This is a genomic window from Streptomyces sp. NPDC005648 (genome assembly GCF_040605395.1).
Classification (GTDB): domain Bacteria; phylum Actinomycetota; class Actinomycetes; order Streptomycetales; family Streptomycetaceae; genus Streptomyces.
Genome location: NZ_JBEXCS010000036.1, coordinates 1 through 87,210, shown reverse-complemented (window position 1 = coordinate 87,210; position 87,210 = coordinate 1). Strand labels below are relative to the sequence as shown.

70 protein-coding genes and 4 pseudogenes are annotated in these 87,210 nt (G+C 70.0%); 25 read left to right on the top strand and 49 right to left on the bottom strand.

Going from position 1 to position 87,210, the window contains the following annotated elements:
- Positions 1 to 1,678, bottom strand: a 1,678-nt coding sequence (locus ABZT17_RS21785; protein WP_356351118.1) for an MMPL family transporter, incomplete at its 3' end; no start/stop codon positions are given.
- A gap of 290 nt (positions 1,679 to 1,968) precedes the next feature.
- Here ABZT17_RS21785 and ABZT17_RS21780 point away from each other — a divergent pair.
- From ABZT17_RS21780 to ABZT17_RS21765, 4 genes are all read left to right on the top strand, one after another.
- Positions 1,969 to 2,517, top strand: coding sequence for a DUF1697 domain-containing protein (locus tag ABZT17_RS21780; RefSeq protein ID WP_356351117.1), 549 nt, complete (start codon positions 1,969 to 1,971; stop codon positions 2,515 to 2,517).
- A 98-nt stretch (positions 2,518 to 2,615) separates the two neighbouring features.
- Positions 2,616 to 3,650 carry a 2-dehydropantoate 2-reductase N-terminal domain-containing protein gene (locus ABZT17_RS21775; RefSeq protein ID WP_356351116.1) on the top strand — a complete coding sequence of 345 codons (1,035 nt, stop codon included), beginning with the start codon at positions 2,616 to 2,618 and terminating at the stop codon, positions 3,648 to 3,650.
- An 87-nt stretch (positions 3,651 to 3,737) separates the two neighbouring features.
- Positions 3,738 to 4,355: a DsbA family protein gene (locus ABZT17_RS21770; RefSeq protein ID WP_356351115.1), complete on the top strand. Its 618-nt coding sequence runs from the start codon at positions 3,738 to 3,740 to the stop codon at positions 4,353 to 4,355.
- 124 nt (positions 4,356 to 4,479) lie between these two features.
- Positions 4,480 to 7,086, top strand: a complete 2,607-nt coding sequence (locus tag ABZT17_RS21765; protein WP_356351113.1) for a fibronectin type III domain-containing protein — start codon at positions 4,480 to 4,482, stop codon at positions 7,084 to 7,086.
- Between the two features lie 647 nt (positions 7,087 to 7,733).
- Here the strand turns inward: ABZT17_RS21765 and ABZT17_RS21760 are convergent.
- The 20 genes and pseudogenes from ABZT17_RS21760 to ABZT17_RS21665 all read right to left on the bottom strand — a co-directional run bounded on the left by ABZT17_RS21760 (position 7,734) and on the right by ABZT17_RS21665 (position 31,830).
- A complete protein-coding gene (locus tag ABZT17_RS21760; protein ID WP_356351111.1) occupies positions 7,734 to 8,474 on the bottom strand; it encodes a sirohydrochlorin chelatase in 741 nt (246 codons plus the stop codon).
- A 6-nt stretch (positions 8,475 to 8,480) separates the two neighbouring features.
- Positions 8,481 to 9,359: an ABC transporter permease gene (locus ABZT17_RS21755; protein ID WP_356351110.1), complete on the bottom strand. Its 879-nt coding sequence runs from the start codon at positions 9,357 to 9,359 to the stop codon at positions 8,481 to 8,483.
- A complete protein-coding gene (locus ABZT17_RS21750) occupies positions 9,346 to 10,131 on the bottom strand; it encodes an ABC transporter ATP-binding protein (protein ID WP_356351108.1) in 786 nt (261 codons plus the stop codon). The genes ABZT17_RS21755 and ABZT17_RS21750 overlap by 14 nt, the downstream gene beginning before the upstream one ends.
- A 35-nt stretch (positions 10,132 to 10,166) precedes the next feature.
- Positions 10,167 to 11,291, bottom strand: coding sequence for an ABC transporter substrate-binding protein (locus tag ABZT17_RS21745; protein WP_356351106.1), 1,125 nt, complete (start codon positions 11,289 to 11,291; stop codon positions 10,167 to 10,169).
- Positions 11,292 to 11,522: 231 nt separating this feature from the next.
- Positions 11,523 to 12,857 (bottom strand): GTP-binding protein, encoded by a 1,335-nt coding sequence (locus ABZT17_RS21740; protein WP_356351105.1) that lies wholly within the window; start codon positions 12,855 to 12,857, stop codon positions 11,523 to 11,525.
- Between the two features lie 2 nt (positions 12,858 to 12,859).
- Complete coding sequence (gene cysD / locus ABZT17_RS21735; RefSeq protein WP_356351104.1) at positions 12,860 to 13,798, bottom strand: sulfate adenylyltransferase subunit CysD; 939 nt, start codon at positions 13,796 to 13,798, stop codon at positions 12,860 to 12,862.
- A complete protein-coding gene (gene cysC, locus ABZT17_RS21730) occupies positions 13,795 to 14,355 on the bottom strand; it encodes an adenylyl-sulfate kinase (protein ID WP_356351125.1) in 561 nt (186 codons plus the stop codon). The genes cysD and cysC overlap by 4 nt, the downstream gene beginning before the upstream one ends.
- Before the next feature lie 11 nt (positions 14,356 to 14,366).
- A complete protein-coding gene (locus ABZT17_RS21725) occupies positions 14,367 to 15,080 on the bottom strand; it encodes a phosphoadenylyl-sulfate reductase (RefSeq protein ID WP_356351123.1) in 714 nt (237 codons plus the stop codon).
- Positions 15,081 to 15,253: 173 nt separating this feature from the next.
- Complete coding sequence (locus ABZT17_RS21720; protein ID WP_356351102.1) at positions 15,254 to 16,951, bottom strand: nitrite/sulfite reductase; 1,698 nt, start codon at positions 16,949 to 16,951, stop codon at positions 15,254 to 15,256.
- Between the two features lie 151 nt (positions 16,952 to 17,102).
- Positions 17,103 to 17,186 carry a putative leader peptide gene (locus ABZT17_RS21715; protein WP_356351121.1) on the bottom strand — a complete coding sequence of 28 codons (84 nt, stop codon included), beginning with the start codon at positions 17,184 to 17,186 and terminating at the stop codon, positions 17,103 to 17,105.
- A gap of 127 nt (positions 17,187 to 17,313) precedes the next feature.
- Positions 17,314 to 17,886: a GNAT family N-acetyltransferase gene (locus ABZT17_RS21710; RefSeq protein WP_356351101.1), complete on the bottom strand. Its 573-nt coding sequence runs from the start codon at positions 17,884 to 17,886 to the stop codon at positions 17,314 to 17,316.
- 72 nt (positions 17,887 to 17,958) lie between these two features.
- Entirely contained in the window at positions 17,959 to 19,236 is a 1,278-nt protein-coding gene (locus ABZT17_RS21705; RefSeq protein WP_356351099.1) for a hypothetical protein, read from the bottom strand.
- Between the two features lie 243 nt (positions 19,237 to 19,479).
- On the bottom strand, positions 19,480 to 20,781 hold the full coding sequence (locus ABZT17_RS21700; protein ID WP_356351098.1) for a GAF domain-containing protein: 1,302 nt from the start codon (positions 20,779 to 20,781) through the stop codon (positions 19,480 to 19,482).
- 381 nt (positions 20,782 to 21,162) lie between these two features.
- A complete protein-coding gene (locus tag ABZT17_RS21695; protein WP_356351096.1) occupies positions 21,163 to 22,803 on the bottom strand; it encodes an acyl-CoA dehydrogenase family protein in 1,641 nt (546 codons plus the stop codon).
- A gap of 98 nt (positions 22,804 to 22,901) precedes the next feature.
- Positions 22,902 to 23,879: a 2,3-diaminopropionate biosynthesis protein SbnA gene (gene sbnA, locus ABZT17_RS21690; RefSeq protein ID WP_356351095.1), complete on the bottom strand. Its 978-nt coding sequence runs from the start codon at positions 23,877 to 23,879 to the stop codon at positions 22,902 to 22,904.
- Positions 23,880 to 23,916: 37 nt separating this feature from the next.
- The gene (sbnB, locus tag ABZT17_RS21685; protein ID WP_356351093.1) at positions 23,917 to 24,948 is read right to left on the bottom strand and encodes a 2,3-diaminopropionate biosynthesis protein SbnB; all 1,032 of its coding nucleotides are present in this window, start codon (positions 24,946 to 24,948) and stop codon (positions 23,917 to 23,919) included.
- The gene (locus ABZT17_RS21680; protein ID WP_356351091.1) at positions 24,945 to 25,949 is read right to left on the bottom strand and encodes a TauD/TfdA family dioxygenase; all 1,005 of its coding nucleotides are present in this window, start codon (positions 25,947 to 25,949) and stop codon (positions 24,945 to 24,947) included. The genes sbnB and ABZT17_RS21680 overlap by 4 nt, the downstream gene beginning before the upstream one ends.
- Positions 25,946 to 28,051: a non-ribosomal peptide synthetase gene (locus ABZT17_RS21675; RefSeq protein WP_356351090.1), complete on the bottom strand. Its 2,106-nt coding sequence runs from the start codon at positions 28,049 to 28,051 to the stop codon at positions 25,946 to 25,948. The genes ABZT17_RS21680 and ABZT17_RS21675 overlap by 4 nt, the downstream gene beginning before the upstream one ends.
- Before the next feature lie 37 nt (positions 28,052 to 28,088).
- A pseudogene (locus ABZT17_RS21670) lies at positions 28,089 to 30,519 on the bottom strand (Pls/PosA family non-ribosomal peptide synthetase).
- A 30-nt stretch (positions 30,520 to 30,549) separates the two neighbouring features.
- Positions 30,550 to 31,830 (bottom strand): heparan-alpha-glucosaminide N-acetyltransferase domain-containing protein, encoded by a 1,281-nt coding sequence (locus ABZT17_RS21665; protein ID WP_356351088.1) that lies wholly within the window; start codon positions 31,828 to 31,830, stop codon positions 30,550 to 30,552.
- 400 nt (positions 31,831 to 32,230) lie between these two features.
- On the opposite strand from ABZT17_RS21665, the gene ABZT17_RS21660 reads away from it, so the two are divergent.
- Entirely contained in the window at positions 32,231 to 33,373 is a 1,143-nt protein-coding gene (locus tag ABZT17_RS21660) for a YihY/virulence factor BrkB family protein (RefSeq protein WP_356351087.1), read from the top strand.
- Positions 33,374 to 33,614: 241 nt separating this feature from the next.
- Entirely contained in the window at positions 33,615 to 34,298 is a 684-nt protein-coding gene (locus tag ABZT17_RS21655; RefSeq protein WP_356351120.1) for a helix-turn-helix transcriptional regulator, read from the top strand.
- On the opposite strand, the gene ABZT17_RS21650 is transcribed toward ABZT17_RS21655, so the two are convergent.
- Together ABZT17_RS21650 and ABZT17_RS21645 are read right to left on the bottom strand one after the other, a co-directional pair.
- A complete protein-coding gene (locus ABZT17_RS21650) occupies positions 34,284 to 34,682 on the bottom strand; it encodes a VOC family protein (protein ID WP_356351085.1) in 399 nt (132 codons plus the stop codon). The genes ABZT17_RS21655 and ABZT17_RS21650 overlap by 15 nt on opposite strands.
- A gap of 118 nt (positions 34,683 to 34,800) precedes the next feature.
- Positions 34,801 to 35,433, bottom strand: coding sequence for a VOC family protein (locus tag ABZT17_RS21645; RefSeq protein WP_356351084.1), 633 nt, complete (start codon positions 35,431 to 35,433; stop codon positions 34,801 to 34,803).
- A 439-nt stretch (positions 35,434 to 35,872) separates the two neighbouring features.
- Here ABZT17_RS21645 and ABZT17_RS21640 point away from each other — a divergent pair, with 439 nt between their 5' ends.
- Positions 35,873 to 36,184, top strand: coding sequence for a hypothetical protein (locus ABZT17_RS21640; protein ID WP_356351082.1), 312 nt, complete (start codon positions 35,873 to 35,875; stop codon positions 36,182 to 36,184).
- 3 nt (positions 36,185 to 36,187) lie between these two features.
- On the opposite strand, the gene ABZT17_RS21635 is transcribed toward ABZT17_RS21640, so the two are convergent.
- Positions 36,188 to 37,210, bottom strand: coding sequence for a DUF5954 family protein (locus ABZT17_RS21635; protein ID WP_356351081.1), 1,023 nt, complete (start codon positions 37,208 to 37,210; stop codon positions 36,188 to 36,190).
- 74 nt (positions 37,211 to 37,284) lie between these two features.
- Positions 37,285 to 37,665, bottom strand: a complete 381-nt coding sequence (locus tag ABZT17_RS21630; RefSeq protein ID WP_356351079.1) for a hypothetical protein — start codon at positions 37,663 to 37,665, stop codon at positions 37,285 to 37,287.
- A 118-nt stretch (positions 37,666 to 37,783) separates the two neighbouring features.
- Between ABZT17_RS21630 and ABZT17_RS21625 the strand changes: the two are divergent.
- Positions 37,784 to 38,017 (top strand): annotated as a pseudogene (locus ABZT17_RS21625) (ThuA domain-containing protein); the annotation flags it as partial.
- Positions 38,018 to 38,020: 3 nt separating this feature from the next.
- Here the strand turns inward: ABZT17_RS21625 and ABZT17_RS21620 are convergent.
- On the bottom strand, positions 38,021 to 39,064 hold the full coding sequence (locus tag ABZT17_RS21620; protein WP_356351078.1) for a LacI family DNA-binding transcriptional regulator: 1,044 nt from the start codon (positions 39,062 to 39,064) through the stop codon (positions 38,021 to 38,023).
- Between the two features lie 175 nt (positions 39,065 to 39,239).
- Here ABZT17_RS21620 and ABZT17_RS21615 point away from each other — a divergent pair, with 175 nt between their 5' ends.
- Both ABZT17_RS21615 and ABZT17_RS21610 read left to right on the top strand, forming a co-directional pair.
- On the top strand, positions 39,240 to 39,401 hold the full coding sequence (locus ABZT17_RS21615; protein WP_356351077.1) for a hypothetical protein: 162 nt from the start codon (positions 39,240 to 39,242) through the stop codon (positions 39,399 to 39,401).
- A gap of 49 nt (positions 39,402 to 39,450) precedes the next feature.
- Positions 39,451 to 41,034, top strand: a complete 1,584-nt coding sequence (locus ABZT17_RS21610; RefSeq protein ID WP_356351076.1) for a carboxylesterase family protein — start codon at positions 39,451 to 39,453, stop codon at positions 41,032 to 41,034.
- Between the two features lie 45 nt (positions 41,035 to 41,079).
- Here the strand turns inward: ABZT17_RS21610 and ABZT17_RS21605 are convergent.
- Positions 41,080 to 41,322, bottom strand: a pseudogene (locus ABZT17_RS21605) (substrate-binding domain-containing protein); the annotation flags it as partial.
- A gap of 124 nt (positions 41,323 to 41,446) precedes the next feature.
- Positions 41,447 to 42,379, bottom strand: a complete 933-nt coding sequence (gene mmuM / locus ABZT17_RS21600; protein WP_356351075.1) for a homocysteine S-methyltransferase — start codon at positions 42,377 to 42,379, stop codon at positions 41,447 to 41,449.
- A gap of 256 nt (positions 42,380 to 42,635) precedes the next feature.
- Here mmuM and ABZT17_RS21595 point away from each other — a divergent pair, with 256 nt between their 5' ends.
- Positions 42,636 to 43,742 (top strand): aminoglycoside phosphotransferase, encoded by a 1,107-nt coding sequence (locus tag ABZT17_RS21595; RefSeq protein WP_356351074.1) that lies wholly within the window; start codon positions 42,636 to 42,638, stop codon positions 43,740 to 43,742.
- A 216-nt stretch (positions 43,743 to 43,958) separates the two neighbouring features.
- Here the strand turns inward: ABZT17_RS21595 and ABZT17_RS21590 are convergent, their stop codons facing one another.
- Positions 43,959 to 46,046 carry an autotransporter gene (locus ABZT17_RS21590; RefSeq protein ID WP_356351073.1) on the bottom strand — a complete coding sequence of 696 codons (2,088 nt, stop codon included), beginning with the start codon at positions 46,044 to 46,046 and terminating at the stop codon, positions 43,959 to 43,961.
- A gap of 191 nt (positions 46,047 to 46,237) precedes the next feature.
- Between ABZT17_RS21590 and ABZT17_RS21585 the strand changes: the two genes are divergently transcribed.
- Together ABZT17_RS21585 and ABZT17_RS21580 are read left to right on the top strand one after the other, a co-directional pair.
- Positions 46,238 to 47,317 carry a glycoside hydrolase family 43 protein gene (locus ABZT17_RS21585; RefSeq protein WP_356351072.1) on the top strand — a complete coding sequence of 360 codons (1,080 nt, stop codon included), beginning with the start codon at positions 46,238 to 46,240 and terminating at the stop codon, positions 47,315 to 47,317.
- A 1-nt stretch (position 47,318) separates the two neighbouring features.
- Positions 47,319 to 48,728 carry an RICIN domain-containing protein gene (locus tag ABZT17_RS21580; RefSeq protein WP_356351071.1) on the top strand — a complete coding sequence of 470 codons (1,410 nt, stop codon included), beginning with the start codon at positions 47,319 to 47,321 and terminating at the stop codon, positions 48,726 to 48,728.
- Between the two features lie 18 nt (positions 48,729 to 48,746).
- Here ABZT17_RS21580 and ABZT17_RS21575 read toward each other — a convergent pair whose 3' ends face one another.
- Positions 48,747 to 50,426: a rhamnogalacturonan lyase B N-terminal domain-containing protein gene (locus ABZT17_RS21575; RefSeq protein WP_356351070.1), complete on the bottom strand. Its 1,680-nt coding sequence runs from the start codon at positions 50,424 to 50,426 to the stop codon at positions 48,747 to 48,749.
- Positions 50,427 to 50,626: 200 nt separating this feature from the next.
- Here ABZT17_RS21575 and ABZT17_RS21570 point away from each other — a divergent pair, with 200 nt between their 5' ends.
- Entirely contained in the window at positions 50,627 to 51,670 is a 1,044-nt protein-coding gene (locus ABZT17_RS21570; RefSeq protein WP_356351069.1) for a rhamnogalacturonan acetylesterase, read from the top strand.
- Between the two features lie 107 nt (positions 51,671 to 51,777).
- Positions 51,778 to 53,481, top strand: coding sequence for a DUF2264 domain-containing protein (locus ABZT17_RS21565; RefSeq protein WP_356351068.1), 1,704 nt, complete (start codon positions 51,778 to 51,780; stop codon positions 53,479 to 53,481).
- Between the two features lie 86 nt (positions 53,482 to 53,567).
- Here ABZT17_RS21565 and ABZT17_RS21560 read toward each other — a convergent pair whose 3' ends face one another.
- On the bottom strand, positions 53,568 to 54,956 hold the full coding sequence (locus ABZT17_RS21560) for a hypothetical protein (RefSeq protein WP_356351066.1): 1,389 nt from the start codon (positions 54,954 to 54,956) through the stop codon (positions 53,568 to 53,570).
- Positions 54,957 to 55,022: 66 nt separating this feature from the next.
- On the opposite strand from ABZT17_RS21560, the gene ABZT17_RS21555 reads away from it, so the two are divergent.
- The 3 genes from ABZT17_RS21555 (at position 55,023) to ABZT17_RS21545 (ending at position 56,655) form a co-directional block, all read left to right on the top strand.
- A complete protein-coding gene (locus ABZT17_RS21555) occupies positions 55,023 to 55,391 on the top strand; it encodes a VOC family protein (RefSeq protein ID WP_356351065.1) in 369 nt (122 codons plus the stop codon).
- A gap of 230 nt (positions 55,392 to 55,621) precedes the next feature.
- Positions 55,622 to 55,891 (top strand): hypothetical protein, encoded by a 270-nt coding sequence (locus ABZT17_RS21550; RefSeq protein ID WP_356351063.1) that lies wholly within the window; start codon positions 55,622 to 55,624, stop codon positions 55,889 to 55,891.
- Positions 55,888 to 56,655, top strand: a complete 768-nt coding sequence (locus tag ABZT17_RS21545; protein WP_356351061.1) for an isocitrate lyase/phosphoenolpyruvate mutase family protein — start codon at positions 55,888 to 55,890, stop codon at positions 56,653 to 56,655. Before ABZT17_RS21550 ends, ABZT17_RS21545 begins: the two co-directional genes overlap by 4 nt.
- Positions 56,656 to 56,666: 11 nt before the next feature.
- Here ABZT17_RS21545 and ABZT17_RS21540 read toward each other — a convergent pair whose 3' ends face one another.
- From ABZT17_RS21540 to ABZT17_RS21525, 4 genes are all read right to left on the bottom strand, one after another.
- Positions 56,667 to 57,485 carry an alpha/beta fold hydrolase gene (locus tag ABZT17_RS21540; RefSeq protein ID WP_356351060.1) on the bottom strand — a complete coding sequence of 273 codons (819 nt, stop codon included), beginning with the start codon at positions 57,483 to 57,485 and terminating at the stop codon, positions 56,667 to 56,669.
- Complete coding sequence (locus ABZT17_RS21535; RefSeq protein WP_356351059.1) at positions 57,478 to 58,065, bottom strand: WHG domain-containing protein; 588 nt, start codon at positions 58,063 to 58,065, stop codon at positions 57,478 to 57,480. The genes ABZT17_RS21540 and ABZT17_RS21535 overlap by 8 nt, the downstream gene beginning before the upstream one ends.
- Positions 58,066 to 58,184: 119 nt before the next feature.
- On the bottom strand, positions 58,185 to 58,721 hold the full coding sequence (locus ABZT17_RS21530; protein ID WP_356351057.1) for a hypothetical protein: 537 nt from the start codon (positions 58,719 to 58,721) through the stop codon (positions 58,185 to 58,187).
- 93 nt (positions 58,722 to 58,814) lie between these two features.
- Positions 58,815 to 60,266, bottom strand: coding sequence for an NAD(P)/FAD-dependent oxidoreductase (locus tag ABZT17_RS21525; protein WP_356351056.1), 1,452 nt, complete (start codon positions 60,264 to 60,266; stop codon positions 58,815 to 58,817).
- A 302-nt stretch (positions 60,267 to 60,568) separates the two neighbouring features.
- Between ABZT17_RS21525 and ABZT17_RS21520 the strand changes: the two genes are divergently transcribed.
- Positions 60,569 to 62,554, top strand: coding sequence for a calcium-binding protein (locus ABZT17_RS21520; RefSeq protein WP_356351055.1), 1,986 nt, complete (start codon positions 60,569 to 60,571; stop codon positions 62,552 to 62,554).
- A 66-nt stretch (positions 62,555 to 62,620) separates the two neighbouring features.
- Here the strand turns inward: ABZT17_RS21520 and ABZT17_RS21515 are convergent, their stop codons facing one another.
- From ABZT17_RS21515 to ABZT17_RS21465, 11 genes are all read right to left on the bottom strand, one after another.
- On the bottom strand, positions 62,621 to 63,421 hold the full coding sequence (locus ABZT17_RS21515) for an ABC-2 family transporter protein (RefSeq protein ID WP_356351053.1): 801 nt from the start codon (positions 63,419 to 63,421) through the stop codon (positions 62,621 to 62,623).
- Between the two features lie 5 nt (positions 63,422 to 63,426).
- Positions 63,427 to 64,230, bottom strand: a complete 804-nt coding sequence (locus ABZT17_RS21510; RefSeq protein WP_356351052.1) for an ABC-2 family transporter protein — start codon at positions 64,228 to 64,230, stop codon at positions 63,427 to 63,429.
- Between the two features lies 1 nt (position 64,231).
- Positions 64,232 to 65,239, bottom strand: coding sequence for an ATP-binding cassette domain-containing protein (locus ABZT17_RS21505; RefSeq protein ID WP_356351051.1), 1,008 nt, complete (start codon positions 65,237 to 65,239; stop codon positions 64,232 to 64,234).
- The gene (locus ABZT17_RS21500; protein WP_356351050.1) at positions 65,236 to 66,411 is read right to left on the bottom strand and encodes an MFS transporter; all 1,176 of its coding nucleotides are present in this window, start codon (positions 66,409 to 66,411) and stop codon (positions 65,236 to 65,238) included. Before ABZT17_RS21500 ends, ABZT17_RS21505 begins: the two co-directional genes overlap by 4 nt.
- Positions 66,408 to 69,272: a glycoside hydrolase family 2 TIM barrel-domain containing protein gene (locus ABZT17_RS21495; RefSeq protein ID WP_356351048.1), complete on the bottom strand. Its 2,865-nt coding sequence runs from the start codon at positions 69,270 to 69,272 to the stop codon at positions 66,408 to 66,410. Before ABZT17_RS21495 ends, ABZT17_RS21500 begins: the two co-directional genes overlap by 4 nt.
- Positions 69,273 to 69,300: 28 nt before the next feature.
- A complete protein-coding gene (locus ABZT17_RS21490) occupies positions 69,301 to 70,170 on the bottom strand; it encodes a carbohydrate ABC transporter permease (protein ID WP_356351047.1) in 870 nt (289 codons plus the stop codon).
- Complete coding sequence (locus ABZT17_RS21485) at positions 70,167 to 71,135, bottom strand: sugar ABC transporter permease (protein WP_356351046.1); 969 nt, start codon at positions 71,133 to 71,135, stop codon at positions 70,167 to 70,169. Before ABZT17_RS21485 ends, ABZT17_RS21490 begins: the two co-directional genes overlap by 4 nt.
- A 20-nt stretch (positions 71,136 to 71,155) precedes the next feature.
- Positions 71,156 to 72,424 carry a sugar ABC transporter substrate-binding protein gene (locus ABZT17_RS21480; RefSeq protein ID WP_356351044.1) on the bottom strand — a complete coding sequence of 423 codons (1,269 nt, stop codon included), beginning with the start codon at positions 72,422 to 72,424 and terminating at the stop codon, positions 71,156 to 71,158.
- Positions 72,425 to 72,716: 292 nt separating this feature from the next.
- Positions 72,717 to 74,561, bottom strand: a complete 1,845-nt coding sequence (locus tag ABZT17_RS21475) for a glycoside hydrolase (RefSeq protein ID WP_356351119.1) — start codon at positions 74,559 to 74,561, stop codon at positions 72,717 to 72,719.
- Between the two features lie 11 nt (positions 74,562 to 74,572).
- Entirely contained in the window at positions 74,573 to 75,823 is a 1,251-nt protein-coding gene (locus tag ABZT17_RS21470) for an ROK family protein (protein ID WP_356351042.1), read from the bottom strand.
- A gap of 215 nt (positions 75,824 to 76,038) precedes the next feature.
- The gene (locus tag ABZT17_RS21465; protein WP_356351041.1) at positions 76,039 to 77,283 is read right to left on the bottom strand and encodes a D-arabinono-1,4-lactone oxidase; all 1,245 of its coding nucleotides are present in this window, start codon (positions 77,281 to 77,283) and stop codon (positions 76,039 to 76,041) included.
- 137 nt (positions 77,284 to 77,420) lie between these two features.
- Here ABZT17_RS21465 and ABZT17_RS21460 point away from each other — a divergent pair, with 137 nt between their 5' ends.
- The 4 genes from ABZT17_RS21460 to ABZT17_RS21445 all read left to right on the top strand — a co-directional run bounded on the left by ABZT17_RS21460 (position 77,421) and on the right by ABZT17_RS21445 (position 82,284).
- Positions 77,421 to 78,428 carry a hydroxyacid dehydrogenase gene (locus ABZT17_RS21460; protein ID WP_356351039.1) on the top strand — a complete coding sequence of 336 codons (1,008 nt, stop codon included), beginning with the start codon at positions 77,421 to 77,423 and terminating at the stop codon, positions 78,426 to 78,428.
- A 103-nt stretch (positions 78,429 to 78,531) separates the two neighbouring features.
- Positions 78,532 to 79,194, top strand: a complete 663-nt coding sequence (locus ABZT17_RS21455; RefSeq protein WP_356351037.1) for a pyridoxamine 5'-phosphate oxidase family protein — start codon at positions 78,532 to 78,534, stop codon at positions 79,192 to 79,194.
- 58 nt (positions 79,195 to 79,252) lie between these two features.
- On the top strand, positions 79,253 to 80,593 hold the full coding sequence (locus ABZT17_RS21450; RefSeq protein WP_356351036.1) for a radical SAM protein: 1,341 nt from the start codon (positions 79,253 to 79,255) through the stop codon (positions 80,591 to 80,593).
- A 215-nt stretch (positions 80,594 to 80,808) separates the two neighbouring features.
- On the top strand, positions 80,809 to 82,284 hold the full coding sequence (locus ABZT17_RS21445) for a cellulose-binding domain-containing protein (protein WP_356351035.1): 1,476 nt from the start codon (positions 80,809 to 80,811) through the stop codon (positions 82,282 to 82,284).
- A 269-nt stretch (positions 82,285 to 82,553) separates the two neighbouring features.
- Here ABZT17_RS21445 and ABZT17_RS21440 read toward each other — a convergent pair whose 3' ends face one another.
- The 3 genes from ABZT17_RS21440 to ABZT17_RS21430 are packed head-to-tail and all read right to left on the bottom strand — an operon-like array spanning position 82,554 to position 85,432.
- Positions 82,554 to 83,549, bottom strand: coding sequence for an ABC transporter substrate-binding protein (locus ABZT17_RS21440; RefSeq protein ID WP_356351034.1), 996 nt, complete (start codon positions 83,547 to 83,549; stop codon positions 82,554 to 82,556).
- Positions 83,550 to 83,564: 15 nt separating this feature from the next.
- Positions 83,565 to 84,629, bottom strand: coding sequence for an ABC transporter permease (locus ABZT17_RS21435; RefSeq protein WP_356351032.1), 1,065 nt, complete (start codon positions 84,627 to 84,629; stop codon positions 83,565 to 83,567).
- A complete protein-coding gene (locus ABZT17_RS21430) occupies positions 84,626 to 85,432 on the bottom strand; it encodes an ATP-binding cassette domain-containing protein (RefSeq protein ID WP_356351031.1) in 807 nt (268 codons plus the stop codon). Before ABZT17_RS21430 ends, ABZT17_RS21435 begins: the two co-directional genes overlap by 4 nt.
- A gap of 144 nt (positions 85,433 to 85,576) precedes the next feature.
- On the opposite strand from ABZT17_RS21430, the gene ABZT17_RS21425 reads away from it, so the two are divergent.
- Positions 85,577 to 86,593, top strand: a complete 1,017-nt coding sequence (locus tag ABZT17_RS21425; RefSeq protein WP_356351030.1) for a LacI family DNA-binding transcriptional regulator — start codon at positions 85,577 to 85,579, stop codon at positions 86,591 to 86,593.
- Positions 86,594 to 86,935: 342 nt separating this feature from the next.
- A pseudogene (locus tag ABZT17_RS21420) lies at positions 86,936 to 87,210 on the top strand (hypothetical protein); the annotation flags it as partial.

Below are 87,210 nucleotides of genomic sequence, written 5' to 3'. Positions count from 1 at the left end.
GGTCCCGTCGCCGGTGCGCGCCCCGCCGCCCAGGCCTCGACCGCTGTCCGTACGGCCGCACTGGCCACCGCCGCGACGAACCGCAGCTCACTGACCGCCTACGATCACTGACCCCTTGGAATCGATCATCTAGGGTGGCGGGCCGCACCTCGTCGCGCAGCTTCTCCAGACTGGCGCCCGCCTTGTCCAGGTCGGAGCCGCCGACCAGCGGGACATAGACGTAGGCGATGTTCTGCGCGTTGTGCAGCGTGATCTGGACCGGGCCGCGCGAGGCACCCGAACTGATCGCCCGTGCCTTGAAGTCAGCGAGCGCGGACTTCACCTCCGGGGCGTTGATGTCCTTCGCCTTGACGACGACCTCGGCAGGCTCGGAGCCGCCCGGGAAGGCGTCGTTGACCCGGTTGTACGTCTGCACGATCGGCAGCGAGTCGCCGAACTCCTGGTCCAGCGTGAGGTTCTGGGTCTTCATGCCGACCGCGGGAGCGGCGACGGCGAGCAGCGCGCCGGCCGCCACCACCACCGACACCAGGGGCCTGGCGAGCACCCCGCGCAGGACGGCCGTCCAGAAGCGGCTCTCCCCGCCCGTGCGGGCGGCACGGCGCTCCATGGCCTTCGCCAGGAAGGGGACCCGGCCCTTCTCGACGCGCTCGCCGAGCAGCGAGAGCAGCGCCGGCAGGACGGTCACCGAGCCGACCATGGCGACGGCGACGACCATCAGCGAGGCCAGGCCCATGCCCTCGAACGTGGCGAGCCCGGTGAAGAGCATCCCCGCCATCGCCACGCACACCGTGATGCCCGAGACGATGATCGCGCGGCCACTGGTGGCGGCGGCGATCCGCAGCGCCGTCTGTCCGTCGCGTCCCGCGGCCCGCTCCTCGCGCTCGCGGCGCAGATAGAACAGGCAGTAGTCGACACCGACGGCGAGACCGACCAGCAGCATCACGGAGTTGGCGGTGTCGGTCATCGGCTGGACATGGCTGACGATGCCGATCAGACCCATCGTCGCCATGATCGCCGTGATCGCCAGCGCGACCGGCAGCAGCGCGGCCACCAGTGCGCCGAAGGCGATGAGCAGAATGCCGAGGGCCACCGGCACCGCGGAGTACTCGGCCTTCTGGAAGTCGTCCCCGAACGCGTCGTCGAAGGTCTTCCGCATGCTCGCGCCGCCGATCTCCTCGATCCGCAGCGTCTCGTGGTCCTTCTGCACCCCGGCGACGGCCTTCAGCACGGGCGCCACGCGGTCGCCCGCGGTCTCGGCGTCGCCGCGCATGTCGAACTGCACCAGCGCGCTGCGCCCGTCCTTGGAGATCGTGTCCGAGGTGTACGGCGACTTCACGTCCGTGACCCTGCCGGTCCCCTCGACCGCCTCGACGACGGACGCGACGGCCGCCTTGAACTCCGCGTCGCCGGCCTTGAGCCCGCCGTTCTTCGCCTGGACCAGGACCGTCTCGCTCGCCGGCTCCTTGATCCCCGCGTCATCGATGATCTGGGCGGCGGTGTGCGTCTCGCCCTTCAGCTGGTCACTGTCCTTCAGGTCGACCCGGCCCGCTGCGGAACCGATCCCCATCGCCAGGACGACGAACAGCACCCAGATACCGACGGCGGCCCATCGGTGGCGGGCGCTCCAGCCGCCGGCCCGGGCGGCTATGCCCCGCACCCGCGTTTCTCCGTTCCCCATGACGGGCCTGCCCCCTCATATGCGGTGACAGCCCCCTGCCGTCACCTTCCGCTTCGAAGGTATGGGCGCGATAAGGCCGTCTCGTCGTGCTCCCCGGTGAAGTGGCAGGGCCCGGACTCATCCCCACGGACCCGGGCGTCTCACCGCTGGGGAGGACCGAGGCCCCTTACATCTATCCGGGCCGCTCGGGGGTGACGATCGGGGTGAGCCTCTCGCGCGGCCCGCGCCACGCGGGCCCGGCGGTCGTGCCCACCCCCGAGGGACACGGCGGCCGCTCTAGGGTGTGCGCCATGACGACGACGTATGCGGCGCTGCTGCGCGGGATCAACGTGGGCGGCAAGAAGAAGGTCCCGATGGCCGAGCTGAGACAGCTGATGGAGGGCCTCGGCCACGACACCGTGCGCACCCATCTCCAGAGCGGTCAGGCCGTGTTCGCGTCCGGCCACGGCGACGAGGAGTCGCTCGCGGACGAGCTCACGCAGGCGATCGAGAAGCGCTTCGGTTTCCCGGTGGACGTGATCGTGCGGGACCACGCCTATCTGCGGGCGATCGTCGAGGACTGCCCGTTCCCGGCCGCCGATCTGCAGCCCAAGCAGCTCCACGTCACCTACTTCTCCGGCCCCGTCGACGCGGACAGGTTCCGGGAGATCGACCAGCAGGCCTGTCTGCCCGAGGAGTTCAGGCTCGGAGACCGCGCCCTCTACCTCTACGCCCCGGACGGGCTCGGCCGCTCCAAGCTCGCCGAACAACTCGCCAGGCCCCGCGTCAACAAAGGGCTGATCGCGACGACCCGGAACTGGAACACGGTGACGAAACTGGTGGACCTCACGGCGCCGTGACCGCGGGAGGCGCAGCGGCGCGAGCCTGCGGATCGGGCGTCCGCAGCGTCCACCCCGTGTTTCATGCTCTGTACACACGCCTGTGCGAGGCTCGTCCCATGCGCTACATCATCATCGGAGCGGGAGCTGTCGGCGGTGCGATCGGCGGGCGTCTCGCGGGAGCCGGGCACGAGGTCGTTCTGGTCGCGCGCGGCGCGCACCACGAGGCGCTGCGGGACGGCGGGCTGCGGCTGCGGGTGCCGGACGGCTCGTACACGTACCGCGTCCCCGCCGTCGACGGACCGGCCGGCCTCGGTGAACTGCGGCCCGACGACGTGCTCGTCCTCGCCGTCAAGACACAGGACACGGAGGCCGCCCTGCGGACCTGGGGCCCTGCGCCCGTCACGGGAGGCGGCACGGCGGCCGAGCGGCTGCCCCTGTTCTGCGCGCAGAACGGGGTGGAGGGCCAGCGCCTCGCCCTCCGCGTCTTCCAGCATGTCTACGGCGTCTGCGTCTGGCTGCCGGCGACCCATCTCCGGCCCGGTGAGGTCTCCGCCGAAGGCGCTCCGCTCACCGGCATCCTGCATCTGGGCCGATACCCCCACGGCACCGACGAGACCGCCCGAGTGGTCGCCGCCGGCCTGGAGAAGACACGGTTCTTGGAGGCACCGGTCGTCGCGGACGTCAGCCGCTGGCAGTACGCCAAACTGCTGACCAACCTCAACAACACCGTCATGGCGCTGAGTGGGCCGGACGACGGCACCGAGGCCGCCGCCGAGCTGCGACGGAGGGTGCGCGCCGAGGGCGAGGCGGTGCTGGACGCCGCCGGGATCGCGTACGTGGGCGTCGAGGAGCAGCAGGCGGTTCGCGGCCACAAGGTCGACCTCGTCCCGCTCGACGGCGCCCCGCGCGGCGGCGGCTCCACCTGGCAGTCCCTCGCACGCGCCACGGGCAGCGTCGAGGCCGACCACCTCAACGGCGAGATCGCCCTGCTGGGCCGTCTGCACGGAGTGCCGACGCCGTTCAACACCCTGCTCCAGACCCTCGCCAACACCTTCGCGCGCGAGCACCGCGAGGCGGGCTCGATGCCGGTCGCGGAGCTCGCGCGCCTCGCCGGCGAGGCTGTGGCGTCGGCGTCCGTCCAAGAGCCCTGAGCATGCTCTTCCTGGCAGAATTGGGCCAATGAAACACCGCTCAATTAGGCCGAGACCTTGTACCACCTCCCGACTACCGTCGACGGCATGACGAACACCTCACCCACCCGCGTCGACTTCTGGTTCGACCCCGCCTGCCCCTTCGCCTGGATCACCTCCCGCTGGCTGCTGGAGGTCGAGCGCCGACGTCCGCTCGACCTCCGGTTCCACGTCATGAGCCTGCACCTCCACAACATCGGCAACGAACTCCCCGACTGGTACCGGGACCTGGTGGACCGGTCGATCGGCCCCGTCCGGGTCGCCGTCGCGGCGGCGGAGCGGCACGGGGAGAAGGTGCTGCGCGACCTGTACACGGCCTTCGGCACCCGCATCCACGAGCGGAAGGCGGAGGACTTCGACACCGTGATCACCGAGTCCCTCGCCGAACTCGGCCTGCCCGCCGACCTCGCCACCGCCGCGCACGACCCGTCGTACGACGACGCGGTCCGCCGCAGCCACGAGGCCGGGGTGGAGCCCGACTCGGGCGGCTATGTCGGTACGCCCACCCTCCATGTGGAGGGCACGGTGTGGTTCGGGCCCGTACTGCGGGCGATTCCCCGGGGCACGCGCGCGGCCGAACTCTTCGACAGCTTCCGGGTATTGGCCGCCGACCCGGACCTCTTCGAGCTGAAGCGCACCCGCACGGGAAACCTCCGCTTCGACTGATCCGATGAATCGCCATGAGCGGGCAGCCGGTTACGTCGATTTCCGTCCCGTTCATTGACTGGGGCACCCAAATGCTCCTACCTTTCCCGGCGTTGGGTACAGGCTGATCCCACGGGAGGGGTACATGCCCACGCACCGAAGAGCCGCCCTCGTCACCCTTGTCACCGCCGTACTCGCCCTCGGCGTCCCGGGCCTCGCGGCCCCGGCCCGAGCCGCGACCTCCGACCTCTATGTCTCACCCGCCGGCGACGACCACGCCGACGGCAGCGCAGGACATCCCGTCCGCACCCTGCAACACGCCCGCGACCTGGTCCGCGCCCGGGCCGCCGGCCTGAAGTCCGACCTCACGGTCCACCTCGCCTCCGGCACCTACCGCCAGTCGGGCCCCCTCGTCCTCGACGCCCGCGACTCCGGCACCGGCGGCCACCAGGTGATCTGGCAGGGCACCGGCGCCACCGTCGTCAGCGGCGGCCGGCAGGTCGTCGGCTGGCACCAGGTCCCGGGCCGCAAGGGACTGTGGTCCGCGCCCGCGCCCCAAGGACTCACCGACACACGGCAGTTGTACGTCGACGGAGTGCGCGCCCAGCGGGCCCGCGGGGCCGTGCCGGTCACCCTCACCCAGACCGCCACCGGCTACACCGCCTCCTCGGACACCATCGCCCACTGGAAGCACCCCGCCGACGCCGAGTTCGTCTACACCAGCGGCGAGGCCCTCTGGAACATCGAGCGCAACGGACTCGGCCAGTGGACCGAGCCGCGCTGCCGCGTCGCCTCCGCCGAGGGCACCACCATCACCATGGTCCAGCCCTGCTGGGACAACTCCAACAAACGGGTCGAGTTCCCGGACATCCCCGGCCGCACGGTCGGCATGGTCGGCCCGGGACATCTCACCAACGGCGGGAAGGCGTCGTACGTCGAGAACGCCTACGAACTCCTCGACCAGCCCGGTGAGTGGTATCTCGACAACAGCGCGCGAACCGTCTACTACCTGCCCCGCACGGGCGAGGACCTCGCCCGCGCCGACGTCGAGGCCGCGGCGGCCGAGAAACTGGTCGACGGACGGGGCACGGCGGACGCGCCCGTGCACGACGTCGCCTTCCGCGGCATCCAGTTCAGCTACGCGACCTGGCTGACGCCCTCGCGGCCCGAGGGCTTCTCCGAGATCCAGGCCGGCTACACCGTCACCGGGGCGACGGGCTGGGCCACACAGGGCCTGTGCCAGTACGTCGAGGGCGGGACCTGTCCGTTCGCGTCCTGGACGAAGATGCCCGGCAACGTCTCCTTCGCGTACGGGCAGCGCATCCGCTTCGCCGACGACGTCTTCGCCCACCTCGGCGCGTCCGGCCTCGACCTGGGGGCGGGGAGCGAGGACTCGTCCGTGAGCGGAAGCGTCTTCACCGACATCTCCGGCAACGGGCTGGAGATCGGGGGAGTGGACGGCCGGAAGGCCGCCTCCGGGGTGCAGGTGACGGACAATCACCTCTACGCTCTGCCCCGCGAATACCATGGCGGTGTCGCCATCCTCAACGGCTACACCCAGAACGACACCATCGCCCACAACCAGATCGACCACGTCGCCTACTCCGGGATCTCGATGGGCTGGGGCGGCTGGCCCGACAAGATCGGCGACCCGGCCACCCCGAACCCGAGCCATGACAACACCGTCCGCGACAACCTGATCTTCGATTACATGCAGGGACTCGACGACGGCGGCGGCATCTACACCCAGGGGCTGACCGGCACCTCCATGGCCGACGGCGAGAAAGTCACCGGAAACGTCGTCCACGACCAGTGGGGGCTCGGCAAGAGCGTCTACACCGACAACGGCTGCACCTACGAGACCGTGCAGGGAAACGTCCTCTACAACGCTTCCTACGCCAATGTCGCCTCCCGGCACACGGACTACCGTGACGGCCTCGGCAACAACGACCCGACCCTCGTCAAGGACAACTGGTGGCAGGAGGGCACGGCCGACGGGAACGACAAGGGGCTGGTGACCACCGGGAACCGGATCATGACCGCCCTGTCCGACGTGCCGGCGGACGTGCTGGCCGGCGCCGGACTCGAACCCGCCCACCGCGGCCTGCTCGACCGCCGGATCGGCGCCCTGTCGGTCCCCGAGGCACCGTCCCGTGTCGGCACCGGCACGGCGGGCGCGGACGCGTTGTACGTCACCTTCAACCCGACCTTCGCGGACGGCGGTTCACCGGTGACGTCGTACACCGCACGGGCCTACGACACGGCCGGCGAGCCGGTCGGCCAACAGAGCGTGTCGGCCGCCGAGTTCAAGCGCACGGCCCTGGTCCGGATCGGCGGACTGCCCTCGTCCGGGGGGCCGTTCACCGTGACGGTCACCGCGAGCAACGCGCACGGCGGCAGCGCCCCGTCCCTCGCCTCGCCGCCCCTGACCCCCACGGCGGCCACCACCCTGCCCGCCGCACCCACCGCCCCCAAGCTGCGCACGGCGTCCACGGCGGCCACCCTCGCCTGGACCCCGCCCACCGCGACCGGGGACGCGAAGATCGTCGGCTACCGGGTGACCGTCTCCGACGGCCGCGCCCCGATCGACGTCACCGGCCGGGACGTCCTGGTCACCCAGCCCTCGGCGAAGGGCATGTTCCGGGTGATCGGCGGACTGAAGCCCGGCACCTCGTACACGATCACCGTCGCGGCCGTGACGGCAGCGGGCACCGGCCCGACCGCCACGGTGACGGCAACGACGAAATCCTGAGAGCCGACGTGACGAGCCCCACCGCGGGACCACGTCCACGGCTCGGCTGGGCCGGTTGAGAGGGGCGCGGGACCACGGTGGGTGGTGTGCGGGGCGCCCCCTAAGCCCCGCAAGACCGACTCGCCCCGCAAGCTCTGTCGGGCTTGCGGGGCTTGCGGGGCTTGCCGGGCCGACCGGGCTTGCGGGCCCTTGCCGGGCTTGCGGGCCGACCGGGCTTGCGGGCGCTCGCCGGGCTTGCGGGCCCTTGCCGGGCTTGCGGGATCTGTCGGCCATGGCGTCAGGCGGGGTTCGCCGGGCCTCACCCGGGTTGGTGGGGCTTTGCTGGATCGGCCGGGCCGGCGGACCCTGCTGCGCTGCGGTCCCTGCTGAGCCGTGGTCCCTGCCGGGCTTGCGGGGCCCCTGTCGGTCCCTGCCGGCCCCGGCCTGCCCATCGGGATTTCGCGAGCCCCTCGGGCCTCCGCTGTCTCCGCAGTCACCGCAGGGCCGAGCGGGTCGGGTCCCCGAGAACCCCGCACGACCCGGGCTCTGGCGGCGGGCCGTCGAGGTGATCCGGCGCGCCCCCGCCCCTGCCGACCGCTCTGTTTCCCGCACCGTGACTTCCACCCGGGAAACGCGCGCGGCGCATCCAGCCCACCACGGATCGGGCCCTACGCGCCGACGGCGGCCCGCATCGGCGTCCGTGCGGCGTCGTAGCGCCGAAGCAGCAGCCGTGCCACCTCCGGTGCCGGACCCAGCACCTTGGCGAGCACATCCGCCTCGGCCGCGCCCCGCGCGATGCGGTCGGGGAGGAAACCCGGGGCCAGGACGTACGGGGCGACGGCGACACGCTCGCAGCCCCGTTCCCGCAACTCCCTCACCGCGTCCTCGGTGCGCGGCAGGGACGCGGAGGCGAACGCGGGGCGCACGGCGCACCAACCGGTGTGCCGCCACTCACGCGCGACATCCGCGATCACCGCGATCGCCTCCGGGTCGGTGGACCCCGCCGAGGCCAGCACGACCCCGGTCGAGGACTTGTCGGCGGGCGTCAACCCGGCCTCGTACAAACGCCGTTCGAGGGCCTGGAGCAGCAAGGGGGAGGGGCCCAGTACCTCCGCCTGCCTGATCCGCAGCCGCGGTGACGCGTCCCGCAGGACCGCGGGGATGTCCGCCTTCGCGTGGAACGCACGCGTCAACAGCAGCGGGAGGGCGACGACGTCACGGACGCCCTCCGCGGCCAGGGCCTCCAACACCCCGTGCACGGACGGGATGTTGAAGTCCAGGAAGCCCGTCTCCACACGCAGTCCCGGCCGCAGCGACCGGACGCGACGCACCAGGGCGTGCACGGTCGCGGCATGCCGCGGGTCGCGGCTGCCGTGAGCGATCACGAGGAGAACGGGCTTGCTGTGCACGTGGGTTCAGCTCTTCACCAGCAGGCCGCGACTGCGCAGCACCCACCGCTCCAGCGGGCTGAAGATCAGCAGGTCGATCGCTATGCCGACGAACAGGATGAGCAGGATCGCCTCGAACACCATCGCCATGTCGCTGTTGGTGCGCGCGTTCTCCAGCAACTGGCCCAGACCCACGCCGAGATCGGGGAAGGAGGCGATGATCTCCGCCGCCATCAGCGAGCGCCACGAGAACGCCCAGCCCTGCTTCAGGCCCGCCACATAACCGGGCAGCGCCGCCGGCAGGGTGACGTGCCAGATGCCCTTGACGCCCGTCGCCCCCAGCGTGCGGCCCGCGCGCAGGAACAGCGGCGGCACCTGATCGACGCCCGACACCAGGCCGTTGGCGATCGAGGGCACCGCACCGAGCAGGATCACGGCGTACATCATCGAGTTGTTCAGGCCCAGCCAGATCACGGCCGGCGGCACCCACGCCACCGACGGCAGGGACTGCAGACCGGACAGGATCGGGCCGATCGCCGCGCGCACGAACCTCACCCGCGCCACCAGCAGCCCCAGCGGCGTGCCGATGACCAGCGCGAAGAGGAAGCCCAGCAGACCGCGCGAGACGCTGGTCCAGATGTAGCCGAGCAGATCGCCCTTGAGCCAGGCGTCCTTGAACTCGCTGCCCACGGCGCCCGGCGAGGGCAGCTTGGACGGGTTGTCGACGATCGGGTAGAGGACGTACCAGGCGACCATGACCACGGCGATCGCGGTGACCGGCGGCAGGATCTTGGTGACGAGGGTCTGCCGGAACCCGGGACGGCTCGTCGCCGTGGTCTCCAGCGCGTCCAGGCCCGCCTCGACGCTCCCGGCGTCCTGGACCGGTGTCGTGTCAGTGCTGGCCATGACGGCGGATCTCCCCACGCAGTACATCGGTGATCTCAAGGGACAGTTCGGCCACGGGAGCGTCCTCGATACGGCGCGGCTGCGGGATGTCCACCGCCCACTCCCGGGCCACCCGGCCCGGACGCGACGACAGCAGGATCACCCGCTGCGCCAGCCGCACCGCCTCGCGCACGTTGTGCGTGACGAACAGGACGGACACCCCGGTCTCCGCCCAGATCCGGGTCAGCTCGTCGTGCAGCACGTCCCGGGTGATGGCGTCGAGCGCGGAGAACGGCTCGTCCATCAGCAGCAGGTTGCTCTCCTGCGCGAGCGCCCGGGCCAGCGCCGCGCGCTGGCGCATACCGCCGGACAGCTCGTGGACACGCTTGCCGTGCGCGCCCTTGAGCCGCACCAGTTCGAGCAGCTCCTCGGCCCTGGCGCGCCGATCCTGCTTCGCAACGCCCCTGAGCTTCAGGGCGAGTTCGATGTTCTTGCCCGCGGTCAGCCACGGGAACAGGGCGTGCTCCTGGAACATCAGGGCCGGCCGCCCGTCCGTGGTGATGGAGCCGGCGGTGGGCTTGTCCAGCCCCGCCACCAGATTCAGCAGCGTGGACTTGCCGCAGCCCGAGGCCCCCAGGAGGGTGACGAACTCGCCCGGCGCGACATCGATGCTGATGTCGTCCAGGACGAGCAGCTGCCCGCCCGGTCCCGCGAAGGACTTCGAGACGTGCTCAAGGCGTGCCGCGTATTCGACCGACTCGTCGGCCTTGGCAAGCGTCGTGGTCGTGGCCATGGTCGTCACCTCCTGGGATCTCGTCGGGACCTGCGTCAGCTGGTGCCGAGACCGGCGGCGCTGACCGTGCTCTCACCCTCGGCCTTGAGGACCTGGTTGAGGATCGTGAGGTCGTAGATCCCGTTCAGGTTCGGCTTCTTCAGCAGACCGGCCTTGACCGCGTGCGCCGCCTCGGTGTTGAGGGTGGAGGCCAGCGGGTCGTTGGTGAACTGGATCGACGACCACGCCGGGTCGAGGACGTTCGGCTTCAGCGCCTTGCCGGAGTCGGCCTCCAGCTGCTTGTTCGCCGCGGCCTTGGCCTCGGCCGGGTTGGCGTTGATCCACTTGTTCGCCTCGACGGACGCCTTCAGCACGGCCTCGACGGCCTTCGGGTGCTCCTTGAGGAACGCCTGCCGCACGATGATGTTCGTGATCACGAACTTCTTGTCCGGCCACAGCGTCGACTCGTCGAGCAGCACCTTCGCACCCTCGGCGACCAGCTTGGACGCGGTCGGCTCCGGCACCCAGGCACCGTCGATGGAACCGGCCTTGTAGGCGTCCGGGGTGATCTTGTTGTCCGTACGGACGACCGTCACATCGCCCTTGCCGCTCTCGGCGTCGACCTTCCAGCCCTGGTCCGCGACCCAGTTGAGGAACGCCACGTCCTGGGTGTTGCCCAGCTGCGGGGTGGCGATCTTCTTGCCCTTGACGTCCTTCAGGGACTTGATCTTCTTCGGGTTGACGACCAGCTTCACGCCGCCGGACGCCGAACCGCCGATGATTTTCAGGTTGGTGCCGTTCGACTTGGTGTAACCGTTGATCGCCGGGGAGGGGCCGATCCAACCGATGTCGATGGAGCCCGAGTTGATGGCCTCGATCTCGGACGGGCCCGCGTTGAAGGTGGCGTAGTCCGCCTTGGTGGCGCCGAGCTCCTTCTGGAACAGACCCTGCTCACGGCCGACCAGAGCGGTCGCGTGGGTCAGGTTGCCGAAGTAGCCGATCTTGACGGAGTCGAGCCCGTCGATCTTCTTGGATCCGGCGGCGACCTTCTGCTTCGGGGAGTCGCTCTTGGCGGAGTCCGACCCGTAGCCGCAAGCGGCGAGCGTGAGCAGGGGAAGGGCGGCGACCACGGCGATGCCGCGGCGAAGGAAACCACTACGGGCTGAGCGGTTGACAGGCACGGGAGGCTTTCCTCTCGTTGGCCCGGCGGTCACGGTCTTTCAGGTCGTGGCCGGGAGATCGGCAGGTCTTCGTCGTTTCCGGGACGTCGGGTGGGGGGACGGGGCGCGCAAGCAGTGCGCGTACGTCAACGCACACATCGCGCCACTCCGCCCTGCCCGCTGCCGAGGGCGCCGCTGCCGACACGGCCGCCCTCCTTCGCGAACGTGGAGAAGTAGTCGGTGGGATTCATGTCAGAAGTCCCACCCGTCGTCCTCGGCCTCGTCCTTGACGGGCTCGGGGGACGCGAACGACTCGCCGACCATGCCCGCGGTGAGCGTGGTCCCGTCGCTGGGGTCGATCAGGATGAACGAGCCCGTGCGCCGCGAGTCGGCGTAGGAATCAACGGGAAGCGGTTCCGCGGTGCGGATCTTCACACGGCCGATGTCATTGGCGACGAGCTGCCCCGGATGCGGGTGCAGGGACAGGTCGTCGAGCGTGAGACGGGACGGGATGTCCTTGACGATCGCCTTGACCGTGCGGGTGCCGTGCTTGAGCAGGACCCGGTGACCGACGGTCAGCGGGGCATCGGCCACATGGCAGACGGTCGCCTCGATGTCCTGCGTGGTCGCCGGGGCGTCCTTGCTCGGCACGATCAGGTCGCCGCGCGAGATGTCGATGTCGTCCTCCAGCAGGACGGTCACCGACTGCGTGGTCCACGCCACGTCGACCGGCTCACCGAGCAGGTCGATGCCGGAGATCCTCGACGCGCGACCGGACGGCAGCACGGTCACCGCCTCACCGACGCGGAACGAACCGGCGGCGATCTGGCCCGCGTAACCCCGGTAGTCCGGGTGCTCGGCGGTCTGCGGCCGGATCACGTACTGCACGGGCAGACGCGCATGGCAGTGGCTCAGATCATGGCTGGTGGGAACGGTTTCCAGGTGTTCCAGGAACGTCGGCCCGCCGTACCAGTTCATGTTCGCGGACGGCTCCACCACGTTGTCGCCGGCCAGCGCCGAGATCGGGATCGCGGTGATCTCCGGGACGCCCAGCTCCAGCGCGTACGCGGTGAACTCCTCGGCGATCGCCGCGAAGACGCTTTCCCGGTACTCGACCAGGTCCATCTTGTTGACCGCGAGCACCACGTGCGGCACACGCAGCAGCGCGGCGATCGCGGCGTGCCGGCGCGTCTGCTCGACGACACCGTTGCGGGCGTCCACCAGGATCACCGTCAGCTCGGCCGTGGAGGCACCCGTCACCATGTTGCGGGTGTACTGCACATGGCCGGGCGTGTCGGCGAGGATGAACCGCCGCCTTGGCGTGGCGAAGTAGCGGTACGCCACATCGATCGTGATGCCCTGCTCGCGCTCGGCGCGCAGACCGTCCGTCAGCAGCGCGAGGTCCGGCGCCTCCTGGCCGCGGCTGCGCGAGGCGTGCTCGACGGCCTCCAACTGGTCGGTGAGGACCGACTTGGAGTCGTGCAGCAACCGCCCCACCAGGGTGGACTTGCCGTCGTCGACGGAGCCGGCGGTGGCGAACCGCAGGAGAGTCGTGTCCGAGAGGGCCTCGGTGGTGGTCGTGCTCATGCTTAGAAGTACCCCTCGCGCTTACGGTCTTCCATCGCGGCCTCGGACATCTTGTCGTCGGCGCGGGTCGCACCGCGCTCGGTCAGCCGGGAGGCGGCGATCTCGGCGATGACCTGCTCCAGCGTCACCGCGTCCGAGTCCACGGCGCCCGTGCAGGACATGTCGCCGACGGTCCGGTACCGCACCAGCCGCTTCTCGACGGTCTCCGTCTCCTTCGGCCCGCCCCACTCGCCGGCCGTCAGCCACATGCCGTTGCGGGCGAACACCTCACGCTCGTGCGCGAAGTAGATCTCCGGCAGCTCGATCCCCTCACGGGCGATGTACTGCCAGACGTCCAGCTCGGTCCAGTTGCTGAGCGGAAACACCCGCACATGCTCACCGGGAGCGTGCCGCCCGTTGTAGAGGTTCCACAGCTCAGGGCGCTGCCTGCGCGGATCCCACTGCGAGAACTCGTCCCGCAGGCTGAACACCCGCTCCTTGGCCCGCGCCTTCTCCTCGTCCCGGCGCCCGCCGCCGAACACCGCGTCGAACCGCTCCGCCTGGATCCTCTCCGTCAGCGGCAGCGTCTGCAGCGGGTTACGGGTGCCGTCCGGGCGCTCCTTGAGCACCCCCCGGTCGATGTAGTCCTGCACGGAGGCGACATGCAGCCGCAGACCGTGCCGGGCCACCGCGCGGTCCCGGTACTCCAGCACCTCGGGGAAGTTGTGCCCGGTGTCCACGTGCAGCAGCGAGAACGGAACGGCCGCCGGCGCGAACGCCTTCAGCGCCAGATGCAGCATGACGATGGAGTCCTTGCCGCCGGAGAAGAGAATCACCGGCCGCTCGAACTCGCCCGCCACCTCACGGAAGATGTGCACCGCCTCGGACTCGAGGGCGTCCAGGTGCGAGAGGGCGTACGGAGCGTCCGTGCCCTCGGCCGCGTGTGCGACGGTCGTCGTCATGCCAGGCCCCTCTCGGTGAGCAACGCGTGGACCGCGGCCGCGGACTCCTGGACCGTCTGGTGCTGCGACTCGATACGCAGATCGGGCGACTCGGGCGCCTCGTACGGGTCGTCGACGCCCGTCAGCCCGGACAGCTCACCTGCGGCCTGCTTCGCGTAGAGACCCTTCACATCGCGGACGGAGCACACCTCGACCGGGGTCGCCACATGCACCTCGAGGTACGCCGCCCCGCCCTCCTGGTGACGCTTGCGCACCGCCTCACGGCTGTCCGCGTACGGCGCGATGACCGGGACCAGGGCCTTGACGCCGTTACGGGCCAGCAGCTCGGCGAGGAAACCGATGCGCTGCACGTTCGTGTGCCGGTCCTCGCGGCTGAAGCCGAGGCCCGCCGAGATGAACTCGCGGATCTCGTCGCCGTCGAGCACCTCGACGCGATGGCCCTCCTCGCGCAGCCGGCCGGCCAGCTCGTACGCGATGGTGGTCTTGCCGGCACTCGGCAGACCCGTGAGCCAGACGGTGGCTCCGGTCGTCACTGCGGTCTCCTGGTTCGTCGACATCCCGGTCGTGGTCATCCGTGCAGTCCGCACTCGGTCTTGGCGCTGCCCGCCCAGCGGCCGGCCCGCGCGTCCTCGCCCTCCAGCACCCGGCGGGTGCAGGGGGCGCAGCCGACGGAGGCGTAGCCGTCCATCAGCAACGGGTTGGTCAGCACGCCGTGTTCGGCGACGTACGCGTCCACGTCGTCCTGCGTCCAGCGGGCGATCGGCGAGATCTTGACCTTCTGCCGCTTCTCGTCCCAGCCGACGACCGGGGTGTTCGCCCGGGTCGGGGACTCGTCGCGCCGCAGACCCGTCGCCCACGCCGCATACCCCTTCAGACCCCGCTCCAGCGGCTCGACCTTGCGCAGCTTGCAGCACAGGTCGGGGTCGCGGTCGTGCAGCTTCGGGCCGTACTCCGCGTCCTGCTCGGCGACCGTCCGGTGCGGGGTGAGCGTGATGACGTTGACGTCCATCACGGCCTCGACCGCGTCACGGGTGCCGATGGTCTCCGGAAAGTGGTAACCGGTGTCGAGGAACACCACGTCCACACCGGGCATCGCCCGGGAGGCGAGGTGCGCGACCACCGCGTCCTCCATCGAGGACGTCACGCAGAACCGCTTTCCGAAAGTTGTTGCCGCCCACTGGAGGATCTCCAGCGCGGAGGCGTCCTCGAGGTCCTTGCCCGCCTGCTCGGCGAGCGCCTTGAGCTCCTCGGTCGTCTTCTCGTCTTCCTGCACCGCGGTCATATCTGGTCTCCCCCCCGCGTCGGAGTGCTGAACGCCCCGGGCGAGCAGCCCGAGGAACTTCAGCTGAAAGGCGCGGTTGCACGCCGCGCATTCCCACGCGCCGTGACCCTCCTCGCTGGGACGGAGGTCCTCGTCGCCGCAGTAGGGGCAGTAGAAGGGGGCGGCCCGCTCGCTCATGACAGGGCCTCCTCGGAGGCCCGAGCGGCCCAGGCGGCGAAACGCTCGCCGTCCTCGCGCTCGTCCTGGAACCGCTTGAGCACACGCTCGACGTAGTCCGGCAGTTCCTCGGCGGTGACCTTCAGACCGCGCACCTTGCGGCCGAAACCGGCTTCCAGACCGAGCGCACCGCCGAGGTGCACCTGGTAGCCCTCGACCTGCTCGCCCCGCTCGTCGAGGACCAGCTGCCCCTTGAGACCGATGTCCGCCACCTGGATACGGGCGCAGGCGTTCGGGCAGCCGTTGATGTTGATGGTGATCGGCTCGTCGAACTCCGGGATCCGGCGCTCCAGTTCGTCGATCAGCGTGGACCCGCGCTGCTTGGTCTCGACGATGGCGAGCTTGCAGTACTCGATACCGGTGCAGGCCATGGTGCCGCGCCGGAACGGGGAGGGCTTGGCCGTCAGGTCCAGCGCCTCCAGCGCCTCGACCAGCGGCTCGACCTGTGCCTCCTCGACGTCGAGCACGATCATCTTCTGCTCGACGGTGGTCCGGACCCGGCCCGAGCCGTGGGCCTCCGCGACCTCGGCGATCTTCGTGAGGGTGGCGCCGTCGACCCGGCCGACGCGCGGGGCGAAACCGACGTAGAAACGGCCGTCCTTCTGCCGGTGCACACCGACGTGGTCGCGCCAGCGGCCCGCGGGCTCGGCCGGCCCGGGGCCGTCGACGAGCTTGCGCTTCAGGTAGTCGTCCTCGAGGATCTGGCGGAACTTCTCCGCGCCCCAGTCGGCGACGAGGAACTTCAGACGGGCGCGGGTACGAAGGCGCCGGTAGCCCCAGTCGCGGAAGATGCCGACCACGCCGGCCCACACCTCGGGCACCTCGTCCAGCGGTACCCAGGCGCCGAGCCGGACGCCGAGCTTCGGGTTGGTGGACAGGCCGCCGCCGACCCACAGGTCGAAGCCGGGGCCGTGCTCGGGGTGCTCGACGCCGACGAACGCGATGTCGTTGATCTCGTGGACCACGTCCAGCAGCGGCGAGCCCGAGATCGCCGTCTTGAACTTGCGCGGCAGGTTGGAGAACTCCTTGCTGCCGATGTAGCGCTCGTGGATCTCGTCGATGGCGGATGTGCCGTCGATGATCTCGTCCTCGGCGATGCCGGCGACCGGCGAGCCGATGACGACACGCGGGCAGTCGCCGCAGGCCTCGGTGGTGGACAGCCCGACCGCCTCCAGGCGGTTCCAGATCTCCGGCACGTCCTCGATGCGGATCCAGTGCAGCTGGATGTTCTGCCGATCGGTGATGTCCGCGCTGCCCCGCGCGAACTCCTGCGAGATCTCACCGATCACCCGCAGCTGCCGGGTGGTGAGGCGGCCGCCGTCGATGCGCACCCGCAGCATGAAGTACTTGTCGTCCAGCTCCTCCGGCTCCAGGATCGCGGTCTTGCCGCCGTCGATCCCGGGCTTGCGCTGGGTGTAAAGGCCCCACCAGCGCATACGTCCGCGCAGGTCGTTGGGGTCGATGGAGTCGAAGCCCCGCTTCGAGTAGATCGTCTCAATACGTGTCCGCACATTGAGACCGTCGTCGTCCTTCTTGAACTGCTCGTTGCCGTTCAGCGGGGTGTGGTGTCCCGCGGCCCACTGACCCTCACCGCGGTGACGGCTCACCTTGCGGCGGGGAGTCGAAGCGGCAGGCTTCTGCGGGGTGGCGGCCATGGTGATTACGTCCTTCGGGACAGGCGGGAAATCGGCTCTGACCTGCGCGTTCGGGCGCATGGGCATACGTGCGCAGCATTGCGCGAAAGGAGAGTATGTCGGGAGATGTCGGGTTTCACTGGACTAGCGGCCGAAGGCCGCTGACGGCGCCTCAGTTCGTCGGACAGATGGCGCTGGACATGCGGCCGAGATCGACGTGCCGCCGACTCACCAAGGCAATTCCAGTTCCGGACATGACGGAAGCGTGTCACGGCAGTCTGGACACAGTCCAGCTTCGTCCATCATGCGGACATCCTTGTCCCGAAGAGTGAGACAAGAGTGTCGTCGATCACACAGCTCGCGCGGAGCCTTGTCCGCGCAGGTCAGACGCGGTATGCGCCGGGCCACGGACCGGGCGCCGCCACCTGTGGCTGCTCCTTGACCTCGGTGTCGAACAGCTGGAAGCCCCGGCGCAGATAGTTGTCCAAGGCGTGCTCCCCGTCCAGGCTGCATGTATGCAGCCAGACCCGCTTCGTCCCGGCCAGCCCGGGCCAGCGGTCCGCGAGGTCCCAGGCGCGGGCGGCGCCGTACGACAGCAGATGTCCGCCGATCCGGCGGCCCCTGAAGGCCGGGAGCAACCCGAAGTAAACGATCTCGACGACTCCGTCGTCCTGCGGCTCCAGCTCCACGTACCCGGCGGGCGTGCCCCGGTCGTACGCCACCCACGTCTCGACGCCCTCTCGCCCCAGATGCCGCTCCCACTGCTCGTACGTCCAGCCGAGCCGGTCGATCCAGCGGATGTCGCCGCCGACGGACGCGTACAGGAAACGGCTGAACTCGGGGGAGGGCACCTCGGAGCGGACGATCCGCACGTCCCCCTCTGGCGCGGCGGCCGCGAGGAGATCGGTCGGGGCGGTCTGCTCCAGGGACCAGGTGGTCACGGGGATGTTCGTCATGACCGCCAGGGAATCATCCGGCCCGGGCCCCTGTCGATCGCGCTCCGTCCCTCGCGCCCCGTCCCGCGCGCTCTACTCCCGCTCTCCGAGGGAACGGTCGATCGAGCTCAGCGGCAGCGCGTACAGCATCTGCCCGGACTGGGACCAGACCTCGCCGGTCTCCTCCCAGTAGGACAGCGAGCCGGCCCCGCCGCTCCAGCAGCTGGTGGAGCCGTCCGTACCGCACTCGGTGGCGTCCGCGTCGCGGCGGTTCTGCCGCCACAGCGTGCCGTGCCCGCTGCCGGCGTCCGCCGCGCGGTCCAGATACCACTCGGAGGCGTACGACAGGACACCACCGACGCCTGTGGTCTTCGTCTCGTAGGCCTCGGTCGCGTTCGCCCGCCCGGCGGCGTCGGTGGCGAGCAGGCCGGCGCGGGCCGGGTCGCCGCTGAACGCGTACCGCCACAGCCGCGTCGGCCGGTCGCTGTCCGCGGGGACCCGCTCGCTCGCGACCAGGGTGTCGGGTGCGGTACTGCGGTCGAGGGAGATCGCCGCGGGGCGGACACCCCCCTTCGCGAGCCGGTACGAGCCGACCGCGGGCAGCACATACCGGGCGCCGTACGCCGACCAGCCGCCGCGCACCTTGCCGACCCGGCCGCTGTCGACGGTGGCCCGCTGGACGCGGTGCAGGTCGTAGACGTACAGGCCGTCGGCGGTGGTGACCAGCAGCTTGCTCTGGTACCAGGTCATCCCGGAGACGGCGGAGGTGAGCCCGCGGTAGTCGCGGCCGCCGTCGACGGGGACGGCGAGCAGGGCCCAGGTGTAGGTGAGGTTCGCCGGGTCGTCGGCGTCGACGATGGCGATCCGGGCGAGGCCGGGCCGGTCGGCGCGGTCGGTGGCGCGGGTCCAGCCGGAGAGGATCACCCGGTGCTCGCCCCACTGACCGTCGTCGTCCGCGTCCCCGGAGGTGGTGACCGCGCCGGCCCGCCAGCCGCGGGTGTCGGCGATGTCCCAGCAGTACGCGCGCGCGGCCGCCGGCTCGACGGGCAGCGCCGTGCGCTGCGCGGTCGTACAGCTTGCCGGGGTGCGCAGGAAGCGGTCGGTGTCCTCGAGGATCGCGCGGACACCGACGGGCCTGCCCATCACGGAGGCGAGGCGGTCCAGCGTCTTCTGCGGGACGAGACGCTCCTGGAGGCGGAAGTCCGCGGCGGAAGCGGTTACTTCCTTCAGACCACCGGGATCCTTGCTGACCGTCGCCTGCGAGGCGCTGATCATGGTGGCGGCGGCGGTGAGCGCGAGGGCGGTACCGGCCAGGAAAGCGCGCACGGCACGGCCACGCTTCTGTCGGCGATGTCGGCCACGTTGCTTCATACGTCCTCCCGAGGCGAGCCAACTGCGTTCATTGGTCCGTGTGTTGACCAAAGGAGCAGGTGGGGTGGCCCGTAGAGGGATGCTACGGCAGTTCGCCGCGGGTTAGGACGAAGACCCTGCAAATATGCGGAAGATGACCCCTCATCGGCTCTCGATACCCCACGATGTCACGCACGGAGAGCGGAGGAATACATTCCGGAGGTCGTCAGGAATTCGTTACCGGGGTTTCAGGGAACCGGGATTTCAGGGACACGTTCCCGGGATCTGCCACTCCGTCCGGGCCTCCACCACGGCGGGCGCCGTGGAGTGCGGCAGCAGCTCGCACGGATCGGCCGGGAGGAGCACCTCCACATCGGTGTCCTCGCCGAAGCGGTACGGCCGGTGCTCCAGAAGCCCGCCCAGATAACGCCGTACCCGGGACATCTCGGCGCGCACCGTCACCGTACGCGCCGGATCGCCGAACATGTCCCCGGCCAGGCCCGCCGCGCTGCGGCCGTCGCGGTGCAGCGCCAGCAGATAGAGCAACTCGGCATGCCGGGGACTCAGTTCGTGACTCCAGGAACCCGCGTATCCCGACACCGTCACCGACCAGCGGCGCGGCTGGGTCAGATCCAGCACCACCCGGGTCGCCACCCGGGGCACCGGCTCGTCCGAGGCCCGTACCAACCAGCCCTCGCCCAGCGGCTCCACCGAGCACAGACCGAGCGCCGGCAGCCACCGGCGGCCCGCCGACAGGGATTTGGGCAGGGAGATCCGGCTGGTGTACGGCATCCCCGTCACCGCCGCCGTCCACCCGTCCCGGTCCACCGCCGCCGCACGTCCGCTCAGCCGGGCCAGCACCGGTGCCGCGACCGCGCGCAGCCGCTCCAGCGAGCCCAGATGCACCTCCCGCAGCCGGGCCTCGGCGAGCTTCGCCACCGAGTCCACCCAGGCCAGGGTCGCCGGATGCATGGTCTCCAGCGGCCCGCTGACGTCCACCACGCCCAGCAGCCGGCCGTCGCGCGGATCGGTGATGGGCGCGCCGGTGCACGTCCAGCTGGTCTGCGAGCGCACGAAGTGCTCCGAGCCGAAGACCTGCACGGGCCGGCGGACCACCGCCGGCGTGCCGATGCCGTTCGTCCCGACGACGTCCTCCCGCCAGTCCGCGCCGAGTTCGAAGCCGAGGCCGTCCGCCTTGCGCAGCACGGCCGAACTGCCCTCCCGCCACAGCACCCGGCCCTCCCCGTCGGCCACCACCATGATGTGGTGCGCGACGTCCGCGACCGACAGCAGCCCCTCCCGCAGCACCGGCAGGATGTGCCGCAGCTCCGTCGTCTCCCGGCGCCGCCGCACCTCCTCCCTGGACAGCAGCCCGGAGCGGTGATCCCGCTCGGGATCGATGCCGCCGCGCAGCATCCGCCCCCAGGACTGCTCGATCACCGGGCGCGGGGCGACGGGGGCGCGCTGCCCCGAGAGGGTGGCGGACCGGACCTCGCTCAGCACCCGCGCCGCGCGTGCCGTGTCCACGACGGCCAGTTGCGTCACATCCGTCGGCGAGAGTGGCACTGATCCTCCCGGGAGAAGCGGCTCGGACGGCTCGGACAACCGGTTTCTGCTCGCCTTTCGGCCATACAGACCGGGAGTCCGTCTTGACTGACCGTCTCATAGTGCCGTTCTTCGCTGACGGAGGGGCACAGTCCGGCCACAGTCAGCAGCAAGTTGCAACCCCTTGCAACCCTGGCGTGCGCCCCCGGCTTGTTTGAATATTGAGCAACGCCGTCCCGAGCGGCGTTCAGGGCCTCGAACGGGCCTGTGCGGCGGGGGTGGTGCCGTGTCGGCGCAGCACCACCCCCAGCCACTCCTCGTCGGTGACCTGTCCGGATACGCCGTGCGGAATACGCCGTGCGAAGGTTTTCCTTGAGCCCGGGAGACGGAACCGGCAGCGGGTCACTCCGAAGGCGCCGCCCGCTCCACCACCGACCTCAGGTCGAGGGTGTGGGGGAGAGTGCCGAAAGCCGCGCCCGCGTCGCCGCCCAGACGGGACGCGCAGAACGCGTCCGCGACCTCGGGCGGCGCGAACCGGACGAGCAGGGAGCCCTGAAGCACCAGCGCGAGGCGCTCCGTCAGCCGGCGCGCCCTCGCCTCGATGCCCTCCAGATCGGCCAGTTCCGTCAGCAGGTCCTTGATCGCCGCGTCGAGACGGTGGTCGCCGCCTCGGGCCATGCCCACCTCCTGGAGGTAGGCGTGGAGGGCCTCGGGCTCCCGTTGCAGGGCGCGCAGGACGTCCAGCGCCTGGACATTGCCCGCACCCTCCCAGACGGAGTTCAGCGGCGACTCACGCACCAGCCGCGGAAGGCCCGACTCCTCCACGTAACCGTTTCCGCCCAGGCACTCGGCGGCCTCGACCACCATCGGCGCGCAACGCTTGGTCACCCAGTACTTGGCGGCCGGTACGGCGATCCGCAGCAGCGCCCGCTCCCGCTCGCCGCCGTCGTCGTAGGCGGCCGCGAGGCGCAGGGCGAGCGTGGTGGCCGCCTCCGACTCCAGGGCGAGGTCGGCGAGGACGTTGCGCATGAGGGGCTGGTCGACCAGCTTGGCGCCGAAGACCTCTCGGTGGCCGCAGTGGTGGACGGCCTGGGCCACCGCCTGCCGCATCAGACCCGCCGAACCGAGGACGCAGTCCAGCCGGGTCGCCGCCACCATGTCGATGATGGTGCGCACCCCACGCCCCTCCTCACCGACCCGCCGCGCCCAGGTGCCCTCGAACTCGACCTCGCCGGAGGCATTGGAACGGTTGCCGAGCTTGTCCTTCAGACGCTGGAGCAGGAAAACGTTCCGGGAACCGTCTTCCAGGACACGCGGGACGAGGAAACAGGTCAGTCCGCCGGGCGCCTGGCCGAGGACCAGGAAACCGTCCGACATGGGCGCGGAACAGAACCACTTGTGACCCGTGAGGGCGTACGTCCCCGCCTCGGCGAGAGGCTCGGCGGCCGTCGTGTTGGCGCGTACGTCGCTGCCGCCCTGTTTCTCCGTCATGCCCATCCCGAACAGCGCACCGGCCTTCTCATGGGCGGGACCCAGCCGGCGGTCGTAGACCATGGACGTCAGACGGGGTTCCCACACGCCGGCGAGCGCGGGATCGGCGCGCAGGGCGGGAACGGCGGCGTGGGTCATCGACAGGGGACAGAGGTTGCCCGCCTCCACCTGCGTCCAGACCACGAACGCGGCCGCCCTGCGGACGTGTCCGCCGGGGCGGCTCCAGGCCGCGGTCAGGCCGGCGGCCACCCCCTTGCCCAGCAGGCGGTGCCAGGCCGGGTGGAAGTCAACCTCGTCGACCCGGTGGCCGTAGCGGTCGTGCGTGCGCAGCCGGGGCGGGTTCTCGTTGGCCTGTACGCCCCACTCCTGCACCTGCGCCGACCCGGAGGCCCGCCCGAGCGCGGACAGCTCGTCACGCACCTCGCCCAGCAGGGCGGGCGGGACGTGCCGTGCCACGGCGTCGGTGAGGACACGGTCGGCTGAGTAGACGTCGTAGCCGGTCAGGGGCGGGGGCTGGTTGGTCACGGTGTGCGTGCGCGTGCTGCCTGCCATGTCGCGAACGTACCCCGAATCCGGCCCGTGCGACGTCCGCGGACCGGGTCCGTTCGGGGCCGATCGGGGGGCCAGGGGGCCGGGCCCCGGTACCGACGTCAGGCCGGCCGCGCCATGGCGGCCGCCGGCACCTCCGATCCGATCACGTCGTCCGGCCACCCCTCCCGGTAAACGGTGTCGAGATACCGCTCCCCGAGGTCCGGCGCGATCGCCACCGCCGTCAGGCCCTGGCGCCCGTTCGCGGCCAGCCACTGCCCCGCGCCGCTGACCACGGTCCCCGTCGAGCCGCCGAACAGAAAACCGCGGGCGGCCAGACGGCGGCAGGCGAGGACCGTGTCGGACTCCTCGACGCGGATCAGATCGTCCACGTACGACTCGTCCAGGAACACCGGCGGCACGCTGGTGCCCAGCCCCGGGATCATCCGCCGCCCCGGCGTCCCGCCGAAGCTCACCGAACCGACACTGTCGACGGCGACGATCCGCACCCGGCGCCGCCACTCCTGCCAGAACCACCGGGCGCAGCCCATCAGCGTCCCGGTTGTTCCCGCGCCCACGAACAGCACGTCCAGATGCGGGAAACGACGGGCGATCGCGGGAGCGGTCGTACGGTAGTGCGCCTTCCAGTTGCCCTGGTTGGTGTACTGGTTGAGCCAGACATATCTGTCGTCCGACGCGCACAGCGCGTTCACGTACGCCATCCGTGCCCCCAGGAAACCGCGGCGCGCGTCCGGCTCCTCGATGATGTGCACCTGGCTGCCCAGCGCCTCCATCAGCCGGATCGTCGGCTCGTTGCACCGCGCGTCGGTGATGCACAGGAACCGGTATCCCCGGCTTGCCGCGATCACGCTCAACGCCACACCCAGGTTCCCGGACGACGACTCGACCAGGACCGAACCGGGGCGCAGCACCCCGTCGCGCTCGGCGGCGTTCACCATCTCGGTGGCCGCCTTGATCTTGATGGAGCCGGCGAAGTTGAAACCCTCGCACTTCAGGTACAGCGGCAGCCCCAGTGCGGCCCGGAGGTCGACATAGAGCTCCTCCTCGTTGAACTGGACAGGATCGGAAATGACGGGCATGGCGCCCCCCTCCTCATGCGTCACGAAGCCCGGCCGGTCAGCCGTACCGGCGCAGCTCGTGGAAGAACCCGTCGACGACGTGCAGCCCGCCCCTACGGGCCACCTCGTCGTGGACGAACCTGCCGACCGCGAGGTCGAGCACCCCCAGTCCGAACGGCGAGAACACCACCGTCCGGTCGTCCGGGACACCCACCCGCCCGGTCAGTACGTCGTTCAGCGTGCCGTCGAGGAACTCCCGCCCACCCGTGAGCCGTTCGGCCAGATGGGGGGAGGTCTCCGCCTTCAGACAGTGGTCGACGTCGTCCACGTAGTTCGCCGACGCGAGCAGGATCCGCGGATCGAGGTCGCGCAGCGACACATGCAGGACCAGCGGATGGTGCTCGAACCACGACACATCGTGGAGGTACGGCTTTCTCGCGACCGTGGCGAAGACCAGCAGGTCCGAGGAACGGACCAGGGACTCGGGGTCCTCGTGCACGGTGACCTTCCCCTTCGCGCCCGTCCGCTCCAGATAGCCCTTGAAGCCCGCCGCGCTCTCGGCCGACAGGTCGTGCACCCCCGTCTCCTCGAACTCCCAGCCCGTGCCGACGAGATGCGTGTGGATGTAACGGGCGATGAGGCCGGTTCCGATGAACCCGACCCGACTCGGGCGCGGGCGCCCGACGCTCAGCCGGTCCGCCGCCAGCGCCGCCGAGGACGCCGTGCGCGTCGCGCTGATCACCGAGCTCTCCAGACAGGCGTACGGGTAACCGGTCTCCGGGTCGTTCAGGATCAGCACGGCCGAGGCGCGCGGCAGACCGGATACGACGTTCTGCGGGAAACTGGAGACCCATTTGATTCCGTCCACCCGCAGCGGGCCGCCCAGCGAGGCCGGCAGGGCGATGATCCGGGAGGTCGGCCGGTCCGGGAAACGCAGGAAGTACGACGGCGGGTTCACCGACTCGCCCGCCCCGTGCAGCCGGTACACGGCCTCGACGAGCTCGGCGATCTCCGACTCCCGCCCCAGCAGGGCCTGTTGGACCTGCTCACCGGAGACGATCGAGAACGTGGGTGCGGCAGCGGCGGTCATGCGGTCCTCACTTCGACGGTCGGAGAGCAGTCGATGAGCCGTACCGGGTTCCCCAGCGCGGCCAGTACCTCGCGCGGGCCCTCGAACGGCTCCCGGCTGTGCGCGGTACGGATGTTGTCGACGAGCAGCAGGTCACCGGAGTGCCACGGCTCGCGCAGGGTGTGGGCCTCGTAGACCTCGTTGATCGTGCGGACGATGTCCTCGTCGAGCGGATCACCGCCCCCGAAACGGGTGTTGAAGGGCAGCCCGTCGGGGCCGTACACATCGACCAGGTACTCGCGCACCTCGGGGTCCATCGTCCACTCGCTCAGGAAGGCTATCTGGTTGAACCAGCAGCGCCGGCCGCTCACCGGATGACGGACCACGGCACTGCGGTGCTGCCGGGTGCGCAGGGAGCCGTCGTCCTGCCAGGCGAACTCGATGCCCTGCGCACGGCAGTAACGCTCCACGGCCGTCCGGTCGTCGGTGCCGAACGCCTCGGCGACCGACGCACCGATCTCGTCGTTGTACGTCCGCGTCAGCAGCCAGCCCTCCCGTTCGAACCGCTCGACCAGGCCGACGGGCAGCGCGTCCAGCACCGTCGGGCCGTCGGCCACCGCGGTCGCGCCGCCCTCCTCCGGCGCCACCTGGCAGGCGAAGAGCAGCAGACCCGGGAACCGGAGCGAGTAACTCAGCTCGTGGTGCATGCACATCTGCTGGTTCGGCGGCCACTTGGAGGAGGAGTAGACACCGCCCCCGTAGGAGCGACGGGGCGCGAACGGCTCCCGGTCGGGCATGAGCGCATCGGCCAGCGCGCCGAACACGGCCTCCGTCACGGCGGGTTCGACCAGGCCGAGACCACGCACCACAAGACTGCCGTGCTCGGCGACCGCGGCGCGCAGCGCGTCACGGTGCGCTGCCGCCCAACTCGCGGGATCCACTTCTGACGTGGTGTGCAGCAGCGGCGGGCGGCCCAGGGCCGCGTCGATGTCGGACAGAAGAGCCGGAGACGAGTGCGTCATTGCACCGGTTCCTTTCCTTGGCGCTGGTCCAGCAGTTCCGCCAGGTCGGCGAGGACCGGGCGGCGGGTGACGTCGTTGAGGGTGATCGCCCGGTCCAGGGCGATCGCGAGTTTCACGGCGGACAGCGAGGTGCCACCGCGGTCGAAGAAGTGGTCCAGGCGGCCGATCCGCTCCGCGGGCACGCCGAGCACCTCGGCCCACGCGGCGGCCATCCGCCGCTCGCCCGGTGTGTCCGGCAGGCCCGAGCCCGCGGACTCGAGCTCCTCGGCCAGCACGGTCAGCGTCCTGCGGTCGGTCTTGCCGTTGGCCGTCAACGGCAGCCGCTCCCGCCAGTGCACGACGGCCGGCACCATGTACGCGGGCAGCGACTCGGCCAGCCGCGACCGCACCACCTCCGCGCCCACCGGCCGCGCACCGGTGCAGAACGCCACCAGCTGAGCACCCCGTACGACGACCACCGCGCCGTCGCGCACACCGGGCACCCGCAGCAACGCGTTCTCGATCTCGCCGATCTCCACCCGGAATCCGCGGACCTTGACCTGGCCGTCCCGGCGCCCGAGGAACTCCAGCTTGCCGTCCGGCCGCCAGCGCCCGTGGTCACCGCTGCGGTACAGCCGTTCACCTGGCCGGTACGGGTCGTCGGTGAAGGCCGCCTTCGTCCGCTCGGGATCGTTGACATACCCCCGGCCGACGCAGACCCCGGAGAACACGATCTCGCCGGGCGCGCCCAGCGGTACCGGAACCAGGTCCTCGTCGACGACATACACCCGCACGTTGGCGATCGGCCGGCCGAGCGGTACCCGGTCGCCGTCCGGCGCACGGTCCATCACCTCGTGGTTGGTGTCGTCCGAAGTCTCCGTCAGGCCATAGGCGTTGACGAGACGGATGCCGGGCTCGGCCGTGAACCAGCGCTGCACCAGCTCCCGCTTGACGGCCTCGCCCGTCACCGACACACAGCGCAGATCCGACAGTTGACGCGGCCGCTGCTCCAACTCGGCCAGCACGGCCTCGAGATACGACGGCACGACCTGCAGCACATTCACCCCGCCCCGCACCACCGTGTCCACGAACCGTGGCACGTCCAGGATCGTCTCCTGGCCGATCACCAGCGTCCGCCCGCCCACGAGCAGCGCGGAGACCAGCTGCCACAGCGAGATGTCGAAGCACTGGGGAGCCGTCTGCGCCACCGTCCGCCCGGGGCCCACCCCCAGATCGGCGATCTTCGCGAGGACGTGGTTCAGGAAACCGGCGTGCTCGCACATCGCGCCCTTGGGCTCACCGGTGGACCCGGAGGTGAAGTAGATGTAGGCGAGCTGCTCGGCCGAGACCGGAATGCCCAGGTCGCCGTCGGAGTGCCCCTCGGTGTAAGCCGTTTCGACGAAGAGTTTCCGGGCCTGGGCGCCCACCTGGGCGTCGCTGCCGTGCTCGGTGAGCACCAGCGCGCAGTCGGCCCGCTCCAGCGTGCGCGCGACGCGGTCGGCCGGGAAGTGCGGCTCGACCGGCAGATAGACCCCGCCCGCCTTCAACACGGCCAGCACCGACGCCAGCCAGTCCAGGTTCCGCTCCATCACCACCGCGACCACGCCCTCGGGCCGCAGCCCGCGAGCAAGCAGCGCCCGGCCGATGCGGTTGGCGCGGGAGTTGAGCGCGGCGTACGTCCACCGCTGCCCGTCGTCCGCCACGGCGGCCACCGCGTCCGGATGCAGCCGCACCCGCTCCTCGAACAGCTCGTGCACCCGCCGGTCCGGCAGCTCCCACTGCGGGCCCGCCAACCCGTCCAGCTGGAAACCGAGTTCGTCCTCGCTCAGGAGCGTCGCGCGATCGGGGTCGGCCAGGGCGGCGAGGTGGTAGCCGGCGACCCGGGCGGCGGCCTCGGCGTCGAGGACATCGGTGCGGTAGCGCAGACGCAGCACACGGCCGGTGACGCTCACCCGCAGGCTGTCGTCCGTGCCCGCGCCCGCGCCGCCGGACAGCTCGGCCAGCACGCGGGCGTGCGCGGCCGCGAGAGCGGACGGGTCGTCCGGTACGCCCTTGGGCAGTGCGACTTCGTACTCGGCGACGCCCGGCACCGGGTCGAGCGTCCACCGCGGGATCGTTTCCATCGTTCTTTCCCCCTGAGGTCTTTCCTTGCGTGTTCCGTCACCCGTGTCGCGGCGCGACCGCCGGGTTGCCGCCCCAGTGCGCCCCGGACGGCACTTCCTCGCCCTTCATGAGGAAGGAGTCGGGTGCGAGCACCGCCCCGTCGCCCATGGACACGCCGTAGTGCACGAGCGCGCCGGTGCCGAGCGTGCAGCCGGCCCCGATGACGATGTGCTCCGACTTGAAGGTGCCGTCCTCCTGCGAGTGCGCCTGCACCTTGGTGTGGGCGGCGAGCGTGCAGTCGTCGCCGATCGCGGTGAGCGTGCGCTCGGTGATGTAGCAGCCGTCGTCGAAGACCCTCCGGCCCAGCTTCACGCCCAGCAGCCGCCAGATCAGGTTCTTGAACGGCGTCCCGTTGAAGACGACCAGGTGGTTGTCCGGCACCTTCCACAGCCGCTCGTGCCACCAGAAGTACGGGTCGTAGATCGAGCACAGCCGCGGCTCCAGCGGCCGGAACCGCCCGATGACCCGCTCCACCAGCACGTAGTAACCGGTACTGAAAGCGAGCCCCACGATCAGGGACGCGCCGATCAGCAGACCGCCGACGGTGCCGTGGGCGCCGTAGAGGTCGAAGGCGGCGAAACCGATCACCGAGAGCATGAACCAGTCCAGCCAGCGCAGAAACAGGAAGAGACTCATGGAACGCAGGTTGAAACGGTTCTTCCGGGCCAGCCGGCGCCCCAGCTCCGCGCCCTCGCGCAGCTGGTCGAAACGGGTGTCACGCTCCACCGTGCGCGGGATCTCGAACGGCGGCGAACCCAACAGGCCCACCCCTTCGCGGAGTTCGCCGTCCAGCGGGACCATCACCTTGGTCGCGAGCAGACAGTTGTCGCCGGTCCGGCCACCGCTCGGATAGGCGATGTGGTTCCCGAGGAAGTTGTGCGCTCCGATCGTCGCGCGCGAGACCCGGAAGGACGTGCCGGAGAAGTCGGCGTTCACGATCGACAGCCCGTCGGCGACCATGGTGCCCCTGCCCACGGTGACCAGGTACGGCGTCTCGTGCCGCACCTCCGTACCGAAGTTGGAGCCGGTCTGCTCCACGTGCGAGAGGTCGTAACCGATGGCCCGCAGATAGTGGACGATGTACGAGCTGTCGCCGCACAGCCACTTGAAGAACTTGATGTTGGTCATCCGGGCGATCGCCCGCTGCACCGAGTAGTGGAAGCCGTACAGCGGATAGACCCGCTCCGGGCGCAGCAGCGGGCCCAGCGCCCGCGGGAGCACGGAGACCGCGGCCAGACCGAGGACCACGGCACCGGCGTACGCGGCGAGGGAGAAGCCGAGTGCCTCACCGTAGAACGCGGCCGAGGCCAGGTCACGCGAGGTCGGGTCGAGGAGCCTGTCGAGCGCCGGCACCAGGGTGAGCAGCAGATAGGTGCCGCCGACCGCGAGCGGGATGTACAGCACCAGCATCCGCGCCAGGCCCGCCAGACCGTACGCCGCCCGCCGCAGGGTGGAGCAGCGGGCCGGGGGAACGCGGACGTGGTCGACGTCCGTGCGCACGGCCGGTGAGCCGTGCCACCGCTCGCCCGCCGGGACCGTCGTACAGGGCGGAGGAGTGACCGAGCTGGGAACCGTCGCCCATCGTCGTGCCGATGTCGAGAACCGTCTTCTCACCCACGTACACGTCCTGGCCGAGGGTGACGCGGCCGGTGCGGATACGGCCCGCGTGTGCCTGGTAGCAGAGCAGGAAAGCGTCCTTGCGGATCACCGAGCCCGCGCCGACGGTCAGCAGGTCGGCGCAGACCGGCACCGACGGGGACAGGATCGTCACGCCCTTGCCGATCCGGGCGCCGAGCGCGCGCAGATACATCACGAAGAGCGGGCTGCCGGCGAACAGGATCATCGGGTTGGCGTGCAGCAGCGCCTTGACGGTCCAGAAACGGACATAGGCGAGACTCCAGACCGGAAACTCCGTCTCCCGCCACCGGCCGACCAGCAGCCACTTGGCGACGACCGGCAGCACACACGCACCGGCGAACACCGCGGCCCCGAAGACGAGCGATCGCAGGTAAACGTCTACTGCACCGTTCACGGCGGAGATCCACTCGTAACCGCGTCCCATGACCACTCCGGCGAGCAGACAGTAAGCGGCGAAGATCAGGAACTGGAGCGTGCCGCACAGGAGATAGCGCGCGGTGCTGCCGGGGACCGGCGCCTGCGCCACCTCGACCGGCGCCGACGCGGGGGCCGGGACGGTGTCGAGGGCCGCGGCCAGGCTACGGATCGTCGGATGACCGTAGACGTCCTTCATCGACACCGCCGGCAGATCGGGGCGCTTCCTGACCCGGGCGCAGAAGTGCGCCATGGTCAGCGAGTTGGCGCCGAGATCGTCGAAGAAGTGGCTGTCGACCGGTATGTGCTCCCTGCGGACGACACCCGCCAGCACCTCTGCCAGGACATTTTCGGTGACGGTGTCGATTTTTCCCACCACGTGCGCTCCTTACGGGTTTTACAGGCTTTACGGGTTTTGCGGCTTCCGTGGTTCCGACGCCGGTGGAGCTGTTGCGGGCAGCGGACATTCCGCTGCCGGGCCCGGACATTCCGCCGCCCGGCGCGCACGTTTCGCCCCGCCCGCCACCAGGGCCTCCAGCGGCCCGCGTCCGACGTACCGCCGCCAGCAGACGGCGAAGAGGAGGGCGCCCGCGACCAGCAGGCCGTAGAGCAGGTCGGGTGAGCCGTCGAGGACGCCCGTGGCTAGGAGCAGGACATGGGCGCAGTAGAGGGTGAGCGGCATGCTGCCCGCCGCCGCGACGGGTGCGAGGGCCCGCCGGGCCGGCGGGCACCGGGTCAGCAGGAGGGCGCCGCCGAGCAGGGCGGCCGCCGAGCCGAGGGTCTGGAGCATGTCGAACGGAGAGGTCGAGTGCGGGGCGCGGGAGAGCAGCGACCACCAGGTCGAGCCGTCCGGGGTGTCCCACAGGACCTCGTTTCGGGCGTCGCGCCAGGGCGTGTGCGGGAACTCGGCCCGCCACAGATGCCGCAGCCCACCGAACCACCGCAGCAGCACGGTCGCGGTGAGCCAGGCGCCGGCCGCGAGCGCCAGCCCGCCCGTCAGGAGCCGTTTCGCAACCGTTTTCGACGTCAGGTCCATCCGGCCGACGGCGAGACCCGCGCACAGGTACGCCGTCCAGGCGAGCACCGGATAGTCGCCGTGCACCAGAAGGTCGGACACCAGGCCGAGCGGGTGGACGAACACGTCCGAGAGGACCGGGTCGCCGTCGAACCCCGGCTCGGGCAGCACGCCGCGCAGCAGGTGCAGGGCGACCGGAGCAGCCGCGGCGAGGGCGAGGGAGAGGCACAGCAGGGTGCGCGGGCGCAGTCGCAGCAGCGGCAGGGCGATCAGGAAGAGCAGGGCGTAGAAAGCGAGGATGACGTCCACGTCCAGGTCGGCCGCGCGGGAGGCGTATCCGAGCAGCAGTCCCACGAACCCGATCAGCAGCGCCCGTACCGCCACGGCCGCGTGGGCGCCGCGCCCGACCACCGGGCGTCGCCCGCCCGTCGTGAAGGCCAGCCCCACCCCCGCCATCAGCGCGAAGGTCGCCGCAGAGCGCCCGCCCGCGAGCATCCAGGCCGGGGTCGGCGGGCCGGAGTCGGTGAACGCTCCGTACACGTGGACGGAGAACATCCCGAGCAGCGCCAGTCCGCGTGCCGTGTCCACTCCGGTGATCCGCGGGGCGGCTGTCACCTCGCCGCCCGGGTGGGCCTGCGACGGAGTGTGCGTCGACGATTGCGGAGCAGGCATGAGAATTCCCCCGATTGGAATACGACGGAAATGCGGCCCCTGTTCACGGGTCTGCGCGAAGGAGCCGAATTCGGTGACGATGAGATGTGAGTTCAGAATGGTGCGCGAGTGCGTGGAGTGGCCGATAGGGCACGGGGGAATGCGCCTGGGCCGCCGTGAGTGTGCAGCGAATGCAATCCGATTGTTTCGGGGGCTTCATGAACGGTTCAAGGGCGTTTCATTCAATGGCGATTTCCGGACCCCCCGTGAAGTGCGCAGCAGGGGGTTCATGTACATGAACGAACATTTCGGCCAAAGCGAACATGACAGAAAAATCATCGGATTACTGCCAAGGGTTTCCGCCGTGTTGCCTGGGGGCCGGGGGATGAGCCCACCGGCACCCGCCGGATACCGTTAGGTCGTGCAGCCAGCAAGTGATTCCTCGCAGCGGTCCTCCGGCCGCCTCCACCGGGCGCGCGCCCTCTACCGGAACGTCTCCAAGCGCAGGACCGCCTGGCTGCTGCTGAAGGACACCGTGAACTCCTGCATGGAGTACCGCATCCTCGGCCTCGCCGCCGAAGCCGCGTTCTTCACGCTGCTGTCCGTGCCGCCGCTGCTGCTCAGCCTCATCGGCCTGCTCGGCTACGTGGACGACTGGACCGGCACGGACTCCATCTCCAGCCTGGAGAGCAACATCCTGGAGGCGTCCCGGACCGTCCTGTCCGACAAAGGTGTCTCCGAGATCGCACAACCGATCCTGCACGACGTGATGAAGGGTGGCCGCCCCGACGTCATCTCCATCGGTTTCCTGTTCGCCCTGTGGTCCGGCTCCCGCGCGGTCAACGTCTTCATCGACACCATCACCGTGATGTACGGCCTCGACGGCGTGCGCGGCATCGTCAAGACCCGGATCGTGGCGTTTCTGCTGTTCATCGGGGCGCTGGTGATCGGCTCGGTCGCACTGCCGCTGATGGTCGCGGGGCCGGACGCGGTGGTACGGATCGTGCCGTGGTCGGAGACGCTGGTGCAGGTCCTGTACTGGCCCGTCGTCATCGTCCTGTCGATCGTCTTCCTGACCACTCTCTACCACTGGTCCGTGCCCGTGCGCTCCCCGTGGATCGAGGACGTACCGGGCGCGCTGGTTTCCCTCGCGATGTGGGTGGTCTGCAGTTTCGTGCTGCGTATCTACCTCACCCACACCATCGAGGGCGCCTCCATCTACGGCTCCCTCGCCGCCTCCGTCGCCGTGCTGCTGTGGATCGGGGTGGGCGCCTTCGCGGTCCTCGTCGGAGCCGCGGTCAACGCGGCGATCGACCGGGTGTGGCCGGCCGCCGCGACCGCCGCGGCCCGCGCCGCCAACGAACGCCTGCGCGAGGTCCAGCTGGCCGAGCAGGTGGCCCGCGCCGCCGCCGGCCACGAGTCCGACCCCGACGACCCCGACATGCCCTCCGAGTTCCCGGAGCGCTGGTCCCGCTTCCTCCCCCCGGAGGACGTGACGTCCCGCCTGCGCACCCACGTGAAGAGCACACACCCACCGCACCCGCACAAACCGGAGGAGTCCTGACGGCCGACGGCACCGGATCGGAGGGGACAGCGGGACGGACGTCGTGGTCCGGGGCGCCGCGTGATGGAGAGGAAACAGTGGAGGCCATTGCTCGACGGGTGGGACAGGGGAGCGCTTTCGCTTTGTTGAGCGCTTTTTTGAGAGCGCACGGGGTGAATCCACAGGAGTTTCGGGGGCGGATTTCCGCGTGGGCGACTATTTTCGACACAGGTGACGGTGAGGCGTGACCGAGGTGGCGTACGTGTACTGGGAAAAGGCGTCTCGGCTTCCCGGGGCGGTCGTCTGGAGAAACACTCCCTCCGGCGACGGCGTCGGACGTGTCCTGCCCGACGGGTGCATGGATCTCCTCTGGCATGAGGGGCGGCTGCTCGTCGCCGGGCCGGATACGCGTGCCTACGTCACCCAGGGTGCCCAGGGCGTGTGGGCGGGCGTTCGTTTCTCTCCCGGTACCGCGCCCGCGCTGCTCGGTGTGCCTGCGCATGAGTTGCTCGACCGGCGCATCGAACTCGCCGATCTCCGGTCCGCCTCCGAGGTACGCCGGCTCGCCTCGCGCGTGCACGCCGCCGACGCACCGGAGCGCGGCCTTGAGGAGTTGGCGCTGCGGCTCGCCGCGGACACCGCACCCCCCGACCCCTTGCTACGGCCCCTCGTCACGGCCCTCGACTCGGGCTGCCCCGTCGCAGCGGTCGCCGACGAACTCGGCTTGGGCGCACGGCAGTTGCATCGCCGGTCGTTGGCCGCCTTCGGATACGGACCCAAGACGCTGGCCCGTGTGCTGCGGCTGCAACGGGCGTTGAGGATGGCCAGGGGCGGGGTGCCGTACGCGGAGACGGCCGCGCGGGCCGGGTTCGCCGACCAGGCCCATCTCGCTCGGGACGTCAAGGAGTTGGCCGGTGTGCCGCTCCGGCAGCTACTCGGTCGGTAGCGGCGCGAACAGGTCCACGCCGTTGCCGTCCGGGTCGTGCACGACCGCGTACCGCTGGCCCCAGAAGGCGTCCCATGGCTTGAGCTCGCCGTGGTAACCGGCTTCGACCAGTTCCTCGTACACCGAGTCGACCCCGGCGGCGCTGTCGCAGCGGAAGGCGAGGCCGGCACGGTTTCCGCCGCTGGGCGGCCGCCATGCGGGGTGGAAGGAACGTACCGCCTTCTCGGTGTCGAGCAGCAGGCGCAGCCCGCCCGGCAGCTCGGCCTCGGCGTGCGCCTGGTTCCCGGCGTCCTCGGGGAAGGCCAGTCCGAGCCTGCGGTAGAAGGCGACAGAGGCCGCCATGTCGGAGACGACCAGGCCCATGGCATCGATGCGTGGAGTCATGGGAGCACCGTAGACAGGTGGCCGCAGGGGGGTCTTGAAGGAATCGGACACGGGCGGCCGTGTCGTGGGGCGGTCTCGATGAATGGTCGGCTGTGGGGCGGCCTCGGCGAGCCGGCGATCAGCCGAAGGTGACCGGGCCCCGTGGGGTGTCCAGTGTGAAGGTGAGCGCGAACGGGCCGCTGGTCAGGGGGAGTTCGACGTCCAGGGCGGACAGGAGGGGGCGGATCTCCTCCGGGGCGGGGGCGCTCGCCGACAGGTGGAGAAGGGGAGCGACGGGAAGGCCGGAGGCGGTCGGGTGGATCGAGGCACCCCAGTCGATGAGGAAGGGCACCAGGCCCGAGGGGTGCTGGGTGTCGCCGTCGGTCAGGCGCCATTCCAGAAGGGTGCCGTCGGGGCGCCGACGGCTCATCGGACGGATGTCACCGGGGTCGTAGCCCCGGGAACGGGCCGTCGCGACCGCCGCGTCGAGATCGGGCGGGCTGATGGCCCAGGTGACCGTCCGGGCGGTCGCCAGCTGGTCGAGCGTGAAGGGGCGGGGGCCGTCCGGGGTGGACTGCTCCGGGTCGGGGCCGATGATTTCCAGATAGCTGGAACCGCCCAGCGACACAAGGAAGTTGCGGGTGCCGCGTCCGACGTGGGCACCGCCGGGGGCAGGTGTCACACCGGTGCGCCGCGTGAAGTCGGCGACCGTGGCCGCCAGATCGGGGGTCGCGAGGACCAGGTGGTCCAGATGCGCGGGGATGGCGTTCATCGAAGTCGAGGCTATGGGGCAACGGCCCCGCGATGGAACACCTGTGCGGCAGGATGGGGTCGTGAACCGTGGACCTCGTGCCTTGGCGCCGTCACTGCTTCTGTCCGTGCTGCTGCTCGCCGGGTGTGGCACGGAGAGGTCGGGGAGCGGTCCAGGCTCCGCAGGTCCGTCGGAATCCCCGGGGTCTCCGGGGTCTCCGGGGTCGAGTCCCTCCCCGGCCGATCCAGGGGAACTCGCCGCCCGAGCCAGGGCGTTGGGCATCGCTCCGGAACTTGTCCATGTCACGGAGAGCCCTGGATTCACCCTCGCCCAGCAGTCCGTGGGTGCGTCCGGTGAAGACGGTTTCTCCGCTGTCTACTGGTCGCAGAAGACGGGCACCCAGATCCAACTCCGGATCGACCGTGGCACATGGACCGCGGACACCTGTAGGAAGCAGCCCGTGGGCGATTCGTCCGCGGGGGAGCCGACCAGGTGCACACGTGAGGGGGACGCCTGGTACCGCAGTGCCGGTCGGCAGCACGGATACGCCGAGCCCAAGAAGGGGTACGTCATCCTGATCAGCGGCGCCGGTGTCCCGCGCGCCACCCTGCACAAGGCACTCCTCGCCGTCCATCGCCCGTCCGCCGCCGAACTCGCCGACCTGCTGCCGCCGCCCCCCACGGCGACCGGGAACGCACCGGTCGAACGCGGTGACCTGCCGCCGAACGGCGACGGAGCACCGGACAACTCCGTGCCGAGCGAAGGACTTTGACGTTCAGTCGTCCTGGGTGAGAGTGCCGTCCTCGTTCATCGTGGGGTGCATCTTCATGGGGCCGTACTCGTCGACGTCCGACGGCCGGGGGGTCTCCGGCCCCTCTGCCCCCATCCGTACCATTCGCTCGATCCGGCAGATCCTGAACAACCGGTCGGCGACCCGGAATTCATCGGCACGGCCCAGCGCCCGGAACTCCTCGGCCGCCGCGGCATAGCGGGCCTTCGTCTCCTCGTCGAACTTGTACAGCAGGGCCCATGTCTCGGCCATTCCGTCGTAGAACATGCGACGGGCGTCGTGCGGAGTCGGCATGAGCGCGCCACGCGGGCACCAGCCGCTGTGGTCGCCGCGCTCCACCAGGCCGAAACCGGCCGGCAGCAACACGATTTCCGGGTGCGTGCCGACGGCCCGTTCGGAATCGGCCCGCACGGCGGACGGGAAACGGGCGCCGCTGTACGCGAAGTCCCGCAGCCCCAGCTTGAGCGCGCCCGCAGCCGGCCCGTCCACCCGCTGCGGATCGAGCACGAACCCGGTGTCCCTCGACGGTGCCGCCCGCAGCCTCCGCTCCCAGAGGCGCTCCACCGGCTCCGGATCGGTGGGCCGAGGCGGCTCCAGCCCGTCCTGTCCCGCCCGGGCGAACTCGTCTCCGCGCACCATCCGGTAGCGCACCCCGCACGCCGCGACCTCGTTCACCGCCTCGCGCTCCAACACCCGTACGGCCGACAGCAGTTCACGCCGGACCGCTCGGTCCTCGGTTTCGTCCTTCGCGGTGAAGAACAGATACGACTGCAACGAGTCCCGGGCCATCTGCGGCATCCCGTCCACCACAGGCTTCAGCACCCGCCACTCCGTGCCCACTTCAGGATCCTGCACGGCCACCCCGAACACCGGTCCACGCAGGGCGAAGTCGGGATACCGCAACGAGGCCTCCATGGCGTCGTGCTCCCGCACCCATGCGGCGGGATCGTCAAGCCGTACCAACTCCTCGTGCAGGGCGTCGATCTGTTGCTGCCAGTCATCGTCCATGTACGCATTGTGGTGGCGTTCGGGCGGGTGCCGGAGGCAAACGACTCAACAGCCGCGGTCGTTGGATGCGCCGGCTATTGCGTGCAGCCGAATTGAGCGTCGATCTCCGCCTCGGTCATGGGACATCCCTCGGTCCAGTACCGGCCCTCGCCGAGGTGAGCGGTCATCACCTGGCGCACGTCGAAAACGCCTCCCGTCCCGTCGTCGGTCCCGGCGTAGGTGACGGAGACGTCGAGGCTCCGCGGCAGGCCCCTGGGTTGGGTCGCCGCAGTCGCCTCGAGAAAGTCGTCCGCTTTCCAGAGCGCCACCGTGCCGCGCTCACCCTGAGGCGTCTTGGGGCCGTGCGCCCGCCAGGGCAGTTTCTCGGAATCGCCGTCGTACACCTCGACCGTCTCCGCCCTGTCCGTCGGGCAGGTCGGGAACTTGACCGAGACACGGGACCCGTCGATACGCATACCGACAGGAGAAGGCGTCGCCGGGTCCGGACATCCGATGGACCATGAACGCGAACAAGGCCACGGCTCCGAGAACGGCCGCCAGGAGAGCCCCTGCCAGCACGGACGGGAGCGGCAGTACCAGCTGGGCAAGGCCGTCGTAGGGGACAGCCATGACCCGGCGACGCAACACCTTCCACTCATCTGGGAGTTCGCCGACGAGTGGTACGACTTCCGCTCCAGTCTCCGTGGTTCGGCGCGAATCCTGCTCCGCGCCGACGAAGCGTCGTACGAGGGCGGCGGCATGGGCGACGACCCGGAGTTCCGTGCCCATCTGCTGGGTGGCATCAACTGGGCCGCGCGGAAAGACTAGTTGCTAGTTGCGCGGGCGGGCCGTGCTCCCCCGTTCCACGAGCCGTGTCGACAACTCGGTACGGGTGCCCTCCGGGCGGTCCCCCTCCATCATGCGGACCAGCAGATGCAGGGCCGTCGCCGCCATCTCGGAGAGCGGCTGGCGGACGGTCGTGAGGGCAGGCGTGGTCCAGCGGGACTCCGGGAGGTCGTCGAAACCGACGACGCTCATGTCCTCGGGCACCTTCAACCCCCGCTCGGCCAGCGCCTCGTAGACGCCCAGCGCCATCCGGTCCGAGCAGACGAACACCGCTGTCGGAGGCTCGCGCAGATCCAGAAGGTCCTGCATGCGGCGGTGGGCGAGCGTCTCGTCGAAACCGGCGTGCCGGACGTACTCGGGACGGTGCCGGATGCCCGCCGAGGCGAGCGCCGAACGATAGCCGGCGACCCGCGCGCTGCTGCACATCTTGCGCTGGTGGCCGGCGATCACGGCGATGCGCTCGTGGCCGAGCGAGAGGAGATGCTCGGTCGCCGTCACGCCACCCTGCCAGTTCGCCGCGCCGACCGACACGACGCCCGGCGGTGGTTCGAGGACCGGGTCGATCAGGACGTACGGGATGCGATGCTGGTCCAGCCAGGTGTATTGGGACGTGGTCAGCTCGGCCAGGTTGAAGAGCACCCCGGACGAGCCGCGCGCGATCAGTTTGTCCAGCCAGCCGCGCTCCGGACGTCCGCTGCGGGTCCGGGTCAGCCCGGCGGAGACGACCACCTCCAGGCCCACGTCGTGCGCCGCCGCCTCCACCCCGTGCAGCACCGCCCCCGACCAGGAACTGGCGAGGGAGTGCACGACCAGGTCGACAAGACCGGGCACCTTGGCCGCGTCGAAACGGGGTCTGCGGACATAACCGAGCCGGTCCAGCGCTTCTGTCACCCGCCGACGCGTCTCCGGCGCCACGTCCTCCCGACCGTTGACCACCTTGGAGGCGGTCGGCACGGAAACTCCCGCCTCGCGGGCGACCACGGCCAGCGTCGGACCGGCCGCGACACTCGCACTTCCCGTACGGACCATAGGAAACCACCTCTCCGGCCCGCCCGAGGGCCATGAAAAGTTTCGACCGGCGCACTAAGCAGTAAGCGCTTCCTACCCTAGGTTCACGGGCACAGGTCGGGAAGAGGTCGGTCTTCGCCAGGTCTTCACGGGGCCGGACTTTCGAAACTTCGAACATGGCGACGACCGGAGGTTCATGAAGGCCGCGCTGTACGTGGCCAAGTGCAACCGCCGCCTGTACCTGGACGACAAGTACATCTCGGCTGATGTACGCCAAGTAAGCGATGACACACGTAAGCGTTTACGCCGTGTAGCCGCCGATGCGCGCTCTGCACCGGAATACCGGAGCGATCTGTGATGCTCTGTTGTTACCGGTGCAGAGGCGCGGTGAGGAGGCTGGTGGGCGTATGACGGCAGCAGTCCGGAGGGACCCCGTGGTGAGCACGCCCTACGGGGCGGTACGCGGCCGGTACGAGCACGGCGTCGCCGTGTTCCGCGGCATCCCGTACGCCGCACCCCCCTTCGGCCCGCGCCGCTTCAGGCCCCCCGTCCCACCCGAGCCGTGGGACGGTGTGCGCGACGCGGGTTCCTTCGGACCGACGCCGCCGAAACCGCCGTACTCCGAAGCCTTCCAGAAATACCTGTCCGACCCCGTAGTCCCGGGTGACGACTGCCTCAACCTCAACGTCTGGACGCCGCAGCCCGGCCCGTCCGCCCGGCTGCCGGTCCTGGTGTGGCTGCACGGCGGCGCCCTGACCAGGGGTTCCTCGGCGGTCCCGGTGTACGACGGGCGGAGCTTCGCCCGCGACGGTGTCGTCCTCGTCTCGATCAACTACCGGCTGGGCGTCGAGGGCTACGGCCTCTTCCCGGACGTCCCCGCCAACCCCGGGCTGCGCGACCAGCTCGCCGCCCTGCGCTGGGTGCACGAGTCGGTCGCGGCCTTCGGCGGCGACCCCGACCGGATCACCCTCTTCGGCCAGTCCGCGGGCGCGATCAGCATCGGCGCCCTGCTGGCCGCCCCGCAGGCGCAGGGCCTGGTACGACGCGCGGTTCTGCAGAGCGGGCCGCCCGAGGCGTTCGACCGGGAGAAGGTACGGCGGATGGTGCGCCGTATGGCCACCCGGCTGAAGATCCCGGCCACCGCCGCGGCCTTCGCCGAGGTCGACCGCGAGCTGCTGCTGCGCACCCAGGCCGAGGTCGGCCGGCTCAGCAGCCCCGTCCTCGGCGGCCCCTCCTTCGGACTGGTCATCGACGGCGACCTCGTCCCGCGCGACCCCCTGGAGGCACTCGTCGACGGCGGCATGGCCAGGGACGTCGACCTGATGCTCGGCTGGACCAGCGATGAATACCGCCTCTGGCTCGTCCCCGGCGGCCTCCTCGAACGCGTCGACCGGCTCGGTGCCGTCGCCCTCGCCGGCGCCATGGCGCGCTGTCACTGCGGCACCGAGGTACCCCGCGGCTACCGCGCCCTCCACCCGGAGGCCGGCACGTCCGAGATCGTGGGCCAGCTCGTCACCGACCACCTCCTGCGCATGCCCCTGCACCGGCTGGCCGACGCCCGCCCTGAAACCGCTCACGTCTACGAATTCGCCTGGCCATCCACCCTCCCCGGCCTCGGAGCCTGCCACGCCCTCGAGCTCGGTTTCGTCTTCGACACCGGTGACGTACCGGAATCGCGCAAGCTCGCCGGCGAGGGCGCGCCGCAAGAGCTGGCCACGGCGATGCACCAGGCATGGGTGCGTTTCGCGGTGGACGGCGACCCGGGGTGGGAACGGTGGAACACCTCTCATCCGGTGCGTGTCTTCGGCTCGGACGAGCCGTACACGGAGTACGGCCCCCGCGACGCCGAACTCGCCCTGTGGACGGCCGCCGAGCCCGCACCCCGCGAACCCGCCCCGGCCGGCCCCGCCGACAACGCGCCCCTGCTCGCCGGGGAACTCCGCTCGGCGATACGCCGCCTGCGCCGCTCGGCGGCGGTGCGGCGACACTGAACGCAGTGGATCGAGGGGCAGGTGACAGGCCGGCCGGCGATTCCGCTACCGGCCCACTGCCTTCACCGAGTCCCGCACCACCACATGAGTCCCCAACAGCAGATGCTCGTCCGGTGCCTCCGGCGTGCGGCCCAATGCGGTGCGGACGGCGAGGCGGCCGAGTTCCTCGTACGGGACGTGAACCGTGGTGAGGGCGGGATGCAGGTCGCGGGCGAACGGAATGTCGTCGTAACCGGCCAGCGAAACATCGCCCGGCACGCTCAGTCCTGCCTCGTGCAGGGCGGTCAGCCGAATCCACATGCGGAGCTGAGCCGATATGCGGCCCCGGCCGAGTGAATCCGAGCACCACGGCGCGAAGCGGCAACCCCGACACCGCCTCAGCCCCTACGTCGATCAGGCGCAGCCGCCCCCTTCACCCCGCACGCAACGTCTCCGCGATCCCCGAAACAGCCGCCGGCCCCACCCGGCAGCACCCCCCGATCAACCGAGCCCCCGCCTCCCGCCACCCGGCGACCTCCTCCGGCGCGAACATCGAACGCCCCTTCCACGCACGGGCTTCGGCGACCCAGGCCTCGCCGCTGTTGGGATACACGACCACCGGTTTGCCGGTGACACGGACAGCGGTCCGCACCGCGCGATCGACATCCTGCGGAGCGCAGCAGTTGACCCCCACCGCGATCACCTCGTCCGCGTCGGCCGCCTGAGCGAAAGCCTCCTCGAGCGGCTGACCCGCACGAGTGCGTTCACCGTCCACGGTGTACGACAGCCAGGCCGGCACCCCGAGCCCCCGTACCGCCCGCAGCAGCGCCCGCGCCTCGTCGGCGTCAGGAACCGTTTCCAGAGCGAGCACGTCGGGACGGGCGGCGGCCAGCACCTCCAGACGGGGCCGATGGAAAGCCTCCAACTCGTCCACGCTCAGGCCGTACCGTCCCCGGTACTCGGAGCCGTCCGCGAGCATCGCTCCGTACGGCCCGACCGACGCCGCCACCCACAGCGGCCGCGTCACGCCCCTCGCCTGCGCCTGCCGGGCCGCCTCACGGGCCAACTCCACGCTGAGCGCGAGGAGTTCGGCAGCCCGGTCAGAACCGATCCCGCGCTTGGCGAATCCTTCGAACGTCGCCTGGTAACTGCTTGTGATCGCTACGTCCGCGCCCGCCTCGAAGTACGCGAGATGTGCCTCGGTGATCGCCTCGGGCTGCTCGGCGAGCAGCCGCGCCGACCACAGCTCGTCGCTCAGGTCGTGCCCGGCGGATTCGAGCTGGTTGGACATGCCACCGTCGAGCACGACGGTGCCGGCGGTGAGGGCCGCGGCGAGGGAGGTGTCGCCGGAGGTGTCGCTGGTCATGCCACGAGGCTAGGCGAAGCGACCCACAGTGGCCGATTGCGTCCGATGGATGAACAGTTCGACCAGCATGTGGGACGGCAAGTTGCGATCACCCCTCCCCATCCCGCTCGTACCCACGGGAACAGACCATGACCGCCACCAGCTCCGCCGAGGCCGCCGACCCTTCCGAGCGGCCGTCTACCAGGGCGTGCCGTTCCAGTTCGCGGGTATTCCGGTGCACGTGTGGCTGCGGGGCGGCGGACGGCATCCTTGGAGAATGCCTGAAACCGCTCTCCGCGACGCCGAGGCGCTCGACGTCCTCGGCACGGGAAACGCCGTCTTCGAACCGCTCGTGCACAACCCCAAGAACGGTGTCACAGCAGGCGTGTGGCGAGTGTCGGGCGATGGCCGGACGGCCGTCCTGAAGGTCCTGACCCGCAACAAGGAGGCCACCGGGCGCTGGGCGGCCACGGACGATCCGCGCCACTGGAACTACTGGCGGCGTGAGGCCGACGCGTACGAGTCCGGGCTCGTGCGGGTGTGGGAGCGGTACGGCCTCCGTGCGCCCCGTCTGCTCGCCTGTGTCGAGCGAGCGGACGGAGATGTGGCCCTGTGGCTGGAGGACGTACGGGGAGAACCCGCGACGTCCTGGTCACTGGACCGGCATGTCTCGCACACGCGTCGGCTGGGCGCCGCACAGGGAGCCGTGGGCGAGCCGGCGGACCGGCGGTGGTTCTCGAAGCGGTTTCTGCGTGAGTACGTCGGTAGTAAAACGCGTGGCCAGGAACTCCTCGATGACGACGAGGCCTGGCGACAACCTCTGGTGCGAGACCACTTTCCGGCCGGGCTGCGCCGGGAGATGGTCCGGCTGCACCATGACCGTGAGTGGTTTCTGGACGTCATGGAAGCATTGCCGCGTACCTTCAGCCATCTCGACCTGTGGCCCGCGAATGTGCGAGCGGACGGCCCCGACAGTGTGCTGTTCGACTGGGCGTTCGCCGGTGACGGGGCGCTCGGAGAGGACCTCGGAAACTACGTCCCCGACTCGGTCTTCGACCTGTTCGTACCCGCTGCTCGGCTGCCCGAGTACGCGGCGCGGGCATACGAGGCGTATCTGCACGGCTTGCGGGAGAGCGGCTGGCGAGGCGACGAGAAGGCGGTGAGGTTGGCCGTGTGCGCGTCGGCGGTGAAGTACGACTGGCTCACCGCACTGAGTCTCGCCAGGGCGGGGGAGAAGCAGACGGACTACGGGGGCGCGCGGGTGGTGTCCGGTGAACTCCGTTACCGAGAGCGGGGGTTGACGCTCGCCTTCCTCGCCGGATGGGCACAGGAGGCGCGTGAACTGGCACCGAGGCTGGGATTTTCGGCGGCTCCGAGTGCGTGACGGTGTACCGAGGTCGGTCCAGCGCGGTCGCCCAGGCGTCTCGTATCCCTCGGGCTTTCGGTGGGGCTCCGCGGTGTACGGATTCAGCGATCCGTCGACGTCCACCAGCGGCGCCGGGCGCACCCGCTCACCCTCACCTCACTCGCACGGTCCCGGTCGGTGGTGAGACGGCCCTGCGACATTCCGGCCGGACGATCCGCCGGCCGTCGGGATGCCTCACCTCGCCGCGTGTCCACCTGTACGCCTGCGCTTGGTCGCCGGGATCACGAGGCCTATGAGCAGGCCGACCGCCAGTACGTAGGGCCACCAACCCAGGCCGGTGCCGGCCGTGTCGGCTGTGCGGGGTGCCACGGCGGCGTTCGTTGCCGTGCGTTGCAACTCGGCCTTCTTCGCGTGGGTCGCGCTCGTCGCGGTGAGGGTCACGTCGTTGCCGTCGCCGCCCTTGTAGCTGATCCGGTAGGTGGTGTCGCCGAGTTCGAGGGCGGTGCCCTCCTTCAGGCCCTTGAACGCGCCGGTCGTCCTGGACTTGCCGGTGTGCTCCAGGACGGTGATCTCGTGCGCGGGTTTCGTCCCGGCGGCCGACAAGTCGAGGTCACCCGCCAACCTGACCGATCCCTGTACCTTCAACGGCCGCTGAGACAGAACCAGTTCGCCATTCGTGCCTTGCCTGTAGGCGCCGGACACCGTCAACCCGCCGGTGATCACACCCTCGTTGGTCACCGCGCCCCGCACCGTGCCCTTGCCGCTGAGCGTCGTCGTCACCCGCAGGCCCGACGAACCCGCGTCGAGCCGTGAAGCCGCCCCGGTCAGCCGAATCGCCTTGCTCCGCGTGAGAGTCGCGCCGTCGCGCAGAGCCAGCGTCCCCTTGGTCACGGTCGTCGTCCCGGTGTACGTCACCGCGCTCCCGGTCAACGTGGTGGTCGCGGCGCCGGACTGGACCAACGCCCCCGTCCCGCCGAGGTATGACAGCTCCACCGGATGTGTCGCATTCCGTACGACCAGGGTCCCGTCGTTCACGATCCGCCGCCGCTCCGTGCCCGTCAGCAGTGAGCCGTCGCCGCTTCCCCCCGAACCGAGCCCGAGCCGCAGTACCGCCCCCTTCTCCACGGTCGTGGAACCGTCGTAGTACTGCGCCGCCGCGAAGGTCACGTCGTTACCGTGCGTTCCCGCGATGACGACGTCCCCGGCGCCGGGCGCCGCCAGTGTGTCGTGATACACGCCGCCGCCGATGGGGGCGCCCAACGTGACGGGACCGTTGTAGTCGAAGGTCAGCTTCGAACGCCGGCCACTCTTCTCGTGCAGGTTGATGTAAACGGTGTCCTTCGTGCCCGGCATGAAGATCCGGTCGGTGGTGCCGTCGCCCCACTGGACGTCCGCGCCCTCGACGTTGGTGCCGCGCTTGTTCAACCGGTGCGCGATGGCACGCCAGTTGAGACTCGGGTCGCTGAGCGACGGCCTGGTGTCGCCGCCCTGGTCGCTGTAGCTGTACTGGCCGGTGAGGACGACCCTGCTGCCGGGCCGGGTGTGCACGTTGACGTCGCTGCCGTACGCACGCTCGTAGAAGTTCTGGCGCAGGGTGATCGTCTGATGCAGCGGGGTGTCGACGATCCAGGAGCCCTGGTTGAGGATCGCGCGCACCCGGGGCAGGGCCACCGGGTACTCGGGGCGTCCGACCGCCATACCAGTACCGTTGTCGATGACCCCGGAGAAGGGGTGGGTGCCGGCCAGGTCGAGGGTGCCCCACATGTCGCGCGGCTGGGTCACCAGGCCCGCGCCGCTGATGGTGCCGATGTTGAAGGTGCGGGTCAGGGACAACCTCAAGGTGCCGTCGACCCGGATGTTGAGCTCGTTCAGCTGGTAGCCGGGCGTGTGGTACGGGAAGTGGCCGATCAGGCCGGTGCCGCCGCCCGTGCCGTACTGGAGGGTCGCTCCCCGCTCGACCGTGATGGCCGGCGGGTCGGGGTTGGTGACCGTCGTGTACGGGTGGTTTCCGCCCTGCGTACGCACCACCTGACGCTGCCGGGGCCTCGGCAGGGTGAAGTCGCTGTCCTTGGTGAGGACCAGCGTCCCGCCGCCGCGCACGGTGAGCGTTCCCTCGCCGCGGAGGACACCGTCGTACGTCGTCGTCCCGGCAGGCACGGTGACCACGGTGTCGCCGGTCAGGGTAACGTCCCGGTCGGCGAGCACGTCGGCGGTCGCGTCGCGGGTGCCGGCCGCCGAGGCGGCAGGCACGGCGACGGTGAGGGCGATCACCGTCGCGAGGGCTCCCGCGGCGGCTGCTGTCTTGTGGAAATGGCTGCGCACATGATCGGAGACGGCCGGGACGAGGTTCGATAACAGAAAATACGGCGCGCAGAAAGCGCCTTCTTTTCTCACGTCAGACCCGTTGACCTCCTCGTTGCCCAGCCTTACCTTTCGGCTGTTCGCAATAACAACAGATGTTCTCAATACCGAACATCACTCTCAGGACACCCCCACCCGAGAGGCAGTCCCGCATGAGCCGCGCTCCCGACGTCCCCGATCGACGACTGCTGCTGAAAGGCGCCCTGGCCGCGGGCGTCCTGGCCGCGGCCCCCGCAGTCGCCGAAGCCGCTCCCGGCCCGAGGAAGGCCGCACCGTTCATCAACCCCCTGGTCCGGCAGCGCGCCGACCCCCACATCCACCGTCACGCGGACGGTTGCTACTACTTCACCGCGACCGTCCCCGAGTACGACCGCATCATCCTGCGCCGCTCCCGCACCCTGAACGGCCTCGCGACCGCCGCCGAATCGGTCATCTGGACCAAGCACGCCACCGGCGCCATGGGCGCCCACATCTGGGCGCCGGAGATCCACCGCATCGGCGGCAAGTGGTACATCTACTTCGCGTCCGCGCCCGCCGAGAGCGTCTGGGACATCCGCATCTGGGTGCTGGAGAACGCCGACCCCGATCCGTTCCAGGGCACTTGGGTGGAGAAGGGGCAGGTGAAGACCGCCTGGGAGACCTTCTCCCTCGACGCCACCACCTTCAGCCACCGCGGCAGCCGGTACCTGCTCTGGGCGCAGCACGAGCCCGGCATGGACAACAACACCGGGCTGTGGATCTCCCGGATGGAGAACCCCTGGACCCTGACGGGTCCTCAGGTCCGGCTCTCCACACCGGAGTACGACTGGGAGTGCGTCGGCTACAAGGTCAACGAGGGCCCCGCGGTGCTCGCCCGCAACGGCCGGCTCTTCCTGTCCTACTCGGCCAGTGCCACCGACTTCCACTACTGCATGGGCCTGCTCACGATCGACGCGGGCGCCGACCTGCTGGACGCCGCCAACTGGTCCAAGTCCCCGACCCCGGTGTTCACCAGCAATGACTCCACCCGGCAGTACGGCCCCGGCCACAACTGCTTCACGGTCGCCGAGGACGGTCGCAGCGATGTCCTCGTCTATCACGCCCGGCAGTACAAGGAGATCACCGGCGACCCCCTGAACGACCCCAACCGCCACACCCGGATCCAGAGACTCGGCTGGAAACCGGACGGCACCCCCGACTTCGGCATCCCCGTGGCCGACACGGTGGCCGACTCCGTAAAGGAGAGTGCGTGAGATGAGACGTGCGTACGCGGTGCTGCTCGCCCTCTGTCTGGGCCTGTTCGGCGCCCTCGCGACCGCAGGACCGGCCCAGGCGGCCGCCTACACCATCACCAACGGCACCCAGTTCACGGACACTTCGGGCAACGCCGTGCACGCCCACGGAGGCGGTGTCATCAAGGTCGGGTCCTACTACTACTGGTTCGGAGAGGACCGCAACTCCGACAACACCTTCAAGTACGTGGACGCCTACCGCTCCACCGACCTGAAGAACTGGGAGTTCCGCAACCACGTCCTGACCCAGTCGTCGGCCTCCGAGCTGGGCACCGCCTACATCGAGCGGCCGAAAGTCATCTACAACGCTTCCACCGGCAAGTTCGTGATGTGGATGCACAAGGAGAACGGCGTCGACTACAGCCAGGCCCGCGCCGCCGTCGCCGTCTCCGACACCGTCGACGGCAACTACACCTACCAGGGCAGCTTCCAGCCGCTCGGCCAGTACATGTCCCGGGACATCACGACCTTCGTGGACACCGACGGAACCGCTTACATGGTCTCCGCGGCCAATGAGAACTACGACCTGCAGATCTACCGGCTCACCTCCGACTACACCGCCATCGACAGCCTGGTCGCCAACCCCTGGGCGGGCGGTCACCGAGAGGCCCCGGCGCTGTTCAAGCGGGGCGGTGTCTACTTCATGCTGACATCGGGGGCCACCGGCTGGAGCGCCAACCAGCAGCAGTACGCCACCGCGACCAGCCTCTCCGGCCCCTGGACGTCCTGGACGAACGTCGGCGACTCCACGGCCTACAACTCCCAGACGGCGTACGTCCTCCCGGTCGCGGGCACTTCCGGCACCTCGTACCTCTACATGGGCGACCGCTGGGGCAACTCCTTCGGCGGCACCGTCAACGACTCCCGTTACGTGTGGCTGCCGTTGACCTTCCCCACCTCCACCTCGATGTCCATGTCCTGGTACCCGGAGGTCACCATCGACACCGCCGCCGGCACCGTCAGCGGCACCAGCGCCACGTACAACACCCTGATCGCGCGACACAGCGGCAAGTGTGCGGACGTGCCGAACCAGTCCCTGTGGCAGGGCATCGCGATCAGCCAGTACACCTGCAACAGCGGGACCAACCAGAAGTGGTGGTTCAAGGATCTCGGAACCGGTTACTACGAGCTGATGGGCCGTGGCAGCTCCCTCTGTCTGCAGGAGAACGACACCAACGTCACCCAGGAGAACTGCACCGGAGCCACCGCTCAGCAGTGGTCGGTCGTCACCTCGGGCTCCTATGTGAACATCACGGCCCGCACCACCGGCGAGTGCCTGGACGTGTCCGGCGCGTCCACCGCCAACTCGGCCTCCCTCATCACGTACACCTGCAACGGAGGCACCAACCAGCAGTGGACACGCGGAACCTGACGTCAGTTCACCGAGACATCAGCTCAGCAGGTCGATCGCGTCGATCGAGGTGCCGGCACTGAGGAAGGACGTCGACCCCGAGCCGCTCGCCACGTAGATCTTCAGCGTGTTGTACGCGCTGGTGTCCGTCAGCCAGGCGGACGCCGGCACGCTGTAGGTGAACGTGTAGTTGTTGCCCCGGTACGAGCCCACGGTCAGCGACCGGGTGCTCGGCTGGGAGGGCGGTGAGGGGACGGCGGAGGTCCAGGTGTCGTTGACGACGACCTGCGGCCGGCCGTTGGCATAGGCCGTCGTCACGCCGATGCGCAGGGTGTGCGCGGCGGCGGCCTGGGCGGCGGTCAGCCTGAAGTAGACGATGATGCCGCTGTTGACGTCCTTCCACAGGTAGCAGGGGAAAGCAGAGGTCTCCGTGCCGCTGCCGATCACCACGTTCCCGGTCCAGGAGGAGGCACGGACATCGGACGGATGCGCGTACGTCATCAGGTCGGCGTTCTTGAAGCCGCCGGGTGTGCCGTCCCAGTTGTTGATGCGCCAGATCACGCTCGCGTTGCTCGGGTCGTTGGAGGACGGGATCGCGATGGTGTTGAGCGTGGTCGTCCCGCCGGCGGTGACCGTCACCGAGGTGGTGTGGACGGCCAGTTCACCCTTGAAGACGGTCAGGGTGTACGTCCCCGGCAGAACACCCGCGATGGAGAAGTAACCGTCGGACGAACGCGCCGAACCCCAGTACTGCGCGGCCGAGTTGGCGAGCCCCACCGTGTACGCGTACGACGTGTCCCGCCCGGTGATCCCCACGCCGGCGACCTTCCCGCGCCCGCCGGCCGCCACGTACCCGGAGATGCCGAGGGAATCCGCCCAGGAGGTGGTGAGGTTGGCGTGGTACAGCGAGGAGGAGGGCGCTCCGCCGTCCGTGAAGGCGATGACGTACGGGCCCTGGAGGCCGAAGCGCTGGGCCTCTGTCTGGTTCTCGCCGTAGTAGAGGATCTCGTACAGGCCGCCGCCGTCCGCGCTCTGATGGCGCAGCAGGGAGCGGTAGAACGGGCCGCCGGAGGCCTTCTCGTGGTTGGAGCGGACCATCCACAGGCCGACGCTGCCGGTCGTCCAGCCGATGTAGTCGTAGTCGATCACCCGGTGCTTCGAGTAGTGCTTGGAGCGGGTCTGGCCGTCCGACTTGGCGAAGACGTCCGAGGCCTCGATCGTGCTGGTGGTGTACGTGTAGGAGTCGGGCTCGTCGTTGAGGAACTTTCCCGCGTTGACGCGGACGATGTAACGGGTTGCGGAAACGGAGTCGTCGGCCTTGTTGGTCCACAGGTAGACGTTGTTCTCGCCGCTGCGGGCAGCGTAGTAGTGCTTGAGCGTGCCGTACGAAACCGATATCAGGATCGTCGATCCCGACTGGCCGATCGTCACGGTCGAGGTGCCGAGGCCTGATTCGATGTGCGAGTTCTTGCCGCCGTAGCCCTGGTACTCCGTGCCCTTGTAGACCAGCGAGGTCAGGTCACCGTTGGTCTTGCTGACCTTGAAGACCAGACTGGCGCCGGTGTCGACGACGTAGTTCGAGCCGTCGTCGCTCCAGCCGAAGCTCGCGGCGGACGCGGACGGGGCGAGGGGTCCGGCGAGCGCGGCCGTGCCTACGGCGGCCGCCGAGCCGAGGACGAAGGTGCGGCGGCCGACCGGTCTGTTGGGGGTGTCGGACATGGGGGTGCCTCCCTCGGGAACCGTGGGGGTGCGAGTGGTTGTGAGAGTGACAGTTGAATCGATTTCGCGAAAGGGCTTTCGCGTGCGGGAGGTTGGCAATCTTGTGAAATTGGTCCTGAGACTAGAAAGCGCTTGCCGATAGGGGTACGGTCCAGCCGCCAGGCCCTGTCGTCCTGCCGTCTCCCCGGAGGGATTCGCGAATGAGACGTTTCAACCTCGCCGTCCTGGCGGCGCTGACCCTGAGCGCCGTCCTGACCCCGGCACCGGCCCAGGCACACGGGGGACCCCGCCCCCTCGGCATCGACCACTGCACCGCCACCGCCTGCCACTTCGACGTCCCGCCCGGCACCTACGACGTCAGGGTCCTCCTCGGCGGCGAGAGCGACTCCAGCACCGCCATCGGCGGCGAAACCCGGCGTTCCCTGCTCCCCGAGACCTCCGCCGCGGCCGGCGAACGCGTCACCCGCAGCTTCACCGTCAACGTCCGCACACCGGAAGGCGAACCGACGGGACCGGACGGGACCGGCGGGCTGGATCTCACGATCGGCGGCTCGGCCCCCTCGCTCGCGGACATCCGCGTCACTCCCGCCCGCCACCCCCGCCAGATCTTCCTTGTCGGCGACTCCACGGTCTGCGACCAGCCCGCCGACCCGTACTCCGGATGGGGACAGCAGCTCCCGCAGTTCCTCCGCAAGGGCCTGTCCGTCGCCAACTACGCGGACTCCGGGGAGAGTACGGTCACCTATCTGGGGAACCCGCAGCTCTGGGGCACGGTGCAACCCCTGATCCGACCCGGCGACCTGGTCCTCGTCCAGTTGGCGCACAACGACAAGACCACCGACGAGGCGACATACCGCGCCAATCTGGAGACACTGGTGGCAGGGGTGCGGGAGAAGGGCGGTCGGCCTGTCCTGGTGACGCCGATCGTCCGTCGGTGGTTCAATGCCGACGGCACCTTGAACAACAACACCGCGCTGCTGGTAAACGGTCTCGGTGTGGACCATCCTGCTGTCATCCGCTCGGTCGCGGCCGCGGAGGACGTACCACTGATCGACCTGACGGCGCGGACGAAGGCGTTGGTGGAGGCCCTCGGTGTGGAGGGCTCCAAGGCGATTTATCTCTACAACGATAAGAAGGACAACACCCACACCTCCGTGCACGGCGCCACCGTGTACGCGGGCCTGGTGCGTGACGAACTCGTCGCACAGCACCTGGTGCCCGGGGGCCTGGTGCGGGTGGAATGAGCCCCTGGGGCGTCCCGACCGGAACCGGGGCGCCCCAGGCCTGTACCGGCGCCCGGGGACGCGGCGACGGCACCGACGCCGCAGCCACACCCGCTGAAAAGAGAGCCATGCACCTGCCCTCCGCCGATCACACCCTGAGCCCGTACACCGGTTACACCCGTTCCCACTGGGAGGCGGCGGCCGACGCCCTGCTCGCCGCGGTCGAGCCGTACGCGACGGATGGCGGTGCGCTCTATCACTTCCCCGGGGACCGCCAGAGCTGGTCCGGTCGGCTCTCCGACGGCCTGGAGGGCTACGCCCGCACCCTGCTCCTCGCCGCCTTCCGCAGTGACGAGACGGCGCTGGAGCGCTATGCCGAGGGCCTCGCGGCCGGAGTAACCGGTATCTGGCCCCGCATCGAGGACCGCGGCCAGCCGCTCGTCGAGGCCGCGTCGATCGCCTTGGCGCTCAGGCTGACGCGCCCACTGCTGTGGGACCGCCTGGACGACGGCGTACGACAGCGGGCAGCGGCCTGGCTCGGCGACGCGCTGACCGCCGAAGCCTGGCCCTGCAACTGGGAGTTGTTCCCGGTCACGGTCGGCGGATTCCTCCACGAGATCGGTTACGAGACGGAGGCGTCCCGCAAGGCGATCGATCACGGCCTCGAGCGCATCGAGAACTGGTACGTGGGCGACGGCTGGTACACGGACGGCGACGGCCGCAAGTTCGACTACTACAACGGCTGGGCCATGCACCTCTACCCGGTGCTGCACGCCCGGCTCGCCGACGACGAGCGGCTGCTGGATCTCTACGGCGGGCGGCTCTCCCGCCATCTGGAGGACTACGCGCGCCTGTTCGGCGGCGACGGCGCACCCATGCACCAGGGCCGCTCGCTCACCTACCGCTTCGCGACCACGGCCCCGCTGTGGCTGGGCGCACTGTCCGGACGTACGCCGCTGACGCCGGGGCAGACACGACGGTTGGCGTCCGGCGCGCTGAAGTACTTCCTGGAGCGGGGCGCGGTGGATGAGCACGGGTTGCTGACCCTCGGCTGGCACGGCCCCGACTCCGCCGTCCTCCAAGGCTATTCGGGCCCCGCCTCTCCCTACTGGGCGAGCAAGGGTTTCCTCGGTCTGCTCCTCCCGGAGAACCATCCGGTGTGGACGGCGACGGAGGAACCGGGCCCGACGGACCGCGCGGATGCGACCACTCCGGTCGGTCCGCCCAACTGGCTGCTGCAGTCCACGAGTTCGGACGGCGTCGTCCGCCTCCACAACCACGGCAGCGAGGACGTCCGTTACGACCCCTACTACACGCGACTCGCGTACTCGACGGTGACGGTGCCTTCGACGTCGTACGACAACAGCGTGATCGTCGGGGAGGATCCGAGCCGCACGGAGATCGAGCCGCTGGGCGTGGGGGAGGGATGGGCGGCCTCCCGGCACACGGCCGGTGGAGGCGCCCGGGTGACGAGCGTGGTGGTGGCGCGTGGGGCCGTGGAGGTGCGGGCGCATCTGGTGGCGGGGGCCGTGCCGGGGACGCCGGTGCGGGTGACCGGGTGGGCGGCGGCGGAGGGGGTGCGGTCCGAGCTGCTGCCGGCCGTCGGACTGTCGGAAACGCTGACCGGCGTGACCGGCGAGGGCGACACGCTTTTCGTCGCGCTCGCTCGGCTCACCGGAGACGCGGACGCGGTGCCGCTGGGGGAGACCGTGAGCGTTCTGGCGCACGGACCACGGCAATTGACCGTCCGCTGGTCCGAGGGGCCCGAGGTGCGGATTCTGCTGGGGGCGCCCGGGACCGGGATCGTCGTTGCGCCCGACACCGCGGAATGAGCGGGCGCTGCCGTCGGCCGTCCGGGGCTCCCCGTGGAGGTGTTGCGCCGGACGGCCGAGCGGCTTAGCCGGGTCCGTCGTCCTCATCAGAGGGTGAGCCGGGCGATCCTCAGGGTCTTCGAGGTGGGGGAGGCACCGTTCAGCGGGGACGCGTACGACGGTGTCACCGGCACGTATGCCCAGGTCAGCGTCCCGTCCTTCAGGACCGCGAGATCCCCGGTGATCCGGGCCTGGACCACCTTGTCCGGGCGCTGGAACCTTCCGTTCCAGTCGATGAGCCGCAGATGTGTTCCCGTGAACGTGCCGGTGCAGGTGCCGGCGCCGCACTTCGCGTTCTTCAGGGACTCCCAGGACAGCAGGAGCCGGTCCTTGCCGTACGGCGCGAGGTGGACGTCCACATGTTCGGTGCCCTTGGCGCTGGTGAGGTAGATCGCCTTGCCGGGACCGGAGTTGCGGTTCTTGAGGAAGGCGACCGCCACCTGGTGGGTGCTGGTCTTCGGGGTGACCGTCCAGCCGCGGCCCGAGGAGTCGGCCGCGTTCTTCTTCGCGGAGGCCGCGCCACGAGAGGCGAAAGCGGTTGCGTAACGGCCGGTCGACGAGCGCACCAGGTCGCCGGTGCGGCCGGGGAACGTGCCGCCGCAGTACCCCGCCCAGCACTGCTCACGCTGCACGACCGGCGCCACGTCCGGCGCGCCGATGCCCGTCGACACGAACAGGCCCGAACGCCAGTCGTCGAAGCACAGTGAGGTGAAGGCGCCGGTCTTCTCGGCGTGCAGCGCGATGCCCTCGTTGTGGCTGCAGCCCCAGCTCCAACCGCCGCTCAGCTTCGCGCCCTTGCCGCTGATGTAGGACAGCTTGTCGCCGTAGTGCCCGTCGGCGAAGCCGCCCGCGCCGTGCACGACGAAGTACGCGCCGTACTTGGAACCGTTCCAGGTGAGCTGGCCGTCGAGAGTCGGGGACGTGTCGTGGGAAGCGGTTCCGGTGAGTTTCGTACGCCAGCTCTGTTTGCCGTTGCTGTAGCGGATGAGCGCTGCCGCCGTGTCGTGCCACTTGTTGGTGTCGGCGACCCGGGTGAGCAGGGCGAAGCCGTCGTTGTGCGCGACCAGACCGCCGACCTCCTTGGCGCCCTTGACGACGGTGTCCGCGCCCGAGCGCTTCCCGGCCGAGTTCAGCGGTGTGACATGGACGCCGTCCGCGGCCGGCCAGGCCACACGCAGGGTGCCGTTCGGGGCGACCGCGGTCGCCGTCCGGGTCCACTCGCGTGTGTTGTTGTAACCGGCTGACAGATAGGGGAACTTCGCCGGAAGGCTCACCGAGGTGGTGGAGACCGTGAGGTCGCCCGCGGTGGTCGTCGAGGCGCCGGCGGTGGCGTACCAGGCGCCGAGCAGTGCGGCGGTCGCGGCGAGTCCGGCGATCACGGGTGTGCGGGCGACCCGGACCCGGCGATGAGACGTCGTGCGTCTTGCGGATGTCATGTCCCCAGGTCGGCGCGGGCCGTAAAAAGGTTGCCGCTCGTGACCGGGCTCACGACAATCGCGCGCATGACCTCTTCCATCCGCCATGTGACGATCGACTCAGCCGACGCCTATGCGCTCGGGAGCTTCTGGGCCCAGGTGCTCGGACAACCTCTGCAGGACGACGACAAGCCGGGCGACCCCGAGGCACTGATCGCCGGCGCAGGTCTTCTGTTCGTCACCGTGCCGGAGCCCAAGTCCGTGAAGAACCGTGTCCACTTCGACCTCCAGCCGCAGGAACACAGCCGCGACGAGGAGGTCCACCGCCTGCTCGCCCTCGGCGCCACACTGGTCGACGACCGTCGCAATCCGGACGGCACGGGCTGGGCCGTCCTCGCCGACCCGGAGGGGAACGAGTTCTGTGTGGAGCGGAGTGCGACGGAGCGGGGCGTCTGAGGCCGCCCGGGAAACCGATTCACCTCCCGCACACTTCGGCCGGCACCGAAGCAACACGCGCCTACCGTGCCGCCATGACCGAAAGCCCGCAGAAAGCGTCTGCTCCGTCCTCGCAGGAAGCGCCCGTCCGGTCCGTGAGGGAAGCGCCAGCCCCACCCGCGCCGGAAGCCGACGTCCGACCCGTACAGGAAACCCGCTCCCAAGCCACGCAGGACACCCACGCCCAGCCCGTGCCGGAGACCGACGCCCAGTCCGTTGCCGGCCAGGAGCCGCAGCCCGACCGGTGGCACGCCTCCGCCGGCATCACAGAGGCGGATCTCGCGCCCTTCACCCAGGAGGACCTCGACGAGGCCGGCGGCAGGCTCACCCGGCTCGCCCTAGACGCGCTCCCCGACATACAACTCGACGACTCACCGGGTGAAGGCTTGAGCTTTCGTGAACTCGCCCGCCATCTCGGAGGATCCACGTACTACGCCGACGCCGTGGGGGACCTCGCATGACGGCGTTCGCGGACCTGCACCGCACCGAGCGGCCCCTGCTCCTGCCCAACGCCTGGGACCACGCCTCCGCAACCGCCCTCGCCACACAGGGATTTCGCGCGATCGGAACGACCAGCCTCGGTGTCGCCGCGGCCGTCGGACTGCCCGACGGCGCCTCCGCGACCCGCGACGAGACCCTCCGCCTCGCCCTGTCCCTCGGCGACGGCCCCTTCCTGCTGTCGGTCGACGCGGAAGGCGGCTTCAGCGAAGACCCGGACGAGGTGGGCGAGTTCACGCGGCAGTTGTGGACGGCCGGGGCCGTCGGCGTCAACCTGGAGGACGGCATGGGCCCCTTGGAGCGCCACATCGCGAAGATCGCCGCCGTCAAGTCCGCCGCACCCGACCTCTTCGTCAACGCCCGGACGGACACGTACTGGTCGGGAGAAGTGAGCGGAGACGACGGCATCAGCGAGACACTGCGGCGGCTCGACGCCTACCAACAGGCAGGTGCAGACGGCGTGTTCGTCCCCGGGCTCATCGACCCCGGGACGATCGCCGCCCTCGTCCGGCATGTCCAGGTACCCCTGAACATCCTCTACTCGCCCACCGGCCCCACCCTTCCCCAGCTCGCCGACCTCGGTGTGCACCGTGTCAGCCTCGGCTCGCTGCTGTACCGGCGGGCGCTGGGGGCCGCCCTGGAGACGGTGGCCGACGTTCGGGCCGGGCGGACACCCGCGGGCCGGGCACCCTCGTACGACGAGGTCGTCCACCGTGACCGGGCGTGATCTTCGGCAGGCTAACGCGCCAGTGGAGCGCCGGGGTCGTCGAGCGGGGCCAGGGTCCGGGCGAGTCGCTCGGCGTAGGCGACCGGGTGCTCCATCACGCCGAGATGTCCACCGGGGAGCTCGACGAACGAGCTCTTGGAGTGCTCGGCGAGGAACACGGCCGTGCGGTGGAGGAGTTGGCCGCGGGAATCGGCACCGGCAGCCAGGGTGAGGCGGGCAGGGGAGGCGGCAAGGGCGTCAGGAGCGGGCGTGTATCTGGTGAAGTGCGGCAGGACGCGGGTCAGGAAGATGGCCATGGGAATGTTCAGCTCCTCGTCCGGCGCGGGAGGTTGTGTCACAGCCTGCTCCCGCGGCTCCTGCCCGGCCAGGAAGGCGCTCATCCGGTCGCCGGCCGCTTCCAGTCCGGCGGCGCGGTAAGTGTCGTACACCTCAAGGAACTTCGCCTGTTGGTGTGCCCCGTCCGGCAGTACGCCCACACACGGCGGCTCGTGCGCGACGATGTGCCGAAGCCGCTGCGGGTGCCGGACGAGCAGATCGAGTGCGGCGATCCCGCCGGCGCTGATCCCGAGGACGTAAGCCGACTCCCCTTCCGGGAGCACCTCATCGAGCACTCGGGCCGCGCCGTCGCTCCAGTCCTGTGGCCTCTGGTCGGCGACGGGCTGTCCCAGGCGTCCGTGACCGAGGCCCAGCGGATCGTGGGTGACGACGGTGAAGCGGTCGGCGAGGGCCTCCGTCACCGGGCCGAGCCCCATGGGGTGCCCGGCGCCACCGGGGACGATCAGCAGTACGGGTCCGTTGCCCCGCACGTCGTAGTGGAGTTGCTCAGTCATGGTTCTGAGTTCCTTCCCGGGGCCAGTGTTCGAGGGCGATGTGCAGTGCGTCGACCGCTTTCTCCCAGGACCGCCGCACCTCACGCGCAGCGCCGAATCCCCCGGTCGCCTCGAGGGCGCAGTAGCCGTGGAAGGTGCTGCGCAGCAGGCGGACGGCGTCGGTGAGGTCGGGCTCCTGGAGGCCGTAGGCGCGGAGCATGCCGTAGGTGATCTCGGCGGTGCGGCGCAGTTCGGGGGAGTCCGCGATGAGGGACTGGTCGATACGGATCTGGGTGGCGGCGTACCGGCCGGGGCGCGTCAGCGCGAACTCCCGGTAGGCGTCGGCGAATGCCGTCAGCGCGTCCTTGCCGGCCCGGCCGGCCACCGCGGTCGCGATGCGGTCGATCAACTCGCCACCGGCCAGAAACGCCATCCGTGTGCGCAGGTCCTGGAGATTCCGGATGTGCGAGTACAGGCTCGCGTCCCTGACGCCGAAGCGGCGGGCAAGGGCGGAGAGCGTGACGTTCTCGAACCCGATCTCGTCGGCGAGGTCGGCGGCGGCCGCGGTGATGCGGTCGGGGGTGAGACCGGCTCTGGCCATGGCGATCCGGATCCTTCCTAGAGGGTCTAGGAAGAAAACTAGCTGACCGAGGTTGCTCCCGGCGACCGGTTAACCTGCTCATGGCCCGGCCGGTCCGCCGGCGCGGGCGTTAAACACGCTCAGCCGCTCGGAGTGGACCGGTCGCTCGGAGTGGACCGATCGCTCGGAGTGGATCGGTCCAGCGATGAGGACCGGCCCGTCGCCGCGGACTGCGTGCCGAGCTCGCCGACCCGCGCTCCCACGTGCGCCGGATCCCGTCCGTCGCCCGCGCACCGCCACACGGGGTGACTCTCGTCCTCACTCAGGTGCATCCCACGGTCGTGCGCCGCGCATACCGGCCACGCCTGCCAGAGCCGCTCGGTAACCGTGTCCTGCGCGGCCTCGGCGACGGCGGCAAGGGCGGCAAGGGGATCGGGGTGCGGCTCGGCGGGGTCGTGCCGGAGGTGCTCGCCCCACCACTCGCCGTTCGCCAGGGTGACGTGGACGATCTCCGGTCCCCCTTCCTCCCAGGGCGGCAGGGCCATGAGGCGGAGCGGTCTCTGATCCGGCAGGGTCGCGGCCACGTCCCGGTTGACCAGGGCCAGGGCCTCGTCCCACGCGGGATGGTCACCGGGCTCGACCTGGCGTGGGCTGGGGTTTCCGAAGCGTCCGTACATGGTGGCCATCCTGCACGAGGGGTGCCGGCCGGGCGTCGGCAGCCTGCGCTGCCCCTTCGGAACGGCGCGTGAAACCGCATTCCCGGCATTCCTCTACGACCTGTTTCCGGCGAGTGCCCGGTGCCGGTGACCGCCCCGCAGATGACGCAGCGCCGACCTCGCCGCGAACGCTCCGCACATTCCGTGCGCCCCGGCCCCCGGAGGGGTCGCCGCGGAGCACAGGAACACACCCGGTACGCCGGTGCTGTACGGGTCGAGGGCCGGCCGTGGGCGGCCCATGAGCTGGAGGACGGTGTTCGCGCCGGTGACGATGTCCCCGCCGACGTAGTTCGGGTTGTACTCCGCGTAGCCGGCCGGTGAGCGGACCGCTTTGTCGAGGACCCGTTCCCGGAAACCCGGCGCGAAGCGCTCGATCTGCCGTACGACGGCGTCGGTCGCGTCGCCGTCGTAACCGTGCGGCACATGGGCGTACGTCCACACGGGATGGACGTCACCGTTCGACCGGCTCGGGTCGGCCAGGTACTGCTGGCCGACCAGGACGAACGGCCGCTCCGGCATCCGCCCCGCGCAGACGGCCCGTTCGGCCGCGGCGACCTCCTCGAAGGTGCCGCCGAGATGGACCGTCCCCGCATGTCGCGCCGCTTCGTTCGTCCACGGCACCCCGCCCTCGACCGCGAAGTCGACCTTGAAGGCGCCGGGCCCGTGCCGGTAGCGGCGGTAGGCGCGAGCCACCCGCGTCGGCAGCCGGTCGCCCAGGATGTCGACCACCGCACCCGGCGCTGTGTCGAACAACACCACGTCGGCCGGTGGCAGTTGGGCGTACGAGCGCACATGGAATCCGGTCTCGACACGTCCGCCCAACTCGGTCAGGAGCGAGGCCAGCGCGTCGGTGATCGCCCGCGATCCGCCCTCGGCCACCGCCCAGCCGTGCCGGTGCCCGGCCGCGACGATCGACAGCCCGATCGCGGCGGTCGCGGGCCGGTTCAGAGGCCGGAAGGCGTGCGCCGCCACCCCGCCGAACAGGGCACGGGCCTGCTCGCCGCGCCACAGCCCGGCCACCGTGCCGGCCGGCAGCAGGGCCGGAATCCCGAACCGGGCCAGCAGGAAGGGGTGGTGGGGGACGCGTGCGAGCGGTCCCATCATGTCCTCGGCCAGCCCGTCGAAGCCCTCGGCGAGCGGCCCGAACAGCCGTCGCCACCGGGGCCCGTCGATCGCGCCGAGCCCCTCGGCGGTCTCCGGCACCGACCGGCGCAGCACCCCCGCGGCGCCCGAGTCCAACGGGTGCGCACAGTCGATCTCCGGCAGCCGCCAGCGCAGACCGTGCCGTTCGAGACCGAGCCCGCCCAGAAAGGGTGAGCCCACCGTCATGGGGTGGATGGCGGAGCAGTGATCGTGCAGCAGACCGGGTGTCAGCTCGCTGGTGCGGGTTCCCCCGCCGATCGTCCGGGCCGCCTCCAGGACGGTCACGTCCACGCCCTCGCGGGCCAGCAGGACGGCGGCCGCGAGACCGTTGGGACCGCTTCCCACCACGACCGCCGTGACCATGGGACCCTCCTTGACGAAAGCGTCGAAAACGCCTCCAGGGATGGTAGGCCTCGGCCCGTCCGGCAGAGGACGAACGAAATTACCGTATAGGTGTGAATCGACGGTCGGGAAACCGTTTCTGCGCAGGCCTCCGCGTCAACTGAACTTCTCCAAAAGGCAGTTGACGTCCGAGGTCCACCGGACGGCGAGCGTATGCCGATTGTCGGTGCGGTCACCCCGGCGGGTGGAAGTGTGCGGTCCAGTGGGCCCACTCCCTGGCCAGCCGCCGACCGGTGTCGTACGGGCGTCCGGAAGCTGGGCGCATGCCCAACCTTGTATCCCTACGGGGACTTCTGCGAGCCGCCGCCGCGGCGCTCGTGCTCGTCGTCGCGCTGCCGGGAAGTGCCCTCGCCGTACCCGGTGATCTGGACCCGTCGTTCGGTACCGGCGGAAAGGTCCGTGTCACCCGTGGCACGTTCGCCGACGGGCAGGACCTGGCGGTCCAGGCCGACGGCAAGATCGTCACGGTCGGCACCAGGCAGGATCCGGTGAACCTGGACGACGAGTTCTCCGTGATGCGGCACAACCCGGACGGCAGCGTCGACACCTCCTTCGGCAGCGGCGGCGAGGCGCTGACCGACTTCGAGGGCGGCGACGACGTGGCCGAGGGGGTCGCGATCCAGTCCGACGGGAAGATCGTCGTGGTCGGACGCACCCAGAAGACCGCGGACGAGAACGCCGGCTGCTGCTGGTTCACGGTGGCCCGCTACAACACGGACGGCACGCTCGACACCGGTTTCGGCGGCGCCGGCACCGGCTGGGTCATTCCCGGACTGGCCGGCGGTGCCGAGGACGCGGCCGCCGTCACGGTGCAGCCGGACGGGAAGATCCTGGGCGGTGGCACGGCCGGGGGCGAGTTCGCGCTCGTCCGCTATCTGTCCAACGGCACTCCGGACGGTTCCTTCGGCGGGGGTGACGGTCAGGTGACCACCTCGTTCCAGGACGTGGGCGGCGCCACCGGGAACGACATGGCGCTCCAGCCCGACGGGAGGATCGTCATGGCCGGCTACGCGGGCGAGACCTCGTTCGACTTCGCCGCGGCCCGCTACAACCCCGACGGCAGCCTCGACACCACCTTCAGCGGCGACGGCCGGGTCACCACGGACCTGGGCGGATACAACTTCGGCGAGACCGCTGTGGTGCAGTCGAGCGGGAAGATCGTCGTTTCCGGATCGACCGGCAGCAACTTCACACTGATCCGTTACAACGTCGACGGCACTCTCGACAGCGGTTTCGGCACGGGCGGTGTGGTCACCACGAGCTTCGGCACCGGCTCCGCGGTGCAGGACCTCATGCTCCAGCCCGACGACCGCATCGTCGCGGGCGGTACCGCCGGCGGCGACTTCGCGCTCGCCCGTTACAACGCCGACGGCACCCTGGACACCGGTTTCGGCACGAACGGCCGGACGACGACCGACTTCGGCACCGGCGACATCGTGAACAGCCTCGCCCTCCAGCCGGACGCCAAGATCCTCGCCTTCGGCGACGACAGCGACGGCGACCGAGCCCTCGCCCGCTACCTGGGCGGCACGGGCACCCCGCCGCCCCCGGCCGGTGTCGACCTGTCGGTCACCAAGACCGGGACGAGCACCGTCAGCATCGGCGACCGGGCCACGTACACCATCACGGTCACCAACAACAGCACCACCGCCACGGCCACCGGCGTCTCCCTCACCGACACCTTCACCGGCCCGGCGGGATCCGTGATCTCGGCGACGCCCTCACAGGGGACCTGCACGACCGCCGTCACCTGCGCACTCGGCACCCTCGCCCCCGGCGCGCAGGCGACGGTGACCGTAGTCGCCGAACCCAGGGCCACCGGCACCCTCTCCGAGCGCGCCTCGGTCACCGCCACCCAGACGGACCCGAACACCGCGAACAACACGGCCACGGCGACGACCACCGTCAACAACGCCCGCGGCTGCACCCGGATCGGCACCAGCGGCAACGACACCATCACCGGCGGCTCGGGTGTCGATGTGATCTGCGGCCTCGGCGGTGACGACACCATCAGCGCGGGCAACGGCAATGACACCGTTTACGGAAACTACGGGAACGACCGCGTCGACGGCGGCTACAACGACGACACCCTCAACGGCGGTCCCGGAAACGACACCTTGATCGGCAATTACGGAAACGACCGGCTGAACACCGTCGACAACGTTTCCGGCAACGACACCGCCAACGGCGGCCCCGGCACCGACACCTGTACGACGGACACCGGGGACACCCGGATCAGCTGCCCCTAGGGATCACCACACCTCCGGGGCACCCGGGCGGCGCCGATCCCACCGGGGCCGGCGCCGCCCGGGACGTCAACCGTTCACGCCCGCGTAGTGGTTCAGACTCCAGCGCCACAGCAGCCTCGCGGCCAGGTACGCGACCACCCCGAGCAGCGGTGACGACGCGGCCAGCCAGTACGGTACGCCCGTGTCGTGCCCGTGCCCGGTCAGTACCGCGGCCGGGAAGTAGGCGACGAAGGCGAGCGGGAGACCGAAGGTGAGCAGACCGCTCACCGCCCTGGGCAGCACGTTCAGCGGATAGCTGCCGAAGGTGCCGAGCAGCTCCTCCAGCCAGCGGCCCCAGTAGTCGGCGGCCGGGAACCGGAGAGAGGCGCAGGCCACCACCGTGAACAGGGCCGCCTCCAGGAGCATCCCACCGACCAGACAGGCGATGAGATACGTGATCCGGCCCGCCGTCCAGTCGAGCTGACTGCGCGTCAGGGCACCGGCCATGAGTCCGACGGCGACGGTCAGGTCACCGATCGCGTTGGTGGGGAAGTACTGCAGCTGCACCTGGCGGTGGACCGGCAGGGGCCGTACCAGATAGATGTCGATCATGCCTTCCTGGATGAACCGGCCCACCCCGTGCAGCCGGCCCAGGAAGAGCACGAACAACCCGTGCGCCAGCATGCGCGTCGCCGGGATCAGCAGTACGTCGGAGCTGTCCCAGCCGCCCATCCCGGTGAACCGGGCCAGCAGCACGGTGGCGAACACGATCACCGACACCTGCCAGATCGCGCCGATCGCGATGTTCAGCAGGAACTCGACCCGGTACTCCATCTGGGCACGGATATTGAGACGCGTGATGCGCCAGGCGATCCGGACGGCGTTCACAGGCCTCAGCCTCCCTGGGAGACGACACGGCGGGCGGCCCGCCGCCACAGGAACCGGGTGAAGAGGAAGAGCACCACGACCCAACCGGCCTGGATCGCCAGCTGCTCGCCCGCGTCGGCCGGCCGGATGCGGCCGATGTACAGCGACAGCGGCACGCTGAGCGTCGCCTGGAAGGGCAGGAAGGTGCTCATCGTGCGGAACCAGTCGGGAAAGAACCACAGCGGCGCGTAGACACCGGACAGCAGGTTCTGCGCGAAGATCAGGATCAGCACGGCGGAGCTGTTGCGCAGCATCCAGAAACACCACTGATCGATGAGCAGCATGATGAAGTAGAGGATGAGCTGACCGAGCAGCAGGCTGAGCACGAACACCCCGGCCACGGCCGCCGACCCCGGCGGTTCCACCACCCCCACGGCGAGGCACACCGCGTATCCCGCGAGCGCCCAGGCGGCCCCGTAGACCTGCTCGCCGAGTGCGCGCAGCGCGTGGTAGCGGGCGGGCGGCAGAGGACGCAGATACCAGTAGACGATGGTGCCGAAGTGCATGTGCTGCAGCACGGTGTCCCGGCCCGCGTACTGGTCCAACTCCCGCAGCCGGGAGGCGAGTACAGCCAGCACCGCGTACGTGATCGCCTGCTCGCGGCTCAGTCCGGCGGTCGGGCCGGAATGCGCGTACAGGCCGCTCCACAGCGAGGCGACCAGCACCACCTGGACGACCAGCCGGATCAGGACGGCCGTCATCCGCGGCGGGGCGTGGAGCTCACCGAGCGGGGTGACACGGGCGGCGCGCCACGCGTGCAGGACAGCCACCTCAGTCCCCTTCCCCGGCCGGCCCCGCGTGGACGTACGCGGCCCGCATCACGTCCTCCAGGTCCGCCTCGTCGATGGCGACGCCGGTCACCTCGTACCGCTCGATGACCGCCTTGAGCGCCTGGTGGACCGTCGGCGCGTCGGCGCCGTCCGGCCCGAACACCACCTGCGGACCGTCCTGTCGCAGCACCGCGATGCCCGGTGGCGGGACGACGTCGGTGTGGGCGTCGGCGAGCGTGGCCCGCACCTGCCACGTCGAGCCGTACTTGCGGCGGATCTCGTCGAGCGTGCCGTCGAGCACCAGCCGCCCGTGGTTGATGAGCACGACCCGCTCGGCGAGCCGCTCCACCTCCGTCATGTCGTGCGTGGTCAACAGGACGGTACGGCCGCGCTGTTCGACCTGGTGCCGGAGGAACTCCCGCACCTGTTCCTTGACCACCACGTCCATACCGATGGTCGGCTCGTCGAGGAAGACGACCAGCGGGTCGTGCAGCAGCGCGGCCGCCAGGTCGCAGCGCACCCGCTGGCCGAGGGAGAGATGGCGGACCCGGGTGTCCCAGAACGCGGACAGTTCGAGGATCTCGTCGAACTCCCGCAGCCGCGCCGCGTGTTCGGCCTTCGGCACGTCGTAGATGTCCCGCAGGATCGCGAACGACTCCTTGACCGGCAGGTCCCACCACAGCTGGGTGCGCTGCCCGAACACCGCGCCGATGTTACGGGCGTTGCGCTCCCGCTCCTCGTACGGCACCACGCCCGCGACCCGGGCCTCGCCGGAGGTGGGTGTGAGGATGCCGGTGAGCATCTTGATGGTGGTGGACTTGCCGGCGCCGTTCGGCCCGAGCAGGGCGAGGAGTTCGCCCGGCGCCACGTCGAAACCGATGTCGGAAACGGCGTGCTTGACGACCCGCTCCGGATTGACCAGGGATCTGAGCGCGCCCGTGAAACCGGGGCGGCGGACCGTGGTGGTGAAGGTGCGGGACAGGCCGCGCACCTCGATGCTGCCGATCAATCGACGAACCTCCGGGTGAGTCGGATCAACCAGACCGTCGCCGCGAGCGAGGCGGCGGAGAGCGCGGTCAGCAGCCAGGGGACCGCATGGATGCCCGAGGCCTCGATGCCCACCCCCAGCAGCGGGGGAGCCGCCACTCCACCGGTCATCGACGCGGCGATGACCCAGGCACCGGCGCGCCTCGCCTGGGGGAGCGCCCTGTTCAGCCAGGGCAGACCGGTCGGAAAGACCGGTGCGATGAACAACCCAACACCGGCGTAGGCCACCGGCGCCACTCCTTTTACACGTGCCAGCAGCAGACATACGGTCATGCCGGCCGCGCAGACGGTGAGAATGCGCTCGGGGGAGTACCTCAGGGTGATCGGTACGACGAGGAAACGGCCCGCCGTCATCATCAGCCAGTACACCGAGGTCGCCGAGGCGGCCACGGTCGCGCTGTAGCCGACGGTCTCCAGATGGGTGGGTTCCCAGCCGCCGACACCCGCCTCGACGCCGACGTTGAGGATGTAGAGGACGAGGAACCCGAGAAGCAGACGCGACAGGCCGAGGCCGCCCCGCGCCGCGGATTCCGCCGGTGAACCGGTTTCCTCCTTCGTACGTACGCCACGGGAGCCCAGTACGACCAGCAGCGCCGCCAGTGCCGCGCAGGCCCCGAAGGCGTACGGGTACTCGTCCGGGCCCAGCCATGCCACCACCGCCGGACCGAGCACCGCGCCGATGCCGAAGTGGGCGTTGAGGACGTTCAGCATGGCCGTGGAACGGTTGCCGAAGCCGCCGGCGAAGAGCTGGTTGAGGCCGTAGTCGATGCCGCCGAAGCCCAGTCCGCAGAGGAAGGCCGCGGCGAGCGCGAGAGGCCACTCCGGGGCGAGCGCGAAGCCCGTGGCGCCCAGCGCCATCAGTCCGTAACTCGCCCCCAGCAGAGCCCTGTTGCTGATCCGGGTGTGGATCGCGTTGAAGGCGAGGACACCGGCGACACCGCCCGTGAAATGCAGGCTCAGACCGAGGCCCGCGCCCGCCGGGGAGAGGCCGAACTCCTCGCGCAGACCCGGCACCGCGGGACCGTAGAGCGACTGGAGCATGCCGATGAGAACGAATCCGAGGCAGGACGCGACCGCGGCCGGTCGGCTGAAGAGCCGGCCGGCCGCGTCGGACCGAAGGTCTGTGTCCGTCAACTGATCTCCGAGAAGACGAACGAGAACTCGGCGGGCTCGGCCCGCAGTTGGTACTGCGGCAGCACACCGGGACCGCAGGAGCCGGTGCCGATGCCGTGGAGGGCGTGGTCGAGGTTGACCCACACCGTCTCGTCGGGGGTGAGGTCCGCGAGATGAGTGGCCGCGTCCAGCTGCTCGGTGGTCCAGCGGCGGGCGGTGAAGAAGAACTCCGGGTCGCCCTCGACGCGCAGCCCGCCGAGCTCCGCCAGCCGGACGTCGGCGCGGGCCCCGTTCTCCTGCGGGCGCAGGTACGGGGTCTGCAGAGCGTCGACCGTGGACTCCCAACGGCCCACCCGGGAAGCCGCCTTGGTGTCCGGATAGCCCTCGCCGGGACCGCCGCCGTACCACTTCACGGTATCGGCCTGCGCGAGCCCGAACCGCACGCCGAGCCGCGGCAGCGGCACCGGCCACTCACCCTCGGGTGCCACGGAGACGGTCAGCTTGAGCCGGCTGCCGTCCGAGGTCCAGCGGTACACCGCGGCGAGCCCGAACTCCCAGGCTGCCGGGGCGACTCGGGTGCGCACGGTCAGCGCGTCGTCGTCGAGTTCCACCGAGGCCAGGCGGTGCCGCATGCGGTGCAGGCCGTACTTGCGCCACAGTTCGGCGGAGCGGACGCCGGTCAGCCACTCGGCGCCCTCGTCGTTGTCGGTGGTGGCCCGCCACACGTCCAGGCGCAGCCCGCGCACCTCGACGCCGCCGATGGTCCTCAGCGCGCCGGTGCGGCCGTCGAAGGAGGCGGGGCCGAGCGTGATCACACCGCCGGCGGCCACCGGTCCGTCGGTCGCGGCGACGGACGGCGGCGTCCGTGCGGCGACCGGGATCTGACCCCACGCCACCTCGTGGCCCTTCGGCCCCCAGCCGGTGTCGGCGGCCAGCAGTGCCCGTACCGTCCACTGTGTCTCGCCGTCGTGCTTGGCGGGCGGTTCGGGCAGCTTGACGTCCGCGGACTCGCCCGGGGCGAGCGCGGGCACGGACAGCGAGCCCGACTCGACGCTCTCGCCGTCCACTTGGCAGGACCACTCGAAGGCGAACGCGGACAGGTCGGCGAAGTCCTGCTTGTTCGTGATCCGTACGGCGGCGTCGGCGCCCTCGATCGACAGGGGCTCGATGACCTTCTTGAACTCCAGCAGGCCCGGGGAGGGCTGCCGGTCGGGGAAGACCAACCCGTCGCAGACGAAGTTTCCGTCGTGCAGCTCCTCGCCGAAGTCGCCGCCGTAGGCGTAGCCCAGCTCGGGGTGCCTGACGCCGTGGTCGATCCACTCCCAGATGAAGCCGCCCTGGAGCCGCTCGTACTTCTCGAACAGCGCCTGGTAGTCGGCGATGCCGCCCGGGCCGTTGCCCATGGCGTGTCCGTACTCGCACAGGATGAAGGGGAGCCCCCGGCGCTTGTGGGTGCCGCCGTCCAGCTCCTTGCCGATCTGTTCGACCTCACCGTGCGAGGCGTACATCCGCGAGTACATGTCCGTGTCGCGGCTGTTCCAGTCGCCCTCGTAGTGCACGAGGCGCGAGGAGTCGCGGCCGTGGATCCACTCGGCCATCGCGGTCAGCCCGCGTCCGGTGCCGGCCTCGTTGCCCAGCGACCAGATGACCACCGACGGGTGGTTCTTGTCGCGCTCGACCATACGCGCGGCGCGGTCGACGAGGGCCGGGGTCCAGCGGTCGTCGTCGACGGGGTTGTCGCGCCAGGCCTGCTCGGTGAAGCCGTGGGTCTCCAGGTCGCACTCGTCGACGACCCAGAGGCCGTACTCGTCGCACAGGTCCAGGAAGGCCGGGTGCGGCGGGTAGTGCGAGGTGCGCACCGCGTTGAGGTTGTGCCGCTTCATCAGCAGTACGTCCTCGCGCATGGTCGCGAGGTCGAGCGCGCGGCCCTTCTCCGGATGCCATTCATGGCGGTTGACGCCCTTGAAGAGCACCGCCCTGCCGTTCACCTTGATCAGGCCGTCGGCCAGCTCCACCGTACGGAAACCGATGCGCAGCGGCACCCGCTCGCCCTCGGTGACCAGCTCGCCGGCGTACAGCTTGGGCACCTCGGCCGACCACGGCCGGACCGGTACCGTAACGGCTTCCCCCGTGGCGACATCGATGTCCAGGGCGGGCACCGACACCCGCCCGTCGACGTCGGAGTCGACGCGCAGAGTGCCCTCGCCCGTGAGGTGGTCGTAGGAAGCGTGTACGAAGAAGTCCAGGACGCTCCCCGCCGGGCGGTGCAGCAGCGTCACATCACGGAAGATACCGGGCAGCCACCACTGGTCCTGGTCCTCCAGGTAGGACCCGGCGGACCACTGGTGGACCCGCACGGCGAGCACGTTTCCGCTGCGCTTGAGCAGATGGCCGACCGCGAACTCGTGCGGCAGCCGGGAGCCCTTGAACTCGCCGATGTCGGTGCCGTTGAGCCAGATGCGGGCGCAGGACTCGACGCCGTCGAAACGGATGACGGCGCCGCCCTCGTCGAGGCCCGGCCAGTCCTCGGGCAGGTCGAAGACGCGCAGATGGTCGCCGGTCGGGTTCTCCGTCGGGACGTGCGGCGGGTCCACCGGGAACGGGTAGAGATGGTTGGTGTAGATGGGCAGGCCGAAGGCGCCGTCGCCCTGAAGGACCCAGTGGCCGGGGACCGTGACCTCGGCCCAGCCCCCGGCGTCGTACCCCTCCTCGGCGAACGAGTCGTCCTCGGCGTCGGCGGTCGGCGACACACGCAGCCGCCAGCTGCCGTTGAGGGAAAGGGACTTCGCGTCGGAGGACGCGTACCAGGCGCGGGGCGGGAGGGCCCCGGTGCCGGGCGAGACGTCCTCGACGTAATCGGTGGACGTGGTGCGGGAAGTCATCGGTCTCCAGGTCTCAACGGTGCGGGCGTCAGCCCTTGATACCGGTCTGCGCGATTCCCTGCACCAGCCAGCGCTGCAGGAAGAGGAAGACGAAGATCAGGGGCAGGATGGAGATGGCGGTGGCCATGAAGATCAGATGGAAGTTGACGGTCTGGTTGGTCATGAAGGTGGACAGCGCGATCTGCACCGTCCAGGAGCTCGGGTCCTGGCCGATGACCAGCGGCCACAGGAAGGAGTTCCACGCGCTGATGAACGTGATCGTGGCGATCGCCGCGAAGAAGTTGAGCGAGTTCGGCACGACGATCCGCCAGTACGCGCCCCAGTAGCCGAGCCCGTCCACCCGCGCCGCCTCCTCCAGCTCCTTGGGGAATCCCAGGAAGTACTGCCTGAAGAGGAAACACGTGAAACCGCTGAACAGGCCCGGGATGATCAGACCGCGGTAGGTGTCCACCCATCCGAGGGAGGAGACCAGCACGAAGCTGGGCACGAAGGTGACGGCCGTGGGGACCATCAGCGTCGCGAGGACCGCGTAGAACACCTTGTTGGCGTGCTTGTACGGGATGCGGGCCAGGCCGTAGCCGGCCAGGGAGCAGACCAGGAGGGTGCCGACCGTGGTGAGGACGGCCACGACCAGCGAGTTGATCATGGAACGGCCGAAGTCGACCGTGGGGTCGTCGAACAGCTCGGAGATGTTGCCCCACTGGAAGGAGGGCAGCACCTTCCAGTTCGCGCCCGTGATCTCCAGGTCCGTGGACAGGGAGTTGCGGACGATCAGGTAGAAGGGGATCAGGAAGAGCAGGGCGGCGACGCCGACGGCGATGTACAGCCCGGTGTTGCCGAAGATGCCGCCCCGGCTCTTCTTGCGCTGCTTGCCCATCTGCGGTGCGGTGGTGGTCACTTGGACTCATCCCCCCTTCCGAAGCCCATGAACTTGCCCTGGATCAGGGTGACGACACAGATGAGCAGCGACAGGATGACCGCGCCCGCGCTGCCGGCGCCGTAGTCCTGACTGGTGCCGAGGGCCGATTTGTAGAGCACCATGAGCGGGGTCTGGGCCCAGGTCGCCTTCTGCCCGATGATGTTGAAGAACTCGTCGAACGCCTGGTAGGCGGCGATGAGCAGCAGCAGGATCACCGCGGTGGAGGTGGCGCGCAGCTGGGGCAGCGTGATGTAACGGAAGGTCTGCCAGCCCTTCTTCGCCCCGTCGATGGCCGCGGCCTCGTACAGCTCGGCCGGGATGTTCTGCAGCGCCGCCAGGAAGAGGATCATGTAGAAACCGGACTGGATCCACAGGCGCAGGGTCACGATGACCAGCCAGTACCAGGGCGGGGTGGGGTTGGACATCCATGCGATGGTGTCCGCGCCGAACCAGCCGATGACCGTGTTCGCGAGGCCGAAGCGGACACCGCTGAAGATGGACATCTTCCAGATCAGAGCGGCGGCGACGTAGGAGACTGCGGTCGGCAGGAAGAACACCGACCGGAAGAACGCCCGCATGAACCGAAGCTGGTTCACCAGCAGCGCCAGCCCCAGTGACAGCGCCCACGTGGTCGGCACGATGAACGCGGCGAACACGGTGAACGTCACCAGCGAACCGGGGAACTCACTGTTGGTCAGGATCTGCTTGTAGTTGTCGAAACCGATGAAATGACTCGGCGTGACGGTGTAGCGGGCGTCGAAGAAGCTGAGCCAGACGCTCCAGACGATCGGCACGAAGACGAAGATCGCCAGGCCGATCAGGAAGGGCCCGGTGAAGAGCCAGAAGTTGAAGGTGGCGTTGCCGCGCAGGCCCCGCCGCGGCCGGGCCGGGGAGGCCTTGGCCGGGGCGGGCTGGGCGACCCCGCGTGTCGTGGTGGTCGACATGTCGTGGTCTTCCCCGCGGCCTATCCGAACAGCTTCTTGAGCTCGACGTTGACCTTCTTGTCGCAGGTGTCGAGCGCCTTCTCCGGGTCGCCGTTCTTACGGACGGAGGACGCGATCACGTCGGCGAAAGCGGTCTGCATCGTCTGGTCGTAGGCGATGTTGTCGAAGTGGCCGTAGTCGGTGAAGAGCTTCACGCCCTCGGCCGGCAGACCCGACTTGAGCTTGTCGGCCTTGGCGGCGATCGAGGTGCGCGGCGGGATGTGGAAGCCGTACGAGGTGGCCCAGTCCTCCTGGTACTGGGTCTGGTCGATCCACAGCCACTTCACGTATTCCTTGGCCGCGTCGACGTTCTTGCCCTTGGCGTTGACGAAGATCGACCAGCCGCCGTTGTACACGGACTGCTTGCCGGCGCTGCCGATCTTCGGGAACGGGAAGATGCCGAGGTCGTCGCCGAGCGCCTTCTGCATGGCCGGCATGGACCACATGCCGCCCCACTGGATGGCGCACAGACCCTGGTTGAGCGAGGACGGGTCCCAGAAGTCGGTCGGGGCGTCGAGGAGCACGTTGCCGCTGGTGAACAGCTGGCGCAGCTGCTTGAGACCGCCGACGACGCCGTCCGTGTGGTAGGCGATCTCGTTCTTGTCGTTGATGGTGTCGGCGCCGGCGGACCAGATGATGGGGTTCTGGATCGCGCTGAAGTCGTTGCCGAGGAAGATGCCCTTGACCTTGCTGGTGGTGAGCTTGGCGGCGGCCTCGATCAGCTCGTCGAGCGTGGTCGGGACGTCGACCTTCGCCTTCTCCAGCATCGACTTGCGGTAGTAGAAGAACTGCGGGTCGTCGATCATCCGTATCCCGTAGATCTTCCCGTCGACCGTGTGGGACTTGATGTCGTTCGGGTTGAAGTCGCTCTTGACCGGGTCGATGATGTCGGTCAGGTCGGCCACCTGGCCGCTCTTGACGAGCTGCAGCTGCGGGTGGAACTCGAAGACGTCGGGTGCCTTCGAGGTGAGCAGCGCCGCGAAGAGCGCGGACTCGAAGTTGTTGCCCGTGATCCAGTTGGTGTTCACGTGGGCCTTCTTGTAGGCCGCCGCGTACCGCTTGAGGGCCTGCTCCGTACCGGCCTCGCCGTAGGCGTGGAAGTACTGGGTGAGCTGGGTGCCCGAACCCCCGCTGCTCCCGCCGCGCCCGTTGTTGCTGCCGCACGCCGCCAGGGTGCCTGCGGCGGCCATGCCGGCGGCTGCCCGGAAGAGTGACCGGCGGGAGAAGTTGCTGTTGCTCATTGCCGACATGCTGACGTCCTTGTCTCGATTGCGGCTGCGGCTCCACGGCTTCAGCGCGTGAACGGCTCTGCGCTACGTGGCGCGAATTGCTCTGCGGTGCGGGACGTTAACCTTCGGCTAAGCCTTCGGCAAGGGGTTGGACGAAGTCTGCTCGAAGCGTTGTATCCGGTTCGGGATCCCGAACGGGTGGGTCTCGCAAGGGGGTTGAGGACCGCCGGGTCAGGGGTGCCGGCGGTCCTCGGACTAGGGGTTTCCCACGGGGTTTTGTGGGGTTCTCATCACGGCGGTGACGTCACCGGCGTCACTGCCTGTTCCAGACCTCGTTGCTCCCGCCGTTGCAGCTGTACAGGATCACCCTGCTGCCGTCGGCGGTGGCCTGTCCGCTGACGTCCAGGCACTTGCCGGACGCCTCGCCGAGGATCTGCCCGTTGGCGTTCAGCAGCCAGCGCTGGGAGGCGTCACCGGTGAAGTCCGGGCTGGTCGTCAGGCCGGAACTCCCGGCCGTCAGATACCCGTTGACGCCCTTCAGGGCGCCGCTGCCGTCGTACGACCACGACTGCTCTTCGCCGCCCGTGCAGGTGCTGATCGCGGCCCCGGAGGCGTCCGCGGTCAGGCACTTGCCGGACTGCTTGCCCTGCCAGGCGCCGGTGACCGCCGAACTCCCGTGACCCTTCTGGTCGAAGACGTACGTCGTCACGGAGCGGGCGGCGAGGGTCGTCGTGGCCGTCCCCGCGCTCACCGACGGCTTGGCCGCCTTCGCCCAGTCCTCGGTCGCCGAGGTCCGCACCGCCTGCACGGCCCGCCCCGGAGTCCTGCTGTTGAAGTGCAAACTCAGCGGTGTGTCGGTGGAGTTGTGGTTGTTGACCACGACCACCCACCGGCCGTCCTTGTCGTAGGACGACACCTCGACCCCGGCCGGCGCCCCGGTCACGTCGTGCGCGACCGAGCCCGGCCGGACGAACCTGCTGTACTGCCCGAGCGCGTAGTACCGCTTGGTGAAGTACAGCGCCTGGTTGCCGTTCGTCGCGTAGTCGGGGTCGTAGTAGATCAGGCCGTCGTTCCAGCCCACGTCGTTCTTCTCGGTGGGGGAGGAGCCGTACCCGCTCGCGAGCGCGACCCACCACTGGAAGGCGGAGTCATGTGCGCTCGCGAAGTCCTTGTAGATGATCCTCGACATCAGCAGGGCGTTGTCGATGGTCGGGTCGTACTCCTGGTTCCAGCCGGTCGAGCCCTTGCCGAAACAGCAGATCTCGGTGGCCCAGGACTTCTGGCCGACGGTCCTCGACGTCTCGTAGACATTGGCGAGCTGGCCGTCGCTCGGGTTGTTGTAGGTGTGGTGGGCGAGCGCGGAGACGTACTGCCCGGTGCCCGGCTGCGAGATCCACTGCGGGAGTTCGGAGACGAACTGCGTGGTCTGGCTGGACTCGTCGGCGATGATCGACGTCTTCTGTTTCCTGGCCCGCTGCTCGGCTCCCAACGCCCGTACGATGTCGTCGCGTTGGTCGACCGTGACCTTCATGCCCTCCTGGCCGCACGAACCGAAGTCGTTGTCGGGCTCGTTGAAGGGGCTGATGTAGTCCAGCTTCACACCCTGCCGGGCGAAGTGGTCGGTCACGTCGGCCACGTAGGTGGCGTAGTCCGCCTCGTTCTCCGGCTTCAACTGGCCACCGCAGGACTGTCCGTTGGTGGTCCACTGCGCGGGCGCGCTGTTGGTGAAGCCGATGAGGTCCTTGACGCCGTACTGCGCGGCGTACTTCAGGAACGTACGCCCGCCCTTGTCCCTGCTCCAGTCGTAGGAGCCGTCGGAGTTCAGGAAGTCCTCGGCGACGCGGGCCGGCGTGGTGACCGCGACGCCGCCACCGCCGATGTTGTAGCGGTACGAGCTCAGGGCCAGCCCCTGCCGGGAGAACAGCAGCCGGGCCACCCTGGCCTGCACCTGGGGACTGAAGTGCTGGAGGTCGTTGACCCACCAGGCGCCCGAAGCGCCGATGTCGTCGATGGTCTGGGCGGCGTGGGGGGAGACCTCGGCCACCGTGGGGGTGGCGGCCGATGCGGGCGGTACGGATATCAGGGGTCCCGCGACGGCGAGCGCGGCTGCGGCCGTCATCAGGACCGATCTACTGCGGTGGGGGTGAGACACGTGCATCCCTTCCGTCGTCATGAAGGTGGTGCGGTACGGCTCCGTGCAGGGGTGGTGCGTTTCGCCGACGCTCCCCGCTGCCCCACCGACTGCAGTGCTCCTTCGAGCGCGAACGTCGCCGCACCCAGACAGGCCGGGTCGGTGGGGATGGGGGAGAGGACGATCTCGGTGGCGGCGAAGGGCCGCCTGAGCGCGTGCCGTCCGACGGCCTCGCGCACTTCGTGCAGCAGGGGTTCGCCGAGCCTGCGGGCGACCCAGCTGCTGAGCACGACCACTTCGGGGTTGAGGACGTTGACCAGATTGGCGATGCCCGCGCCGATGTAACGCGCGGTCTCCCGTACGACCTTGAGGGCCACGGGGTCGTTCGCCTCCACGCCGCGTGCCAGCGCGTCGATGGTGGCGGTCTGGTCCTCGGGATGCAGCAGCGGACTCCGCGGACTCAGTTCCCGCAGGTTCAGCATGATCCCGGGCGCTCCGACGTACGCCTCGACACAGCCGTGGTTGCCGCAGCGGCACAGCCGCCCGTCCAGGACGAGCGTGGTGTGACCCCACTCCCCGGCGCTGTTGCTCACCCCCCGGTACAGCCCGCCGTGCAGGGCGAGCCCCGCGCCGACACCGGTTCCGAGGTTGACCACCACCGTGTCCCCGCGCCCGCGTGCCGCGCCGAACCACATCTCGGCGACCGCGCCGGCGCGCAGCGGATTGTCCAGGTAGAGGGGGTAGGCGATGACCTCGGACAGCAGGTCCATCAGGGGCACGTCGTGCCAGTCCCAGTTGGGCGCGTACTCCGAGACACCGGTGTCCCGGTCCACCTGCCCCGGCACGCTCACCCCGACGCCCAGTACCCGCGCGCCCTCGATGCCTGCCTGCGCGACGACCGAGCCCACGGCGGCGGCCACATGACTGACCACCTGCTCCGGCAGGCTCTCACCGGGGCGCATGTCCTCGTCGGCGCGGGCCAGCACGTTCAGCGCCAGGTCGAACAGCTCGACATGGACGTACGTCTCCGCGATGTCGACGCCGATCAGCGCGCCCCCCGACGCGTTGACGGCCACGAGCCCCCGGGGGCGCCCGCCGGCCGAGTCCTCGAAACCGACTTCCGTGATCATCCGCAGGTCGAGCAGCTCGCCGACGAGCGTGGCGACCGTGGCGAGACTGAGCCCTGTGCCGGCCGCGAGCTCCTGCCGGGAGGTGGGAGACTGAGCGATGATCTGGCGCAGCACCTCGTAGCGGTTCGCGGTGCGGATATCACGTGAGGTGCGCTTCACCGGTCGTCCCCCGTCCCTTCTGGCCTCGGGCAGGCCGGGGCGGTCGGCACCGGCGCGGCGCAAGGCTATGGCCTGCGGAGGACTTTCGACAAGGGGTTAGGAAAGGGGTCTTAGGAAGTCTCCCGTCCGGTCGGGCCGGAGGGCTGCCGACAGCCCGGAGTCGGCGGAATTCCGTTCTCCGTGAAGCGGCCCGACCAGGGGGAGCGGGGCGAAGGTCAGCCCTCCAGCACGTCCCGCACGAACGCGTTGGTGAACTTCCCCGCCGGATCGAGCTCTCGCGCCAGGGCCCGGAAGTCCTCCAGCCGCGGATACCGCTCCCGCAGCACCGCCGCCGGCACGGTGAACACCTTGCCCCAGTGCGGCCGCGCCTCGAAGCCGTCCAGCGCCTCCTCCACCCGCCGCACCACCGGCAGCACCGCCTCCGTCTCCTCGATCCAGGTGAAATGCAGCGCAACCGTTTCCCGCCCGTACGCCGGGCTCAGCCACTGCGCGTCCGCCGAAACCGTTCTCACCTCGCAGATCTGCAGCACGGGAGCGATCGCCGCGCGGATCGCGTCCAGCGCCCGCAGCGCGTCGACGGCGAACCGCCTCGGCAGCAGGTACTCCGACTGCAGCTCCGCCCCGCTGCTGGGCACGAACTCGGCCCGGAAGTGCGGCAGCCGCTCGTGCCAGGGCCCGGGCACCCCGAGCTGCTCCGTGCAGTTGACCGCCGGCATCCCCGGCACCGGGTGCAGCTTCTCGGTCGCGGGAGCCGCCCACGGGAACGCGGCCAGGGGCTGTTCGGTGCGCCGCTTCAGCCACACCTGCCGGAACCCCGGCTCCCGCCAGTCGGTGAACAGGCTCACGCTGTACGCCGCCGCGGCGACCGTCTCGAAGTCCAGCCCGGCCAGCGGCAGTTCGGTGAACAGGTGCTGCTCGACGTCGAAGGACGGCTCCAGATCCAGGGTCAGGGCGACCACGACCCCGAGGGCGCCCAGCGAGGTCACGGCACCGTCGAAACGCGCGTCGCCCCGTGCGAGGGTGAGCGTCGATCCGTCGGCGGTGACCAGTTCCACCTCCCGTACGGCCGAGGCGAGCGAGCCGTTGCCCACCCCTGAGCCATGGGTACCGGTCGCCACCGAGCCGGCGACCGAGATGTGCGGCAGGGACGCCATGTTGGGCAGCGCGAGCCCGCGGGCGTCCACCGCACGCGCCAGCTCCGCGTACCGGACGCCGCCCGAGACCCGTACCGTACGGGCCGTCGTGTCCACGTCGATCACCGGTGGCAGCCCGGCGATGGAGACGAGGGTGCCGTCGGCGCCGGGCTCGGCGATCTCGTTGAAGGAGTGCCCGCTGCCCAGCACCCGTACCGCGGCGCTCCCGGCCACAAGGCTCCGCAGCGCGTCGAGCGAGTGCGGGCGCTGCAGCTCCTTGGCGGTGTAGGTGATGTTGCCCGCCCAGTTGGTGACCGTCTCCGTCATCCCTGTCGTCCCTCCACGCGTAGTCCGTGCATTGACCCTCTCATCTGGGGATGCCTACCGTGGAGCCGTCTCAGAGAGCGGTTACCACACGGTTTCTGCCGACCCGGCGAGGTCGGCCCGGCGGGAAGGTCACTCCGTTGCCCGAGCGTCCCCAGGCGCTGTTCGCCATGACTCCGGAGAACGTTTCCCTGATCTTTCCGCCGGAGGTGCTGACGCGGCTGCGGGAGTCCCTGGAGATCGATCCGGCCCTGGTCGCCGAGGATCTCACCGACCCCCGGGTCCGGGACGCCCTCGCGCGCACGGAGGTCCTCGTCACCGGCTGGGGCTGTCCCCGCCTCGACGCGGCGGCCCTCGACGCGGCCCCGCGGCTGCGCGCGGTCCTGCACTCCGCCGGTTCGGTCAAGGGCTTCACCACCCCCGAGGTCTGGCGCCGGGGCGTCCGGGTCTCCTCGGCGGCCGCGGCCAACGCGATTCCGGTCGCCGAGTACACCCTCGCCATGATCCTGCTCGCCGGGAAGGACATCCTCGGCGCCCGGGAACGGCTGCGCACCGCACGCGCCCACCCCGGCTGGGGCGTCGTCCCCGGCATCGGCAACCACGGCCGCCGCGTCGGGGTGATCGGCGCCTCCCGCATCGGCCGCCGTGTCATCGGGCTGCTGGCCCCCTTCGACCTGCGCGTCAGTCTCACCGACCCCTACGTCACCGAGCACCGCGCGGCCGAACTCGGCGTACCGCTGCTGCCGTTGGACGATCTGCTGCGCACCTCGGACATCGTCACCGTCCACGCGCCGGAGACCTCGGAGACCCACCGTCTGATCGGCCGCCGGGAACTCGCGCTGATGCCCGACGGGGCGACCCTGATCAACACCGCCCGGGGCGGCCTGGTCGACCACGAGGCCCTCGTCGCCGAACTGCGCGGCGGCCGCATCTCCGCGATCCTCGACGTCACCGACCCCGAGCCCCTGCCCCCGGCCTCGCCCCTCTACGACCTGCCCAACGCCTTCGTCACGCCGCATCTCGCGGGTTCCCAGGGCAACGAGCTGTCCCGCCTCGGCATGACGGTCGCGGAGGAGGCCGCCCGTCTGCTCAAGCAGGAGGAACTGGCCCATCCGGTGGATCCGGACGTACTGGAACACGAAGCCTGACCCACGGGATATGGCCTACGGATTTCGTCGACTTTCCTTCCAATGAAAGCGCATATTCGTATATCTCTAGCGCTCAGATTGCGATATCAGTAGCGTGCGTGCCATGGCTCTGGAACCGCTTCCCGAAACCGACCGCACCCGCCACCGCCGGCTCCGTGAACAGGGCAGCCTCGACCGCGCCGACCTGAACGCGATCCTGGACGCCGGGTTCGTGTGTCACCTGGGTGTGGTGGTCGAGGGCCGCCCGCTGGTCGTGCCCACGGTCTACGGACGCGACGAGCGGCAGCTGTATCTCCACGGTTCCGTGGCCAGCCGCAGCCTCGCCGGTGGTACGCCCGTGTGCGTCACCGTCACCCATGTCGGCGGCCTGGTGCTCGCCCGCTCCGTCTTCGAGCACGGCGTCAACTACCGCAGCGCGATGATCCACGGCGAGGCCCGCACGGTCACCGACCCCGAGGAGAGGCTGACGGGTCTGCGGCGGCTCACCGAGCACGCGGCGCCGGGCCAGTGGTCGTACGCCCGCCGGCCCAGCCGCAGGGAACTCGCCGCCACCACCCTCCTCGCCGTCTCCCTCGAAGAGGCCTCCGTCAAGATCCGTACCGGTGCGCCCGACGACGGCGACGGCCCCGACGCGGCGCTCGGCGTCTGGGCGGGCACCCTCCCGCTGACCTGGGCCTGGGGCAGCCCCGTACCCGACCCGCTGCTCCCGGTGGGGCTGCCCGTACCGGGACACATCGCGCGCCGAGAGGGGACCCGGCACGGCTGACGCGCGACCGGAGGCATACGGTGGGGAGTCGAACGCCTGAGCCGGGAGGAGAGTCGGGATGGGCAGCCGTACCGCGCTGGTCGAGGATCTGATGGAGCGGTTCCCGGAGGTACCGCGGGAAGCCGTTTTCAAGGAGGACCTGCTGCGCGGCGGCGTGGCCTTCGACCCGTCCGCCCTCAGCGACAACGAGTCCGGCGAGGTCAAGCCGAAGTCGTACTTCATCTTCTCCTTCGACCACGGCACCCTGCCCGAGCTGGGCGAGGCCGCGCTGCGGCGGCCGCCGGAGGAGATCATCCTGACCGGTGGGCCGTACGACCTGCGCCGTACCGTGGTCTCGGTGCGGGTGAACCCGTCGTCGCCGTACCGGGTCGCCGCCGACGAGGAGGGGATGCTCGGCCTCTATCTGGACGGCAGCCGCATCGCCGACGTCGGTGTGCCGCCCATGCCGGAGTACTACCGGCACACGCTGTCCAACGGGAAGTCCGTGATGGAGGTGGCCCCGACCATCCAGTGGGGTTACCTGATCTATCTCACCGTTTTCCGGGTCTGCCAGTACTTCGGCGCCAAGGAGGAGTGCCAGTACTGCGACATCAACCACAACTGGCGCCAGCACAAGGCGGCCGGGCGGCCCTACACGGGCGTGAAGGACGTGGAGGAGGTCCTGGAAGCGCTTGAGATCATCGACCGCTACGACACCGCGAAGGCCTCCACCGCCTACACCCTCACCGGCGGCGCGATCACCAAGACGGTCTCGGGACGCGACGAAGCCGATTTCTACGGCCATTACGCCAAGGCCATCGAGGAGCGTTTCCCGGGGCGCTGGATCGGCAAGGTCGTCGCACAGGCGCTGCCGCGGGACGACGTGCAGCGGTTCAAGGACTACGGCGTGCAGATCTACCACCCCAACTACGAGGTGTGGGACGAGTACCTGTTCAAGATGTACTGCCCGGGCAAGGAGCGCTACGTCGGCCGCGACGAGTGGCACAAGCGCATCCTCGACTCCGCCGAGATCTTCGGCGCCCGCAATGTGATCCCGAACTTCGTGGCCGGCGTGGAGATGGCCGAGCCGTTCGGTTTCACCACCGTCGACGAGGCCATCGCGTCCACCACCGAGGGCCTGCGCTTCTTCATGTCGCACGGCATCACCCCCCGCTTCACCACCTGGTGCCCCGAGCCCACCACCCCCCTCGGCAAGGCCAACCCGCAGGGCGCGCCGCTGGAGTACCACATCCGTCTGCTGCAGGCCTATCGCCGGACGATGGAGGACTTCGGTCTCTCCTCGCCTCCCGGCTACGGCCCGCCCGGACCCGGCCGTGCGGTCTTCTCCGTCAGCTCCTTCATGGACAGCCTTCCGGCGCTGGAGACGGCCGAGGAGGCCGGGGAGACGGCGGAGGTGTGAGTGACATCTGGGCGCGATGAGTAAAACGTGGTCTCCTTCCGTATGGGAGGCTGGAGTTGTGTCTCACGGCCGGTGCTCAGGTTTCCCCGGCGCAACTGAACACACCGCTTGTCAGTTGTGTCGAAAACGTGAAAGGCTCCTGCCCTGCCGCGAGGTTCCCCCCAACTCCTTTGCCGTCATGGTGAGTTGACCTCGCTTGTGGATGCAGGAGACCCATGCCCGACCTGCCGACCCCGAAGGACGCCGCCGAGGCCGCGCTGTTCTCGGAAGTCTGGGACGCGGTACTTTCGTACGCCGACCTGTGCACCGCCGGCGCCGCCGCGGCCACCCAGCTGGCCTCGGAGGCGTTCGCGCTAGGCATTCGCGAGGCCCGCGCCGCCGAGGGCGGTCCGGACCGGAGCACCGGCCGCCGCGCGCCCCGACTCCCCATGATCCCGCTCCTGTTGACCGCCGTACGTACCACCACGGCGGCCTGGGAGGAGAACGGACAGGGCGACGACCTCGACCCCGACCTGCGCCTGTGGCTCCACTCGGACAAGGCCACGCGCTACACCGGCCCGCCCCTGCGGCGCCCGCTCGCCCTGCGGGGACTGCGCGACCTCCAGGAGGCGGACGCGTCGCTGCTGTGGCTGGCCGAGGTGGAGGCGCTGCCGCCGTCCGTGGTGGCGCGCAAACTCGGCCTCGACCCGGCCGTCCTCGGCGAGGAACTCGCCCAGGTACGCAGCCTGTTCCGGGACCGCTGCCACCGCGCGCACCTCGACACGCCGATGGACCCGCACTGCCGCAGCTACGCCCGCCTCCTCGACGCGGTCACCCGCTCGCCCGGCGCCGACATCCCCGCCGACCTCTCCCGCCACCTCGCCACCTGCGTGGACTGCGCCGAGGCCGCCGCCTGTCTGCGCCCGCACGGCGGCGGACTGCCCGCGGCGCTGGCCGGCGGAGTCATCGGCTGGGGCGGGCTCGCCTATCTGGAGCGCCGCAGGCGCGCCGCCGAGGTCCGCCTCGGCGCCGGCCGCCCCGAACCGCTGGAACTGGAGGCCGGTGTGCCGAAGTCCGGCTCGGAGCGCGCCCGTGTCGTGCGCAACGGCCTGCTCGTGGCCGCTGTCCTGGTCTCGCTGCTCGCGCTGGCCGTGTCGATGATGCCGTTCGGCGGAAAGGGCGACGACGCCTCGGCGAGCGTCGACGCCCCCACCGACAGCAGCCCGGTCGCGGCCCCCAACCCCTCCCTGCCGTCCGCCGCCACGTCCCCGCGCTCGGCCTCCCCGACGCCCACCCCGAAGGTCTCCACCACCCAGGCCGACGGCGGCAACCCCGATCCGGAACCGCAGGGCACCTCCTCGTCGACGGCCACGAACGCGCCGGGCGACGGCTCCTCGGCCACCTGCAAGGTCTCCTACGACCTGGTCAACCAGTGGCCCGACGGCTTCCAGGCCACCGTCACCGTCACCTCCGACGACGCACTCAAAGGCTGGCGCGTCGGCTGGACCTTCAAGGAGGACCAGCGGGTCGGCCAGATGTGGGACGCGAGCTTCGTCCAGAACGGCAACCGCGTCGAGGCGAGCGCCGCCGACTACAACAAAACCGTCGCCGCCGGCGGCAGCCTCTCCTTCGGCTTCCTCGCCTCCTGGCGGAGCAAGAACTCACCGCCGTACGACTTCACCCTCAACGGGCAGCCCTGCGCGAAGGGCTGAGAACGCGTCGTCGGGACACGACGAGGAACACGACCGGGTGAACTCCCAGGAGCCACCCGGTCGCCGGGCATCCGCCCGCAGTCAACCGCCCGCTGTCGAACGTCCGTCGAGCCGCCGACAGTCAACCGGTCGCCGGCATCCGCCCGCAGTCAACCGCCCGCTGTCGAACGTTCGTCGGGCCGCCGACAGTCAACCGGTCGCCGGCATCCGCCCGCAGTCAACCGCCCGCCGTCGCCCGTTCGTCGGGCCGCCCGCAGTCAACCGCCCACTCAGCAGCCCGACTTGTAGAAGTACTTGCTGACCGACGGGTCGTTCATGTTCGCCTTGGTGATGGCGACCATGTCGGTGCCGATCGACTTCCGCACGCTCTTGCCCTCGAAGGCGGCGGCCAGTTGGTCCACGGCCTCCCTGCCGATCGCCGCCGGGTCCTGGGCGACCAGGACCTGGAGCGTGCCCGCCTTGAGCGAGGCCACCTCGTCGGGCTCGGCGTCGAAGGCGGCGACCTTGACCGTGCCCTCCTTGCCGGCCTGCTTGAGCCCCGTGGCGATGCCCTGGCCGGTGTTGGTGTTGCCCGCGAAGACACCGCCCAGGTCGGGGTGGGCCGCGAGCGTCGACTGGATCTGCGAGGCGGCGGTGGCCGGCAGGTCGTTGTCGTACAGCGTGGGCAGCATCGTGATCTTCGGGTACTTCTTCATCTCCTCGGTGAAGCCCTTGATCCGGGCGTCGGTCGTGGAGACACCGGGCTTGACGCTGATCACGATCGTCGAGCCCTTCTCGCCCATCAGCTTGGCCAGCGCGTCGGCGGCGACCCGGCCGCCCTTCTCGTTGTCGGACGAGATCCGGGTGATGCCGATCGAGGAGTCGGTGACGGTGGTGTCGACGAGCGCGACCTTGGTACCCGCCGACTGGATCTGCTTCAGCGACGGGGTGAGCGCGCTGGTGTCCACCGGCGAGATCATCAGCCCGTCCGGCCGGGAGGCCGCCACCGAGTCCAGAAGCGGCCGCTGCACCGAGACGTCCCACTGCGCGGAACCGTCCGCGCCGAAGTCCATGCCCTTGGCCTTCGCCTCAGTCTTCGCCGCGCAGGTCATGGTGATGTAGAAGGGGTCGCTCTTCACACCGGTGATCAGCCGCACCTTCTTGTGCGCGGCCCCGCCCGAGGACCCCGACCCCCCGCTGTCCGACGAACCGCACGCCGCGGCCCCGGTGAGGGCCAGTACGGTGCCCGCGGCGACCAGTGCGCTGCGCCTGCTGCGAATGCTCATCATCGAGACATCTCCTCAATTCCGCTCTCGGGTCTTCCTGCGCATCTGGTCGACGTAGACGGCCGCGACGAGCACCACGCCCACCGCGACGTCCTGCCAGTACTGCTGAACACCGATGACGATCAGTCCGGTCGTGAGCACGGCGGGGATGAAGACACCGATCACGGTGCCCAGCACCGATCCGCGCCCGCCGAAGAGGCTGGTGCCGCCGAGCACCACCGCCGTGATCACCTTCAGGTTGTCGGTGGAGTGCCCGGCGATCGACGTGGTGCCGTACGACGCCAGCCACATCACCGCGCCGAGCCCGGCCAGGAGGCCCATCAGCCCGTACACCTTCACCAGGTGCCGGCCGACCCCGATTCCCGCCCGCCGTACGGCCGTCGGGTTGGAGCCGATGGCCAGGGTGTGGGTACCGAACCGGGTCGCGCCCAGCACCAGACCGAACACGGCGGTCACCACCGCGGCGAGCACCACCAGCCACGGAATGCCGAACACCTTGCCGAAACCCAGGCTGTTCTGCAGATGGGTGGAGGCCGCGCCCGCCGGATCCTGGCCGCCGGTGGCGAGTTCGGCGATCCCCAGCGCGGCACCCAGCCCGCCCAGCGTGACGATCAGCGGCGGCACCTTCCCGGTCGCCACCACCGCACCCTGCAGCACGCCCCAACCGGCGCCCACCGCAAGGGCGATGACCACACAGACCGCGACCGTGCCCCAGCCGGCGTCCGGCCCGCCGTGATGGATGTTGTACTCACCGGCGGCCACCGCGGCCAGCACCAGCACCGAACCGATCGACAGATCGATCCCCGCCGTGATGATCACGAACGTCATCCCGACACCCAGCACCAGATAGATGGCCGCGTTCACGGCGATCTGCGTGAGGTCGTACTGGGTGAAGAACTTGCCCGGCGCGGCGATGGTGAAGAACAGGACCAGCACCACGAGGATCACGAAGGTCCACAGCTCACTGATCCCGGCCGCCCGCCGCAGCCAGTCGGGTACGGCTCCGCGCGCACCGCCGGACGCGGGTGTATCCGGTTTCTGCGCCGTGGCCGGCCGGGCTTCCCTGCTGTCGGCGGTCATCGCCCGTCCTCCGCTCTCCTCGGGGAACCGCCCGGCTGGGCGGGTTCGTCCAGCGACCCGGTCATGGCCCCGACGAGCTCCTCGATGGTGGTGTCCGCCGCCGTGAACGAGGCGACCCGCCGGCCGAGGCGCAGCACCTCCACCCGGTCCGAGACCGACAGCACCTCGGGCATGTTGTGACTGATCAGCACGACACAGATCCCCCGGTCGGCCACCCGGCGCACGGTGTCCAGGACCCGGGCGCGCTGGACGACGCCCAGCGCGGCCGTCGGCTCGTCCATGAAGATGACCTTGTTCGCGAACGCGACCGCCCGTGCCACGGCCACGGACTGGCGCTGCCCTCCGGACAACGTTGTCACCGGAGCCGTCACATCCTTCAGCTCCACGCCCAGTTCGGCGAACGCCTTCACCGCCTCCCGTCGCATCGCGGCCCGGTCGAGCACCCCGAGCCGGCCCAGCAGTCCGCCCCGTACGACCTCCCTGCCCAGATACAGATTGGCGGCCGCGTCCAGATCCGGCGCGAGAGACAGATCCTGGTAAACGGTCTCAAGTCCCTTTCGCTGCGCGTCCATCGGCCCGCCGAACCGGACCGCCTTCCCCTCCACCCGTACCTCGCCCTCGTCGGGTGCGAGCACTCCCGACAGGACGTTCACCAGAGTCGACTTGCCTGCTCCGTTGTCGCCGATCAGGGCGACGACCTCGCCCGCGTACGCCGTGAAGTCGGCGCCCTGCAGCGCCTGTACGTGACCGAAACGCTTGACCACACCGTGTGCCGCGAGAAGTGGTTCCCTTGCAGAGGCCATGTTGTGCCTTCGCGTTGGTATCGTTAACAGTTCGTCGATTCTGGGAGCCCCATGAGTGGGCGTCAAGGGTCGTGTGTGAACCGGATCTCAAAGGTTGCGCCCGCGGCCCGAAGTGCCCGCCCTACTGCCGAGGAGGGCCGCGGCGTGGCCGGCCGCCCCACGATGAAGGACGTCGCCGCCGAGGCGGGCGTCAGCGCGATGACCGTGTCCCGAGTGGTGGGCGGCAAGGGGGACGTGGCGCCGCGCACGGCCGCTCGTGTCGAGGCCGCGGTGCGCAAACTGGGCTACCAGCGTGATGAGTTGGCGCGTCAGCTGCGGCGCGCGGACCAACCCAGCCGGACGATCGGCCTGTTGGTCGACAACGTTGCCGATCCCTTCATGGCGGCCGTCGCCTCGGCCGCGGAGGACGTCGCCCGGCGGCGCGGCAGCATGGTCCTCATCGGCTCCAGCCGCGCCGACCCCCGCCGTGAACGCGAGGTCGTCGCCGCCTTCACCGCCCGCCGGGTCGACGGCCTCATCCTCACCCCGGCCGCGGGCAGTCACCGATTTCTGCGCCCCGCCCAGGCCCGGGGCACCAAGATCGTGTGCGTGGACCGGACGGCGCCCGGACTGGAGGCGGACACCGTGGTGGTGGACAACTCCGCCGCGGTCGAGAAGGCCGTAGGACATCTGATCGCGCACGGTCATCGCCGTATCGGCTACCTCGGCGGCCGGCGGGACATCTGGACCAACGGCGAACGCCACCGGGGTTACCTGGCCGCCCTCGAGGCCGCGGGCATCGACGCCGACCCCGCGCTGGCCCGCCACGGCCTGCGCTCCGCCACGTCCGCCGCCGCGGCCGCCACGGCCCTTCTGACCTCGCCGTACCCTCCCACCGCCCTGCTCGCCGACCACGAGAACCTCGCCCTGGGCGCCCTCGCCGTCCTGCCGCCCGGGATCGCCTTCATCGCCTTCGACGACGTCCCGCTGGCCGCCCGGCTGACCCCGCCCGTCACCGTCATCGCCCAGGACCCGGCGGCCCTCGCCACCACGGCCGCCCACCTCCTCTTCGCCCGCATCCAGGGCGACACCTCCCCACCCCGCACCGTGGTCCTACCGACGGAACTGATCCGACGGGGGTCGGGGGAGGTACGGGGGCCGTTCGCGGGGAGGGGTGGTTGAGCGGTGGGGGGTTGAGGGATGGAGCAGGCGGGGGGGGGAGTGCTGGTCGGGGGGTGTTGGGGGTCGTTGGCTGGGCGGGGCAGTTGTGCGGCGGGCTGGGCGAGGCCGCGCTCGTCTACCTGGGGGTAGGCTATGGAGCTTGTCCTGCGGGCTCGGGGAAGTGGCGGGGCGGGGCGGGGCGGTGGGAATGGCCGGGGCGGGGTGGCGGGAAGTGCTGGGGTCGAATTGCGGGCCGGTGCGGGGGCGTTGAGCGGTGTCGGGCCGCGGTGGGGTGTCCGCCCGCGGCGGCGGGCGTCCTTCGCCGATGCCCTGTTGAGGGGCAGGGCGCTCGACCAAGGACGGATGCCCCCGGCCCCCGGCTCTCCGGCCTCCGGCCCGCTGGCCTCCGGCTTCCGGCTCTCCGGCTCTCCGGCCTCCGGCCCGCCGGCCTCCGGCTTCCGGCTCTCCGGCTCTCCGGCCTCCGGCCCGCCGGCCTCCGGCCCGCCGGCCTCCGGCTTCCGGCTCTCCGGCTTCCGGCTTCCGGCCCGCCGGCTTCCGGCTTCCGGCTCTCCGGCTTCCGGCTTCCGGCCCGCCGGCTTCCGGCTTCCGGCCCGCCGGCTTCCGGCTTCCAGATCGGA

Excerpts from the sequence above, each read along its gene's own strand:
- ABZT17_RS21530 (WP_356351057.1), bottom strand. The coding sequence starts at position 58,721 with ATGTACGGACGCTTCGGAAACCCCAGCCCACGCCAGGTCGAGCCCGGT.
- ABZT17_RS21780 (WP_356351117.1), top strand. The coding sequence starts at position 1,969 with ATGACGACGACGTATGCGGCGCTGCTGCGCGGGATCAACGTGGGCGGC.
- ABZT17_RS21430 (WP_356351031.1), bottom strand. The coding sequence starts at position 85,432 with ATGGCCTCTGCAAGGGAACCACTTCTCGCGGCACACGGTGTGGTCAAG.
- ABZT17_RS21580 (WP_356351071.1), top strand. The coding sequence starts at position 47,319 with ATGAGACGTGCGTACGCGGTGCTGCTCGCCCTCTGTCTGGGCCTGTTC.
- ABZT17_RS21565 (WP_356351068.1), top strand. The coding sequence starts at position 51,778 with ATGCACCTGCCCTCCGCCGATCACACCCTGAGCCCGTACACCGGTTAC.
- ABZT17_RS21560 (WP_356351066.1), bottom strand. The coding sequence starts at position 54,956 with ATGACATCCGCAAGACGCACGACGTCTCATCGCCGGGTCCGGGTCGCC.
- ABZT17_RS21765 (WP_356351113.1), top strand. The coding sequence starts at position 4,480 with ATGCCCACGCACCGAAGAGCCGCCCTCGTCACCCTTGTCACCGCCGTA.
- ABZT17_RS21770 (WP_356351115.1), top strand. The coding sequence starts at position 3,738 with ATGACGAACACCTCACCCACCCGCGTCGACTTCTGGTTCGACCCCGCC.
- sbnA (WP_356351095.1), bottom strand. The coding sequence starts at position 23,879 with ATGCCCGTCATTTCCGATCCTGTCCAGTTCAACGAGGAGGAGCTCTAT.
- ABZT17_RS21535 (WP_356351059.1), bottom strand. The coding sequence starts at position 58,065 with ATGGCCAGAGCCGGTCTCACCCCCGACCGCATCACCGCGGCCGCCGCC.
- ABZT17_RS21615 (WP_356351077.1), top strand. The coding sequence starts at position 39,240 with ATGAAGGCCGCGCTGTACGTGGCCAAGTGCAACCGCCGCCTGTACCTG.
- ABZT17_RS21485 (WP_356351046.1), bottom strand. The coding sequence starts at position 71,135 with ATGTCGACCACCACGACACGCGGGGTCGCCCAGCCCGCCCCGGCCAAG.
- ABZT17_RS21755 (WP_356351110.1), bottom strand. The coding sequence starts at position 9,359 with ATGGCCAGCACTGACACGACACCGGTCCAGGACGCCGGGAGCGTCGAG.
- ABZT17_RS21750 (WP_356351108.1), bottom strand. The coding sequence starts at position 10,131 with ATGGCCACGACCACGACGCTTGCCAAGGCCGACGAGTCGGTCGAATAC.
- ABZT17_RS21455 (WP_356351037.1), top strand. The coding sequence starts at position 78,532 with ATGGCTCTGGAACCGCTTCCCGAAACCGACCGCACCCGCCACCGCCGG.
- ABZT17_RS21475 (WP_356351119.1), bottom strand. The coding sequence starts at position 74,561 with ATGCACGTGTCTCACCCCCACCGCAGTAGATCGGTCCTGATGACGGCC.
- ABZT17_RS21645 (WP_356351084.1), bottom strand. The coding sequence starts at position 35,433 with ATGAACGCCATCCCCGCGCATCTGGACCACCTGGTCCTCGCGACCCCC.
- ABZT17_RS21665 (WP_356351088.1), bottom strand. The coding sequence starts at position 31,830 with ATGCCTGCTCCGCAATCGTCGACGCACACTCCGTCGCAGGCCCACCCG.
- ABZT17_RS21450 (WP_356351036.1), top strand. The coding sequence starts at position 79,253 with ATGGGCAGCCGTACCGCGCTGGTCGAGGATCTGATGGAGCGGTTCCCG.
- ABZT17_RS21570 (WP_356351069.1), top strand. The coding sequence starts at position 50,627 with ATGAGACGTTTCAACCTCGCCGTCCTGGCGGCGCTGACCCTGAGCGCC.
- ABZT17_RS21705 (WP_356351099.1), bottom strand. The coding sequence starts at position 19,236 with ATGAAGCAACGTGGCCGACATCGCCGACAGAAGCGTGGCCGTGCCGTG.
- ABZT17_RS21715 (WP_356351121.1), bottom strand. The coding sequence starts at position 17,186 with ATGTCCGGAACTGGAATTGCCTTGGTGAGTCGGCGGCACGTCGATCTC.
- ABZT17_RS21585 (WP_356351072.1), top strand. The coding sequence starts at position 46,238 with ATGAGCCGCGCTCCCGACGTCCCCGATCGACGACTGCTGCTGAAAGGC.
- ABZT17_RS21650 (WP_356351085.1), bottom strand. The coding sequence starts at position 34,682 with ATGACTCCACGCATCGATGCCATGGGCCTGGTCGTCTCCGACATGGCG.
- ABZT17_RS21595 (WP_356351074.1), top strand. The coding sequence starts at position 42,636 with ATGCCTGAAACCGCTCTCCGCGACGCCGAGGCGCTCGACGTCCTCGGC.
- ABZT17_RS21525 (WP_356351056.1), bottom strand. The coding sequence starts at position 60,266 with ATGGTCACGGCGGTCGTGGTGGGAAGCGGTCCCAACGGTCTCGCGGCC.
- ABZT17_RS21610 (WP_356351076.1), top strand. The coding sequence starts at position 39,451 with ATGACGGCAGCAGTCCGGAGGGACCCCGTGGTGAGCACGCCCTACGGG.
- ABZT17_RS21775 (WP_356351116.1), top strand. The coding sequence starts at position 2,616 with ATGCGCTACATCATCATCGGAGCGGGAGCTGTCGGCGGTGCGATCGGC.
- cysC (WP_356351125.1), bottom strand. The coding sequence starts at position 14,355 with ATGTCGACGAACCAGGAGACCGCAGTGACGACCGGAGCCACCGTCTGG.
- ABZT17_RS21720 (WP_356351102.1), bottom strand. The coding sequence starts at position 16,951 with ATGGCCGCCACCCCGCAGAAGCCTGCCGCTTCGACTCCCCGCCGCAAG.
- ABZT17_RS21435 (WP_356351032.1), bottom strand. The coding sequence starts at position 84,629 with ATGACCGCCGACAGCAGGGAAGCCCGGCCGGCCACGGCGCAGAAACCG.
- ABZT17_RS21445 (WP_356351035.1), top strand. The coding sequence starts at position 80,809 with ATGCCCGACCTGCCGACCCCGAAGGACGCCGCCGAGGCCGCGCTGTTC.
- ABZT17_RS21465 (WP_356351041.1), bottom strand. The coding sequence starts at position 77,283 with ATGACGGAGACGGTCACCAACTGGGCGGGCAACATCACCTACACCGCC.
- mmuM (WP_356351075.1), bottom strand. The coding sequence starts at position 42,379 with ATGACCAGCGACACCTCCGGCGACACCTCCCTCGCCGCGGCCCTCACC.
- ABZT17_RS21695 (WP_356351096.1), bottom strand. The coding sequence starts at position 22,803 with ATGGCAGGCAGCACGCGCACGCACACCGTGACCAACCAGCCCCCGCCC.
- ABZT17_RS21545 (WP_356351061.1), top strand. The coding sequence starts at position 55,888 with ATGACGGCGTTCGCGGACCTGCACCGCACCGAGCGGCCCCTGCTCCTG.
- ABZT17_RS21630 (WP_356351079.1), bottom strand. The coding sequence starts at position 37,665 with ATGCGTATCGACGGGTCCCGTGTCTCGGTCAAGTTCCCGACCTGCCCG.
- ABZT17_RS21495 (WP_356351048.1), bottom strand. The coding sequence starts at position 69,272 with ATGACTTCCCGCACCACGTCCACCGATTACGTCGAGGACGTCTCGCCC.
- ABZT17_RS21555 (WP_356351065.1), top strand. The coding sequence starts at position 55,023 with ATGACCTCTTCCATCCGCCATGTGACGATCGACTCAGCCGACGCCTAT.
- ABZT17_RS21680 (WP_356351091.1), bottom strand. The coding sequence starts at position 25,949 with ATGACGCACTCGTCTCCGGCTCTTCTGTCCGACATCGACGCGGCCCTG.
- ABZT17_RS21710 (WP_356351101.1), bottom strand. The coding sequence starts at position 17,886 with ATGACGAACATCCCCGTGACCACCTGGTCCCTGGAGCAGACCGCCCCG.
- sbnB (WP_356351093.1), bottom strand. The coding sequence starts at position 24,948 with ATGACCGCCGCTGCCGCACCCACGTTCTCGATCGTCTCCGGTGAGCAG.
- ABZT17_RS21520 (WP_356351055.1), top strand. The coding sequence starts at position 60,569 with ATGCCCAACCTTGTATCCCTACGGGGACTTCTGCGAGCCGCCGCCGCG.
- ABZT17_RS21540 (WP_356351060.1), bottom strand. The coding sequence starts at position 57,485 with ATGACTGAGCAACTCCACTACGACGTGCGGGGCAACGGACCCGTACTG.
- ABZT17_RS21575 (WP_356351070.1), bottom strand. The coding sequence starts at position 50,426 with ATGTCCGACACCCCCAACAGACCGGTCGGCCGCCGCACCTTCGTCCTC.
- ABZT17_RS21740 (WP_356351105.1), bottom strand. The coding sequence starts at position 12,857 with ATGAGCACGACCACCACCGAGGCCCTCTCGGACACGACTCTCCTGCGG.
- ABZT17_RS21635 (WP_356351081.1), bottom strand. The coding sequence starts at position 37,210 with ATGGACGATGACTGGCAGCAACAGATCGACGCCCTGCACGAGGAGTTG.
- ABZT17_RS21620 (WP_356351078.1), bottom strand. The coding sequence starts at position 39,064 with ATGGTCCGTACGGGAAGTGCGAGTGTCGCGGCCGGTCCGACGCTGGCC.
- ABZT17_RS21440 (WP_356351034.1), bottom strand. The coding sequence starts at position 83,549 with ATGAGCATTCGCAGCAGGCGCAGCGCACTGGTCGCCGCGGGCACCGTA.
- ABZT17_RS21480 (WP_356351044.1), bottom strand. The coding sequence starts at position 72,424 with ATGTCGGCAATGAGCAACAGCAACTTCTCCCGCCGGTCACTCTTCCGG.
- cysD (WP_356351104.1), bottom strand. The coding sequence starts at position 13,798 with ATGACGACGACCGTCGCACACGCGGCCGAGGGCACGGACGCTCCGTAC.
- ABZT17_RS21725 (WP_356351123.1), bottom strand. The coding sequence starts at position 15,080 with ATGACCGCGGTGCAGGAAGACGAGAAGACGACCGAGGAGCTCAAGGCG.
- ABZT17_RS21675 (WP_356351090.1), bottom strand. The coding sequence starts at position 28,051 with ATGGAAACGATCCCGCGGTGGACGCTCGACCCGGTGCCGGGCGTCGCC.